Raw genomic sequence first — 97,428 nt, 5'->3', positions numbered from 1 at the left:
ACTTTACCGCCGCTTTTGCTCTATCACCCCCCTCGCACAAGAATGCCGGCTGTCTCTGAAACGCTTCAAAACCTCTCACCGCGCCCCTTTTGGCCCTGCTTGTCCTCATGATGCGAAACCGCTGGGTGTGCGCCTTTGGGATTGAAAAGGCCGGGAAGATAGGCTAAGATCGTAGAGGTGATACCGATTGGAGACCTTCACCGAATGCACGATCCGGGCAAATACGAGGATTTCATCGTCAACTCGGACGATGTGACCAACCTCATCGAAATCTACGCCACCCGCATCAAGGCGTACCCGGAGAACCGCGCCTACTACCGGGCGCTGTCCCTCCAGTGCGGCGAGTATTGCCTCGCCGCCAAGCGGCTGGGCTACCCCGCCGTCGGCGAGGTGGTGCAGCTTCTCTTCCAGATCACGAAGCTGCTGGAGGAGAAGGGCGTGCCGGCCGAGACCCGGATGATGGAGTACTTCATCGCCGAAATTCACAACATCGGCCTGTCCATCAAGAACTGGTTCAAGGACCCCGCGCGGCCCTTCCACTACGAGTCGAGCCACCTCCCCCTCTTCAAGAACTACATCCGGCAGCTCACGCGCCTCGAGAACCACCGGGTGGACGCGCGGCTCGAGCAGCTGGTGGAAGACCCCTTCGACGAGATGGAGAGCCTGGGCAACTTCGTCGACTCGTTCCTGGACGACTTCGACGACGCCTTCGACGCCATCACCGTCCCGGGCGGGGCGAACGCCTCCGCCACGCAGGGCCACATGGAACTCTCTCAGAGCGAGCAGGACGAACTCGAGAAACTCTTCCTCTCCATCTCCGGGGCCTACATCCAGCCCGTGAAGGACTTCATCAGCGAACTCCAGGGCGGCTCCGCCGACAAGGCGTGGATCGACATGTGCATGGGCTCGCTCCGCCTGCTGGAGGACGCCGGCACCAAGATGAGCTACGAGAAGGTCACGGACATCGTCAAACGGTTCAAGTCATTGATGATCATGGCCAAATCCTCCTCCAGCAGCACCATCTCCCGCGACATCCGGATCCAGCTCCTGAAGGAGTACGCCAACCTCTCCGACCTGCTCCCCGAAGCTTTCGCCACGTCGGACTCCCACGCCAGCCGGGGCACGGTCCGCGACACCATCATCGTCAACGCCATCCTGCGGAAGACCCCGGGCATCGGGCCGGTCAGCCGGAACAAGCTCATCGCCGCCGGGATGAACTCCCTCGACAAGTACTTCGTGGCCAACCCCCGCGACCTGGCCGCCGTCAGCGGCCTCTCCGAGTCCCAGGCCATCGTCCTGTGCCAGACCTTCCAGGAGTACCGGAAGAGCCTGGACGTCAAGAAGAACCTTTCGTCCACCGAGCAGGTCTCCCTCCTCAAGCTCTTCAAACTGCTCAAGGAGCTCAAGGCCCTCCACCTGAAGTTCCGCGAGGTCACCCGCGCGGCCCTCCACGAGGAGGGGCACGAGGACGACCTGAACCAGGTCCGGCTCGACCGCCAGAAGTGCATGTGGGAGATCAACATCGTCCTGGCGGAACTCGACGCCTTCGGCATGGTGGAGGATTTCCGGAAGATGGTTTACGACCGGCGCATCGAGCGCATCGACGAGTTTATCCAGACCAAGGCCGACAAGGTTTTCTGAGGGCCCATGCCCGAAACCCGCCGCTGGACCATCGTGACCTGGAGCCGAACGGCCGACGAGGCGGAAGCCGCGGCCGCCCCGTGGCTCGGAAGCGGGGTGGTGGAGCGCCTCGTCCAGGCGGGCCCGGCCTGGGCGGCCCCCCCCCTCGCCCACGGCCCCACCCGGGTCCGGGTGGAATCCCCCCGCTTTCTCGACACCGTCGCGCTGCGCCGGATCGCCGATTCCCTCCGGGGCGGCCGCGTGGCCCTCTTCACCGCCGAGGGCGTGCCCGCCCCCCGGGAACCCCTCTTCCGGCGCCTGGAACAGGCCTTCGACACGGGCCGCTGGGGCTGCCTCTACAGCCGCTACCAGCTGGACCGGGGCGGGTCGGTCCCCGAGACGGTGGTGTTGCCCCGCTTCCAGGAGGGCTCGGCCCGGGACACCTTCCCCATGGGCCCGGTTCTCTTCTTCCGCACCGAGACGTTCCGGAAGGCGGTGGAAGCGGAAAGCGCGTCGCCGGAGTGGCGCTTCGCGGCCCTCCAGGGCGTCCTCCTGGAGTGCGCCCGCCGCGGTCGGGTCGGCCACGTCCCCGAGGCGCTCTACACCTTCTCCCCCCGGTCGGCGGAGGACCCCGAGGCCGCCCATTTCGCCTACCAGCGCCGGGAGGACGCCGAGCGGCAGCGGGAGATGGAAGACGTCTTCACCGGTCACCTCCGCCGGACCGGCGCCTGGCTTCCCCCGCCCCCCGCCTTCTCCTCGCCGGCCCCTGCCTACCCGGTGGACGCCTCCGTGATCATCCCCGTCCGCAACCGGGTGAGCACGGTTGCCCAAGCCGTGGAGAGCGCCGCCACCCAGGAAGCCTCCTTCCCCTTCAACGTCCTCGTGGTGGACAACCACTCCGACGACGGCACGTCCGCCCGGGTCGCCGAGATGGCGGAGCGCTTCCCCAACGTGGTCCACCTGGTCCCCCCCGACCGCGGCCGGGGCATCGGCGGCTGCTGGCAGTACGCGGTCGAGGCCCCGCAGTGCGGGCGCTGGGCGGTGCAGCTGGACTCGGACGACCTTTACGCCGGGCCCCGTTCCCTGTCGCTCATGGTGGACTGCCTGAGGGACACGCCCTGCGCCCTGGCCGTGGGGGCCTACCGCCTGGTGAACCACAAGCTCGAGGAGGTCCCGCCGGGCGTGATCGACCACCGGGAGTGGACGCCCCAAAACGGTCACAACAACCTCCTCCGGGTCGAGGGGATCGGTGCGCCGCGGGCCTACGACGTCCGGGCCCTCCGCCGGGTGGGCTTCCCCGACGTCTCCTACGGCGAGGATTACGCCGTCGCCCTGGCGCTCTCCCGGCAGCACCGCGTGGGCCGCGTGTACGACCCCGTGTACCTCTGCCGGCGGTGGGAAGGCAACACCGACAGCCGGCCCAGCTCCGCGCAGGCGGCGGCCAACCACGAGTACAAGGATTATCTTCGCACCTGCGAACTGGCGCTCCGCCGGTCGGGCTCCCCCCGGCCGGCGCCGGGGCCCGTGCAACCCTGAGGGGGCGGCAGACGTATCATCACCAGCGGGAGCAGTCGTGAAAAGACCTCGTTCGTGTTCGACAACCCGTGGGATCGGAACCGGATGGTTTGTCCTCGTGACCGTCTCCGCCTGGCTGGCCACGGCCGTGCCGGCGGCCGGCCAGGTTCCCGCGCCGCCGGGCGACCCCGCGCCCCAGGGGGTCCCCCGCCTGCTCTGCGAGGAGACGGCCATCAGCGTGGACCGGGTCCCCTGCAACGCACCGCCCCTGACCCACACCTTCACCCTGAAAAACGTGGGGACGGCCCCGCTCCACTTCGGCGAGGTCACGAAACCGTGCCCCTGCACCACCTACGACCTGCCGTCGACCACGGTCCCCCCCGGGGGCGAGACCACGCTGACCCTGAGCGTGGACATCCGGGAAAAGCGCGGCGACTTCTGGGACGGCATCCGGCTGGTCACCAACGACCCCGAAAAGGAGAGCGTTTTCTTCCGCTTCGAGGGTTTCGTGTTCGACCGGATCGACATCCCGAACCGGGACATCGACCTCGGGGAGGTGGCGATCGTCGACGTCCCGTCGTTTCGGTACCCCATCCCCGTCGACGTGAACTCGCCCGCGGTGCCCGCCCTCTCCGAGGTCCGGTCCGCGCGAGGCGTCCTGGCCGGCCAGGTCGATGCCCTCGCACCCGGCCGCTTCCGCCTGGTCCTCTCTTTCCGCACGTCACTCCAGGAAGGGTTTTTCGAAGACACCCTGGAACTCCGTTTCCACGGCGACCCGATTCCGGGGCTGGTCAATCACGGCTTCACCGACCCGGCGACAGGCAAACCGGACGCGTCGACGCCCACCCCCCAGTCCGAGCTTCTGCGGGTTCGCGGTTTCATCCGGGGCATGGTCCTCCCGTCACAACGGAACCTGCCCCTGAGCGAATTCCTCAAATACAGCCCGACCGAGCGGGTCGTCTACCTCCAGTACGACTTCCCCTTCCAAGTGACGACCGTCAAGTGCGAGCCGTTCATGGACGTGAAGGCGACGCCCCTGACCGTCAGGGACGGCCGGCGGCAGATCCACCTTCAGAAACTCACCATCCGGATCGACCGCGACCGGCTCCCGCCCCCGGCCAGGCCGCCGTCGCCCTGGACCATCGAGGTGGGCACGGACCAGGTCAACGCCGCCAGGGTCATGCTGTTCATCTGGGACAACCGGGAGTAATGCGCACCATTCTCTGGAGGGATTATGTTTTTCAAGGAAGACCTCGACAGGCTGCGGGCCTTTTCCACCGCCCGGAACACCGTGGTGTCCCTCTACCTCGACACCGACGGGCGTGTTTCCAACCGCCGGCAGGTGGAGAGCCGGCTCCGGGACCTGATCCGCCTCGGGAAGCACCGTGCCGAGCTGGAACCGGACCGGGAGGCGCGGCGGGAGATCCTCGCCGGCCTCGACCTGATCGAAAAGGGCATCGTCCAGGGACAGAAGGATTTTCACATGCGCGGGCTGGCCGTTTTCGCCTGTCACCCGGAGGGTTTCTACCACGCCATCTCCCTTCCCCGCCCGCCCCGGGACCGCGTCTTCTTCGGCCGCTCCCCCTGGCTCCGCCCCCTCCAGTTCCAGGAGGGGGAGTACCACCGCTTCTGCACGGTCCTGACGGACCGCGTCTCCGCCCGGATGTTCCTGGTCTACCAGGGCGCCATCCTGGAGAAACGGGACTTCCGTGACCACGTTCCCGGGAAGGCACAGGGCGGGGAGCGGGGCGGTTACGAGGACAAGCGGGCCGAGCGCAAGCTCAACCGGAAGGTGGGGGACCATTTCCGCCACGTGGCGGACACGCTGTTCGACCTGTACAAGCGGGACCATTTCGCCTGGCTGATCGTGGGGTGCCGCCCCGAGTACCTCAAGGACTTCGAAGCCACCCTGCACCCCTACCTGCGCAGCCGGCTGGCCGCCCACATCGACATCGCGGAAAACGCCCCCGACCACGAGGTCCTCGAGCGGTCCCTTCGCGTGGAGAAGGCGGTCTGTTTCAAGGAACAGTGCCACGGGATCGACCTGTTCCGCGATGCCCTGAAGTCCGGGAAAAACGCGGTGGCCGGGCTGGAAGACGTGCTCCGGCACCTCAACGCCCAGGCCGTGGGCACCCTGCACCTGTCGAGGGACTTCAGCGCCCGCGGCACCCGCTGCCCCGCGTGCCCCGGCCTGGGGATCCTGGACCTGCGGTGCCCGCTCTGTGGCGCCGCGATGCTCGAAACGCCCGACGTGGTCACCGAGGCCGTCGATCGGGCCCTGAACCTCAACTGCACCGTGAAGCAGTACTACGAGGGGGTCGGCATGGAGGAGTTCGGCAACATCGGCGCCCTGGTCAACTTCCGGGTCTGATCAGACCGGGTCCCCCTCGTAGCGGTTCATCCAGGCCATCGTTTCGAGGGGGTTGCGCCGGGCGGCCCCGCCGGCCGCGGGCGTCTCGCCGATCACCGCCGGGCCCGTTCCCCCGGCCCCGGGCGGTTCCGTCTCCCCCCCGCCCGCCGGGTAGCCCACGGGGATCAGCGCCGAGATCTCCACCGCGCGGGGGATCCCCAGGAGCCGCCGCACCGGCCGGGGGGAGAACCAGCCGACCCAGCAGCTGCCGAGCCCCAGCGCCGCCGCCATCAGGCAGAGGTGCTCCCCGGCGATCCCCATGTCGAGGGGGTGACAGTCGCTGCCGGCCAGCCGGGCCGCCTTGTGGACGAAGGTGTGGGGCCGGGCGCAGAGGACGAAGACCAGGGGGGCCGTGGCCATCCACCGGTTCACGCGGGTGCCGGCGGGCGCGCACTCCGCGAGCTTCCCGATGACCTCCGGCCGGTCCACCGCCACCACGCGCCACGGCTGGGTGTTGCACGAGGACGGGGCCAGGCGCAGCGCTTCCAGCATCAGCCGCACCTTGTCCCGCCCCACCGGGCGACCGTCGTAGCGGCGGACACTCCGCCGCGCTCGAATCAGCTCCATCAGGCCTGTCGCGTCCATGACTGCTCCTCGTCCGGATTACGCTCCCCCCGCGGGGGGGTGCTGTCGTATTTCACCACGAAAGGGCCGCGGGTTCCAGCGGGAAAGCGGGGCCGCGCACCGGGCGCATCCACCGCCTCCCGCGACCGGTCCTCGCATCCCCGCGATCAGTAAAGGCTTGCGCTCATGCGGATTTCGTGCCATAATGACGGAAAATCAGGCCAGGAGGCTTTATGTGGTGCCCGATCTGCAAAGCCGAGTACGTTGAGACCATCACCGAGTGTTCGGATTGCCATGTGGCGCTGGTGGAAACCCTTCCCGAGGATTCGGAGGAAGTGGAGTACATCCCCGGGCACTGGGCGGTGGCGGCCGAGTTCGCCGACGAGGTGGCCGCCAATCTCGCGGAAGGGCTGCTCCAGGAGAACGGCGTCGAGTGCCGCCTGGAGAACCAGACTTTCCATGCGGGCCCCGTGACGGTGTCCGAGGACATCACCCACTTGCGCATCTGGGTGGAGCCCGAGAACCTCGAGGAAGCGAAACGGATCCTGGAGGAGGCCGAGAACTACGACCTCTGCTCCGAGTGCGGCGCCGTGGTGCTCAAGGAGGACGAGAGCTGCGCGGAGTGCGGGGCGTCCCTCCAGGACTGAAACCCCCGCAACAGTCGCGAAAGGGAGATTTCCCGCGAATAACGCCAATTGACGCGAATAACGAATACAGAGAAACAAAGAGACTTGTGATCTTCCGATTCGCGTGTTTCGCGGGCTGGGCAGGCTTTTTTGCGGGGGCGTCAGGACCGGGCGGCCGGCTCACTCGTCGTGAATGGAACGGGAAAGCGCTGAAAGCACCTTGAAATTCAGGTAATTGACGATATTCTTCACATCCTGGCGGTACTTGGTCACGTACTTGGCGAACCGGTCCTCCTGGTTGAAGAAAAGGGTGTTCTCCATCTCCCCCACCGCGTCGAGAAGCTCGATGAAGAGGTGGATCATCTTCCGGTAGACGGCTTTGACGCGGATCTTCTCCTCGAGGGGCCACCGCTCCGGCTGGAAGGTCCTGGGAAGGGTCTCCAGCTCGGCGATCACCTCCGCCGCCAAATCCGTGATGATGTCGTTGATCTCGGCGAAACAGGTGGACTCGTAGCGCTTCGGGTCCAGCAGCCTCCCGTCCGCCATCGATTTCACCATCTCGAACTGGTCCATCAGGGACAGCACGTACAGGTTCAGGCCGTCCCAGGGCAGGTGGTTCATCTGGGGCCGGATGAAACACCGCCCGATGTAGATCTTGTCGGAGTAGTGCTTTTTCAGTTCCTCCGCCGTGGCGGTGTAGAGCTTGATCTCCAGGATCTTCTCTTCCTCGATGAAGCGCTTCAGGCGCGCCAGGAGGAGGTGGTCGTTCTGCTCGATGAAGTAGGTGGAGGTCTCCAGGAGACAGGTGTCCACCACCAGGGCGTGCAGGATGCGTTCCTTGAGGTAATCCAGCACGTCCGCCTTCGCGTTCACCATCTCGTGGACCCGCTCCTCGTAGTGGTTCCCCACGGGGTGGAGGCTCGGGGTCAGGGTGCAGCAGGTCCCGTCCGCCTGGGGGATCTCCAGGTAGATGTTGGGCCGGACGCGCTGCTGGAAATCGTCGAAATGAACTTTCTTGAGCGGTGGAAGCTTGGATCGGACGAGCCCGGAGATGAAGTCGATGAAGGCCATGGCTGCCCCCTTCGCGACGGTTCTGAACCCAGTTTAGCCCCATTGCGGGGGGAAAGCAAAGGGAAAAACGCGGCGACCCGGGCGTTGTGCCCCGCGATTTCGCGCGACACCTGCGGCCCGTTTGATGAACCTTGCGCCCCGGAGGCGGCGCCGGAACAGCGCGGGGCATCGGGCACCGCCGCCCCGTTCGCAGCGGGGGGAGGGGGAGCCGGATACTCAAGCGGCCCTCCCTGCCCCCAACCCGGATAAACCGGAGAGAAACCACGGATGAACACGGATGAACACTGATGAACACGGATCATCCGGACGCTCCAGAATAAAAAAAACAGGCGGTCTTTCCCTCTCGCAAAGGCGCAAAGACGCCAAGCCTCGCACAGCCGGAACCGGAAAAGGGGGACCCCTCTGCGAGGCTTTGCATCCTGGCGTCTTGGCGAGAGACCGTTCTCGTCGATTCCGGACCAGGACCGGCACAAGCGGGGCGTTCCAGCCCCGGGGGATGCATAGCGACGCTGCAGGGATCCCCTCCGTCCCCTCATCGGGTTTACCTTCACCGAAGGCGGTGGGAATCCACCGACGACCTCAAATCCTGCTCATTTTGCCAAGGATCTTACTTCAAAGGGACTAGGCTTTTTCCGGGACTTCGCCCGGTAACAGCGGCCTGGGAAGGCAACCGGGATCGACAACCTGCTGGTAAGAACGCAGCCGCTAAAGCGCCTGTCTTCCTGCGGTCGCGTCAGCTTTGCCGGATCTGGTCCAGGAGCGGCTCGAGGGCCGGGAGGATGCCGTCGAGGCCCTCGGCTTCCACGAGGACCCTCAGGAGGGGCTCCGTGCCGGAGTAGCGGATCACGGTCCGCCCCGCTTCGCCCGCCAGGCGCTTCACGGCCTCCTCCAGGCGGCCGACCGCGTCGATCTCCGCCAGCGGCTTCCGCTCGCGGACCCGGAGGTTGAAGATCCGCGAGGGGCAGGGGGTGTAACCCAGGAGCAGCCCCGGGAGCGGCTCCCCCGTATCGGCCAGGACTTCGAGCAGCAGGCAGCCGGCCAGGAAGCCGTCCCCCGTCAGGGCGTACGGGGCCACGATCAGGTGCCCGGAGGGTTCCCCCCCGAGGGCGCAGCCCTGCTCCCGCAGCCTCGCCTGGATGTGCCGGTCCCCCACGGGGGTCCGTTCCAGGCGGATCCCGTCCCGGGCGAGCGCCCGCTCCAGGCCCAGGTTGGTCATCACCGTGCCCACCACCGCGGCCCCGGGGAGCGCGTTCCGGCTGGCCAGCCACCGGGCGAGAACGTACAGGAGGGCGTCCCCGTCGAGGACCCGCCCGGCCGCGTCGCAGGCCATGAGGCGGTCCCCGTCCCCGTCCAGGGAGAGCCCCAGGCCGGCGCCCGTCTCGACGACCGCCCGGGCCGCCGTTCCGGGGCAGACCGCCCCGCAGCCGGCGTTGATGTTCCGCCCGTCGGGGGTGTCGTGGATGGCCAGCAGGGAGAGGCCGAAGCGGTCCGAGGCAAGCCGGGCCAGCGGGGAAGCCGCCCCGTTGGCGCAGTCCACCACGACCCGCAGGCCCGGGCGCCCGGCCGTGCCGCGGGGGAAGGACCGGCCCAGGAAATCCGTGTACTCGCGCAGGGTTTCGGGATCGGCGGCCAGGTCGACGGCCGGGTCGAGGGCAAAGGCCGGCGGGGGGGCCTCCCCGCCGTCGTCCCCGGGCGCCGTCGACCCCGGGACCTCCGCCTCGACGGCCGCCTCCAGGTCGTCCGGGAGCTTGGTCCCTTCCGCCGTGAGGAATTTGAGCCCGTTGTCCGTGTAGGGGTTGTGGGAGGCCGAGATCACCAGGGCGCCCGCGCACCCGTGCCGCGCCGCCGCGCGCGCCGCGACGGGGGTCGGCAGGACGCCGAGATCGAGGGTGGCCACCCCGGCCGCCGCGAAGGCGCGTCGCGCCCGGTCGCGGATCCAGGGCCCGGATTCGCGGGTGTCCCGGGCCACCAGGACGGCCGGCCCCCCCCCGCCCGCCAGGCGGCGGGCCACGGCCGTGCAGACGGCTTCGACGGTGCGGCCGTCCAGGGGGAACCGCCCCGCCTCACCCCGGATGCCGTCGGTCCCGAACAGCTTCATCCCCGGCCTCCTTCCCGCCCAACTGCCGTCGCCACGGGGGCGCGGCCCTACCATTCTACGCGGAAGAAAAGTTTTTTTGAAAAAAAATGGGGCGGGCGTCGGAAATCTTCCGGCGAAAACGTTATCTACGGTAGAGGATGTTTGCCATGGAAACGGCGCCACTGTCCCCGGAGTACCTCGAGACCCTCCTGACGGTCTGCCCCGTCCGGGTTCGCCCCGAGGGGAAGGCGGAGGCCCTCCGGCTTCCCCCCGGCGCCTGCGCCCTCACGGGCGCCGCCCCGGGGGCCCGGTTGATCCTCCTGCCCGGTCACCGCTCGCCCTTCCGCTTCGAGGCCGTCACCCCGGGGGCCTTCCCGGTCCTGCAACTGGAGGGCCCGGAGGGGACCGTGTTCCTGGAGTTCCTGTCCGACCGCGACTTCGGCCCCCCCGGCGAGTTGAGCCCCGCGGCCATGCGCGCCTACTACGACGCCCTGTTCCGCCACGTCCTGCGGCGGGCCGGGTCCTTCGCCTTCCGCCTCCAGTCCGCCGCCTCCTCCCCGGACCCGCGCCTGCGCTGGGGGAGCCGTTTCTGCCGGCTGGTCTTCCGGCGCCCCGGGGGTTACACCGCCGGCATGGCCCTCTACCCCTTCCAGGGCGCCGAGCACTCCGCCGCTTTCCTGACCGCCGCCCTCGCGTGGTTCCACCACTGCCGGGAGAGTCGGCGGGGGTTCGACAACCACCTGGTTCTGTGCTGCCACCGGGATGGGGCGGTCCAGGTCCCGGGACGGCTGGGGTTGCTCAACCCCGCCATGGTCCGGCCGCACCTGTGGGCCTACGACCCGCCGCTCCGCGCGCTGGAGGAGTGGGGCTTGGCGGCCGGCGGGGCGACGGCGCCCGCGGACTTCGAGTTCACCCCTTTCCGGCCCTCCCACGACAACCCCGTCGTCGCGGACCTGCTCCGGCGCCACGCCCCCCACCTGGACCTCGAGACCCAGCCCCGCGCCTTCGACCAGGTGACCCGCCTGGGTCTCCCCATCGCCCAGGTCTTCGGCCCTTCCGAGGGGGACGTCCGGATCGGGTGGCGCTCCCCGCGGGTCCCCTACCCCGACTTCCCGCCCCGGGAACTGGACCGGTGGGTCCGGGACGTGATTCGCCTCCGCAGCTTCCCCGCGCCGGAACGGCGCCACGACGTTTACCGGCGCTGCCCGGAACGGTGGATGGAGTGCGCGGTGCTGAAGGACCTCCGGGGCCTGGACCCCGGCTTCCGCCCGGAGTGGGTCTATCGCCAGGTGCCGGCCTGGCGGGGCGGCGGCCGCTCCGTCCTGGACGTGCTGACCCTGGACGCCGGAAACCGCCCCGCCGTCCTCGAGATCAAGGCGGACCGGGACGAGGCCTGCCTTTTCCAGGCCCTCGACTACTGGGACAAGGTGCGGGAGGGGATGGAGGCCGGGACCTTCCAGGCCTGCGGGTACTTCGAGGGGGTCCGACTGGCCGGCGGCCCCCCGCGGGTGTTCATCGTCACCCCGCTTTTCGTCACCCACCCCCGTCTCCTCCGGGTGGCCGGCTACCTCTCCCGGGACATCCCCCTGTTCCTGCTGGAAGGCAACCTCGACTGGCGGGGGGGGTGGCGGACCCTCCGCCGCAGCGCCCCCGGTGCGGGGTGAAAAAAGCCCGGCCCGACCACAGGGTCGGGCCGGGGCTTCCCTCGATTCGAAAACGGGGCCGGGTCACTTGAAATTCGACATCTCCGACTGGATCCCCTTGAGTTCCTCGGCGGCACCCTCGATGCCCTGGACGCGCATCATCTCGCCAGCCACCTTCATGGACACTTCCATCAACTCCTTGAGCTTCTCTTCGAGCTTTTTCTTGGTGGCCTCGTCGGGCTCGGGGAGGGCCTTGCCCTTCTCCTTGAGGTCGTTCAGGCGCTTGACGATCTCCTGGAGCTTGGGGACGGCGGCCTTGGCCGAATCCTTGTCCTTGATCCCCTCGAGGACGGTCCCCATCTCCTTCATCGCGGCGATCATGTCGTTCATGAACGCCTCGTGGGAACCCTTGCTGCAGCCCGACAGGGGGAGGAAGACAGCGACCGCGGCCAACAGGACCAGCACTTTTTTCATGGCGGACTCCTTTGAGCGTTGAATTTTGGCTTTCAATCCCGGGGGAACTGAAAACGGGAAACAATGAAAAAAATTATAACAGGGGATCGGGGCCGGCACAAGCGAAAACAGGACGTTCGGGCCCGGCCTGCCGAGCGGAAAACAGGGCCGCCGGGGAAAAACCGGACCGGAAACGGCCGGGTTTTGGGTATACTTTCCTTCCTGAACCTCCAACGGGGAGTCGACCATGGAACGAATCACCGCCGCCGGCCTTCTGCTGATGCTCTTCGCGGGCATTTCCGCCCCCGCCCAGGCCCCCGCCGACCTGGTCCTCACCAACGGGGTCTTCATGACCCTCGACGAGGAGCGGCCCATGGTCCGCGCCCTCGCCGTCCGGGACGGCCGCATCCTGTCCCTCGGCAGCCCCGAGGAGATGAAGGCGCTGACGGGGCCGCACACCCGGGTCGTCGACCTGGCCGGGGCGGTGGCCTACCCCGGCTTCATCGACGCCCACGCCCACGTCCGCGGGCTCGGGGCGTCGATGGGTGTCCTCGACCTCACGACGGCGACATCCGAGGAGGACGCCGCCGCGAGGGTGGCCCGGGCCGCCGCTTCCGCGAAGCCGGGCGAGTGGGTCCTCGGCCGGGGCTGGGACCAGAACCGGTGGCCCGGCAAGGCCTTTCCCGGGCGGCGGTCCCTCTCCCGGGCGGCGCCGCGCAACCCCGTCCTCCTGCGGCGCGTCGACGGGCACGCCGGGTGGGTCAACGACGCGGCGCTCCGCGTCGCCGGCATCGGCCGGAAGCCGCCGGAGGTCCGGGGCGGCGAGGTGCTCGTCGACGCCGAGGGCCGGCCCACGGGCATCCTCGTGGACAACGCCATGGACCTGGTCGGCCGGCACGTCCCGCCCGCCACGCCGGAAAAGATCCGGCAGGACCTGGAAAAGGCCCTGAAGGAGTGCGCCCGCCTGGGGATCACCGAGGTGCACGACGCCGGGGTGGGCCCCTCCGAACTCGACGCCTACCGCCGGCTGCTCCGGGAAGGCCGGTTGAAGGTCCGCATCTGGGCCATGCTGGAGGGGCCGGAGCCCTGGCTGGAGAAAGAGCTGGGCGGCGGGCCGCGAGAGGAGGACCCCGAGGGGATGCTGACCCTCGGCGGGGTGAAGTTCTACGCCGACGGCGCCCTGGGTTCCCGGGGGGCCTGGCTGCTGGCCCCCTACGCCGACCGCCCCGACGCGTCGGGCTTTCCCCTCACCCCCCCGGACGAACTGGCCCGGCTCGCGTCCCTCTGCGCCCGGTGGAGGGTCCAGGCCTGCACCCACGCCATCGGCGACCGCGCCGTCCGGGAGACCCTGGACGCCTACGCCCGGGCGCTGGCCGGCCAGCCCGACGGACGGGGCCGCCGGTTCCGGGTGGAGCACGCCCAGGTGGTCGACCCCGCGGACGTCCCCCGCTTCGCCGCCCTCGGGGTCATCCCCTCCATGCAGCCCACCCACTGCACCTCGGACATGCCCTGGGCCCCGGAGCGGCTCGGCCCGGTCCGCACCCTCTACGCCTACGCCTGGAAGTCGTTCCTGGCCACCGGCGCCCGCATCGCCGCCGGGACCGACTTCCCCATCGAGCTGCCGAACCCGGTCCACACCTTCTACGCCGCCGTCACCCGCAAGGCCCGGGACCAGGGCCCGCCGGACGGCTGGACCCCGGGGCAGCGCCTCACCCGGATGGAGGCCCTCCTGGCCATGACCCGGTGGGCCGCCGAGGCCGCTTTCCAGGAGGAGCGCCTGGGCCGGCTCGCCCCGGGGTTCCGGGCCGACCTCACCGTCTGCGACCTCGACCTCCTGAGCCTTCCCGAGGAGAAAATCCCCGACGTCCGCGTCCTCTGGACCGTGGTGAACGGGAAGATCGTCTACGCGGCGAAGTGAGGGACCGGCGCCGCGCCGCCGGCCCGGACGGGCGGTGACGGGGCGGCCCGGCTTCCCTCGGGCCCCCGCGCCCGCCGGGAGGGCCCGGTGAAATCCCTTGCGTTCGACCGTCCCGGGCCCTACAATGGCGTCGATTCTCAACGATTTTCACCAGGAGGGTGACCCATGGCCCGGGAACTTCGCCTCGAACTCCACAACCGGATCCCCGAGATCGAGAGGGTGGCCGAAGCGCTGGAACAATTCGGCGCCGAGAACGCCCTGAGCCCACGGGGGGTCCTGGCGGCCAACCTGGCGCTGGAGGAGTTGATCGTCAACATCATCTCCTACGCCTGGGACGACGAGGGCGATCACCTCATCACGCTCGGGATGAGCCTCGGCGAGGGGGGCAACGACCGGGAGCTGACCCTGGTCCTCGAGGACGACGGCCGGCCCTTCAACCCCTTCGAGATGGAGGACCGGCCCCTCCCGGAGATCCCCCTCGACAACCTGGAGGACCTGTGCCTGGGCATCCACTTCGTCCGGATGCTGGTGGACCGGCACCACTACGTGCGCCGCGACGGCCGGAACGTCCTCCGGCTGAGCCTGCTGGACGTCCCGGACAAGAAGACCATCACCTCCATGATGTCCGAACGGCGGGTGTTCCCCCCCGCGCGGGACTTTGCCGGGAAGGCCCGCGTCCGCAGCCTGGCCGACTACCGGGAGGAGTACGAACGCTCCGTGGCGGACCCCGCGGCGTACTGGGCGGAAAAGGCGGAGGAACTCACCTGGTTCAAGCGGTGGGAGCAGACCCTGGTCCACGACTTCGCCAACGGCCGGCACGAGTGGTTCCTCGGCGGCCGGATCAACGTCTCCGTCAACTGCCTGGACCGTCACCTGGACACCTGGCGCAAGAACAAGGCCGCTCTGGTCTGGGAGGGCGACCGCCCCGGCGAGAGCCGGACCCTGACCTACCAGCAGCTTCACCGGGAGGTCTGCCGCTTCGCCAACGTGTTGCACCGGCACGGCGTGCGAAAGGGCGACCGGGTCACCCTCTACCTCCCCATGGTGCCGGAACTCCCCATCGCCATGCTGGCCTGCGCCCGGATCGGCGCCATCCACAGCGTCGTCTTCGGCGGCTTCAGCGCCGAGTCGCTCCGCGCGCGGATCGTGGACTGCGAATCCTCCCTCCTGGTCTGCGCGGACGGGTACTTCCGCGGCGGAAAGGTCGTCCGAAGCAAGGACGTGGCCGACCGGGCCCTGGAAGGCCTGGAGAGCCTCCGGAGCGTCATCGTCGTCCGCCGGGCGGGGATCGACGTCCCCTTCAAGGCCGGGCGCGATTTCTGGTGGGACGCGGAGACGGCCGACCCCGGCCTCTCGGATGCCTGCGAACCGGAGCAGCTCGACGCCGAGGACCCCCTCTTCATCCTCTACACCAGCGGCAGCACGGGAAAACCCAAGGGGGTCCTCCACACCCAGGCGGGATACCTCCTCTACGTCAGCCAGACGTTCAAGACCATCTTCGACCTCCGGGACGAGGACACCTACTGGTGCACCGCGGACATCGGCTGGGTGACCGGGCACAGCTACATCGTCTACGGGCCCCTGGCCAACGGCGCCACCAGCCTCATGTTCGAGGGCACCCCCGCCTGGCCCCACCCGGACCGGTTCTGGGAGGTGGTGGAGAAACACCGGGTGAGCATCTTCTACACGGCCCCCACCGCCCTGAGGGCGCTCATGAAGGAGGGCGACGAGTGGCCCTCCCGCCGGGACCTCAGCTCCCTCCGCCTCCTGGGGACCGTCGGGGAGCCCATCAACCCCGAGGCCTGGATGTGGTACTACCGGGTCATCGGGAAGAGCCGTTGCCCCATCGTGGACACCTGGTGGCAGACCGAAACGGGCGGGATCCTCATTGCGCCGATCCCGGGCGCCGTGCCGGCCAAGCCCGGCTCGGCGACCCTCCCCTTCTTCGGGATCCGGCCGGAGGTGATCAAGGAGGACATGTCCGCGGCCGCGGTGAACGAGGGCGGGTGGCTCGTGGTGAGACACCCGTGGCCGGGGTTGATGCGCCGGGTCTACGGGGACCCGGAGCGGTTCAAGAAGACGTACTTCTCGCAGTTCTACGGGGCTTACACCACCGGCGACAGCGCCCGGATCGACGAGGACGGATACTTCTGGCTCATGGGCCGGATCGACGACGTGATCAACGTCTCCGGCCACCGGCTGGGGACCGCGGAGGTGGAGAGCGCCCTGGTCTCCCACCCCGCCGTGGCCGAGGCCGCCGTGGTGGGGTTCAGCCACGAGATCAAGGGGCAGGGGATCTACGCCTTCGTCACCCTGAAGACGGGCGTTCGCCGGGGCGATGCCCTCGACGCGGAACTCAAGCGGCACGTCCGGGAACAGATCGGGGCCATCGCCGCGCCCGACCGGATCCAGTTCGCCGAGGGGCTCCCCAAGACACGGTCCGGGAAGATCATGCGGCGGGTCCTGACCCGCATCGCCGCCGGCGACGTCACCGACCTGGGCGACGTCAGCACCCTCTCCGACCCCTCCGTGGTGGAAGATTTGGTCCGCAACCGGGCCTGAAGCCGGGGGCGGCGGTCGGACGAGGGGCTCTCTTCCCGCGCCGCCCCGGGCTGACGACACGAAAAAAAACCCGCCGGGAGGGCGGGTAGGGATCACCGGTGCCGAGACGGGTCCGTCAAGGGTACCCGCCGCGGTAGTACTGTGCCAGGGAACGGTCGCAGGCGGGGCAGGCGTGCCCCGGGTTGCAGTGGTTCTCGAATTCGGCCCGGAAATTCCGCAGCATGGTCTCCACGGGCATGACCGGCGACTGGCCCAGGGCACAGAAGGAGGCCTTCTTCATCATCCGGGCCTTCTCCAGCATCTGGTCCAGTTCGGCGACGTCGGCCGTCCGTTCCGCCAGCCGGCGGGCGTGATGGTGAAGGTGGGAGACCCCGACGCGGCACGGGATGCACTGCCCGCAGGACTCGTGCTCGAAGAAGGAGAGGATCTGGAGCAGGAAATCCACGGGGCAGGCGGTCTCGTCGCACACCAGCACGACGCCGGAGCCCAGGGTGACGCCCTGCTTGGGGGGGGTGTCGATGTCCAGGGGCAGGTCCAGCAGGTCGGGACCCAGGATCCCGCCGGCGCTTCCCCCCACCTGGGCGAAACGGAAGGTCCCGCCGCCCTTCATCCCCTGGCCGTAGACGTCGATGATTTCCCGGAGGGTGGCCCCCATGGGGAGTTCCACGAGGCCGGTCCGGTTGAGCCTGCCGGAGAGGCAGTAGAGCTTGGTCCCGGGGGCGGAGAGGGTGCCCAGTTCCTTGAACCACTCGGCGCCCTTCTCCAGGATCAGGGGGACGGACATCAGGGTCTCGACGTTGTTGACGGTGGAGGGGAGGTCCCGGAAACCGGCCTGGCCCGGGAAGGGCGGCTTGAACCGGGGGTAGCCGCGAAGGCCCTCCATGGAGTTGATCAGGGAGGTTTCCTCGCCGCAGACGTAAGCGCCGCCGCCCTCCTTGATGAAGACGTCGAAGTCGACCCCGGAGCCCTGAAGGTCCTTTCCGAGGTAGTTCTTCTCCCGGGCCTGGTCGATGGCCCGCTGGAGGGTTTCGATGGAGCGGCGGTACTCGCCGCGGACGTAGATGTAACCGGTCGTGGCGCCGGTGGCGAGGCCGCAGAGGGCCATCCCCTCGAGAAGCAGGTGCGGGTTGCCCTCCATGAGGACCCGGTCCTTGAAGGTGCCGGGCTCGCCCTCGTCGGCGTTGCAGATCACGTACTTCTGCATGGGCCCCTTGACCACGAAGGACCACTTCAGGCCGGCGGGGAAACCGGCGCCGCCGCGGCCGCGGAGACCGGACTCCTTGACCACGGACACCACCTCGGCGGGGGTCATGCCGAGGGCCTTCCGGAGCCCCGCGTAGCCGCCGTGCTCCAGGTAGCTCCCGATGCTGCCGGGGTCCACCTTCCCGATGTTCTCCAGCAGGCGCCGCGCCTGGCGGTCGTCCTCGATGACGGTCGCCACGGCCTCCGTCTCGGGGCCGCAACGGCAGCCGCCGGCAGCCGCCTGCTCCCGGTAGGTCTTGAAAATGGAGGCGAGACGTTCGGGGGTCAGGTTGCCGTGCAGGTCATAGTTGACCATCATGGCCGGGGCCACCGAGCAGACCCCCAGGCACTCGCAGCGCTCCAGGCAGAAGAGGCCGTCGGCGCTGACCTGGCCCTCGCCGATGCCCAGGAGGTCCCGGATCGCCTCGAACACGCTGATGGCGCCCATGGTGTGGCAGGGCGCGGACTTGCACACGCGGATCAGGTAGGGGGCCCGGGGGGTCGTCCTGAACATGGTGTAGAAGTCCACGAACCCGGCCAGGGCGCTCGGGGGGAGGTTCATCTCCTCGGCCACGCCGCGCAGGACGTCAGGGGCGAGGAAGTTCTTCCCGGAAAGGGTCTCGAGTTCCCGCAGGATCAGGAGCAGGTGTTCCCGGTCGCGGCCGTGTTTTTCCACGACGGTTCGGATCAGGTTCGTCTCGCTCATCGTTCGCCCTCCATCGGGTACACTTTTTCCAACTTGCAGGCGCAGACCTTGTACTCGGGGATCTTGCAGACCGGGTCAAGGGCGTCGATGGTCAGCACGTTGGCGGCCGCCTCGTGGAAGTGGAAGGGGATGAAGAGAACGTTCGCCTTCGGGCGCTCGCTGAGGAGCACCTTCAGGCGGATGCTGCCCCTCCGGGTGGAGACGGAGACCACTTCCCCGTCGGTGATGTGGTGATTCTGGGCGTCGACGGGGTTGATCTCCACGTGGGGCTCGGAGACGATCTCGTTGAGGATCTTGGAGTTCCGGCTCATGGTCCCGGTGTGAAAGTGCTCCAGGAGCCGCCCCGTGGTCAGCACCAGCGGGTACTCGGGGTCCGTCTCCTCGGCGGGCGGGGTGTACTCGATGGCGGTGAGCAGGCCCATCCCCCGGGCGAAGCGGTCCTTGTGCAGGTACTGGGTCCCCGGGTGGCCCGGCGTCGGGCAGGGCCACTGCAGGAGTTCCCGGTCGAGGCGCTCGTAGGTCATGCCCGCGTAGGACGGGGTGAGCTTGCGGATCTCCTCGAAAATTTCCTCCGCGGATTCGTAAGCCCAGTTCGCGCCCAGCCGGTTGGCCACCTCGCGAAGGACCCACCAGTCCTCCCGCGCGTCGCCGGCGGGCTCGACCACCCGGTGCATCCGCTGCACGCGGCGCTCGGTGTTGGAGACGGTGCCCTCCTTCTCGAGGAAGGCGTAGCCGGGGAGCACCACGTGGGCATAGCGCGCGGTCTCCGTGAGGGTGATGTCCTGGACCACCAGGAAATCCAGCTTCTCCAGCGCCTCGATGACGTGGTGCTGGTTGGGGTCGGACAGGACCGGGTTCTCGCCCATGACGTAGAGCGCCTTCACGCGGCCCTCGAGGGCGGCGTTCAAGGACTCCACGATGGTCAGGCCCGGCTTGTCGGGGAGCGGCGGGCAGCCCCAGGCCTGCTCGAACTTCTGCCGGGCCTCGGGACTGGTCACCGGCTGGTAGGCGGTGAAGACGTTGGGAAGGCCGCCCATGTCGCAGGCGCCCTGGACGTTGCTCTGGCCGCGGAGGGGGTTGACGCCGCCGCCGGGGACGCCGATGTTGCCCAGGAGCATCTGGAGGTTGGCCACGGATTTGACGCCGTTCACGCCGGACTTGAACTGGGTGATGCCCATGCAGTAGTAGGCCGCCATGGGCTTGGCCGAGGCCAGCAGCCGGGCGGCCTTCACGATCTGCTCCGGGTCTTCCAGGCCGCAGATCCCGGCCACGTGCTCCGGGGTGTACTTCCGCAGGACCTGCTCCAGCTCGTCGAAGCCCTCGCAGCGGTTCCGGACGTAATCCGCGTCCTGGAGGCCGTCGCGCAGGATGACGTGCATCAGGCCGTTGAGGATGGCGATGTTGGTCCCCGGCCGGATCTGCAGGAAGACGTCGGCGTAACGGGCCAGCTCGATGCGCCGGGGGTCGACGACCACCAGCTTCCGGCCGCCCCGGATGACGGCCTTTTTGATCATGGCCCCGATGACGGGGTGGTTTTCGGTGGTGTTGGACCCGATGACCAGGAACGCTTCCGAGAGCGGGATCTCCCGGATGGAGTTGGTCATGGCTCCCGAACCCATGGTGGCCGCCAGACCGGCGACCGTGGAGCTGTGTCAAAGGCGTGCGCAGTGGTCGACATTGTTGGTGCCGACCACTGCGCGCATCATTTTCTGGAGAAGGTAATTTTCCTCGTTGGAGCACTTGGCGGAGGTGAAGGCCATGACGGCGTCGGGGCCGTGTTCCGCCTTCACCTTGCCGATGTTTTGCGCCACGAGGGCGAGGGCCTCGTCCCAGCCGGCCTCCACGAGTTCCCCGTTCTTCCGGACCAGGGGCGTTTTCAGCCGGGACGCGTTCTGGACGAAGTCGAAACCGAAGCGCCCCTTGACGCAGAGGTGGCCCTCGTTGGGCCCGTCGAGGGCACCCTCGGCCTTGACCAGCCTGCCCTCCTTGTTGGTGAAGAAGTCGATCTTGCAGCCGACGCCGCAGTAGATGCAGATGCTGGACTCCTTCGACAGTTCCCAGGCCTGCCCCCGGCCCAGCACGGTCTGGAAGGAGAGGGCGCCGGTGGGGCAGAGCTGCACGCACTGTCCGCACTGGACGCAGTCGGAGTTCCCCAGCAGGTCCCCGATCCCCGTGGTGAGCTTCGCGTGGGAGCCCCGGCCCGCGAAGTCCCAGACGCGGTTCATCTGGATCTCCGCGCAGGCCTTGACACACCGGCCGCACAGCACGCAGCGGTTCTCTTCCCGCCGGAGGCCCTCGCTCGAGGCCACGTCCCGGGTGCGCCGGTTCCGGGGCAGCCCGGGGGGCGGGGGTTCCTCGATCCCATGCTCGAAGCAGAGCGCCTGAAGTTCGCAGCCGCCGTTGGCCTCGCAGTAGAGGCAATTGTGGTCACCCTCGGTCATCAGGAACTGCAGGATCCCCTTCCGGACGGCAAAGAGGTCGGGGTCCGCGGTGACGACGTTGATCCCGTCCGCCACCGGTTCGGTGCAGGCGGTCTTGTACAGCGTGTTGTTCACCCGGACCACGCACAGCCGGCAGGCGCCGGTGCGGCTGACCTGGGGGTGGTAACAGAGCGTGGGAATGCGGACGCCGTTCTCCCGGGCGACTTCCAGGATGGTCTGCCCGCGCCGGCACTCCACGTCCCGGCCGTCGAGTTTGATCTTCAGGTTCGACATGTCCTTTCTCCTTGTCCGCGACCGGCTCACTTGAGGATTTTTCGGACGGTCTCGAGGAGCTTCTTCGCGGGGGTCGGTTTTTCCAGGAAGACGCTGACGGGCCACGGCCGTTCGGAAATGTGCTGAAAGGTCTCGATGTAGTTTTCCGACTGGGACATGGCGGTCAGCATGACGATGGGGATGTCCCGGGTTTCGGCGTTCTCCTGGAGTTCCCAGGCAAGGTCGAAGCCCTCGGTTTCGGTGGTCATCATCACGTCCAGCAGGATCAGGTCGGGTTTCGAGGCCTCGATGCACTTGCGCGCCTCGCTGCCGTTGCCCGCGGTGGACACCTCGTACCCTTCGGCTTCCAGCGTGATCTTGATGGGGAGCACCAGATCGAAGTCGTCATCGACGACGAGAATCTTGTAGGCCATGGTGTTCGTACCTCCTTTGCGGGGCCCGGTTCCGGCCCGGGGCCCCGACGGGTTTCGGGGCCGGGTCCGACCGGCCCCGAAACTGAGCGGGTTGATGCTATTTCTTCTCCTCGGCGGAGAAGGTCAGGTGCTTGTCGTTGAGGAACAGGGCGATCAGCAGGCCGAGGGCCAGGAAGGCCGCGCCGGTGTAGAACGAGTACATGGAGGCCTTGTCCGCGAACTTGTCCTTGATCATGGCGAAGATCTGGGGGCCCACCACCCCGGCCGCCGACCAGGCGGTGAGGATGACCCCGTAGACCTTGGGCATCAGCTTGGCGCCGTAGACGTCCTTGACGAAGCTGGGCATGGTGCCGAAGCCGCCGCCGTAGCACAGGAGCACGTAGCAGACCAGGGCCCCGAAGATCCAGGGGTTGCCGGTGAACACCATGATGATGAAGGCGACGATCTGGGTGAGAAGCAGGAGGCGGAAGACGTTGGCCCGGCCCAGCTTGTCGGAGAGGCCACCCCAGAGGAACCGGCCGACGCCGTTGAAGAGGGCGCTGATGGCGATCAGGGTGGCCCCGGCGGCGGCGAGGGCCTCGGGGGTCAGGGCCGCGTCGGTTTTCTTCAGAATGTCCTGCATCATGGGGGACTGCAGGGAGATGATGGCGATGCCCGCGCAGATGTTGCAGAAGAACACGATCCACATCATGAGGAACTTGGGGGAGGACAGGTACTTCGACAGCGGGTGCTCGTCGGAGGCCGCGGCGGCGGCCTTGGCGGCGCCGCCCGGCGGGGTGTAGCCCTTGGGCACGTAGCCGGCGGGCGGGTTCTTGATGAATGCGGCGAAGAGGATGCACAGCACCAGGAAGAGGGCGCCGAGGTAGTAGAACACCTGGACCAGGTTGCCGCCGGTCATCTTCATGAACTCGGGCGCGAGGAGCTTGGACATGACCAGGGCGCCGAAGCCGAAGCCCATGACCACCATGCCGGTCACCAGGCCCTGCTTGTCGGGGAACCACTTGGACGCGGTGGCCACCGGGGTGACGTACCCGAGGCCCAGGCCGCACCCGCCGATCACCCCGTAACCGACGAGGAGCATGGGCAGGGACTGCTGGCTGAGAGCGAAACCGCCGAGCAGGTAGCCGAGCCCGAAGAGGACCCCGCCGCTGACCGCCAGCTTCGTCGGGCCGAACTTGGCCAGGTTGATCCCGCCCCAGGCGGCCGCCAGGCCCAGGAAGCAGATGGCCAGGTTAAAGGCCCACATCACCTCGGAGTTGCTCCACCCGTACTTGGCCATGAGGGGCTTCTGAAAGAAGCTCCAGGCGTAGACGGTGCCCAGGCAGACCATGAGCAGGGTGCCCATGATGGCGATGAGCCAGCGGTTCGGGGTCTTTTCGGTTGCGTTCATCGGCATTACCTCGTTACATTTAGGATGGTGTTTTCCCGGTCGTCGCTTGCAGGGCCCGGGAGGGGGCATTGTATGGAAAATCGGCCCTGATTCCAATAAAAAAAACGCCGCTTCAGCGTGAATTCGGGAGGATTCGGGAGGGGCGGAACAGCCGGTTGAAGTCCCGGCGGAATTCCGTGCGGCAAACCCGCCGAAGCGGCCCGGGCGGTATGGCAACCGGGGCGGGAAGGTGCTATCATTCGGCGGGAGGCGGGACATGGAAGAACACGACATCGTTCGGTTCGCAGAAGGGGCCTTGCGGGCCTGCCGGGACGTCCTGGTGAACGAGGCCCGGATCGGGATCTGGGTCGACGGCGAGGAGGTCGCCGGCCTGATGGCCCTGCCCGAGGAACTGGAGGAACTGGCGCTGGGTTTCCTCTACGGCGAGTGCGCGTTCAACGACCCCTCGGACATCCGCGAGGTCTCGGTCAATCCCCGCCTGCACGCCGTCACCGTCGCCCTCGGGACGAAAAACCGCCCCAGTCTGCCCGACGTGGTCCGCACGTTCACGTCCGGTTGCGGCCGGGGGATCTCCCGGATTTCGCCCTACTGGACCGGGCACTTTCCGGCCGTCCGGTCCGGGGCCTGCCACCCGGCCGGGGAAATCCTGGAGGCGGTCCGGACGCTGATCGGGAGTTCGACACTGTTCCGGGACACCGGGGGCGTTCACTCCGCCGGGTTGTGGACGGGCGGGCGTTTCCCCCGGACCTGCGACGACATCGGCCGGCACAACGCCGTGGACAAGGTCGTCGGCCACGCCCTGCGGGAGGGGTGGCCCCCCGGCGAGGGTTCCCTCCTGGTCACCACCGGCCGGCTCAGCAGCGACATCGTTCTCAAGGCCGCCCGTGCCGGGGTCCCCGTGCTGGTTTCCCGGTCGGCGCCCACTGCCGGGGCCGTCCAGCTGGCCGAGGCGCAGGGGATCACCCTGGTGGGATTCGCCCGGGCCGGGCGGTGCAACATCTACACCCATCCCGAGCGGGTCCGGGAGTCATGAGGAGCGATGTCCTGCCGGCGGCCGGGCTCATCCTGGCCGGCGGCGACAGCACGCGCATGGGCCGGGACAAGCTCCGGCTCCCCTGGGGGGAGGGGACGCTGCTTTCCCGGATCGCGGCGGAAGTGGCGGCCACCCTGGTCGAGACCTGGGTGGTGGGGCCCTTCCAGCCCGGTCTCGCCGCGGAGATCCCCGGCATCCGCCTCGTGAGCGACGAACCGCGGATCGGTCCCCTGGGCGGCCTCCGGGCGGGATTGGCCGCCATGGCGGCCGAGGCGGGGGTGGTGGTGGCCGCCGACATGCCCTTCGTCACCTCCCGGTCGTTGCGACGCCTCTGGGAGATTTCGGGGGACGCCCCGGTCGTCGTGCTGCGCACCGCGGACGGCCTGCATCCCCTCTTCGGCGTCTACCGCAAGGCCTGCCTCCCCGCCGTCGAGGACGCCATCCGCCGGGGCGATCACCGCATGCGTTCCTTCTGGGCCGGCTTGCCCGTCCGGGTCATCGACGTGGTCGGCGACCCGTTCTGGAAACACACCCTCTTCAACATCAATTCGTCTTCGGACTACCAGCGTGCACTCGAACTCCAGGGCCCTCACCGAAGCGCCCCGGGCTGAGCTTTCACCTTGATAATGCGCATCATTTGCAAAATCCATCCGCCGCCGGGCCCCGAAGCCCGGTGCGTCGTTTACGCCGGGTGGGGGTCACGGAACTCCAGAAAAACAACGGGACAACCCGATATGTGGAAAAATCTGTGGAAAACGGGGTCTGCGGAACCCGCAGACGGTGCACCGGTTGAAATATTTCTGCAAGTAACTTAAAATCAATGCGTTACAATTTTGTTGAAAACGCATGGGGTTACGATATCCTGCTCCGGATGTTCAAACTAGCAAGGTTTTGCACACCTTTTTCACAAGGCGGGATCACCGGCGGAAGGGTCGGGGTCGGACCCGGCCCGGAGGGGCGGGGTCGGTGCGGTCGGTCGGGGAGTTTTCCGTGGGCGCGGCGCGGAGGGCCTTTTCCCGGAGCGCCGCCAGTTGGAGGGTAACGAGGCCGAAGGAGCGGGAGAGGGCCTCGGACTCGAGCCCCTTGAGCGCCTCCAGGGCCTTGAGGGGCTGTTTCATCCCCAGGGCCAGGTAGGCCTTCAGGAGCTGCGCCTGGAGCTTGAGCCCGACGAAACCCGAGGCCGCGGCCCGCCGCATGAGAGCGTCCATGCGATCGAGGTAGACGGATTCGAGCTTGGCGGCGCCGCGCACGGCCGCCTCGATGATCATCACGGACAGCCGGGTGTACAGGTCCTGTCCCCGGGCGGCGGCGGTGGCGGCGTCCACGGCGGCCCGGGCGGGCTCCGCCTTCCGGGCCTGGAGGCGGGCGTGGGCCAGGAGGGCGCCGGCGAGCGCCTCGTCCGCGGGGCGGTTGAGCCGGCGGAACTCGCCCACGAGCGTTTCGGCCATGGCCGCCGCCTCGTCCGGGCGGTTCCGGTAGACGGTCACGGCGGCCTTCCCCAGACGGGCGGCGGCCTTGGCGACGCCGTCGGGGGCGGCGTCGAGCGACTCCGCGAACGCCCGCTCGGCGTCGGCGAGCATTCCCCGGCTCAGCAGCGACCACCCCTGCCAGAGGAGGGCCCCGGAACGCTCGCGGGGGAAAGCGCCCGCGCGGGCGGCGTGGAGCACCAGGCGAGCCCGGTCGTAGGCCGCGTGGAGGTTTCCCAGCCGGTAGTCGGCCTCGGCCTGGTTCAGCCGCACCTGCAGGGCCCGCTGTTTTTTCCCGGCTTTCTCGAAGCGGTCACCGGCTTCGCCGAAGAGGCGGGCGGCTTCCGCCGTCCGACCGGCGGACAGGGCGTTCCCCGCCTCGGCGGCCTTCGCTTCGGCGTCCGCGGCCGGGTCTGCCGCGGGAGGCGGTGGCGGGGTCGTTTCGGCCGCCGTGACCGGTGGAGCGGGGACGACGGGGGCGGGCGACGCCGCGGCCCCGGGGGAAATCGCGGCCCCGGGGGAAACCGCCGGGGCGGCCGGGGGGGCGGGAGTCGCGGCCGTCACCGGGGCGGGTGCGGGGACCGCCGCGGCCGGCGGTGCGGGGGGCAGGGCCGGGGGCGGGACCGGGGCGGGCTCCGGCCCCCGGTTTCCCGCGATCCCGCCGATCCACACCAGGGCGGCGCCGCCGGCCAGGACGAGGGCGAGCACCGGGAGGATCACCCGCCACGGGAGACGGCGGCCGGTTGCCGGGGCGGGCGGCCGGGGGCCGGGGGCGGGACGCGCCGCGACCGTCGCCGCTGCGGGCGGTCCCGGCCGGGGGATCACCTCGGTGTCGGCATCGGCGGGCACCGGGCGCCTCCCTTCCAGGGCTTCCACCACCGCTCCCGCCCGCTGGAACCGCCGGCGGGGGTCTTTCTGCAGGCACCGGAGCAGGACGGACTCCCACAGGGGGTCCAGCTCGGGAACGTGCAGCCGGGGGGGCTCGGGCGGCTCCACCAGCCGCTTGACCATGGTGGCCACCGGCGTGTCCCCGGTGAAGGGGAGCCGACCCGTCACCATCTCGTAGATGACGACGCCCAGGGCGTAGAGGTCCGCCGCGGGGGTGACGGGGCTGCCGTCAAGCTGCTCCGGCGAGATGTAGGCCGGGGTGCCCAGCACGCTGCTCTGGCAGGTCTTGAAGGTGAGCGAGGCATCGGCGCCTTCCACGGTGCGGGCCAGCCCGAAATCGGTGACCACCGCCCGGGTCCCGGAGGGCCCCTCCGCGAGGATCACGTTGGCGCCCTTGAAGTCCCGGTGGACGATCCCGGTGGCATGGGCGGCGTCCAGGGCGGCGGCCAGTTCCCGGATGATGGGGAGGGCTTCCGGGGTCCGGAGCCTTCCCCGCCGGCGGACCAGGTCGGTCAGCGACTCGCCCCGGAGCAGTTCCATGGTCAGGAAGGCGACCCGTCGACCGGGCCCGGGCGGCTCCGGCGAAAAATCGTGGTAACCCATGTCATAGATGCGGCAAATGTTGGGGTGGGTGACCCGACGGGCCAGCTGGATCTCCCGCTTGAAGCGCCCCACGGCTTCGGCGCCGGCGGTGTCGGCCCGGAGGGTTTTCAGCGCGAGCCGCCCGTGCAGCTCCTCGTCCTCCACCTCGTAGACCTCGCCCACGCCGCCCCGCCCGATGAAACGGGCGACCCGGTAACGCCCCGCGACGAGTTCCCCCGGCCGGAAGGTTCGGGGAAGGCCTTCCCCGTCGTCGAGGGTCATCGCCAGGGTCCCGCCGTCCGCACCGGGCTCGAGCGGAAGCGTCCGGTCCATCATGGCGGTCGGGTCGTCGGCCCCGACCCGGGCCGTCTCACGCCCTGTTTCCTTTTCGTCGTCCCGTGGCATTCCCGTTCACCCCATCGACATTGCCGCATATTTTAACCCTCTTTTTGGGCTTTTGCTACAGGCTTGTGATGTATAATGAGCGGCCCGGCGGCTCGGACCCGCCGGCGACGAGGGGAACGTGAAAGAAGACGATCCGGGCGTTGGGGCCCGGCCGAACGATATCCGAATGGACGAAAGCCTCCCGGACGACCCGGCGAGGATCCGGGAGATGGGGAACCGTTTCCTGGACACCCTGCTGTCCTACTGGGGGTCCCTGGGAGACAACCCCGTCCACCCGCAGGCGGAGCCGGGCGACTTCGAGCCCCTCTCCCGCGGGGCCTTCCCGGAAACGGGCGCCGGCCTCGACGAACTCCTCGGGGAGGTCGAGCGGGTGGTGATGCCGGGCCTGACCCGGGTGGCCTCCCCCCGCTACCTGGGGATGATGAACCCGCCTCCCGCCCTCCCCGCGATCTTCGCCGACATGCTGGCCGCGGCCTTCAACCAGAATTGCTCCCTGTGGAACCAGAGCCCCGCCGGGGTGGAAGTGGAACTCGCCGTCGTGGACGAGCTCTGCCGGCTGGCGGGCCTGCCGTCCCGGACGGCCTTCGGCATCCTGGTGAGCGGGGGTTCCACGGCCAACATCATGGCCCTCAAGCTCGCCCGGGCCCGGGCCATGGGGAAACAGGTCGCCGAGGACGGCCTGTGGGGCTTGGAGTACCCCGTGGCCGTCTACGCTTCCGAAGAGGTCCACTACTCCTTCGAGAAGGGGATGGATTTCCTCGGGATGGGCACCCGCTTCCTGCGGCTGGCCCCGGTGGACGACCGCTACCGGGTGGACCCGGAGGCGCTCCGGCGCCTGATGGAGTCCGACTGCGCCCAGGGGATCGTCCCCGGCTGCGTCGTCGGCATCGCGGGGAGCACCAACACCGGTTCCATCGACCCCCTGGACCCGCTGGCCGACATCGCCGCCGAGTTCGGCGCCTGGTTTCACGTCGATGCCGCCTACGGGGGGGCCGCGCTCCTGGCCCCCGGCGTTCGCGGCCGTTTCGACGGCATCGGGAGGGCCGACTCGGTCACCCTGGACCCCCACAAGTGGTTCTTCGTCCCCTTCGAGTGCGCGGCCTTCCTGGTGCGCAGCGGCGAGGACCTTCGTTCTGGGTTCGCGACGAAGCCGCACTACTACATGGAGCAGAAGCGGGAAGACGGCCGGCACACCGACTTCTACGAGTACGGGCTCCAGGGGTCCCGGAATTTCAAGGCCCTCAAGTTGTGGATGACCCTCCGTTTCCTGGGCCGCCGGTACTACGCCGAGGTGGTGAGCCGGAACCTGCGTTTCGCGCGCCGCCTGGCGGACGCCCTGCGGAAGGACCCCGTGATGCAGCTGTTCCACGACCCCGACCTGGGCATCGTGTGTTTCCGGGCCCGGCCCGCGTCGATCAAGAACGACGAGGAGGCCCTGGACGACTTCAACCGGCGGATCCACGAGCGGATCGACCGCGAGGGGCGCTTCTGGATCTCCCGGACCCGCCTCGGGGGCCGCGCCCTCGCCCTCCGGGTGAACTTCCAGAACTACCGGACCCGCGCCGAGGACGTGGAGGAACTCCTCGCCTACCTGGCCCGCCTGGTCCGGGAGGAATCCGACCGGGGAAGCGGGGACGGCGCCGCGGGGAGACCGGAGGCGGGGGCCGGCTCCCGCGGTGAAACCCAGGCCGGATGAACCGGAGGGGGAACCACGAAATACACGAAATACACTAAAGATACGGGAATTGAACCACGAACCACACGAACCACACGAACGAAGAGTTTAGAATTGACAAGGTCGCAAAAATGACTGTCCCAGAGGAGGCGCAGACATGATCCGGGAAAAGATCGCGCAGGCGGCGGGGATTCTGGACGAGCTGAACATTGACCTGTGGCTCGTCTTCGTGCGGGAGTCCGGCACCAACCGGGACCCCTCCATGGACCTGGTGGTAGGCTCGGGCTGCACGTGGCAGTCCGCGTTCTGCATCCACCGGTCGGGAGAGACGGTGGCCATTCTGGGGAGCCTGGACACCGCGGAGGTCGAGAAGAAAGGGCACTACCAGCGCATCGTCCCCTACGTGGGCGGCATCCGCGATTCGCTCCTGCAGGTGCTCGGTGAGCTGAATCCCGCCTCCATTGCCCTGAACTGGTCCCTGGACAACTGCCTGGCCGACGGGCTGACCCACGGCATGTTCCTCCAGCTGGAGAAGCTGCTGGCGGGTACCCCCTGGGCGGGACGGTTCTGTTCTTCCGAGGCCGTCGTCGCCGCCCTGCGGGGTCGCAAGACCCCCGAGGAGATCCGCCGCCTGAAGCGGGTCGTGGAGGAAACCGAGCGGCTCTACCGCGACCTCTGCGAGCACCTGCGCCCGGGGCTCACGGAGCGGCAGATCGCCGACCGTTTGACCGCCATGACCCGGGAGCGCGGCTTCGAGCCGGCCTGGTCCACCGATCACTGCCCGTCCTGCTTCACGGGGGTCCCCCGGGCCGGCGAGGCCCACACCGGCCCCTCGGACCGCCCCGTCGAGCGGGGGGACGTCATGAACATGGACTTCGGGCTCCGGATCGACGACTACTGCTCCGACCTGCAGCGGACGTGGTACGTCTGCCGCGAGGGGGAGGAGACGGCCCCGCCCGAGGTGGAGGAAGGCTTCCGGGCGGTGGTGGACGCCATCGCCGAGGCGGCGAAAGCGGCCCGGCCCGGGGTCGAGGGCTGGGTGGTGGACGACGTGGCCCGGTCCCTCATCGTTTCCCGGGGATTTCCCGAGTACCCCCACGCCCTGGGTCACCAGGTCGGACGCTCCGCCCACGACGGCGGCGTCCTCTTCTGCCCGAGGTGGGAACGCTACGGCCAGGTCCCGTGGCAGAAGATCGAGGAAGGGCAGGTCTTCACCCTGGAGCCCCGGGTCCCCATCGCGGGGCACGGTGTCGCCACGGTGGAGGAGATGATCATCGTCACCCCGGGGGGAGGGGAGTTCATCTCCTCTTTTCAACGGGACCTCTGGCTGGTAAAATGAACGATCGTCCGGCAGACCGGGATCCGGAAGCCGGCAACCCCAATTCAAACAACGCACAAGGAGTGTCACCCATGAACCGATCCATCGCAGCACGCCTGACGACGACCCTGATCTTCCTGGCAGCCCTCTTCACGCTGTCGGTCGCGGCGGAGGAAACCAAGGCCAAGCAGCCCACGGTGACCCCGAAGGACGCCACGGTCGCCGCCGCCCCCGCGAAGACCACGGGCGGCGAAAAGCCCGCCGAGACGCCCAAGCCCGTTCCGGCCCCCCAGCCGTCCTCGGGCGCCCCCCAGCCGATGCCCATGATGCCGCCCTCCACCGTCCCGCCGCCCCAGGAGGACCCGGGGAGCAAGCTGCCGAAGGACACCGTGGTCCTCTCCATCGGCGAGCGGAAGTACACCGTGACCGACTTCGAGCAGTTCCTGAACATGATCCCGGCCCGGTCGCGGGCCATGATCACCGTCAACAGCCGCCGATCCCTGGCCGAGAACATCGCCAACATGATCATCCTGGCCGACGAGGCCCGCCGCCGCAAGCTGGACGAGGACCCCGTCGTCAAGAGCCGCCTTTGGGCTTCCGCCGAGCAGACCCTGGCGCAGAGCCTGGTCCAGAAGGTGCAGGAGACGGTCACCATCCCCCTGGAGGAAGTCCAGGCCTACTACGACCAGAACAAGGCCCGCTACGAGGAGATCCGCGCCTCGCACATCCTGATCCGCGCCAAGGGCGGCCCGGGGGCCCTTCCAGAGGGCAAGAAGGAACTGACCGACGAGGAAGCCAAGGCCAAGGCCGACGAGATCTACAAGATCGTGACGACGCCCGGGGCCGACTTCGCCGCCATCGCCACCGCGGAGTCCTACGACAAGTCTTCGGCCGCCAAGGGCGGGGACCTGGGCCTGTTCTCCCGGGGGCGGATGGTCCCCGACTTCGAGAAGGTCGCCTTCACCCTCGGTGTCGGCGAGATCGGGGCCCCCGTCAAGACCCCGTTCGGCTGGCACATCATCAAGGTGACGGAGAAGAAGACCAAGTCCATCGACGAGGTCCGGATGGAGATCGAGAACATGCTCCGCGCCGACAAGCAGAAACAGGCCGTGGATGCCATCCAGAAGGCGGTCCCCGTGGTTTACAACGACGTCTACTTTCCGAAGCCGGCCCCTCCCCCGGCTCACTCCGGTCCCGCGGAGGCGAGGGTCCCCCGCCCCGTGACCCCGACCCCGGCGCCCGCGAAGGCCGTGACCCCGGCACCCGCTCCGGTTCCGACCCCCGCCCCGGCGCCGGCCCCCAAGCCGGCCGAACCGTCGAAGTAAATGGCCGCCGGAGGTGATCGGGGGTTTCCCCCCCGGTCACCCGGCTTTTTCGTTTCCCCGACGCCGCGCTCGGAAGGCCACGCCGACCCGAACGCGGCGTCGCGTCTTCTCCGCGTTTCCCGTTTTTCCGCGTATTCTGCGGTTAAACCCTTTTCATCTCACCCGCACCTGTCCGTGTTCATCCGGTGTTTTCTCCCGCCCTGTCCTTCCACGCGGGCCGGGTTCGCCCTCGGCGTCCCGGGTTGCCTCCCCCCGCCGCGTTCGGGGAAAACGCCTGAGACCGCAATTCCCCTTTGACGGAATCCGCCGCCGGGTGGGATAATGGACCTCAGGGAGAAAAGCGGCGGGTGCCGGACGGGCGAAACGCCCCGTTCGGGTTGCCGGCCCGCCGCCTTGGGCACGGAGGTGGCCAGTGACTGGCAAAGTTCTGACAGGTTTGGCGTTGGTTCTTCTGGTGACCGCGGCGTCCGGCTGCGGGTCCGGGGAGGACATCCCGGAAGCGGCTGACGCGAACCGCCCCCCGCCCATCTACGTCACGGCCCCCGCCGTTCCTTCCCCCCCGCCTCCCCTCCCGGAGAATACCCCGGGCGCCGGGCCGTTCCTCCGCCCCGGCCGGACGACCGGCTCCGGCACCCCGGCCCGGGCTGCGGGGGGCGGGACCCCGGAGGCGGCGGAAACCCCGGACGCCGCCGTCGCCGGGGCCAACCCATCGACCCCTCCGGCCCCCGCCTCCCCCGGGGGGGCCGTCGTCAGCATCGGCAACAAGGATTTCTTCGGGTCCATCCACGAAGCGACCGGCGCGAGGCCGTCCCAGGTGGGAGCCCCTCCCGCCGCCCCGCCGAACGCCGCCAGGCCGGGGCAGGCCGCCCCGCCCCCCCCGGCTTCCGCGCCGCCGCCTTCCGCGGGTCAGGGCACCGAAATCGAGCAGAAAGCCTGGCCGAAGATCCAGCGGCACAAGAATTGAAGGAGAACGGCATGGGTGAGTCTTCCAGACGTGTTTTCCGGGTGATCCGCGTGACGGCGATCCTCCTGGCGGGGGCGCTGTCGGGTGCCGGGTGCGGGTCTTCGGAAGAGCCCGAGTACGCCACCGCACCCCCGTCCGGGCCCAAACCCATCATCCTGAAGGATGTTCCCACACCGACCACGACGGAAGGGACCCCGGCGGGCGCCTCCGCCCCCCGGGCCCGTTCGGCAGGCGGGACCGGACGTGTCGCCCGAGGCGCCGCCAGTCAGACGACCGCCGCTTCCCGGCCGCCCACGACCGCCGGATCCGGGCCCGCCCTCACCCTCGACAGCCGGGACCTCTTTGGGTCCATCCAGGAGATGGCCGACGCCCAGCCGGTCCAGTCGGACGGGACCGGTTCCGGCTGGAGCAAGGGGGGCTCGGACGACTCCTGGATGCAGACCCGGAAGGGTTCGGGGACCGTCGCCTCGGCGAGCGGGTCCTCCGCCGCCGGCGCGCGTTCACCCACCAGCGTCGGGCGGTCCCTGGCCACCCGCCGCCGGGGTTGACGCCGCTGACCCTGCGCCCCCCGTGGGGGGGCGGAATTCGGGCTACCCGGCCGGAAGCCGAAGCGAAACCCCTCTCCCGAGGGGTTTTACTTTTTCGGCAGGCGCGCGAAGACGCGGGCGGGGGCGCCGGTCCCGCCGGCGATGAGCATGGGGATCACGTAGAGGGTCGCCCCCCGCGGCGGAAGTTTTTCCGCGTTTGCAAGGTTCTCCAGGGCCAGGCGGTCGTGGCCGCACACCACCCGGTGGGTCCGGAAGTCGGTGGATTGCCCCCGGTCGATGCTGGGGGTGTCGATGGCGATGCCGATGATCCCCCGCTGGGAGACGGCCCACTCCACCGCCTCCGGGGAGAACCCGGGGAAGTGCAGCTCCGGGACCGCCGCGGCCCCCGTCTTTCCGGTCCCGAGGACCTTTGACCGGTCGGGGTAGAAGCGACGGTCCCAACCGCTGACCATGACCAGCCAGGCGCCGGCCGGGATCTTCCCGTGGCGTTTCTCCCAGGATTCCAGGTCCGCCGGCGTCAGGAGGTAGTCGGGGTCTTTCTCGCAGGCCTCCCGCACGTCCACTGCCACCGCCGGGGCGATCCACTCCCCCAGGGGCACCTGGTCGATGGTGCGCCCTCCCCGGGCGAAGTGGCGGGGTGCGTCGACGTGGGTCCCCCCGTGCTCGGACGCGGAGTAGTTGTTCGAGGCATACCAGTAGCCGCCGTCGGTTTCCCCCGCGAAGACCTTCTCGAGGCGGAACGGGTCCGCCGTCGGCCAGTAGACGGTCTTCTCGTCGTAGGGGTAGGTCATGTCCAGCCACTCCCTGCCCGAAGCCGGGGGCGCTTCCGCGGCTCCCGCCCCCCCGATCCCGGCCACGAGGACGAGTGCAGACAACACGCGGACTGAAATACGGATCGCAGGATGCATGGCCGTCTCCTTTATCGCGTCGCTCGCCGTGAGATGAACAGCAGGTCCAGAACGTCCACCCGCCCGTCCCCGGTGGCGTCGCCGTTCTCGCCGGGTGCGAATTCCGCGTTCAGCCCGGCGAGGCGGGAAGCCATGAGCACGGCGTCGAGGGCGTTGACGGTGTTGTCGAGGTTGAGATCGCCGTCCGGGTGGTAGGACCAGGAATAGATGCCCGACGAACCGCAGGCGGCCAGGATGGTCGGGCAGGGCCGATCGACGAGGAGAAGGGACCACACGGTACCGGGCGGGCCCTGGCCCACCGATTCCCAGGTGTCACCCAGGTCGAGGCTGCGGTACACGCCCATCGTCGAGCCTGCGTAAACAGCCCGAGTCAAGGGATCCACCGTCATCGCGAAGCCGTAGGTGCTCGGGAAACTGTTGTTCACCGCGGACCACGTGGCGCCGGCGTCCTGGCTCCGGAAAAGACCGTTGGCGCCGGTCCCCGCGTAGATCAACTGCCGGCTCAACGGGTCCGTGGCCAGCGCGAGGACCGACCAGGGGGTCAGACCCTGAACGAGAACCGCCCAGTTCCTCCCGTGATCCGTCGACCGATACACGATCCCCTGGTCCGAACCGGCGTACACAACGGACGAATCCACCGGGTCGAAAACAATCGAATAGGCCGACCCCGGGCAACCTCCCACGCTTGTCCAGGTCTGCCCGCCGTTCTCGGAACGTTTCAACCCGTCGCCCAGCGTGCCCATGAGCACGACACCGCTCACCCCGGGGTCCGTGGCAAGGGTCGCGACCCGGGAGGGGGTGTTGCCCGGGTCGATCCACGTCTCGCCCCCGTCGGTGCTGGTGTACACCCCGATGGATTCGGTTCCCGCGATCAGGGTGGAGCCGGAGAAGGTGAGCCCCCGGACGGGGGACGCAATCAAGCCGCCGCGGGAAGGGGCCCAGTTCATCCCGCCGTCGTCGCTGCGGAAGACGCCGACAAAATCCTCCGGGGCCGCCAGGATTCCCCGGGTTCCCATGTGCAGCAGGTCGGCGCCCGTCGGTCCCGCGGGAAGACCGGTCCCGAATGGGGCCCAGTTTTCGTCGATTCCCGCGACGCGGTAGACGCCGGAATCGGTACCCGCCAGCATCACGCCGGGGTCGTCGGGGTCGAAGACCACCGAGACCACCGCGGATTCCCCCAGGCCGCGGGTGTCGGGAAACCAGGTGTCGGTGCCCCGGTCCAACCAGAAGAGCCCCCGGTCGGTGCATGCACAGACGGCATGCTCCGGCCCCGGGGAGAAGCAGATCCTCCGGAAATAAGCGAAGGATGGCAAGCCGGCCATTTTGATCCAGGAGGAACCGTTGTTCCGGCTCAGGTACATCCCCTTGGTGGACGCCGCCGTGTACACGCGCCCGGCCACGTGCCGATCAAAATGGACGGACCCGTGCACCTCCCCCCCGCCCGGCGTCGAAACCCGGTTCCAGTGCGCACCGCCGTCGGTGGTGAGATAGTACTTCCCGGTGTTGGCCATCACGTGCTGCGGGGCGAAGGGATCGACGTCCAGGCTGCCGGTGAGCTGGCCCTCGATGCCCGTGTTGATCGAGAACCAGGTTGTCCCGCCATCCAGCGACTTGAAAAGGCGGGTGTTGGTCGCCGAAACGTACAGCACGTCGGGATCGGAGGGGTCCGCGCACAACGCCCAGATGATCAGTGACATATGTTCGCCGTTGATGCAGACCCAATCGCGACCCCCGTTCCCGCTCCGGAAAACCCCTCCGGACGTCGTGGTCAGGTAGACCACCTCGGGTGCCGTCGGGTTCCAGGACAGGATGCCCACCCTCGGGATGTGCAGGCCGCTGGTTTTCGGAACCCAGGTGCGCCCGCCGTCGTCGCTGCGGACAACCCCGCCGCCCTGCAGGCCGGCGAACAGCCGGTTCGGGGCGGCCGGGTCCCGGGCCATGGAGCGGACCCGGCTGTTCGCCGGCCCGCAGGGGACCCACTCGGTCGGTACGGCCATCACAAAACCGGAAATTGATGTCAGCCATGCCGCTGCAAGGAAAGCCGCCACTCTCGATCGTCTCGAGGGGAGCGGAAGCGCCGGTATCCGGCCGGCACTCGTTTGTCGATCTGCGCGGGGCTGCCGGCCGGGTGCCGGCGCTCCCTCGACGCGTTGCGAAATCGGCGCCTTTGCGTTCATAACACCTCCTCTTGCCGCACTGGCCTTCCAGCCGGCCGAAAAGAAGGCATCATATCCGAGAAAAGCGCTCAAAATCTATAGATAAATGAGGTCTGGAACCGCAGGGCGTCGCCCGGCGAACGTCCCTTGTAAGAGGTGTGCCACCTCGACAGCTCCAGGCCGATCTGGACCGCCGCGTTGACGTCGAACAGGGCGTTTCCGAAGTAGACCTCGTTCAGGGTGCGGTCTCCGACGTTCAGGTCGTCGTCGTTGGGGTCGTCGATGGCGCCGCCCAGGTTGAACCGCCAACGGCGCCAGGGCCCCATGGCCAGGGACACCCACCCGCCGGTGTCGCCGATGGCGCGGTTGGTCGCGAGGTTGATGCCCTGGCCGATGGCGCCGAAGTACTCGTCCAAATTCGCGCCACGGTAGATCTCGGCTTTGAGCAGGACCTTGTCGGACAGGGGGAAGCTGAAGTCGAGGTTGCCCGACCAGCTGGGCACGGTGACGCTGCGGCCGTGGGTGTCGAGGTCGATCTCGTCCCGCCCGCGGTGACCCGAGACGCCGATCACGACGTTCCGGCCGCCCAAGCCCCGGAACTGGAGGGCCGCGCGCCCCTGGAAGGTGGGCAGGGGGGAGTCCCGGCCGGTGTCGGTGGAGGGGACCAGGGTGTCCCCGATGGTCCGGGCCACGGCCCCCTGCAGGGTGAGCCGGGTCCCTCCGCCCAGCCGGAAACCCTTCTCCAGTCGGACCTGGGGGTGGCGGTAGGCGATGTTGCCGGACCACCAGGTGGGGCTGTAGTTGATCATGTAGGGGAACAGGGGCGAGATCACGTCCCAGGTCTGGCCGGCGATCAGCGAGAAGTCGTACCGGGGCCACTCCAGCTTGAGGTAGGCGTGACGGAGCATGGGGAGGGGGCGGTTCTCCGTCCCGCCCCCGTAGAAGTCGACCTCGAGCTTGCCGGTGGTCTTGACGCCCTTCATCTCGGGCCCCGTCACGTCGATGCCCACCCGGGTGTCGTTGGCCGTGATGACGCACTCCGCGTCGTCGGGGCTCACGGCGTCGGACTCGACCCACCGGGCGAAGTTGCCGGGGTTGACGCGGTGGGTGTTCCAGGCGGCGTCCAGCTTGACGTACCCGTAAAGGTCGACCTTGAACTTGCTGGTGACGGCGTTCCGGTCGGCTTTCTCCGGGGCGGAAACCGCCTGAGGGGGAAGCGTCGGGGCCGGGACGGCCGGTGCGGCGGCGACCGACTCCGGGGCCGGTTTCGGCGCCAGCAGGCCCTTCAGTTCGGCCACGGCGTTTCGCAGTGCTTCCACGTCTTTCCGCAATTGGCCCACTTCCTCCCGGAGTTCGGCGTTCTCCGCCTTCACCCGTGCCAGGTCGTCCGGACGATCCTGGGACGGGGAGAAGAGGCAGAGGAGACCGAACAGGCCGACCGTCCACAATCCCTTTCTTGCGCTCACCGGAAACCTCCTCGCGGACGCTGCCGACGGTGAAGGGCCGCCCGGTGTTGCCGTGTCCCTGGTTCAGCGGGTAGATCCGATCCCTTCACCTCGAATTACCCCCAGAATAAGCGAAAACACAGTGAGGGTAAAGAAAAACATGGCGCGGCCGCCGTGGCCGCGCCATGTTTTCAATTGCCTGACGCTAAATCGAGGCTGCTATTAGAAGCGGTAGATGAAGGAGGTCTGGAAACGCAGGGCGTCCCCCGAGGCCTTCCGCTTGTAGTTGGTGTGCCAGTTCGACAGCTCGAAGCCGATCTGGACCGCCTCGTTGAGGTTGAACAGCGCGTTCCCGAAGTACACCTCGTTGAGGGTGCGGTCGTTGTTGTTCAGGTCGAAGTCGTTGGGGTCGTCGATTGCCCCGCCGATGTTGAAACGCCACTTCTGGAAGGGCCCGAAGCTCAGGGAGGCCCAGCCGCCGGTGGTGGCGACCTGGCGAAGCGTCGTGAGGTTGACGCCCTGGCCGATGCCGCCGAGGTACGTGTCCAGGTTGGCGCCCCGGAAGAACTCGCCCTTGAAGGCGATTTTCTTGTGGAGCGGGATCGTGAGGTCCACGTTGGCGGACCAGGTGGGGATCCGGACGTTGACGCCGGTGTTGGTGATGTCGAGTTCGTCCCGGCCGTAATGCCCCGAGACGCCGATGACGACGCTCTGCTTGCCGGGGCCCGGGAACTGGAGCGCCGCCCGCCCCTGGAAGGTGGGGAGCGCCGAGTCTTCGCCCGTGTCGCCGGGGCTGAGGGACGTCGCGTCGCCGATGGTCCGGACCATGGCGCCCTGGAAGAGGATTTTCGTCCCCTCGGCCAGCTTGAAGCCCTTGGTCATGCGGAGCTGGGGATGGCGGTAGCCGATGTTGCCCGCCCACCAGGCCGGGCTGTAGTTGATCATGGTGGGGAGGAGCGGGGCGATGACGTCCCAGGTCTGGCCGGCCAGGATGGAGAAGTCGTGCTTGGGCCACTCCACCTGGAAATACGCGTGCCGCATCATGGGAACGGGCTTGTTCTCGGTCCCCCCGCCGTAGAAGTCGACCTCGAGCTTGCCGGTGGTCTTCATCCCCTTCCCCTCGGGGCCCGTGAAGTCCAGGCCCACGCGGGTCTCGTTGGCGGTGATGTTGGCCTCGGAGTCGTCGGGGTTGGTGGCCTCCGATTCGGCCCAGCGGGCGTAGTTGCCGGGGTTGGTCCGGGAGGAGTCCCAGGCGGCGTCCAGCTTGGCGTAGCCGTAGAGGTCCACCGCGTACTTGCTTCGAACCGCCGGCTTCTCCGCCTTGGGGGCAGGGGCCGCGGCCGCCTGCGCGGCGGGGGCGGGAACGGCCGGGGCGGCGGGGGCCGCGGCGGCCGGCGCCGGCTTCAGGGTCGCGAGGGTCGCCTGCATCTGGGCCAGGGTCTTCCGCATCTCGTCCATGTCGCTGCGCATTTTCGAGACTTCCGACTTCAGTTCCGCGTTCTCCGCCTTGAGCCGCTCGACGTCGTCGGATTGGCCCCGGACGGGCACGACCGATCCGACCAGCCCGATCCAGCACCACACGATCAGGGTCCGATGGAATTTCATTGCGTCCTCCTTTGCGTCCGTCGACGCGGGGCACATCCTAGCCGAGTCGATGCAAACATGCAACCGGAAACCGCGCGGACGGCCCACGTCCGGCGGCCGGGGCCGACGTTTCGCCGGGCGGTCCTTCCCGTTGATCCCGCGCGGGGTTTGGGGTAAGATGGCGCCTCGCCGCCCGCGGCCGACACCGCGAGCCAACTTTCCGGAAGGAGCCTCACCATGCCGAGGACGGTTGCCGTGGTCGCCCTGGCCGCCCTGGCCCTGGTCTCGGGGGCCTGCGGGTCCCGCAAGCGTCCCCTGCCGCCGGTCGCCCGGAGCGGCGGCGCCGGGCCGACGGGAGCGGGGGCGTCGGCCCGACCGCCGGCCGTGGACCCGAAGGACCACGAACTGGAAGGGAAGGCCTCCTGGTACGGCAAGCCCTACCACGGCCGCAAGACGGCCAGCGGCGAGCGATACGACATGAACGACTTCACCGCGGCGCACCGGACGCTGCCCTTCGGCACCCTGGTGCGGGTGGAGAACCTGGAAAACCGGTTGACGGTGGTGGTGCGCATCAACGACCGGGGGCCTTTCGTGGACGACCGGGTCATCGACGTCTCCTACGCGGCGGCCAGGGCCCTGGAGATGCTGGTGGGGGGCGTGGTCCCGGTGCGCATCGTCATCCTCGGCGACAAGGAGCGGAAAAAGTGAAACCCGGACCCGTCAAGGCCATCTACCCGGGGTCCTTCGACCCCCTCACCAACGGACACGTGGACATCCTCCAGCGGGGCACCCAGCTGTTCGACACCGTCATCCCCGCCATCCTCATCAACTACGAGAAGACCGCCTTCTTCACCCCCGAGGAGCGCATGCACATGATCCGGGAGGCCGTGGGCGACCTGCCCGGCGTGGCCGAGCCCATCTACTTCGACGGCCTCACGGTGGACGCCGCCCGCCGCCACGGGGCCACGGTGATCGTCCGCGGCATCCGCGCCGTCTCCGACTACGAGTACGAGCTGCAGATGTCCCTCATGAACCGTTCCCTGGCGCCCGAGGTGGAGACGGTCCTGCTGGTCCCCGCCCAGGAGTACTCCTTCATCAGCTCCCGGCTGGTGAAGGACATCTTCCAGCGGGGCGGCGACATCCGCGACCTGGTGCCCGAGGGCGTCAGGGCCATGCTGCGGACGAAATTCCCGCGCCCGGAGGTTTGAGGTGCAGATCCCGTTCCCCCACATCTTCAAGCAGTACGACATCCGGGGCCTCGCCGGCTCCGAGCTGACCCCGCCCCTGGTGGAGCACCTCGGCCGCGCCGTGGGCACCCTCCTCCGCCGGGCGGGGAAGACCGACCTCGTCGTCGGGCGCGACGGGCGGCTGTCGGGCCCCGAGTACGCCGCCGCCTTCATCGCCGGCGCCCGGTCCGCGGGGCTCGATGTCCTGGACATCGGCCTCTGCCCCACGCCGGTGGTCTACTACGCCATCCACCGCCTGGAGGCCGGCGGCGGCGTGGCCGTCACCGCCAGCCACAACCCGCCCGGCTACAACGGCCTCAAGATCTGCCGCGGGACGGAGTCGGTTTTCGGTGACGAACTCCAGGCCCTCCGCCGCCTGGTGGAGTCCGGGGACTACGAGACGGGCAGCGGCTCGCTCCGGCGGGAGGATATTCTCCCCGACTACCTTGAGTACCTCGCCGACCACTTCGGCGAGTTCCCTTCCCGCCCGAAAGTGGTGGTGGACGCCGGCAACGGCACGGCGGGGCTGGTGGCCCCCGAGCTTTTCCGGCGCCTGAAGTGCCGGGTGGCGGAACTCTACTGCAACGTGGACGGCCGTTTCCCCAACCACGAGGCCGACCCCACCGTGGAGGAGAACCTGGTCGACCTGATCGGGCTGGTGCGGCGCCAGAAGGCCGCCCTGGGCATCGCCTTCGACGGCGACGGCGACCGCATCGGCGTGGTGGACGAGGACGGCGAGGTCCTGCGGGGCGACCAGATCCTGCTGCTCTACGCCCGGGCGCTCCTGGAAACCGAGCCCGGTGCGCTCATCCTCTCGGAGGTGAAGGCTTCCCGGGTCCTCTACGACGAGATCGCCCGGGCGGGGGGACGGCCCCTCATGTGGATGACCGGCCACTCCCTCATCAAGGCCAAGATGAAGGCGTCGGGTGCGAGGCTCGCCGGGGAGATGAGCGGACACATGTTCTTCGCCGACCGCTACTTCGGCTACGACGACGCCATCTACGCCGCCGGCCGGCTCCTGGAGATCCTGGACCGCACGGGCAAGTCCCTGAAGGAACTGCGCCGGTCCATCCCCCCGTCGTGCAACACCCCCGAGATCCGCGTGGCCTGCCCCGAGGCGGACAAGACACGCCTCGTGAGCGCCCTCCTGGAACATTATCGGAAAGCGCACGAAGTCGTGGACATCGACGGGGTCCGCGCCACCTTCGAGCACGGCTGGGGCCTCGTGCGCTCCTCCAACACCCAGCCCATCCTGGTCCTGCGCTTCGAGGCGGACACGCCGGAGCACCTGGCGGCCATCCGGGCGCGCGTCACCGCCGACATCGACCGCTTCAAGCGGGAACTGGGGATCGGCTGAGCCGGGCGGGTGCCATGCCGACGTCCCTGCCCTTCGTCAAGTGCCACGGTTGCGGGAACGACTTCCTGGTGATCGCCGCGGGGGAGTGGGAGCGCGGCGGTCTTCGCCCGGAAACCGCCGTCCCGGCCCTCTGCGACCGGCACACCGGCGTGGGCGCCGACGGGGTGATCCTCTGGGAGCCCCTGCCCGGCGGGCCCGGGGCCGTCCGGTTCCGCATCTTCAACCAGGACGGGTCCGAGGCGGAGATGTCGGGCAACGGGCTCCGCTGCCTGGCGGCGCACCTCTTCCTGGATCACCCGGAGGCGGCCGGCACGGGATCCGCGGGAGCCGGCGCCGGGAGTGTGCTCCGGGTGGAAACCCTCGCCGGGAGCCGGACCGTGACCCTCCTGGAACGGGTCCCGGGCGCCTGCCGGCTCCGGCTGGACCTGGGGCCCGCCGCCTTCGAGCCGGGGGCCGTGCCGGTCCGCCTGCCGGACGGGGTGATGGATACCCGCCGGTTCACCCTGGACCTGGGCGGCGTTCCCGTGACCCTCACCGCCCTCTCCACCGGAAACCCCCACGCGTCGGTCCGGGTGGAGGCCTTCGACGACGCCTTCATCGCCTTCGCGGGGCCGCGGCTGGAGAACCACCCCGCCTTCCCGTCCCGGGCCAACGTCGAGTTCCTCCGGGTCGTTGACACCCACACGCTCGAGGTCCGCTTCTGGGAGCGCGGCGTGGGGCCGACCCGCTCCTCGGGCACCGGCAGTGCCGCCGCGGCCGCCGCGGCCCTGGCCAACGGGTGGGTGTCCTCGCCCGTGCAGGTCCGGATGGAGGGCGGCGAGTTCGTCGTCCGGCGGGAACCGGACGGCCGCCTCCTCCAGGACGGCTGGGCGCACCGGGTGTTCCGTGGGGAGATCGAGAGGTAAGAGGAATCCAGAATCCAGAATCCAGAATCCAGAATCCAGAATGAGGACGGGGCCGCGGGATGGCTGAGACAGGGGGACGGGACATGGCGGAACACGGCGCGGGGCATCGCCGGAAATTTGACGATCAGGAAGGCATTCCCGCCTTTCTTCTGCATTCTGAAATCGGCATTCTGAATTCTGAATTCTGGATTCTGAATTCTGAGTTCACTCCGGCTTCCCCATGACCTCTCCGCTCGACAACCTCACCGTGATCTGTGTCGGCGTCCAGGGGAGCGCGAACCTGGGCTCGGTGGCCCGGGCCATGACCAACTTCGGCCTGGGCCGGCTGGTCCTGGTGGCCCCGGAGTGCGGCGTCGACCCCGAGGCCCGGCGGATGGCCTGCCACGCCGGGCACCTCCTGGACGGGCTCGAGACGGTGGACCGCCTCGACGCCGTTCTGCCGCGGTTCAGCCTCCTGGCCGGGACCAGCGGGAAGACCCGCCTGAGCAGCTGCACCCCGCCGCTGGAACCGGAGGAGGCCGCCCCGGAGATCCTGGCGGCGGCCCGAACAGGGCCCGTGGGGCTGCTGTTCGGTCCCGAGGACCACGGGCTGTCCAACCGGGAGCTGAAGCTGTGCCGGTGGGTGATCCGCGTCCCCGCCTCCCACCACAACCCGTCGCTGAACCTCTCCCACGCCGCCGCCATCGTCTTCTCGCACCTCTACCGGCGGTGCGGGCTCGAGGCGCGCACGCCGGCGCGCCGCGGCCGCGGGGCCGCCGGGGTGGAAACCATGGAAAAGCTCTTCGCCCACCTCCGCGAGGTCCTCCTGGACGTCGGCTTCCTCCACGCCAACAACCCCGAGCGCATCCTCTACGTGCTGCGCCGGGTCCTCGGGCGCGCTTCCCTGGACGAGCGGGAGGCCACCATCCTGCACGGGATCCTCCGCCAGGTGGACTGGGCCCTCAAGGAATCGGGCCGTTCCTACCGGCGGTGATCTGAAGTGTGGGAGTGAGGCTTCGAACCCCCGCCCTGGTTTCGGATCGGTGCTTCGTCGTTCGGGGGCGGCTGAAAGGGACGAAAGGACCAAAAGGACCAAAGGGACCCAAAGGACACCGAAGAACCCGGAGAACCCTGGGGACGCCAACAGCCTGCTTTGCGAGGTTTGGCGTCTCTTCGTCTCTGCGTGAGGCCATGAACAATTCGGGTCCAGGTCCGGCTGAAGACCGATCACCGCGGAACTCAGCGCGCAAGCGGACGTTCGCCACCCCTTGATTGATGCGCTTGGGGGCGCCGTTCACTCGGCAAGGGCGGCCAGAGAATCAGCCGGGATCACGTCCACCCGGTCTGCAAGCGGGTAGCGGCGGTCTCCGGGATAAACGACCATCAGTCGGTCAAGCTTGAGGTCGGTCAAGGCCGTCCGCATGGAGGGCGTCAGCCGGGGGGCGTCCGACCGCTTGACCTCGATGCCGACCCGTTTTCCGCTGATCACTACCCTTTCAAGCCTTCCCGCCAAGGATTCGGACGACTGCCTGAGCAGGGATGGGGAAGCGCTCCCCAGGATCAGGAAACGGGCCCGCAACGGTTCCCGGTCTGACAGAACCCGGAGAATGGGGAACAGGTCCGGGCGACGCTGGATTTCGTCGATCACCACCAGGCCCTCCAGTTTCTCCACAGCGGTCATGGGTTCGTCCAGCCGGGCAAGGCTCGAGGGGTCTTCCAGGTCGAAGTAGCCGGGCGCGTCGGCCGCCAGGAACTACCGGGCGAGGGTGGTCTTGCCGCACTGCCGGGGTCCGAGGAGGGCGACCACGCGGCTTCTCCCAAGGGCAGCCCGGATTCGTGACACGATTTCGGTACGAGGGATCATGCGTTATTAGTACCATGAAATTTCAACATGTCAAGTTAGAATTTCATGGTCTTTCGTTGAGATGCTGGACCCTCCATTCCGGCCGAGATACACCGGTTCCCCCGGGGACAGTCCGGCTTCTTCCGGAGAGAGGGCTCGCCGGCATCGTACCCGGCATGTTCGGGGCTATCGGACCGGGTCTGTCCGTCCGTCGTTGCCGACGATGAGGACGGGGGCGCCCACCTCCACCTTGGGGAAGAGCCAGCGGATTTCCTCGTCGTTCACGGCCATGCAGCCCCAGGTCCAGTCCTGGCCGAAACCGCCCATGCCGTGGATCTCGATGTTCCCGCCGATCCCGGTGTCCGGGGGGATCTCCCCCCGGGCCTGCGCTTCCTGGTAACGCTGCCGGTCCTCGGCGTTGGGGTAGTCGATGAGGAGGGCCAGGGTGTAGCTGGTCTCCCCGGGCCCGAGTTTGCGGGCGACGCGGTAGAGGCCCTCCGGCGTGGTCCGGAAGTCGGAGTGGAGTTTGCGGGTGACGGGGTCGGCCCCCAGGTCGGCGTACATGGAGCGCTGCAGCCGCCCGTTCCGGTAGTAGTCGAGCCGCCGGGCCTTCTTGACCATGACCAGGAGCGTCCGGTTTCCGCGGCTTTGCTCCACGGCCCGGCGGATCTGCTCGCGCCAGGTCCGGACGTTGTCCGGGTCGTCCAGGCGGGAGGCCGGGAAGAGGGCGCCGAAAGCGCCGCCGGGCAAGCTGAACAGGCAGAAGGCGACCACGGCCGGCAACCCGGCCCGTCGGGAAAACCGGCGGTGCGTCCGTCCTCCGGCGTGAAGGCCGAAAACGGTGTCGCGGTGGGAGAAGGGGCGGGGGTGGGTCGGGTGTGTCACGGTGCTTTCTCCGAAAGGGAAGCATCCCTTCCTACACTGACACGCCGGAGAAAAAAAAGGTTCCCGCCTGAGAGAATATTGTGGAACGTCGTGTGCACGCGCCACGTTTGCACGCGCCACGTTTGCACGCGCCACGTTCGCACGCGCCACGTTCGCACGCGCCACGTTCGCACGCGCCGTCCCGGCGCGGGGGCGAAGGTCTTGAGCCAGTTCAGGGGCAGGGCAGGACCCCCTGGCCTTGGGCACGGGGGTGTCCGCGTCGGGACGACGCGTACGAACGGGGGAGGGGGTCAGCCGAGTTCGGACGGAGCGGTGCCCGCATTCGACGGCGGCGGCCAGTCCTCCAACGTGATCGCCCACCGTTCATGGTCCCGCCAGGCGCCGTCGATGAACAGGTAACGCGGGGAGTACCCCTCGAGGGTGAAGCCCAGTCGCCGGACCAGGCGGCGGGACGCCTCGTTGCCGGGCTGGATGTTGGCCTCGACCCGGTGAAGCCCCAGTGGGCCGAAGGCGTGGTCGATGGCCAACCGGAGCCCCTCGGTCATATACCCTCGACCGGCGTGGTCCACATGGGCGAAATAGCCCGAGTAGGCGCTTCGAAACGCCTTCATGAAGATCTGGCTCAAATTGATCACCCCGACGATGGCCCCGTCCTCCCGACGGCAGGCGAGCAATCCCTCGAAGGTATCGGTTCGGCATTGGTTGAGGTACTCGTTGAATTCCCCGGGGGTTCGGGGCGGAGACATCCATGGGGAATGGAGGGGTTGGCTTCGAAGGACCATCGCCAGGAATTCATCCCCGTCTTCGGGGACGGGTTTCCGCAGAAAGACCCGGGGGGCGTCAGTGATGGTCTGCCCGGCAGGCGTGACAAGGGTTGTTGTCAAAATTGATCCTCCGGAATGCACCGAATCCCCTGGCCTCTTTCCATGCCGGGGTATCCTGCCGTCCTCCTCGCCAAGACGAACTGGAAATCCTGGACCCCACGTCGGGGGTCATTTGCCCGCGACCGCCAGGGTCTCGTAGAGGTAAGCGTAGACCAGCGCCCACATCGTGGCGGCCTGACGGTTGTTGGCCGCACCCCCGTGGCCGCCCTCGATGTTCTCCCAGTAGAGGCAGTCGTGGCCCAGTTCCTCGAGGCGGGCCACCATCTTGCGGGCGTGGCCCGGGTGGACGCGGTCGTCCCGGGTGGAGGTGGTGAAGAAGATCCGGGGGTACTTCGCGTCCTTCCTCGCCATGTGATAGGGGGAGTAGTCCTTCATGTAGGCCCACATGTCGGGGTCGTCGGGGTTGCCGTACTCGGCCATCCAGCTGGCCCCGGCGAGGAGCTTGCTGTAGCGTTTCATGTCCAGGAGGGGGACCATGCAGACCACGCCCTTGAAGAGGTCGGGCCGCATCATGCTCACCGCGCCCACCAGGAGCCCGCCGTTGCTGCCGCCCTGGATGGCCAGCTTCGCCGGGGAGGTGATCTTGCGGGCCACGAGGTCTTCCGCCACGGCGATCATGTCCTCGTACACCCTGTGGCGGTTCTTCAGGATGGCGTCCTGGTGCCAGGCGGGGCCGAACTCGCCGCCGCCGCGCAGGTTCGCCAGGACGAACACGCCGCCCTTCGCGAGCCAGGTCGCCCCCATGGCCGAAAGGTAGAAGGGGGTCTGGGAGACTTCGAACCCGCCGTACGCGTCGAGGAGGGTGGGGTTTTGGCCGTTGAGCGCGGCATCCTTGCGCATCACCACGAAATAGGGGACCCGGGTCCCGTCCTTGGAAACCGCTTCGTGCTGGAGGGCTTGGTAAGGCTCGGCGTCGAACCGGGCCGGCAGGCTCTTCAGGAACTCCTTCCGGCCGGTCTTCCCCGAGACTCGCCAGAGGGTGGGAGGCGTGAGGAAGTCCTGGTAGGAGAGGAAGTAGTCGTTGTCCTTCTCGTCGGTGTTGAAGAGGGAGAGGTTGCCCAACCCCTCGGTGGGCACCGGGGTGGGCGCCCACGCCCCGTCCCGGCCCTGGGTGTACTGCGTGAGGCGGTGCACCACGTTGTCCAGGAGGGTGACGTAGACGTGGTCCCGGGTGGCGTCCACCCCCTCGACCGAAGCCCGCGGGCCCGGTTCGACCAGGAGGGTGAAGTTCTTCCGCCCGGCGGCGACGTCTTCAACCTTCCCGACGACGACGGACCCTTTCTTGAAACGGGCTTTGCCGGTGTCCCAGTCGCTGCGCAGGGAGAACAGGAACTGGCCGTGGAACAGGCCCGAGAAGGACAGGTCGCGGGGGAGGTCCAGCCGGACCAGACGCCCGTCCTTCAGGAGGTAGTGGTCCCCGGAGTAGAAGTCGGTGCGCTCCTGGACCAGGTCGATGTTCCCGTGCCGGCTGAACATCCGATAACCGCTCACCGACATGGACTCGGGCTTCCCCTCGAGGACGGTCTTCGCCTCGGACAGGGGGGTCCCCCGCTTCCAGATCTTCACGATCCGCGGGTAACCTGAGCTCGTCAGGCTGCCGGGCCCGAAGTCCGTGCCGACGAAGACGGTGTCGCGGTCGATCCAGGCGACGCTGCTCTTGGCCTCGGGAAGTTCAAACCCGCCCTTGACGAAGGCCTTGGCCTGCAGGTCGAACTCCCGGACCACCACGGCGTCGGCCCCGCCGCGGGAGAGGTATACGAGGCTGAACCGGTAGTCGGGGTAGAGGTAGCTCCCGCCCTTGTACACCCAGTTTTCGTTCTCCTGCTTCGCCAGGGCGTCGACGTCCAGGACGACCTCCCATTCGATGGTCCGCTTCCGGAAGGACTCCAGGGTGGTGCGGCGCAGGACGCCCCGGGGGTGCTCGGCGTCTTTCCAGAAATTGTAGAGGTACTTGCCGTAACGGGCCGGCATGGGGATGCGGTCCTGGGCGTCCGAGATCCTCAGGATGGTGTCGAAGGCCTCCGTGTAGCCGGGGACGGCCTGCAGCTCCTTCAGGGAAACCTCGTTCTGTGCCCGGACCCACGCCAGGGCCTTTTCGCCCTGGACGTCCTCCAGCCACTGGAAGGGGTCGTCCTGGGCCGGGACGCTCACCGCCGTCATTCCCATCACCATCATGATCCATACCGCCGTCCGAAAGTGTCGTGCTGCGCTCATGTGCCGCTCCCCGAGTGGATTCCGGAGCGGCACGGTCTGCCTCCCCCGGTTTAGGGTAACAGAGTTATTCGTTTGTTTCCCCGAAAAGTTTCACCCGGCGTACAAGTACGCGCGCCGAGCCGAGGCGCGCGCCAGGCGGGGGGGAGGAGGAGGGGGGATGCCAGCGCCGGGCTCGGCTCGCCCGGCGTAAGGGTACGCGCGCCGAGCCGAGGCGCGCGCCAGGCGGGGGGGAGGAGGAGGGGGGATGCCAGCGCCGGGCTCGGCTCGCCCGGCGTACGGCTCGCCCGGCGTAAGGGTACGCGCGCCGAGCCGAGGCGCGCGCCAGGCGGGGGGGAGGAGGAGGGGAGATGTTAGTGCCGGGCTCGGCTCGCCCGGCGTACGGCTCGCCCGGCGTACGGCTCGCCCGGCGTACGGGTACGCGCGCCGAGCCGAGGCGCGCGCCAGGCGGGGGGGAGGAGGAAGGGAGATGTTAGCGCCGGGCTCGACTCGCCCGGCGTACGACTCGCCCGGCGTACGGGGGGCTTACCGGCCTTTCTCCCGGTCCAGGTATCCCACCATGCACAGCACGCAGTCCGCCACCCGGGCCATGTTCTCGGTGGAGACGCGCCCGGCGTGGTCGTCGGGGGTGTGCCAGAAGACGTTGCCGGGACCGTACTCGAAGTCGATGAGATCGATGACGGGGATGCCCAGTTCGGCGAAGGGGACGTGGTCGTCGATGAGGGTGTTGACGTGGTCGCCCAGGAGGCCCTCGTTCCCGGTTTCCCGGGCGCACCGGGCGAAGAGGTCGACCAGCTCGGGGGAGGAGTTGAGGTCCCGCGTCAGGGCGAGGTCGGTGTCGCCCACCATGTCCAGGAGGATGAAGGCCCGCACCGTGGACGCCTTCCCGGAGACGGCCAGCCGCGAGGCGTGGAAACGGCTGCCGTAGAGCCCGTCCACGGGGGTGATGGCGGGGCCCGTGGACTCCTCGCCGTCCAGGAAGAGGAAGCGGATGGTGGCGGTGGTCTTCTCCGTCGCCACGACCCGCGCGATCTCGAGGAGGGCGGCGGTGCTGGAGCCCGAGTCGTTGGCGCCGGTGAACCCGGCCCCGATGCCCTCCTTGGTGTCGATGTGCCCCGCCAGGTAGATGACGCGTTCCGGGGCGCCGGGCTTCTCCGCCACCACGTTGGACATGGCGGCGACCCCCCGGGGCGTGGAGGCGGGGAAGGGCTCCTCGGTCACGCGGTAGCCGAACCCGGTGAGCCGGCGTTTCAGGAGGGACTTGAGTTTCGCCAGGGCCGGGGAACCGGGGGGGCGGGGGGAGAGGGCGTCCACCTCGCGGAAAAACCCGTCGACCGCCCGGCGGTCCGCCCGGGGGGACGGGGGGGCGGGGGCGTCTTCGGGGGCGGACGACGGGGAGGGCGTGACGGCCGTTTCGGGCGGCGGGGCGGACGGTTCCATTCGGCAGCCTCCTCCCGGGAGGGTGAGAAGACAGGCCAGGCCGGCAACGGCGATGATGCCGGCGACCCTCGGCCGGCGGGCCCCCGGGCCGAACGGCGCGCTCCCCCGGGCCGGGGTCGGGCGGGGTTTTACGGTTCCTTTGTTTCTCGACGGGGACGACCGTTTCATTTTCGGCTCGCGTCCGGCCCTGCCCGGATTGACTTTGTCGATCAAAAGCATATAATACGACCGCGATCCGGTTTTGTGAAGAGGTTTTACGTGAAGAATTCACCGATTGGAAGTTGGCGGGGCATCGTGACCGCGGCCGCGCTGGCGCTCCTCCCGCTCGCCGTCTCACCAGCCCAGATCCCGAGCGGGGACAAGATCTCCGTCAAGGTGGAGATGGTCAACATCCTCTGCTCGGTCACGGACAAGAAGGGGCAGTTCGTCACCCACCTGAAGGCGGCGGATTTCACGGTCACGGAGGACGGCGCCGTCCAGCAGCTCGAGAACTTCTACTCCCACGGCAATTTGCCCCTGACCATCTGCCTCCTGGTGGACACGAGCGCTTCCGTGGCCTCGAAGCTGCAGTTCGAGCAGGAGGCCGCCTCGGCCTTCCTCGCGTCCAACATTCACGAGAAGGACAAGGCGCTCCTCATCGAGTTCGATTCGGGCGTCACCCTGGTCCAGGACTTCACCAACGAGACCGACCTCATCGCGCGCCAGTTGAAAACGCTGCGGGCCGCGGGGGGGACCTCCCTCTACGACGCCCTCTTCCTGGTCTCGGAAGAGAAGCTGATGTGGGACGTCGGCGAGCGGCGGAAGACCATCATCATCATTTCGGACGGCGAGGACACGGTCAGCCGCACCCCCCTGGACGAGACCCTCGAGATGGTACAGCGCGCGGGGGCCATCGTGTTCGCCATCTCCACGAACCGGACCGGCCAGACGGCGAACGCCGCCGAGGGCGGGGACTCCACCCTGGAGAAGTTCGCCTCCGCCACCGGCGGGAAGGTCTACTACCCCACCCGGATCGAAGAGGTGGGGCTGGCTTTCCGGGAGATTGACCAGGAACTCCGCTCCCAGTACAGCCTGAGCTACAAGTCCTCCAACGCGAAACGGGACGGGAAGTTTCACGAGATCAAGGTGACCGTCAAGCCCAAGGGGATGAAAGTCCGCCACCGGAAAGGGTACTATGCCCCAAAGGATTGAAGTTTGTGTGTAGGCCCGGTTGACAGGACATCACGGTCGTGTTATAAACAGGTTAATTGTGCTGAAATATTCTCGTCGAGCGTGCGATGAACTCAGATAACGAACAGAATGTGAAGGCGTTCAACCCGCAATTGGGCTCCGATCTAGAGCGCCTTTTCCAGGAGGCCGAGGCGAGCATCGACAGCATCAAGAAGTCCAAGAAGGACGGAGGCGCTGACGACGAGCCTTCCCCCTCCCGCCCGGAGCCGGTGGGCATCGAGCCGGTGGTGGAGACGCCCTCCGCGTCGCTGACCGAAACGTCCCCCGGGCTTGTGGAGGAAATCCGCTTCCTTCGCGACCAGGTCGAGGGGCTCCAGTCCCGCCTGGACCGCCTTCAGTTCGAGTACCGGAACTACCGGGAGCGGACCGAGCGGGAGAAGGGGGAAATGTCCGTTTCCGCCAAGGCCGAACTGCTGCGCGATCTCCTGGGCGTGATCGACGTTTTCGACTGGGCTCGCGGCGCCCTTTCGGCGGAACGGGAGGGGTCCGACCCCGAGGGGTACCGCACCGGTTTTGTGATGCTTAGCAAGCAGTTTTACGATATAATGGAAAGGATTGGGCTGAAGCGAGTGCCTGTCGAGAACGTGCCGTTCGATCCGGAGTACCATCAGGCCGTGGCGGCCGAGGAATCCGACCAGTACGAGCGGCAGACGGTCCTGCGGGAGCTTAAGGCGGGTTTTCTGTACCAGGGTGTCCTGCTGAGACCGGCCATGGTCAAGGTGGGCATACCGGTCAGAAAGGGGTGAGGACCGAAGAATCCGGGAAACAGGTTAAGGAGCTGGAAAACACATGAAAGTCATCGGCATCGATCTCGGGACGACGAACTCGTGCGTGGCCGTGGTGGAAGGCGGCACCCCACAGATCATCCCCAACAACCTCGGGGGGCGCACCACGCCGTCCATCGTCGCCTTCACGGAGAAAAACGAGCGCCTGGTGGGGCAGATCGCCAAGCGGCAGTCCGTCACCAACGCCGCGAACACCATCTTTGCCGTGAAACGGCTCATCGGCCGGAAGTTCGACTCGCCGGAGGTCTCCCACGCCCGGGAGCACCTCCCCTACCAGCTGGTCCCGTCCGCCAACGGGGACATCCGGGTGAAGATCGCGGAGAAGAACTACTCCCCCCAGGAGATCTCCGCCATGATCCTCCAGTACCTCAAGACGTGCGCGGAGGAGTTCCTGGGCTCCTCCGACCTCGAGACCATCATCACGGTGCCCGCTTACTTCGACGACTCCCAGCGCCAGGCCACCAAGGACGCGGGGGAGATCGCCGGGCTCAAGGTCAAGCGCATCATCAACGAGCCCACGGCGGCCTCCCTGGCTTACGGCCTCGGCAAGGGGAAGAACGAGAAGATCGCCGTCTACGACCTCGGCGGGGGCACGTTCGACATCTCCATCCTCGAGATCAACGAGGGCGTCTTCGAGGTGCTCTCCACCTGCGGCGACAGCTTCCTGGGCGGGGAGGACTTCGACCAGAAGATCACCGACTGGATCATCCGGGAGTTCATGAACGACACGGGGATCGACCTGCGCAACGACATCCTGGCCCTCCAGCGGCTCAAGGAAGCCGCCGAGAAGGCGAAGTGCGAGCTGTCCACCGTGACCGAGACCAGCCTCTCGCTGCCCTTCATCGCCGCCGACGAGACCGGGCCCAAGCACTTCGACCGGGTCCTCACCCGGAGCCAGCTCGAGGAGATGGTCCGGGACCTCGTGGAGCGGACGCTGGAACCCTGCGAGAAGTCGCTTTACGACGCCCGGCTGAACATCAACGACATCGACAAGGTCATCCTGGTGGGCGGGCAGACCCGCATGCCCCGCATCCGGGCCATCGTCAGCGAATTCTTCAAGAAGCCCCCCTCCACCGAGATCAACCCGGACGAGGTCGTGGCCGTCGGCGCCGCACTCCAGGGCGGCGTGCTCAAGGGGGACGTCAAGGACATCGTCCTCCTGGACGTCATCCCGCTCTCCCTGGGCGTCGAGACCCACGGCGGGCTCTTCAACAAGATCATCGAGCGCAACTCCACCATCCCGCTCAAGAAGACCGTGGCCTTCACCACCGTGGCGGAGTGCCAGACCACCGTCGAGATCAACGTCCTCCAGGGCGAGCGCGACCTGGCCGAGTTCAACCGCTCCCTGGCCAAGTTCGAACTGGTGGGCATCGCCCCCGCCCCCCGCGGGATCCCGCAGATCGACGTGACCTTCGAGGTGGACTCCAACGGCATCCTGCACGTGTCGGCCAAGGACCAGAAGTCGGGGAAGGTCCAGGAAGTGCGGGTCACCCCGTCGTCGGGCCTGAGCCAGGACGAGATCCTCCGCATGAAGGAGGAGGCCAAGATCTTCTCCCAGAAGGACCAGGAGCGCAAGGAGCGCCGGCTGGCCATGAACCGGCTGGACGGGCTGCTGAAAAACGTCCAGAAGACCTTCACGGAGTACGGCTACCTGCTGACCCCGGACAAGGCCACGGAGGTCAAGAACGTGCTCACGGACGCCCAGAAGGTCCTTGCCGCCATCGACCCGGAGATCCCCTCCATCGAGAAGGCCCAGGCGGCCCTGGACCGCTCCGCCATGGAGATCACCAAGGCCATGCTCGCCGACCCCACCGCGGCCTCGTCCCTCGGCGGCGGCGGCGCCGACAAGGACTCCCAGTCCCAGATGGAGGACATCCTCCGCGGCTCCATCGACGTGTCTTAATCTTTACCACCTCTTGACGGGTTCGTAAAAAGCCGGGAAACGAGCGGGGAAGTGTCTTGGCGTCTTCGCGATGGAGTGAGACCGGCTATCCTGTCTGTTTCCCCGGTGTCCGGATCATCCGTGTCCATCGGTGTTCATCCGTGGTTCATTTCCGGTGTATCCGGGTCGGGCTGTGCCAGGCACGATTTGCCGGCCTGCTTGCGGAGGGAGGCTTCCCGGCGTGGCAGGAGGAAGATCAGGAAGGAGTCCTCGAGGCAGTCGATGTACTCGAACAACGTGTTCTTCGAGACGGACAACCCCCGGGAGGTGAAGTCGCGGTGCAGCTTGCTCACGTTGAGCAGGGAGGTCGTGTTGCGGAAGGCGTGCCGCAACAACTCGCGGACCAGGGCCTCGTTGCGCAGCGAATAACGCTCCACGACATCCCGGTACATCATCAGGGAGGCGTACTCGCCCAGGATCAGTGGCCGCAGCGGCTCTTCGGCCAAGACGACTTCCGGGAACCCTCCCCAGAGCAGGTCTTCTCCAGTTCGTGGCGGATCCGGCTCTTGCTGTCGGCGCTGAAGGGCACCGCTTCGATGCCGAGGGAGGACAGGCGCTCCCGGAAACCGAGGGGGAAGATTTCCGGGGTGATGCTCCGGCCCCGCAGGGCCGAGGCCAGGTCGCGGGTCAGCAGGCGCGACGACGAGCCGGTGACGAAGACCTCGACGTCCTCCGTGTCGACGACCCGGCGGACCCATCGTTCCCATCCGGGCGTGTTTCTTCTCCGGGAGGTATTTTTTTCAGAATTGTTGATCCGTGAAAAATCGGGTCCCGGTTTCCCGCATCTACAAGGGCAGCGACTGATAAAGGAGGTTTGAAATGAAAACAAGACTGATCCTGACACTCGGTTTCCTGCTTGCACTGAGCGTAATCTCCGGATTCGGGCAAGCGCCTCTGCTCAAGGTGAACGTCGATTTCCCGTTCATCGTCAAGGACACGGAGTTGCCCGCCGGCGAGTACGAATTCGTTCGGGAACCGTCGGGGTGGATGTTCAGGGTGAAGGACCAGGGGGATCACGTCGCCCTGGTGACGGTCCTGACAACCCTCAGCCGGGAGACGCACACGACGGTGAAGGACGCTCACGTGATCTTCGACAAGGTGGGGGACAAGTTCATCCTTTCGGAACTCTGGATCCCGGGCCACGACGGCTACCTGGTCGGGACCACCCCGAAGGAGCACGGTCACAAGGTCCTGAACGTCGATTATTGATCCGCTTCTTTCGACGCGCTTCTTTCCGGTTCACCGGGGGGCGGGCCATCCGAACGGGATGTCCGCCCCCCCTGGTTTTTCAGGGACGATCAGCCCTTGATGAGCCCGCAAGAAGTCGCGAAAGGGGGATTTCCCTCGAATAACACGAATTTACGCGAATTTATAACACGAATAATATCTATTGATTATTGATTCCGGATTCGCGTTCATTCGCGTGATTCGCGGGCAAAGTAGGACTTTTTGCGACCGCGTCAACCCTTGATCACGGCCAGGGGACGGAGGCGGGCCACGCGGCGGTTCAGGCCGGCTTTCACCACGGCGTCCACCACCTCGCCCACGTCCTTGTAGGCGTCGGGCATCTCCTCCGCCAGGGTGCCACGGGAGGCCGCCATCACCAGGATCCCCCGCTTCTCCAGCTCCCCGGCGATGGAGCGTCCTTTTGCGGCCTTCATGGCGGCGTGGCGCGAGAGGACCCGGCCGGCGCCGTGGCAGGTGGAGCCGAAGGTTTCCTCCACCGCCCGTTCCGTCCCCAGCAGGACGTAGGAGCAGGTCCCCATGTCCCCCGGGACGATGACCGGCTGGCCGAGCTCCCGGAAACGGCGGGAGAGCTCCGGCCGCCCCGGCCCGAAGGAGCGCGTGGCGCCCTTGCGGTGCACGCAAACCTCCGTCTCCACGCCGTTCACCGTGTGCGTCTCGATTTTGGCGATGTTGTGGGCCAGGTCGTAGACCAACCGCATCCCCAGGGCCCGCGGCGTGATCTTGAGCGCCTCCAGGAAGGCTTCCCGGACGTAGTGGCCGATGATCTGCCGGTTGGCGAAGGCGTAGTTCCCCGCGGCGGCCATGGCGCCGCGGTAGCGCCGCCCTTCGGGCGAGTTCACGGGCGCGCAGCAGAGCTGGGGGTCGGGGAGTTCGATCCCGTAGTGCCGGGCGGCTTTTTTCATGTCCACGATGAAGTCGTCGCAGACCTGGTAGCCGAGCCCGCGCGAACCCGTGTGAACCGTCACCGTGACCTGCCCCTCGAAGAGCCCCATCGCCTTCGCGGCGTCCGGGTCGAAGACCTCGTCCACGCATCCGATCTCGATGAAGTGGTTGCCGGAGCCGAGGGTGCCCAGCTGGGAGCGCCCCCGCTCCTTCGCCTTGCCGGAGACCGCGTCGGGGTCGGCGTCGGGGAAGCGGCCGCCGTCCTCGATGCACTCGAGGTCCTCTTTCGCGCCGTAGCCCGATTTTATCGCCCAGCCGGCGCCGGCGGCCAGAACACGGTCCTCGTCCCTCGGGCCGAGCTTCAGGTCCTTCCGGCTGGAGCCGACCCCGGCGGGTACGTTTCGAAAGATCCCCACCGCGAGTTCCCGCAGACGGGCGGTCAGCTCGGGGCGCGTCAGCCGCGTGGCCATCAGGCGCACCCCGCAGTTGATGTCGTAACCGACGCCGCCGGGGCTGATGACGCCGTCGTCCACGGCGAAGGCCGCCACGCCTCCGATGGGGAATCCGTAGCCCCAGTGGATGTCCGGCATGGCCATGGCGTCTCCCACGATGCCGGGCAGGGTGGCCACGTTGCCGATCTGCAGGAGGCTCTCGTCGGTTTTCAGGCACCGGAGCAGTTTCGGGGTGGCGTAGAAGCGCCCGTCCACCCGCATGGGGCCGAAACGGGGGATCCGGTACACGGTCTCCCCCTCGGGCCGGATTCGCGCACGAACCTCGTCGATGTTCATTTTTCCCTCCCCCAAACCGGTGCGAACCGGAAATCCACCTCGAACCTACCCGGCAACCGGATTTAACCACGGATGAACACGGATGAACACGGATAAACACGGATTCAGGCCGTTCGGGCCGCCGGCGCTGTCCTTTGGGCCCCTTTGGTCCTTTTGGTCCTTTTGGTCCTTTCGTCCTTTGGCCCTTGCCTTTTCCCCCGGCACAGGCCCCCGTCCCCGGAGGCCCGAAGAGCCAGCCGGAGCCTCCCGGCCGCACCGGAGACCGCATCCGCCGGCTCCGGCCGGCCCTCCGAACCTCGGGAACCCTCCTCTCCTATCTTATACCCTTTGGTTTATTTATCAACCCTGCAGGATGCCGTTGTTAAACCGGCCGGTCTTGGTTATACTCGGCGGGAGGTGAACCGGATGAAAGAAAATCCCCCCCGAACGCCCCCGACGATCCCGGAATACGTGCGGGAGCTTGACGAGCGGCTCGGCGGCCTTTCCCCCGCCGCGGCCCGCAGCCGCCTGGGAGCGTTTGCCAAGGCCCAGCCGGAGATCCGGGCCCTCTTCGACGCGGTCCGGGAGGGGTGGCCGGAAGCGGAGTTCCCCGCCGAGGGCTTCTTTTACGCTTACGCCCTGCACGGCTTCCTCCGGGACGTCCTGGGCGCCGACGAGCCCCGGCACGAGGTGAAGGACGTCCTCCAGGCGGCCGAGACGGTGGACCTCCGATTCCGGGCCGCGGCGGGGGACACCCCTTGCGCCGTGGACGACCTGGGGGGGCTGTTGTTCCCGAACGGCTCCCCCGTGGCCGGGTTCGGCGCCCTCTGGGACCGGTACCTGGCGGATTTGCTCGAGGACGGCCTGCTGGACGCCGACCTCGGCGCGGCGCTCCGGAAGTTCTACGCCGTGGCGCTGCTACTGGCCGACGAGACGGCGTCCCTGCGGCCGGCGAGGATTTGACCTGTGAGGATTTGACCTGTCAATTCCCGCCGCTTTCTGCTACGATAAAGGGGTTCAGCACGGAGGAAGGATCGTGGACCCGTCGTCCAACCCGGTTTCGATGCTCGTGTTCCTGGCGGCCACCGCGGCGCTGCTGGGGGGGATGCTGGCGTTCTCCGCCTGGCTGGGCCCCCGTCGCCGGCACCCTGTCAAGGACGAGCCCTTCGAGTGCGGCATCGCGGACCCGGCTCCCCTCGCCCACCGGGTCTCCGTGAAGTTCTTCGTCACCGGCCTGCTGTTCCTGGTCTTCGACGTGGAAATCGCGTTCCTCTTCCCCTGGGCGGTGATCGTCAAGGCCCTCGGGGCGCCGGTGTTCTGGCTCATGGCGGTGTTCCTGCTGGTCCTCGGGGCCGGGTTGGCCTACGTCTGGAAGCGGGGGGCGCTGGAATGGGACTGAGAAAGGCGGTGGCGGGCGTCTTCGGCGACGAGGGCTTCGTGACGACGCGGTTGGACGCGGTGGTCGCCTGGTCGCGGCGCTACTCCCTCTTCCTCTACCCCTTCGTCACGGCCTGCTGCGGCATGGAGTACATGTCCGTGTCGTGCGCCCACTACGACATCGACCGGTTCGGCGCCGCCCTCCCGCGTTTCTCCCCCCGCCAGGCGGACGTGCTCATGGTGGTGGGGACCATCTCCCACAAGATCGCCCCCGTCCTCCGGAGGGTCTACGACCAGATGACCGAGCCCCGGTGGGTGGTGGCCTTCGGCGTGTGCACCTGCACGGGGGGCTTTTACGACAACTACGCCACGGTCCAGGGGATCGACACCATCCTCCCCGTGGACGTCTACATTCCGGGGTGCCCTCCCCGGCCGGAGACGGTCCTGGACGGCATCATGAAGCTGCAGGAAAAGATCCGAACCCAGAGACAGGAGTATTGAGGCAAGCATGGGACTGGCCGGGCAACTGATCCGCGAAGGGTTTCCGGACGCCTTCGTCGAGTGCACCGAGGAGCGGGGCGAGGAGTGCGTGCGCGTCCACCCCGAGGGGATCGCGGCGGTCGCCCGGTTCCTGAAGGAGGACCCCCGGCTGGATTTCAACGTCCTCATGGACCTGGCGGGGGTGGATTACCCGGACGAGGAACCCCGCTTCGAGATCGTTTACCACTTCTACGCGCTGGCACGGAAAGCGCGGCTCCGGGTGAAGGTGCGGGTCCCGGAGGCGCGGCCCGAGGTGGACTCGCTGACCCCTCTCTGGAAGGCCGCCGATTGGCACGAGCGGGAAGCCTGGGACCTCTTCGGGATTCGCTTCAAGGGGCACCCGAACCTGAAGCGGATCCTCCTCTACGAGGAGTTCGAGGGGCACCCCCTCCGAAAGGACTACCCCATCCGCAAGCGCCAACCCCGCATCGGCCCGCTGAACTGACCCCCCCAAAAATGGCGAACGGCCTCCCCCGCTCCCGCGGGAAAGGCCGGCGGCGTCGCTCGCGTGCCGGGTTGAACCGTCATCTCCTCCGGATCGGCTTCCGCTTCCCGGATTTTTCGGTGGGGCAGCTCGGGTTGAAGGGCGAACAGGCCTGGGCGATCCCGATCTCGGCCAGGATTTGCTCGCTGGCGTACGTCACGAGGCGGGGAGGAACGTACGGTTTCCGGGCCCCGGTCGGAGCCGAGCGTGTAACCTTTTTGCTTTCTTTTTTTTGCATCCCATCCTCACGCAAGGCCCGCCACCGCCGGGCTGAATGCGCCCCTCGACTTCACCATAGTACAGATAGTTGGAGTATTCAATGAAATTTTGAAAATGTCCACCCCGGGGCCCGATCCGGGGGGCCGGGGGGACGCGGCTTCAGTGCGCGGGGTCGTCGTCGGGCGGTTCCGGCGTGAAGGGGGACTTGGGCTCGGACCGCTTCCGGCGTTCGGAGTCGGCGATCTGCTGCTTCAGTTCCTCGAGGGGGATGGAGGGGATTTTCCCGAACCCTTCCGGGAGGGTCTCCTCGACCTCGGCGGAGGGGCTCTTCTGTTCCTGCCGGAGCTGCCGCGCGATCGAATTCAGGTAACGGCGCACCAGGATCGAAAGGTAGAAGGCGATCAGGCCCAGGCCCACCACGAGGAGGATGGTCTGGTTGGAGAGCCCCAGGTCGTCCTCCACCAGGAAAAGGCCCGCGAGGACGCTCACGGACACGATGGGCCCCAGGTAGATCAGCGGGATGGTTCTGCGGGATTTCCGTTTCCTGGCCATGTCACTCCTCCCCGGGCGCACCGGGATCGAAAGGCCTCACGGGACGGCCCAGCAGGATGTCCCGAATCCGCTCGGCGGCCCGGCCGTCGCCGTAGGGGTTCACGGCGCGGGCCATCCGGGCGCGGGCCACGGGGTCGGTCAGCAGCGCGCACGCGAGGTGCACGATGCGGGTGTCGTCGGTGCCCGCCAGGAGCACCGTCCCCGCCTCGACCGCCTCGGGCCGCTCGGTCACTTCCCGGAGCACGAGCACCGGCTTCCCGAGCGCCGGCCCCTCCTCCTGGATGCCGCCGGAATCCGTCAGGATCAGGCAGGCGCGCCGCATGAGGTGGACCAGGGCGAGGTAGTCGAGGGGGCCCGTCAGGGTGACGCCGGGGTGGGCGCCCAGGAGACGCTCCACCGGGCGGCGCACACTCGGGTTGGGGTGGACCGGGTAGACGAGGTGGACGTCACCGGGGAACGTGTCGGCGATCTTGGCGAGCGCCCGGCAGATTCGTTCCAGCGGCTGCCCGAAATTCTCCCGCCGGTGGGCGGTGACCAGGACCAGCCTCCGGTCGCCGGGCAGCGCCTCCAGGGGTGTCCCCGCGGCATCCCACGGCAGGTCCGACGCCAGGCGGAGCGCGTCGATCACGGGGTTTCCCGTGACGTGGACGGCGCCGCCGCTGACCCCCTCCCCGAGCAGGTTCTGCCGGGCCCGGGCCGTGGGTGCGAAGTGGACGTCGGCGATCACCCCGGCCACCTTCCGGTTGATCTCCTCGGGGAACGGCTGGGACCGGTCGAAGGAGCGGAGGCCGGCTTCCACGTGCCCCACCCGGCACCGGCCGTAGAAGGCGGCCAGGGCGGCGGCGGCCACCGTGGTGGTGTCGCCCTGCACCAGCACCCAGTCGGGTTTCTCCTCTTCCAGGACGTTCCCCGTCCGCTCGAGGACGGCGGCGGCAACCCGGGCGGGCGTCTGGTTTTCCGCCATCACGTCCAGGTCGTGGTCCGGGACGATGCCGAACCGGTCGAGGACCTGGTCGAGCATCTCCCGGTGCTGGGCGGTGGCCAGGACCCGGCAGGTCACCCCCGGTTCTTCGCGCAGGCGAAGGATCACCGGGGCCATCTTGATGGCTTCCGGTCGGGTTCCCACGACGGCGAGCATCCTCATCGGACCGATCACTCCCTTTCAGAAGCCTGGGTGAAGGACATCCTTTCCGGCTTGTCCGGCTTCGGCTCAGAGTGGGATTATAATCGCGAACCCCGGTCCGTCAAAGGAGAAAGAACAGGGGGCCCGGGGAGGCCCCCCGGGCCCAGGGTCCCACAAATCCGTTCCCATCCGCCCCTGGCGGAAGTACAATGAGGGCAGGAGGACGCGTTGAAATCGGACCCCGCACCCACCGCGGCCGTGAACCCACCCCCCGAGGGGAACGGAGGGAAGACGACCCCCTCGGGAGACCCTTCCCCGGGATTCGAGGAGATCCGCGCCTGGCTGCGGGAGGAGGACGAGGCACGGCTCGCCGCACTCTGGGAACGAGCGGACGAGACCCGCCGGCGCTGGGTCGGCGACGACGTCCACCTGCGGGGCCTGGTCGAGATCTCGAGCCACTGCCGCCGGCTCTGCGCCTACTGCGGCTTGAGGGCGCCAAACGTCGCCCTGGCCCGCTACCGGCTGGGTCGGGAGGATATCCTCGAGTGCGCCGACCGGGCCCGGTCGTTCGGTTTCGGCACCCTCGTGATGCAGTCGGGCGAGGACCCCGGGATCGAGGCGGAGTGGTTGGCGGAGGTGATCCGCCAGGTCCGGGCCCGCACGGGACTGGCCGTCACGCTGAGCCTCGGCGAGCGGGGCCCCGACGAACTGTCCCTGTGGCGGGAGGCCGGGGCCGACCGGTACCTTCTGCGCTTCGAGACGTCCAACCCCGACCTGTATCGCCGCATCCACCCGCCGGTCAAGGGCGGGACGGACGACCGCATCGGCCTCCTGCGATCCCTTCGCGCCCTGGGCTACGAGACCGGCAGCGGGGTGATGGTGGGGATCCCGGGGCAGACCTTCGACGACCTGGCGCGGGACATCCTGCTCTTCCGCGACCTCGGGTTGGACATGATCGGTGCGGGCCCCTTCATCCCCCACCCGGCCACGCCGCTGGGGGCCCCGCGGGGGGGGGCGGGAGCCCCCTTTCCCGGGCCCGGGCCGGGCGTGCGCCACGAAGAACAGGTCCCGAATTCCGTCGCCATGACCCTGAAGACCCTGGCCCTGGCCCGCCTGGCGTGCCCCTGGGCCAACATCCCCAGCACCACGGCCCTCGCCGCCCTCGACCCGGACCGCGGCCGTGAGCGGGGCCTGCAGTGCGGGGCGAACGTCGTCATGCCGAACCTGACGCCCCCGATCTTCCGGGCCGGCTACGCGATCTACCCGGGGAAGGCCTGTCCGGGGGAAACGGTGGACGCCGGGTGGGCGCGGCTCCAGGCGCAACTCCGATCCATCGGCCGCCGACCGGGCACAGGCCCCGGGCCTTCCCGGCGCCTGGAAGGCCCGGTCGGCCGGTGACGAAGGGTGGACCCGCCAATAGCTGTATTTTGCCCGCGAAACACGCGGATGAACGCGAATCGGAAATCTTCCTCGAGTGATGGGTTCGCAAAAAGTACCATCACCCTCCGGGTGATGGCTCAAACAAAGGCCTTACAGACACTTTCCCGCTCGTTTTCCGACTTTTTGCGAACCCCTCAAGATTGGAACGTCCGTGGAGGAGATGATGGAGAACGAAAGAAGAACCTGGGTTCGCCGCGCCCTGGTCGCCCTCAACCTGGTCATCCCGTCGGTGACGGGGATCGTCGGGATCGTGGCCTGGCACGGTCTCCCGTCCAGGGTGCCCGTCCACTTCGACCTGGCGGGCCGGCCGGACCGCTGGGCGGGGAGGGGGTGGGAGGTCGCCGTCCTCTTCTTCATGCTCCCCTGGGCCACCGCGGCCCTGTTCTTCGCCGCTGCGGCGTTGACGCGCTGGAGCTTCCGGCACCCCCGCTGGATCAACATCCCCAACAAGGAGGCGTTCCTGGCGCTCCCGCCGGAGCGGCAGGCGGACTACCGCGACTTGGTGGTGGAGTTCCTGTTCGCGGTGGGGGTTGCCATCGAGACAATCCTGCTGACCGCCGTCCTCGCCGTGATCCAGGTGGCGTCGGGGCCGGGCGGCCGTCTCCCCTGGTGGGGCGTCTGGCCGGGGATGGGCGCCACTCTGCTCCTGGCGGCCATCTACACGGTCCGGCTTATCCGCGGGGCCGCGGGGTTTCGCCCCTGACCGCCCGGCCGGCCCCGGATTTCCCTTGCGGCGGCGGAACCCCCGGTCTAGAATGAAGCGACAAGACCAGCCGCGAAATGCGAAGGAGGATGTATGAACGGACGTAAGCTGTTTGCGCTTTTCGGAATGGTGTTTCTGATGGCGTTGTCGGTCGGCGTGGCGGCCGCCGAGGACCTTCCGAACCCCAAAGGGACTCAGCCCGCCTACCCCGCGAAACTGGAGTGGGACCTCAAGATCGCACCCGACACGCTGTTCTACCAATTGGCGTCGGACGTCCGTGTCACCGACAAGAACCCCGTGTCCTGGACGGTGCCGACCCTCGGTTTCCGCGATTTCCGGATCGTCCTCTTCATGACGGGCTCCGAGCGGACCAGCAAGGTGGTGGCCACTGCGGTCAAGCTGACCCTGTCCACCAAGGACGGGGACAAGGATTTCGATTACTACAAGAAAGACATCGCCATCGACACGGGGCGGACCGACGGGGAAGCCCTCTCGACGGCCGTTTACGGCGAGAGCATCACCATCCGGGTGGAGCCGAAGAACTGTAACGGCAACCTCCACCTCTCGGTATACCTTCTGAAGTGACCCGGCCGACGGGGAAGTGCGCGACGCTTCGACCGGTCCCGGCCGGGCGGGGGTGGGCGGGGCCCGCTATCGCCGGCCGGCGCCGGGCGAGACCGCCAGTCGCTGCCCGGGCTGGATCGTGAAGTCCTTGAGCGCGTTCCACCGGCGGATCTGCTCGGGTTTCACGCCGTAGATCCTCGAGATCCGGTAAACCGTTTCCCCCGGCTGCACGATGTGATACCGGGTTGTCCCGGGCCCCCCCGGTTCCGGCCGGCGAAGCTCGGCCGGCGAGGGGGTGGCCGGTTCCGCGGGGGTGCGGGCGGCGCTGTGCGCCGGGGGCGGCGGGGACACGAGGGTGAGCACGGGTCGGGCCCCGCCGGGCCCCGCTGCCGGGGGCGGGGACGCGGTGGCCCGGCTCCCGTTTGCGGCGGGGGCCGTTGCCGGGGGGGCGGCCCGGAGCGGAAGGTCGGAGGGCGGCCGCACAGGGGGGGCCGCCCCGACCGCGTCGGGCGGGAGCCGGACCGGGTAACCGGCCGGCAGGGACAACTTCAAGCTTTTCGACAGGACCGCGGGGTTGTAGGCCAGGAAGGTCTCGTGGTCCACGTCGAAGCGATCCAGCACGGTCTTGACGGGGGTTTTCGCGGTCAGTTCCACCCGGGTGAACAACCAGGGCGGGTGGGGGGTCACGTCCGGCGGGAAGTACTGCTGGGGGTTTCGCAGGATCCGGAGCGCCGCCAGGAATTCCGGGTAATAGTTCCGCGACGCATAACCGAAAAGCCTCGACGCGTAGTGTTTCATGATGCGGACGTGGTCGGTCCCGAACTCGTCCCGGGCCCGGGAGATCCCGCCGACGCCGTGGTTGTAGGACATCACCGCCAGCGGCCAGCTCCCCAGCCTGCGGTGGGCGTCGAGAAGGTAGCGGGAGGCGCCGCGGGTCGCCAGGATGGGGTCGAGGCGGAAGTCCAGCTGCTTGTTCACCTGGCCGAGGTAGATCCGGCCCGTGGAGCGGATGAACTGCCAGACGCCCACCGCACCCTTGCTGGAGCGGGAAGAGAGCACGAAGGAGGACTCGAAGAGGGGGAGCGCCAGGATGTCGAGGGGCACGCCCGCCTCCGCGAACACCTCGGCCATGTGCGGGAGGTAACGCCCTGCCAGCACCCACCCGCGCGTGAAGCGTTCGCGGATGCCGCGCTGGGTGTGCAGCCGCCCCGCGAAACCCGCGAAGTCCCCGGGCTCGGGGGCCCGGCCGAGGCGCTTCCGGGCGAGTTCGACGACGGCCTGTTCCCCCGGCTCGAGGGGCGCCTTTTCCCGGAGGCGGCCGGCGAGGCCCGAAAGGGTCTCCTCCCAGCGACGCTGGGCTTCGGAGACGACCCGCCGCTGCTCCCGGGCGGCGTCGGGGTCCGTTTCGTAGTCCCCCGACACGTCGAGGACCTCCCAGACGAGGTCCACCGTCTCCGCGTCGTGGATGAGGATCTGGTTTTTCCCGTACCGGGTGAAGATGTCCTCCCAGAAAGAGACGGCCCCCTCCATGCCGGTTTCAGGAAAGAGGACCGCCTGCGCCGGGACGACCGGGACCGGGCTGCAGACCAGGGCCCCCAGCACCGCCATCGTCACCAGCGCCCAGGGAGGGGTTCGGCGGCGGTCCCGCCCGGGTGCCGCGGGGAGAACCGGTCTCGGGGACGTCATCGGTCACCTGCCGCCGTCACTGGGGCTGGGTGAGCGGCTGTCTCTCCCGGGGCCGGGATGCCGGGGCGCCGGGCCCGGAAGACCCTGCCGGCTTGCCGACGGTCGGCTGGACGCTGTCGAACTTGTCCTTGGAAAGGACGACCCCGTACTTCTTCGCGAGTTCGTCCTTGGTCCTGGCCAGGATCTCCGCCTTCTTCTCGGCCGTCAGGCGGTTCAGGATGGAATTCTTGACACTCTCGAGGGGGAGGATCTCCGTGGGTTTTTTCATCTCCACCCGAACGAACTCGAACCCGGAACGGGTCTTGATGGGGCCCTCGGTCTTCCCCGCCTCGAGGGCGAAGGCGGCCTTCTCGAAATCGAGGTCCATGTCGCCCTTGCGGATGAACCCGAGGTCACCGCCCTTGTTGCTGGTCGCCTTGTCCTGGGAGTACTTCCGGGCCAGTTCGTTCCAGTCGGCCCACTTGTCGAGTTCCGCCTGGACGGCGGCTGCGTCGGCTTCCGTTTTCACGAGGATGTGCCGGGCCTTGACCCGCTCGGGCATGGCGTACGACATGCGGTGCTCGTCGTAGTACTTCTGGACTTCCTCGTTCGAGATGAAGATGTTGTCCGTGACGTCCTTCGAGAGTTCCGTGTAGAGGATGGTCCGGGTGTAGTCCTCGATCTGGCGGCGGATCCGCTCCCGGTTCAGGTAGCCCCGGGCCTGGGCCTCCTTCGCGAAGACGATCTTGTTGACGAACTCCAGGATGTAGTTCTCCTTGCGGCCCGGGTCGTTGAAGTGCTCGAGGAACTGGGGCGGGATGTTGGTGAAGGAGCGCTCGATGTCGTCCACGGTCACCTTGAAATCCCCGCCCTCGGCCACCACCGTTGCCTTGCGGGCGGCTTCCGCCGGGCTTCCCGGCAGCGCCTTGTCCTGCGGCTTCACCGGGGCCTGGGCAAACCCGGCCACGACCAGCCCGCCAGCCGCGATCAGAATCAGCAGGGACATCCTTTTCATCACCTTACCTCCAAGTGCAGAATAAACAACGAAATTTATCGGACTTCGGTGGAATACACAAGAAAAAAAAGCACAGGATTGCTATTACGAGCCATTCCGCGACGGGTTCCCCGTGCCGGCGCGGCGTCGGCTCCGGCGGCGGGAGCGCTCCGGCACGCGGGTAACGTCCGGGCGGGAGGGACGGGCCCCGCCCCCGGCGCCGGGACAACGGCCGGTCCGTCGCGCCGCCGCCCGGCGCGGTGATGGGCCCTGCCCGCCGATGGGGGCCGGGCCCGGGTCAGCGGGCCGGCGGGGCGAAGTAGCGGAGGAAGGCCCGGAAGGCCCCGGCGTGGTCGCCGAGAAAGAGGACGCGGTGGTTGCCCAAGGGGTCGTCGAACATCTCCGCCAGCCCGCTGTCCAGGCGGACCCGGACCTGGGTGCGGCAGAGGTCCGGGCGGCGGAGGTTCTCCAGGATCGCTCCCGGGGCGACCCAGAACCGGTCGAGGGCCGGCCCGCCGGCGCGGACGAGGGTGCAGGGGCCCGGCGGGAGGGTCCCGCGGATCGCCGCGCCCAGGCCGGACTCGAAGTGGGTGTCCACCGTTCGGGAGGTGGTCATGGACAACGGCACGGTGCAGTGGGCGAGGACCATCTCGCCCGCGGCGAGGTCGGCCTCGGCCGGGTTGCACATGAAGGCGGCCCCGGCCCCGAGGTGCCGGCCGAGAACCATGGTGAACAGGGAAGGCACGTCCCCTTCACAGGCGGCGGGGAACCCCGCGTCGTTGAGCTGGGCGAGGGGGATGCACCCGGTCTCGCGAAGGGTCCCCAGCAGGTCGAAGCAGCGCAGGGTGAGGCCCGTCAGGCGGTGCGCCCGGGCCACCGACAGGAGGGCGGCCCGCAGGGCCCGCGTCCCCGGGGTGGGGCCCGTCCCGTCCCCCCCGTCCGTCCACGCCGCGTCCCCTTCCCCGGAGGGGGTTTGCCCTTCCCTGCGGCAGTGGCGGACCAGCTCCTCCAGGCTCACGTCCCGGATCCGCGCCCCCCAACGCTCCTTCACGAGGCGGGCGTCGGCACGGCTGGCGATGAGCCAGTCGGAAGGCTCGCCGATCACCCCGAGCCGTTCCCGCCCCAGGCGGCTGCGGGCGGCGGCGCAGCGGCCGAGGAGGGCGAGCCGCCGTCCGATGCCGACCGGGTCCCCGTGCAGGATCTCGCCGTCCCGGCCCCGGGACCGGACCCAGGCCAGGATCTCCAGCGCGGCCGCGAGGCTGTTCTCGCCCGGGTTGGCCAGGAGAAAGACCGGGCCTTTCAGGAGGGGGAACCGCTCGACGAACTGGCGCTCCGTCCCCCCGGTGCGGACCCAGACCACGGCCAGCGGGCCCCGGGGAACGTCGTCCGCCGGGTGGTCCCGGAAGCGGAACCGGCCGGACGCCTCCACGCGGCGGAGCCACGCCGCCTGGCCCCCGAGCCGGTCAGGAGTGTGAAGCGGGGACATCAACGGGACCAGGTCGATTCTCATCTTTTCCTCCCACTCGCGCCCATAGGCGGGGTCATCCCCTGGCCAGGCGGTCCTTGCAGTGGCGCAGGATCTCCGCTTCCGCGAACTTGCGGACGTGGATCCGGTGCCGAAAGTCCTTGCCCCGGCCCGACTCGACGATTCGCACCAGGTTCCGGCACTCCTGCCGGGCCTGGTCCTTCCGCCCCGAGCGCTCGTGGAGCAGCATCAGGGTGTACCGCGGCTGGAGGAGGTACTCGTCGGTGAAGAGCACCTTCTGGATCTCCTCCCGCGCCGCGTCGCCCGAACCCTTGTTGGAGAGGTACAGGGCGTGCAGGTATCGGATCTCGACGTGGAGCGGGTCCCTCTCCAGCAGCCGGTCCTTGCGGTCCAGGAACTGGGGGTAGCGGCCCATGGAAAGCAGGCACTCGCACTGGAGGAACAGCGTGTCCAGGTCTTCCGGGAGGGTCTCGAGGATGTTCATCGCCTCGGGGTAACCCCCGGCGCTCAAAAAGTCCTCCACCATCTTGAGGCGGTCCCGCTCCGAGGCGCTCAGGAACGACTTCCGCGCTTCGGCCGGCACGGCCGGGCGCGGGGCGGGGCCGGGTTTCGGCAGGGGGGCGGCGGGGGCGGCCGCGGCCGCCGCGGGCGGGGCCGGGGCGGCGGGCAGGCGCGGCGTTGCCGCCGTCGCGTCCCCCGCGGCCGATTTCCGGTAGATGAAACAGTCGCCCCGGTAGTGGGGCACGAAGCGGTCGCTGAGCTGCCACAGGGTTTCCGCGGGGCCGATCACCAGGTAACCGTCGTCGGGGATCTGCCGGTGGAGGGTGTCGATGATCCGCCGGGTGACGGCCGGCGGGAAGTAGATCATCACGTTCCGGAAGAAGACCACGTCGAAGCGGGGCAGGGGGGGGAGGTCGGTGACCAGGTTGTGAACCTGGAACTCGCAGAGGGCCCGGGGCGCCTCGCCCACGGAGTACCCGTCCGGGCGGTTGTCGAAGAATGCCTTCAGCAGGTGGGCGGGGACGGTCTGGATGGTCCGGCCCCGGTAGACGCCCCGGCGGGCGGTCTGCACCACCTGTTCGCTGATGTCCGTGCCGACGATGCGGACGTCCCAGTCGTTGAAGAGCCGGGAATCGAGGGCCTGGATGGCGAGCGAGTAGGCCTCCTCGCCGGTGGAACACCCCGCGGACCAGACCCTGAGGCGCTTTTCGGCCCTCCGGGCCTCGGCGAGGGCGGGCAGCATCTCCTCGGCGAAGACCCGGAGGTGGGCGGGGATGCGGAAGAAGAAGGTCTCGTGGATGGTGACCCGGTTGACGAGTTCCTTCAGTTCCGCGGCGCCTTCGCCCGGCGAGGTGATCAGGCTGTGGTACTGCGCCGCGGAGCCGCACTGGAGCGCCAGGAGGCGTTCTTCCAGCTTCCGGGCGAGGGACGGCAGTTCGGTGTCCGTGAAGACCAGCCCGCAGCGGCTTTCGAGGAAACCGGCGATCTCCTTGAGGTAGGCGTGAGAGAAAGCACCCATGGGGGAGGCCTCGGCGACCGGCTACCGAACCACGCGGTTCTTCCCGGACTGCTTGGCCTTGTACAGCTTCTGGTCGGACAGCTCCAGCATCCCCTCCACGCCCTTGCCGGGGTCGATTTCCGACACCGAGGCCACGCCGAGGCTCATGGTGCTCCGGGTGGCCTGGGTCTTGCTGATGGGGATGACCCGGCCCTCCCAGGTCCGGCGCAGCCGCTCGGCGGTCATGTAGGCGTTGTCGAGGTTGGTCTCGGGAAGGTAGACCACGAACTCCTCGCCGCCGTAGCGCCCGGCCACATCGGAGGTCCGGATGGTGGAGACGATGGTCTCGGCCAGGGCCTTCAGGACCCGGTCCCCGCAGAGGTGGCCGAAGGTGTCGTTGACGGACTTGAAATTGTCGATGTCCATGAAGATGACCGACAGGTTCAGGTTGTGACGGATGGTCCGCCGGTACTCGGCCGTGAGCAGCGACATGAAGTGCCCGCGGTTGTACAGGTGGGTGAGGCTGTCGATGACGGAGAGGCTCCGGATCTTCTCCTGCATGAAGGTGTGCCCCATGGCGATGGAGATGTGGTCCATGAGGGACTCGAGGAGTTCCAGGGACTCGCGCTGGACGGGGGCCTCCCGGGGCGGGAGGATGAAGAGCGCCATCTGGGAGTCGTCCGACAGCCGGCGGAAGAAGGACACGACGTCGCCGGCCCGGAAGGGGCCGTCCACGGGCTCGATGGAGGCGAAGCAATCCGGCTCCAGGCGGGCCTGCCCCAGGTTGATGGTGGACTTCTCCTCCAGGAAGTCCAGGCAGAAGGAGGAGAAGTCGGAGGCGTGCTGCTCCGAGATCGCCTGGGGAGCGTGGATGAACGAGCGGATCTCCTCGGTGTTGAGGATCACGGCGGCCAGCGACTCGACGTGGACGATCCGGACGAGGGTGTCCACCAGTTCGTGGGCGAGGTCGGCCAGGGAACTGTTCCGGAAGGCGAGGGACGTGAACTTGCCCGTCAGGGTCACCCGGCGCAGTTCCTTGTCCAGCATCCGGTTCAGCCGGTCGAGGATGTGGAAGGACGTGACGTACTTCTCGCCGACCTTCCGCACGGCCTCGCGGTCGAAGGCCGGAGCGGCGGCCAGTTCGCGGATGGTGGCCGCGAGGGCCTCCAGGCTGGATTCCTTGCGGAGGTAGCGGTCGGCGCCGATCTCCAGGCCCCAGTACTCGTAAACCCCCTCGGTGAGCGCGGTGAGCAGGATGAACGGAATCCCCCGGGTCTCGTCCTCACTCTTGAGGAAGCGGCAGAGGTGGTAACCGTTCATCACCGGCATCTCGACGTCCGAAACGACGACGTCCGGGATGGACTGGTACACCTTGCCGATGGCGTCCAATCCGTCCGAGGCGGTCGTCACCGCGAAGCCCTCCCCCTCCAGGAACGCCTGGAAGTAGGCGAGGACGGTGGGCGAATCTTCGGCCAGAAGGACGCGGATGGTGCTCATGGGTTGTTCTTGCGGTTCAGGTTGTTCATGAACTCGGCCACCTGGTGGATGGGGAGGATGTGCACGGCCGCCCCCAGTTCGGCCGCCGCGCGGGGCATCCCGTAGACGATGGATGAAAAGCGGTCCTGGGCGACGGTCATCCCCTTCTCCGTCCGGAGTTTCAGCAGGCCCCGGGCGCCGTCCTCCCCCATCCCGGTGAGGAGGATGCCCAGGGAGCGGGGCCCGTAGTAGGCCGCCACGCTTTCGAAGAGCACGTCGGCGGAAGGCTTGAAGCCGCCGCGGGCGTTCATGGCCCGGTCCAGCACCAGGATGCCGCGCGCCGCGAAGGAGGGCTGGGCGCCGTTGGGCACGAAGTAGACGCACCCCCGCTCCAGGGACTGCCGGTCGCCGGCCACGATGATCCTCCGCTTGCACTCGCTGTGGAGCCAGCCCGCCATCCCGTCCATGAACCCGTTGGTGATGTGCTGCACGATGACGATGGGGGTGTCGAAGGACGGCGACAGCCCGCTCAGGAGGATCTTCAGCGCCAGCGGCCCCCCGGTCGATGCGCCGATGGCCACGATGTCGATGGGGCCCGCGGGGAAAACGGGGATCTCCGGCTTCACCGGCGGGGAGGGCTCGACCCGCTCCGCTTCCTTGCCGCGGGCGGCGTGGCGGCCCCGGATGTGGGTGATCACCTGGATCCGCGAGAGGATCCGGATCTTCTCGAGGAGCTTCGCGGCGAATTCCTCCACCTTCTTCTCGTCGGCGAACTCGGGCTTCTCCATCACGTCCAGCGCGCCCAGTTCGATGGCCCGCATGGAGGTGAACACCTCCGTCCGGTTGACGATGGACGAGAGGATGAGGATCGGTTTCGGGGAGTGGGCCATGATCTGCTCGGTGGCCTCGAAGCCGTTCAGGACCGGCATCTGGACGTCCATCACCACGATGTCGGGGTTGAAGAGCCCGACGCGCTCCACGGCGTCGAGCCCGTTGGAGGCCTCCCCGGCGATCTCGATGTCGGGGCAGGCCCCGAGAAGGTCCTTGAGGATCATCCGGACGGTGGGTGAATCGTCCACCAGGAATACGCGGATCTTGTTCGGGTTCATTTCGGTCCCTCCCCTTTACAACCCGCGGGCCGCCGCGGTCAGACCAGTCTCTGGATCGTCTCCAGGAGCTTCATCTGGTCGAAATCCTTCTTCGTGATGTAGGCGTTGGCCCCCACCTGGATTCCCCGGATCTTGTCCTCCCGGTTCTCCCGGGTGGTGACGATGATGATGGGGATATCCCGGTGGGCGGGTATGCCCCGGATCTGCCCGGTCATGGTGAAACCGTCCATCACGGGCATCTCCACGTCGGTGACGATGCAGTCCACCGGCTGCGTGCCCAGTTTTTCGAGGCCCTCGGCCCCGTTGACGGCTTCCACCACGCGATATCCCGCCGATTCAATGATAACTTTTTCCATCTCCCGTGTCACTACGGAATCTTCGACGAGCAGGATCACCTTCTGGACGCTCTTCGCCCGGGTGCCCGCGGGCCGGGTCGTCGCCGTCTTCCGGGGCGCCTGGAAGTACCTCGCCAGGGCGTAGATGTCGAAAACCAGGAACGGCTCGCCGAAGATGCTGACGGAGACCCCGGCGATGTAGGGGGTGTTCCGGATGAAGGGGTCCTTCCGGTGCACGATGGCGTTCTCCTCGTGCAGGGTCTGGTCGACCAGCAGGCCGTAGCGGTCCTTGTCGGCCTGGAGCGTGAGGAGGATCTTCGCGTCGCGCCCGGAGGCCGGGAGCTCGCCGTCGGAGCCGAGGATGGAGGACACGGTGGCCGTGGGGAGGCACTCGCCCTTGTCCAGTAGGAAGAAGATCTCCCCCCGCCGGGTCAGGTCCGACAGGTGGACCCGCCGGACTTTCCGGATGGCGTCCGCGGGGATCGCCAGGACCTCGTCCCGGTCCCGGACGTGGAGGATCCGGGTGGTGGAGATGCTGATGGGGAGGATCATCCGGACCGACGCCCCCGCCCCGGGCTCCGTTTCGATGCGGATGGAGCCGTGGAAGTTGTTGACGGCGTGCTGGACCACGTCCATCCCGACCCCCCGGCCGGAGGTGTCGGTGATGATGGGGGCGGTGGAAAACCCCGGGCGGAAAACCAGCTGGGTGACCTCGTCGGGGCTCATCCGGGCCGCCTCCTCCTCGGTGATCAGCCGCTTCTTCAGCGCCGATTCCCGGATTTTCGCGGGGTCGAACCCGTAACCGTCGTCGGTGACGGTGATGACGACCCGGTCCCCCTGGGTGGACGCCGAGAGCGTGATGCGGCCCGAGCGCGGTTTCCCTGCCCGCTCGCGCTCGTCGGGGGTCTCGATCCCGTGGTCGACGGCGTTCCGGAGCAAGTGGATGAGGCTCTCGTTGACGGCCTCGGCGATGCGCTTGTCCAGCCGGGTGGACCCGCCCTGGTGCTCGAAGTCGATCTCCTTGTCGTTCCGGACGGCGTAGTCCCGGACGAAGCGGGGGAAGACGGCGAAGAGGGTGGCGAGGGGGATCAGCTTGAGGTCCTCGATGTTCCGGAAAAGGGTGTCGAAGTAGTTCTGGTAGGTGACCAGGCGGTTGTTGATGAGCTTCTTCTTCTCCTGGGACGTTCTCGCCAGGTCCCGGAGCAGGATCTGGACGGATTCCACGCGGTTTCGCACGGACGTGTCCGCGATGGCGGGGAGGGTGGAGGCCAGGTCGTCCTGGAGGCGCCGGACCGACTGGACCAGCCCGGCGTACTCCGACTGGAAGACATTGAAGAAGGAGGTCATCACCTTGAGCTGCAGGGCGCCGTCGGAGATGGTGTCGATGAGGTTGCTGTCGATGCGGAAGCTCTTGGAGAAGCCCTGCCTCCGGTCCTCCGGGGGGAGGGGCGGCCGGCCGGCCTTCGCGGGGGGCGGCCCGGGAAGTTCCCCCGCGGCCGGGGGCGGGGAGGGCGGCTCCGGCAGGGGGGAGTCGTCGGGAGCCGCGGGGGCGGGCGGGGCCGGCCCCTCCCCCGGCGCCTGCGCGCCCTGGAAGCGGCTCCGGAGCTTGTCCTTGAGCAGCTGCTTCACCCGGTCCTGCGGGGAGACGGACCCCGGCGGGGGCGGCTCGGCGAGGTCCTCGTCCTTGAACCGCTGGAGAAAATCCTCCACCCGGCGGAAGAGGGCCTCGTCGTCGTCGGCGTCCAGGAGTTCCCCCATGAGGTCGAGGGCGCGGAAGAGGCGGTCGGTGATCCGGGTCGGCAGGGCGCGGTCGCCCGACATCACCTGGACGAAGAAGTCCTCGAAGAAGTGCGCCAGCTGGGCGACGGACTTGAGCCCCAGGATCCGGCTCCCGCCCTTGATGGTGTGCATCTCGCGCTTGAGCTGCTCCACCAGGTCCTGCCGGGAGGCGTCCTTCTCGAGGGTGATCGCGAGGTTGTTGATGGTCTGGATCCGCTCGCGGGTCTCCTCGATGAACTGAAGCCGGAATTTGTGGAGCCGGTCCTGCATGATGGCCGACCGTCAGTCGATCCGCGACCAGTTGACGGCGTTGATGTCGATCCCCAGGACGCCGGAAAAGTTCCCGTCCATGCCGTAGATGGGGGCCGAGATGGTGAAGCAGTCCTCGCCGGTGAGGACGGACTTGTACATGGTGGTGACGTAGGGCCGCCGGGAGTCCTTGGCGTTGTAGAACCACGGCCGCTGGGAGAAGTTGTGGCCCTTGCTGAGCAGTTCGAGGTTCTGCTCGGTCTTGAGGAAGTCGGCCACCGCGAAGCCGGCCAGCACGCCCTCGGCGTCGGCGATGTAGAGGATCTCGATGAACCGGTTCTCCTGGAGGATCTCGTCCAGCACCGCGGTGGAGTTGCGCCGGCGGAACATGCGGATCGTCTCGTTCTCCACCGTCTTCTTGGCGAGGTACTTGATGTTGCGGTCCGAGTCGATGGTGAAGTTCTGGGAGATGAGCTGCATGTCCATGGCCAGGGTGTTGAGGCGGTTGGCGGCCCGGTTGAACTCCTGGAGGGCGTTGGCGATCTGGCGGATGACGGAGGAGACGTCCTTGAGGGTGTCCACGATCTGGTCGCTGGCCGTTTTCTGCTGCTGGGTGGCCAGGGAGATCTCCTTGGCGGAGCGGGTGGTCTGCCCGACCTTGTCGGTGATGGCGGAGAGCTTCTCCTGGATCTGGAACGCGGCCTCCATGGCGGACTCGAACTCCTTCGTGCCCTGCTCCGTGGCCAGGATGGTGCTCTGGATGGACTTCTGGAACTCGCCGAGGATCTTCTTGATCTCGTCCACGGAGTCCTGGCTCATGTCGGAGAGCCGGCGCACCTCGGAGGCGATGACCGAGAACCGCGCCCCGTACTCGCCGGCGGCGGCGGCCTCGATGGCGGCGTTGAGGGCCAGGATGTGCGTTTCCGACGCGATGCTGGTGATGAGGGCGAGGATCTTGTCGATTTCCTGGAACTTCTCGCCGAGGTTGTGGGCGTTCTCGTTGATGTCGCGCATCCGCTCGTTCATGCGCTCGAGACTGGAGGCGTTTCCACGCATGTGGGTCATGCCCTCCTGCGCCCGTTTCTCCGCCTCCTCGGAGGAGGAGACCACGTAGGTGGTGTTCTCGGCGATCTGGGCGGCGGTCCGGGCCAGCTCCTCCATGGCGGAGGTGATCTGGGCGACGGCCGCGGCCTGCTCGGACGAGCCGGAGGCCTGCTCCCCGGAGGTTTCCAGGATCTTGTGGGCCTGCACGCTCACCTCGGCGGAGGTCTTCTGGATCTTCTTGAGCATGCTGGAGAACCCGGCGATGGAGCCACGGAAGGTCTCGATCAGGGCGTGGAACTCCTCGTGGATGTCGTCCGCGTCCAGCGAGCCCGTCAGGTCCCCGTCCCGGATCACTTCCAGGACCTGCTTGAGGTGGTCCAGGAAACGGGTGCTGCGGGCGTGGGTCTCGTCCTGGGCCGTCAGGATCGTCCCGAGGTCCCGGTCCAGCTTGCGGGCCAGCAGCCAGGTCCCGACCCCCAGGGCGGCGACGGCGGCGACGACGATGCCGATCCTCAGGGCGATGGGGTCCGGCGGGAGCGACAGGATGACGACAAGCAGGGCCACGGTGCCGGCCAGGATCGCGGCGAGGCCCCGGAGCGAGACCTGGCGGACCTTCCGGAACCGCTCCATGCCGGACGCGTCATTTTTCGTCATGGTGCCTCCTGAGTGTCAACATTTCCAGCAAGGGGCCGAGGGTGATGAGCAGGATGAAATCCTTCTCCAGGCCCACGAACCCGGCGACGAACCCTGCCCCGCACAGTTTCTCCACGGCCGGGTTGGACGGGATCACGGCGTCCGGGACGACGTTGACCTCGATCACCCGGTCGACTTCCAGTTCCATGCGGCGGCCGTGCTCCTCGGTCTCGAGCAGTACCCGGCCTCCCCCGTGCCCGGGGAAGACCAGGCGCGGCGGGGCGCCTTTGGCCGGGCGCCGGACGGTGAAGCCGGCGATGGGTCGCCCCGCGCTCCCCGACGGACGGCTCTCGATGCGCCGGATCTTCCCGGACCGCAAGGCGTAGCGGTGCGGCCCCGCCTGGAAGATGTCCACCGTTCCCGCGTCCAACGTCATTTCGCGCTGAGTGCCTCCACGAATTCTCCCAGGTTCAGACCATACGTGAGATTTCCGCCCAGGACTGTGACGAAGGACACGCAGGGGGCGGGCAGCCCGGGGACGGCCCGGATTTCCCGGCGGTCCTCCGGGACCGTGACGATGTCACGGGTCCGGCGGGCCCGGAAGGCGAGGTGGCACTCGTCGTGCCGCGCCAGGATCAGCTCGGGCAGGACGTCGTCGGCAGGGGCCCCCAGGATCGCGTCCAGGTCCACCACCACCCAGAGGTTGCCCTCGAAGTGGATGACGCCCTGGATGTAGTCGGGGCTGAACGGGACGGGTTTCGGGGGGGTGTGCGAGATGATCCGGTAGAGCTGGGGGAGCGGGACGAGGAAAGAGTGGGACGAGGTCAGGAAGTGGAGGAACCGTTCGGCACTGTCGGTCACCGCATCACCTTCATGCTCTCGACGACCTTGAAGAAGGCGTCGATGAGCTGGGATTCGAACATCGAGTTCTTGAAACCGTTCAGTATCTCCATGGATTCGGCCATGCTCATCCGTTTCTTGTAGGGGCGCTCGGTCACGAGGGCCTTGAACACGTCGACGATGCCCAGGATCTGCGATTCGAGCGGGATCTCGTCGCCCTTGAGGTTCCAGGGGTACCCGCTGCCGTCCCACCGCTCGTGGTGGAACTTCACGGGGGACAGGATGGGGGCGAAGATCCGGTGCGGCTGAAGGACCTGTTTCACGCCCGCCCCCACGTGTTCCCGGACGCTTTGGCGCTCGTCCTCCTCGAGGGGGCGGTTGGCGTAGAGGATGTCGTCCGTCAGCAGGAACTTGCCGATGTCGTAGACCTTGGCGGCCAGCAGGAGGTCGCGGATCCGCGGTTGGGTGAGGTTCAGTTCCTTGCCCAGCCGGATGACCATCTCGGGGACCAGGTTGTAGTACTCGTTGTGGCGTTCGGGGTAGTCCAGCATCAGGATCAGGCGGTAAAGGACGTCCCCGATGACGAAGGGGTCGAAGCCCTTGCCGTCGAGGTGGCGAATCAGGCTGTTGAGCGTGGCGACCGTGTGGGGTCCCGGTTTCTTGCCGGGCCCGAGGATGTCGTTGAAGAGTTGGGCCGTGTCGATGCGGCTGGACTTGCCCTGGACCGGGAAGAGTTCCCGGCCCGGGAAGGCGAAACTGTCCTTGCTGCTCTGCTTGACCCGGCGGAGGGATTGCTCCGCGGCGCCGAACACGTCGGACGCCGTCTGCCCGTGAACGGGGTAGCCGGCCAGGCCGGCGGACGCCTGGACCTGGGTCCCCCCCGGGAAGGGCTGGGTCCGGACCCAGTCGAGGATCTGGCGGATGATGGGGACCGCCTTCTCCATGTTCGTCTCCGGCATGAGGATGGCGAAAGCGTTTCCCCCGCAGCGAGCGACGAAGTGGTTGGGCCGGGCCACGGCCCGGGTGATCTCGGCCACGGCCCGGATGATGCCGTCGCCAGCCAGGATGCCCTGGTCGGCGTTGATCTTGCCCAGGTCGTCGACGTCCAGGATGGCGGTCACGTAGGGTTTCCGGGCGTCCTGGCAGCGCTTGGCCTCGGCCTCGAGGGCCTCGATGAAGCGGTTCCGGTCGGGCAGACCGGTGAGGGCGTCCTTCCCGACGTTCTCCTGCCGGCCCTTGGTGAACCGCCCGAAGATGATGAAGTTCCCGATCAGTTCGGCGGCGGCCGACGCGAGGGTCAGGTCCTGGTGGGTCAGGAGGCGTTCCAGGTGGGCGACGGCGTCCACCAGGCCCAGGACCTCGCCTTCGTGGAGGATGGGGACGACCATCCGGCAGGACTGCTGGGAACTGAAGTCGGGGCACTCCGGGTCGTCGAGGGTGTTGTCCACGATGATCCCCTCGCCGTTGATCCGGGCACGTTCCATCAGCGGGTCGGGGGCGCACTGCTTGTGCAACGTGTCCGCGGGGTCGAAGTAGAGGTCGCCGGAGACGGCCGTCCACTCGTTCGAGGCAGGGTTGACGGTGTAGAACCGGCACCAGTCCAGCTCGAAGGTTTCCTGGAAGACGCTGCCCAGGCGCTCCTGGAGGGCGCCGGCCTTGAAGGCCTGCAGGATCCCGTTGAAGAGCCGGGTTCGCTTGCGACCGGTCACCAGTTCCCGCTCACACTCGTCCCGCCCCTTGAGCAGGGCGATACCGTCGCCCAGGGGGGCCTGGATGCGGCTGAGCAGGTTCATCGCCTCCATCCGGAACTGGCCCGGGCGACGGCCGCAGAGCACGAGGCAACCGTAGACCTGGCCGGCGCGGGACAGCGGCAGGGTGATCAGGGACTTCACCTCCGCCTTCAGGAGGGCGGGGAGGTCCTCCAGGTGCACGTCCGTCGGTTCGGGCGGCTTCAGGTGGCCGTGGACGAACACCTTGTTGTTCTTCACGCAGTCCCCGACCAGCGAGCGGTCGGGCGACACCCGGAAGAGGGCGGGAAGCTCCGGCTTGTTCGGCCCGAAAACCCCCACGGCCTCGAGGGTGTGGGCGGGGCTCAGGAAGAAGAAGAGGGCGGCGTCCGCCCCCAGGGCGCCGTGAAAGGACTGGGCCAGGCCGCTCATGCACGTCTCCAGGGAGGTGGCCGTGGCGAACCGCTCCAGGATGGCCGCGAGGGCGATGTGGTCCTGGTTCTCCTTCACCAGCGGCTGGTACTTGGACTGGAGGTCGCGTTTCTCCTCGGTCAGGTCGCTCTCGGTCTGGATCCGGCGGAAGTGGGTCCTCAGCGCCTCGTGGATCGTCCGGAAATAGGCATTTTCCTCGTCCCGGAAGATCCGGGGGCTGGCCCAGGAAACCCGCAGGACGTATCCCTTCCCGTTGTTGGACGGCATCTGGACGGGGATGAGAATCACCGACCCGCCGGCGGCCTTGGCCGGGGCCGGCCGGGACTCGGGGCCCCGCGGCGCGGGCGGGGTGTCGTCCGCGACGGTCAGGTTCCCCGAGGCGAGACACTCCTTGAGGTTGGGCGAAGGGCTCTCGGTGGGGAACTTGCCCTGGGTCTCGGGGCGCAGGATGAGTTCCGCCTGTTCCCCCGCAGCCAGGCGGAGCGCGTCGACCCGCGTGTCGGGGAAGTGCTTCGATACGCTGTTGGCCGCGGTCTGGAACAGTTCCCGGATCGTGCCGGCGTCCGCCATCTCCACGCTGAGCCGGAACAGGTCCTCCGCGCGCTCCGTGGTCTTCTCGAAGCGGCTCAGGAGCGAGAGGGTGGCGTTGACGGGGAAGGCGGTCAAGCCCAGGTAGAGGACGAGGAAGGCCCAGAAGGCCAGCAGGCTCACGATGCGGAAAGGCGAAACGATCCCCGCCGCCCAGATCGCCACGGGGACGAGCAGCGCCCCCGCAATCAGGGCGGACCAGAGGAAGATTCGCAGCCGGGGGGCCATGACGAGGAGGGCGTACAGGGCCGGGAAGAACACGATGAGCGGCCAGGGGGGGACCCCGTCGATCCGGTAGAAGGCGGCGAGGCCCCAGGACATGAAGAGGAAGTCGGCGACCAGCAGGATGATCCGGGAGGCCCGGGGCCCGGCCAGGGTGTCGGGGAACCGCAGGATGACGAAGGAGCAGAGCTGCAGCGCGATCAGCAGGAAGAAATCCTCGGAGATCGAGAAGATCCCCCCGGTCCGGAGAAGGTGGTAGAGCAGGAAGATCCAGAAAAGACGGGAGAAGGCAACCCAGGCCTTGCTCTGCCCGAGGGCGATGACCTTCCTGTCCCAACTGCCGATAAACTCCATCGCTAACCCCATCCTGAGCGCATAGATCAAATCGACTCTAACACAAAGAGGGAGACATTACAACGGGTTTGAAGAAGGGGCGGGGCGGGGGGTGACACTGACGGGTGGAGGGTGCCCCGGGGCGGGTTTCGGGTGTCGGGTGTCGGGTTGGGCGGGTCGGCGCGTCTCGCCCCCGCGCGAAACGCATCCTCGCCTTCCGGGCGATGGACGATCACGCCGCGGCCGGTTCGTGCGCAACGAGGAGGGCCGCGCTGCGCCGGGGAGCCCCGCCCTCCGGGCGATGATCGATCACGCCGCGGCCGGTTCGTGCGCGACCCGGAGGGCCGCGCTACGCCGGGGAGCCCCGCCTTGCGGGGCGACTGAGTGTAGCCCAGGGCGAAGGGCGCTTCGCCCGAGCCCTGGGTAGAGGAAGGATAAAAACAGGGAGCCCGCGCAGCGGGCGAATCAATCCGCGCCAAGAGGGCAGACAGCCTCATGAACGTGACAATTAGCGAGGTATGAATCGCCCCGCAAGGCGGGGCTCCTCCAAATCCCCTCGCTCTTTCCCGGGGCTCGGGCGCGGCGCCCTTCGCCCCGGGCTACACTCAATCGCCCGCTTCGCGGGCTCGGGCGCGGCGCCCTTCGCCCCGGGCTACACTCAATCGCCCGCTTCGCGGGCTCGGGCGCGGCGCCCTTCGCCCCGGGATGGGGGTGCGGATCAAGCGGGGGGTGAAGTGAGGGGGGGCATGACCGGCGTCGGGTCTCAGGAGGAGGGGAGAAAGCGGGGTCGATCCCTTTTCAGGGCCACTTTCCCGCCATCTGCTGCCCGCCGTTGAACACCTGACGCCGGAATCCCGACACCCGACCCCGTCCGCCCCCTCGGATCATTCGGCGGAAACGGTCTCGGGGCCGGGGTGGACGGGGAGGGTGAAGGCGAAGGTGCTGCCATGGCCGAGTTCGCTCTCGACCCAGATGCGGCCGCCGAAGTGCTCCACGATCTGGCGGCAGATGGGGAGCCCGAGGCCGGTGCCGAACTGCACGCCGCTCACGGTGTCGCCCACCTGGCGGAACTTCTCGAACACCCGCGAGAAGTCCTCTTTTCGGAGGCCCATCCCGCTGTCCCGGACGCTGATGACCACCTCGTCGCCCTCCCGCCGGGCCCGGCAGGCCACGAATCCCTCCCGGGTGAACTTGACGGCGTTCGAGATGAGGTTGACCATCACCTGCATCAGGCGGTCGTCGTCCGCCCGGACCTCGGGGAGGCCCGGCTCGGTCTCGACGGTGAACGCCAGGTTCTTCTGGGCCGCCAGCGTGGAGGTGGCCGCCTTCGCCCTCTCCAGGAGATCGGGGACCGACACCGGGCTGACCTCCCAATCGATCTTGCCCGATTCCAGCTTGGCCAGGTCCAGGACGTCGTTGATGAGGGACGTCAGCCGGTTGGCCTCGTCCACGATGATCCTCAGGTTGTCCCGGATGAGGAAGGCGGCGCGGCCCGTGCGGGAGTCGTCCTCCGGGAGCTCGGGGACCAGGATGGTCTCGAACTTGTTCCGGATAATCTTGGCGAAGCCCAGCACGGAGGTCAGGGGGGTCCGGAGCTCGTGGGCCACGATGGAGAGGAAGTCCGTCTTCATCCGGTCGACCTCCTGCAGCTTCTCGTGGGACTCCCGGAGGGCCTTCTCCGCCTGGATGCGGTCGTGGATGTCCAGCACCGAGACGATGGACTCGGCGGTGTCGGGGACCCGCGCCACCGTGAGGAAAACGTTCCGCACGCTCCCGCCCCGGTCCAGCATCCGGGTTTCGTAGCTCCGGGGGGCCCGGTCCGGCGCTTCCCGGCGCAGGCGCTCGTACTCCTCCATGCGGGGGAGTTCGTCGGGGTGGACGAAATTTTTCCACGACATCCGCCCCTCCACCTCGGCCTTGGAAAAGCCCGTGGCCTTCTCGAACTCCGAGTTGACCAGGTTGATGGTGGAGTCCTCGTGGATGATGGCGATGACGGTCCCCGTGTTCTCGAAGATGACGCGGTACTGGTTCTCCGATCGGTTGAGGGCCGACTCCACCAGCTTGCGCTCGGCGATCTCCCGCTGGAGCTGGCGGGACTGCCGGAGGTCCCGGGCGAAGATGACGGTCCCGATGAGGTCGCCGGCGTCGTCGCGGATCCGCGACACCGCCACGCTGACGGGGATCGGCTCCCCTTCCTTCCGCATGAAGGCCAGATCCACGGCGGTGTCGGAGCTTTCCGCCAGGAGGCCCGGCCCCCGGAGCGGGCCGGTGCCGAAGCAACAGAGGCTCTCGATGGTCCGCCCGTAGAGTTCCTCGGGGGTGAAGCCCAGGAGGTAGGTGGTCCGGGGGTTGGTGCGGATGATCCGCTGGTTCGGGTCGAGGAGGAGGACCATCTCCCGGGTCTTGTTCAGGATCTCCTCGGCGGCGATGGAGGAGGTGAGCGCCATCAGCTTGTACCGGATGATGGCGATCCAGATCCCCGCCAGCCACACGATGATGATGATGTGGGCGATGGAGGGGAGGACCCGGATCTGGAGGGCCGGGAGCACGTTGTTGGAAACGGCGCCCAGCAGGAGGGCCGCGGCGGTTGAACCGGTGATGATGGCGCTCTGCTTGCGCTCCCGGGCCAGGCGGGACCGCCGGCCCCAGGCCCAGGTCAGGCCGATGCTCACCAGGACGTAGACCAGGTAGTGGACGGTGAAGAGCCAGAACCACGGCGAGCGGACGGCCTCCTCGGGGTACCACCCCAGCGGCCCGGGCAGGAACCGCTCCACGGTGACGACGCCGGTCCACGACCGCACCAGGAAGACGAGGCCGGGGGCGTACATCACGGGGTAGATCCACCACTGTTTCAGCACGCGGTCGTTCCGGGTCAGCTTGAGAGTGAAGTGGAGAGTGAGGCCGGCGAACTGGGTCCATCCGACGGCGGAGAGACGGAACCACAGCCAGCAGGAGCCCTCGTCCGGCGCGGGGTAGAGGAAGACGTAGCAGAACGACCAGGCCGCGTACGCCGTGCAGAGGACGGCGAAAAGGCGGTTCAGGTCGGCCCGCTCGTCGTGACGGAGGACGTTGAGCCCAAGACCGGCGTAGATGACCGCCGCCAGGAAGGACAAAATGGACAGGACGTTCATGGGCCCTCCCCGCCCCGGGACGGGCACGACCCCGGCGCGCTCGTGGAGCGGCGGATCATGGAGACGTACCCCTCGAGGGTGACGAACCCGGCGTCCCGGTAGATTCGGAGGGCCGCGGCGTTGTCCTGGTGAACTTCCAGTTTCACCTGCAGGCCCAGGGCCGCGGCGGCCTCCAGGGAGGCCGCAAGGAGTCGTCGGCCGATGCCGCGCCCCTGGTGGGAGGGGTGCACCGCCATGTGGTGGACGTAAACCCTCCGGCCGTCCTGGGTCAGCCAGGACGTGCCGACGACCTTCCCCCCCTCGAGGGCGCAGATCATTTTCCCCCCGTTCCGGAGGGTGTGCTGGATGCGCGCCAGGTCGTCGCCCCGCTCGGGCCGGCCGACGCCCGTCAAGCGCCAGAGTTCCGCGATCTCCCCGTAGAGATCGGCCCTGAAATCACCCGTCAGCACGCACATCCGACGCCTCGCGGACGAAAGTCACCCGGGTCGGGGCCGCCCGCCGGCCGGAACAGGCCTGGGCGCGGGGGAAACACCCCGGCCACCCGGGCCCGGACCACCCCCCGCTGCTGTTTTGCCGGCGACGCCCGATACGAACGGTTGCATTATAACAGCCCCCGGCGTTCGGGCGAAGGAATTTTCAGCGGTCCCCGGGGAAACGCAACCGTCTGGGGCGGCGTGAAGGGTGTCCGCGGCGCCGCCCCGGGGACCCGCGGGCCCCACTCCGTCCCGACCCCGCCCCGAAGGGGCAGGGAAAGAAAACGCGGCGGGCCAGGGAGGCCCGCCGCGAAGGGGTTGGTCGGCGTTAAAGGGACTTGGAGCCGCGAAGGGGTTAACCGGCGTTACCTGGACTTGGGGGTGCGGAGGGTCATCCGGACGGTTTCCTTCTTCTCCTCCTGCATCTGGGGCGGGGCGCCCTGCTCGTCCAACTTGTGGACGATGCGGGAGGACACCACGGTCAGGGTCTCCTGCTTGAGCAGCTGGTCCTCGGCCCCGTCCGCCCGGATCCACCGGTGGGTGTTGCGGGTGGAGGTGGTGATCATGACCAGGTTCCCGCTCTCGGAGTGGGTGATGTCCACCTTCTCCTCCCGCAGGTGGCGGCAGGGGATCGCCCCCTCGGCCGTCTGGAGCTTCTCCATCCCGAGGTCCTCCACTTTCCCTTCGGGCCGGGCCCGGTCGAAGATCACGGACGGTTCGGGGGCCCCGGCCTTGGCCATGACCCGCTCGTCCTTCCGCACGTCGATCATCTCGGCGTCCGGGGTGTCGGTCACCGGCCGGGCGGCCATGGTCTTCTCCCCGGCGCTTCCTGCGGGGGCGCCGCCCAGCTTGCCGCCCGCGGGGGCCGCCGTCCCGACGGTCAGGGACGACGCGCCGTCGGGCTTCCCGACGCGCTCCACCACGGGCCGGGCGATCTTGAGGATCTTCCCTTCCCGGTCCACGATCATCCGGAGGCGGGCGTTCTCGCGGTCCGAGGCGTACTCGTACCGGAGCCCCAGGCCGTCGGCGGAGGGCTGCTCCACCGAGATGGTGAGGACGCCGGCGGATTTCTCGCCCTTGTACCCTTCCGTCTCCACGTCGAAGACGACCTGGTTGCCGGGGGTCAGCGCCCGGGCCGAGGAGAGCTTGACCATGGGCACGCCGGCGAGGGCGGCGGAGGCGAGGAGGAGGACGAGGGCCAGGGTGAACAGCAGCGATTTATTCTTCATGTCCGAATCTCCTTTCGTTTAGTGCCGTGCAGGCCGTCACTTGCTGCACGAGAACAGGTCCACGTCCCACCCGGAGGAGGTCCGGATGACCTGGGCCCCGTAGACCCACCACAGGAACGAGCCGGAGGCGGCCACGCCGTTGGAGCGGAGCTTCTGGCAGCTCGCCGAGCCGTAGGTGATGGGGTAGTAGGGGTAGTTCACGCCGAACGCCCCGGCGATCCCCGCGAAGTCGATCCAGATGAGTTCCAGGCTGAGGTTGGCGGTGCCGTAGGCCCACTTCCCGCCCCAGTTGAAGTGCACCTGGGTCTGGCCCTTGAGGGAGATGCCGAAGGCCCCGATGCCGTCGGACGGGTTCTCGCCCAGCCAGGCGGCCGCATCGATCTGCTTCTTCGGGTAGTCGAAGGTCAGGGAGGCGCTCGCGAACGGGTAGTCCGCCACCTCCAGCGTGGCCAGGCCGCTCACGTAGCCGTTGGTCCCGATGGTGAGGACGCCCCTGGCCTCGATCATGCCGGTGGCGTCGCTGATGGTCCCCGTCAGCATGATCTCCCAGTAGGTGGTGGGGGAGGTGTAGCGCTTGAGACAGCCGCCGGCGCCGTTGAGGAAGATCCCCGTGGTGCCCAGCGGGATCCGCATCCCGGTGGCGGTGAGGCAGGCGCTGTTGAACTGGCCGTTCCACCCGAAGTCGAAGCTGAAGCCGATGCCGGCCACGTTGGGGATGTTCAGGCTGCCCTGGCCGGTGATGTGGACCTGGTCGAAGGCGAAGCTGCCGCCGCCGAAGGTGTAGGTCCCCACCTTGAAGCTCGGGAGCGACATGGAGCCGGCCAGGACGTCCCAGCCGCAGTTGAGGACGCCGCCGCCGGGGTGCTTGCGCAGGTGGATGCTGCCGCCGGCCGACCCCGTCAGGAAGGCGGGGAGGGTGACCGACCCGGCGATCTTGATCTCGTCCTTGGCCGGGAAGGAGAGGGCGCCGGAGAAGCCGTAGCTGCCGATGGTCAGGGAGACCGACGCGGACTGGAAGGAGAGCACCTGCCCCTGGGTGTTGACCACCATGTTGGAGATGGCGGCGGTGAAGGAGGAGGCGAGCTGGAGGGAGCCGGAGATGGTGAAGGTCCGGTCGGCGGCGTTCCAGACGGCGCTCCCGGAGAACCCGAAGCCGCGGTACTGCCCGCTGACGCCGGTGAGCTGGAAGTCGTCCACCTTCAGGGCGCCGGTCTTGGACGAGAGTTTCAGGAGGCCGGAGGCCGAGATCCCGAAGTCGGTCCCGCTGTAACCCACCGTCCCGGAGGCGCTGATGCCGGTGGCGCTCCAGGTGGCGGTGAAGTTGCTCAGGGTGAAGTTCCCCACCTTCAGGTTGGACAGGGAGTAGTTGAAGGTGCCCCAGGAGTAGACCGTTCCGTTGAGGCCGATCTCCATGCCCTCGAAGGCGAGCTTGCCGTAGACCCCCAGCGTCGCGTTGCCCGCGAGCTGGATCCGGTCCGGGGACTTGAGGTAGTTGGCGCTGGCGGTGATGGAAAAGTCGTTGTAGGCCATGGAGAGGCCGGTCAGCGCCAGGGAGTCGAGCTGGCAGGTCCCGTTCGCGAGCTTCAGTTTCGCCTGGGCCGTGGCGCCGAAGGAGCAGGCGGCCCCGTTGATCTGGACGCCGCTGATGGCGAGGGTCCCGCCCAGGGAGATGGCGGCGCCGTCCCACTGGACCGTGACGTTCTGGAGCTGGGCCTTGCTCCCCAGGTTGATGACCGGGTTGGTGTAGGTGAGGGTCCCGTAGGAGATCACCGCCCCGTTGGCGCCGATCTGGAAGTTCTGGACCGAGAAGGTCCCGTAGGTCCCCGCCGTCAGCACCCCGTTGAGCACGAAGCGGGACGGGTTGGAGAGGTACTGGGCGCTGCCGGAGAGCGTGAAGTTCCCGTAGGTCGCGGAGAAGTCGTCCACCGAGAAGCTGGACAGCGCGGGCGTACTCCCCGAGAAGGTCAGGACCGCGGTGGCGGTGACCGACAGGTTCAGGGCCTGCCCGGCGACCGGGATGTTGGACAACGAGACGTTCCCGCTCAGGGTCAGGGTCTGGGCCGACCAGACGGCCGTCAGGTTTTTCAACGTGAAGTTGTTGATGATCACCTGGGGAACGGTCACCGTCAGGGTGCCGTAGCTGTAGACCTGGCCGCCGAGGCCGATCTCGAGGCCCTGGACGGAGGCGGTGGCGTAGGTCCCCAGGACCGCCTGCCCGTTGATCACCAGCCGGTCCGGCGCGTGGGCCAGGATGGCGTCCCCGGTGATCTGGAGCCCGCCGGCGGAGGCGCTCACGTTCGTCACCGCCAGTTCGGACAGGGTGAAGGCGCCATTGACGATGCGGAACGAGGCGGCGGCGGTGCAGGAGACGTTGAGCATCCGGCCGGCCACGGGGACGTTCCCGATGGTGAGGCCGCCCGAGACGTCGAGGTCCTGCTGGTTCCAGGAGACCGACACGTTGGAGAGGGTCAGGCCCCCGATGACGATCTGCGGGTTGGTGTAGGTCAGGGTGCCGTAGCTGAACACCTGCCCGTTGGTCCCGACAACCAGGCCCTTGACGGAGAAGGTACCCACCGACCCGGCGTTGAGCACCCCGTTGAAGGTGAACTTGCCGGGGGTCCCCGCGGCGTAGGCGACGGAGCCTGTCAGGACCAGGTTGCCCGCCTGGGCCTTGACGTTGGAGACCGCCAGGGACGAGAGCACCGGCTGCCCGTTCTGGAACAGGACGGTGGCCGTGGCGTCACCGGTCACGGAGAAGGCCGTCCCCATGATGACCGCCCCGTTGACGGCGAAAGCGCCGCTGACCTTCATGTCGGTCGCGGTCAGGACCACCACGGGGTTAGTGATGGTCAGGCCGCCCAGGGTGATGGTGCCGCCCGCCCAGGTCCAGGTCCCGAAGTTGACCACCTGGCCGCCGGCGGAGACCACCAGGCTGCTCACGGTGAAGTTCCCGACGGTGGGGAGGTTCAGGGTCCCGTTGAGGGTGAACTGCTTCAGGGCGCCGTCGTAGGCCAGGCTGCCGGTGAAGCGCGCGGTCCCCGCCGACCCGGCGGCGTTGCTGACGGTGAAGGAGGTCACCGAGGCGGCGCCGTTCCGGAAGGCGATCTGGGCCGCCACATCACCCGTGAAGGTGAAGTTGGACCCCATCAGGGCCACCCCGTCGACCCTCACCTGCCCGGTCACGTTCAGGCCGCCGGCCGTGAGGGTGACCACGGGGTTGAGGACGGTGACGCCGTTCATCACCAGTTGGCCGGTGGTCCACTGCCAGGTCCCGAAGGCAACCACCTGGCCGGTGAGGCCGACCTTGAACCCGCTGACGGAGAAGGTCCCGTACGGCGGGATGTTGGCGTTGCCGTTGAGCGTGAACACCTTCGACGGGCCGTCGTAGGCGACGCTGCCGGTGAAGACGATGCCGTTCCCGCTGAAGTTGAGGTTCGAGGCCGTGATGGACGAAACGCTCACGCGGCCGGCCGCGATGGCCAGCTTGACGTCGGCCTCCCCGTTGAGGGTGAAGGTGCTCCCCATGAAGGCGACGTTGGACACCTGGAAGGCGCCCCGGCCGGTCAGGGCGTTCGGCGTCAGCGCCACGGTGACGTTCGTCAGGGTGAGGCCGCCCACCGTCCACTGGGGCTGGCTGTAGGTGACCTGCCCGAAGGAGATGAACTGGCCGTTCAACCCCAGGACCAGGTTCGACACGGCGAAACTGCCGTTGGCGCCGGCGCTGAGGGTGCCGTTGATGACGAAGCGGTCAGGGCTCTGGAAGACCAGGTCCCCCGTGAGGGTGCAGTCCCCCGCCGAGAGGGAGGCGCCGGTGACCTGCATGGCCGTCAGGGTCGGGTGCCCGCCCTGGATCTGGAGGGTCGCCTCGGCGTCGGCCGCCAGGCTGAGGGTGGAGCCGAGGAAGGGTACCCCGGACATGCTCAGCGAACCCGCGAGGAAGAGCCCGTTGCCGTCCCAGCGCGCCTGGAGGTTGTCCAGCGTGGCGCTGCCGATCGGGTAGGGGCCGCCGGCCCAGGCGATGGTCCCGTACTGGTGGACCTGCCCGTTGAGGCCGAAGACGAAGTCCGTCACGTCGAGCGTCCCGTAGGCGCCCAGCCGGGCCGAGCCCGTGAAGGCGATCCGCCAGGGGGACTGAAGCAGCTGGCCGTTGCCCTGCAGGGTGAAGTCGCCGTAGGTGGCGTTGATGTCGGTGAGGTTGAGGTTGTCGAAGACGGGGAGCCCGCTGTCGTCGAGGTGGACGTTCATCTGGGCGTGGCAGGTGAGGGTCGACCCCGCCAGGATCAGGTTGTTGATCACCAGGTCGCCGTCGAGGTGGATTCCCGCCGCGTCCCACGTCAGCTCGATGTTGCTGAGGGTGAGCCCGCCGATGGTGACCGAGGACGGCCCGCCCGTGATGACCGGGAAACGGGTGAACTGGACCATGCCGCTGTCCATGAGGGTGGAGACCCGCACGCCCATGTTCTGGAGGGTGGCGGACGGCTGGCCGGGCATCAGCAGGGTGCCGCCGAGCACCGCTTCGTCGGCCGCGGCGTTGACCGAGGTGACCGTCATGTCGAGCCCCACCGGGAAGTCCTCGGAGAGCGAGACCGACGCACCGCTGGTGGTGGTCATCCGGAGCCGGTCCCCCACCTCGAGGCCGGCCTTGCCCTTCACGAAGGAGTCCCAGGCGGTCAGCTGGGAGCTGCGCTGCTGGTCGTAGGAGGCCAGGTAGGCGGTCGGGACCGCGGGGTAGTAGGCGGAGAAGCCCGAGGACACCCGGTCCTGGGTGACGTTCTCCACCACGATCCCGTCCGCGAGCTGCAGGAGGGCGGCCGCCTGGTCACGGATGGTCACGGGGTAGTTGCCCGTGGCGAAGACGCCCAGGAACTGCCGCAGGTCCACCATCTGGCCGCCGGTGCCGGCGTTGTACTGGAAGAGCCCGTTCCGGACGGTCTGGAGCCCGGAGGGCCCGTACTGGGAGCGGTAGTACATCAGCTTCATGGCCAGCGCGTTCAGGCCGGTCCCGAAGGCATGGAAGTCCTGGAGCTTCAGGGCCGACATGGACGGGTAGTTGAAACCGCCCGCGAACTGCACGATCTGCTCCGCCAGCTGCTGGGGCTGCAGGGTCTGCCAGGGGGAGGTGCGCAGCAGGGTCCCCAGCCGGAACCACGCGGTGGGCGCCGCACTCTGGGGGGCCACCAGGTAGTCGACATCGTCCCGGAGGGCGAACGCGGTTTCCCAGTTCTGCTGGTAGGGGGCGTCGATGAAGAGGACGTCCAGCGGATGCCCCGCCTGGTCCACCCATGTGGACAGCGCCTCGGCCAGCCCCGTGCCCGAGAGCCGGATGTTGGCGCCGGTCTGCTTGTCGCGGAAGACGGCGCTGAAAACGTCGCCGGCCAGGTCGGTGTATACCTGCCGCTCGCTCGCCAGGACCAGGGCGTAGTGATTTGCCGGGTAATTCTGACGGGCGGCGCCGAGGAACGCCGACAGCGCATTGGGCCCCGCCAGGTTCACGCTCTCAACGGCGTTGACGACCTGGATCTTCGACTGTCCCGACGTGTTCTTCGCGATGGAGAACATCCCCTTGTAGGCGACGTTCCCCACCTTGACGGGGTAGTTGGTCATCAGCAGGATGTTGGCGTTGTCGGACGCCGTCCCGCCGAGGTCCGTCAGGTAATTCTCCAGTTCGAGGTCCGTCTGGGCGGGGCCCGAGAGGTAGACCATGAAGGTCCACGGCTTGACGGGCTGCGTCTGGCCGGGCAACGGGGCCAGGCCCGTCAGCAGGAGAACGGAGAAGAGAAGAATCACTAAGGCGTTGCGTTTTGTCATAACGACCTCTCGCCACCATGGATAAATTTGTAATCATTATCCTTGAAGTTCCCAAAAAGTGCAAGACAAAAAGTGGGAATTCGACTGGGAAAAATCTACGATTGGGTGGGTCAATTCACCGGTCCGCGAGTTTGCCGGGACCGCCCGGCCCCGTTTCCGCGACCCGGGCCCGGACCAGCTTCTCCAGCACGGCGGGAGGAAGCGGGTGATCCGATTCTGACACGCATGCTCAGGGTTCAGAATAGCTTTCCACTCGCCGTCCCGGCGCGGTGCACCATGAGGTCGAGATCGGCGAGCGCCCCGCCGAGGCCCGGTTCGCTTCCCTTCCTGAGCGCCCCGACGGCGTGGGGCATGGGGGCACACATCGACGCGAACAGTCCGTCCGACCGGAATGCCCGGGGAGTTCCGCCGTAGACGCCCATGTTGACGCACCCGCCGTCCGGGTGGCGACGCCTTCAGCGCTCCGGGCGCGCGGCCCCCTCACACGTCGCCGAATTCTCCGGGGGCGGGGAGACGATCTCGAGGCCCGGCTCGTCCCCCTCGACGGTCACGGTCACGGCGCCGCCCCGGGAGAGCCTCCCGAAGAGGATCTCGTCGGCCAGGCGGCGGTGCAGCCGGTCCTGGATTAGCCGCTTGAGGGGCCGGGCGCCGTAGACGGGGTCGTAACCCTTCCCGGCGAACCACCGGACGGCCTCGGGCCGAAGCGTCACCGTGACGCCCTTGGGCTCGAGCTGTTCCGCCAGCTGCCGGGTGAACTTTTCCACGATCCGCTCCATGACGGCCGGGTCCAGGCGCCCGAAGCGCACGATGCCGGTGAGCCGGTTGCGGAATTCCGGGCTGAAGAGCCGTTCCACCTCCTTCATGCCGGCCCCGGCGCCGGGGAGCCCTCCGAAGCCGATCCCCTTCCGGCTGAGGTCACGCGTGCCGGCGTTGCTGGTCATGATGAGGATGACGTTGCGGAAGTCGGACGAGCGGCCGGTGTTGTCGGTGAGGGCGGCGTGGTCCATGACCTGGAGCAGGATGTCGAACAGGTCGGGGTGCGCCTTCTCGATCTCGTCCAGGAGCAGCACGCTCCGGGGCGTCTTCCGGATGGCGCTGGTCAGGATGCCGCCCTGGTCGTACCCGACGTAACCCGGCGGCGCACCGATCAGCCGCGACACGGTGTGCTTCTCCATGTACTCGCTCATGTCGTAGCGTAAAAAGCCGATCCCCAGCACCGCGGCCAGCTGCCGGGCCAGTTCCGTCTTGCCCACCCCCGTGGGCCCGACGAAGAGGAAGGCGCCCACGGGCTGGTCCGGGGGCGCCAGTCCCGCCCGGGAGAGCTTCACCGCCTCCGCCACGGCCCGGACGGCGTCGTCCTGGCCGAACACCACCCCCCGCAGCTCCGTTTCCAGCACCGCCAGGCGTTCCGTCTCGCTCCGCCCCGCCTGGAGGTCGGGGACGTTGGCGACCTGCGCCACCACCCGCTCGATCTGGGGCCGATCGATCCGCTCCAGGCGCTCCGCGGGCTTGCGCATCCGGTTGGCGGCCCCCGCCTCGTCGATGACGTCGATGGCCTTGTCGGGGAGCCACCGCTCGTTGACGTAACGGTCCGACAGTTCGGCGGCCGCCTGGAGCGCCGGGTCGGTGAAGCGGACGCCGTGGTGCCCCTCGTAGCGCTCCCGCAGGCCGCGGAGGACCTCCACGGTGTCGGCGACGGAGGACTCGGGGATGTCGATCTTCTGCAGGCGGCGCACCAGCGCGTGGTCGCGCTCAAGGTGCCGCCGGTAGTCCTCGTGGGTGGTGGCGCCCAGGCAGCGGATCTCCCCCGCCTGGAGCACCGGCTTGAGCATGTTGGAGACGTCCATGGAGCTGCCCGAGGCCGACCCCGCCCCCACGATCATGTGGATCTCGTCGATGAAGAGGATGGGCCGTTTCAGTTTCTTCAGGGCGTCCAGGGACGCCTTCATCCGCTCCTCGAACTGGCCCCGGAACTTGGTCCCCGCCAGCAGGGAGCCCAGGTCCAGCATGTAGAGTTCGCTCCCCTCCAGGGGCTCCGGGACGTCGCCCGCCGCGATGGTCTGGGCCAGCCCCTCCACGATGGCCGACTTGCCGACACCGGCGTCGCCCACCAGCACGGGGTTGTTCTTGGTTCGCCGGCAGAGGACCTGCATGATGCGGCTCAGCTCCGCGCGACGGCCGATCAGGGGGTCGAGCTTCCCCTCGCGCGCCAGTTCCGTGAGGTTGACCATGAACTGCTTCAGGGGCTTCTTCGGGGCCGCCTCGACCTCCTCGTCGTCGTCGGCCCCCGGCGTTGCGCCGTCCCCGAGGTCGTCGTCGTCCACCTTCGAGACCCCGTGGGCGATGTAGTTGAGGAGGTCGACCCGGCTGATCCCCTGCTTGTCCAGGACCCAGGCGGCGTGGGACTCGCGCTCCGAGCGGATGGAAACCAGGATGTCGCCCCCGTTGATCTCCTCGGTGCGGGCGCTGGACTGGACCTGCACCACCGCCCGCTCCAGGACGCGGCGGAACCCCAGGGTCTGCTTCGGCTCCTGGCTCTTTTTCCTGGGCAGCCGGGGGACGTCCTTCTCGAAATACTCCTCCAGGTCGACCTGCATCTCCTTCAGATCGGCCCCGCAGTGGAGCAGGACCTCCCGGGCGGTGGGCTCGTAGAGGAGGGCGTAGAGCAGGTGCTCCACGGTCACGAACTCGTGGCCCCGGGTGAAAGCCTCCCGGATGGCGGCCTGGATGGCGAATTCCAGCTCGGACTGTCCCATGTTTCTCCTCACCGTGCCTGACGGGTGGACCAGATAAAAGCACGAACCACACGAACCACACGAAAAAGACGGGCGCGGGAAGCGTCCGCTGGAAGCGAAAGCGCCGGGGAGCGGCAAGTTGACCGGACCGGAAGCGGCCCGGGTCAGGGTTTTTTCGACCGCTTGCTGACGCGCGCGGCTCGGACGGACGGGTTCCTCAGGCGGGCTCCACCGTCAGCTTGAGGGGGAACTCCCGCGAGCGCGCCCATTGCTCGGCCTCCTGGCGGCGCGTCTCGGCGATGTCGCGGGTGTAGGTCCCGGCGATCCCCTGGCCCTGGTGGTGCACCTGCAGCATGATCTGCACCGCCGCGGCGGGGGGGTGGTGAAAGACCGTCTCGAGCACCTGCACCACGAAGTCCATGGTGGTGTAGTTGTCGTTGTGGATCACCACGTGGTAGGCCCGCGGCTTGCGGACCGACGACTTCTTTTCGGTCGCCAACCCGCCTTCCCACTCGGTCCTGGCCATCGTCCACCTCGCTCCCGTTCCGGACAAGAACCACGAAATACACGAAATACACGAAATACACGAAATACACGAACGCAACGAATCGAATGCCAGCGTGCCAATGCGCCATCACTGGCAGGGGATCGCATTCCGAGAGACCCGGCCGCCCCGTGCGGCGGGCCCTTCGCACCGGCTCCGCCCGTTCCCGGGAATCGAGCGGCCCCGTCTGGGGGACGCCTCAAACCGACCCCGGGGGGGGCTCCGACAGCCGGTCCAGGATCAGTCCCCAGAACCGCTCCGCCCCGGCGTGGAAGCTCCACCCGAGGTGGGCGAGGCAGGAACCGCACAGCGCGATCCGCCAGGTGCGCCCGGCGAACCAGGTGAACTCCGCGTGCTCGCCCCCGACCCCCACGGCACCCGGCGCCTCGGCGTAGGTGGCGATCCGGAAGACGATCCCGTGTGGGTTGGCGAAGGTGTGGACCAGGGCCCCGTCCACCGCCCGGGCCGCGCTGCGCCGGGTGACCTCGCTCCGGCAGCGGGCGCACCGGACAGGATCGGAATCCCCGCCGAGGTCCCGGCCCCGGCGTCCGGCCTTGAGGCCCCGGCCGACGCGCACGCCGTTTTCGCGCTTCTCGAGGGTTCGCAGCATGCCCACCTCGCCTGCCCTCGCTTCCATTTTACGCAGGCGGCCGCCGGGTCGGCAAGGGAAAAGGAGCCGGCGCCACGACGCGGTGCAGCGACAGCAGCGGGACGCCCTGGAGCCGGACCTCCCAGCACCGCTCCATCCGCCGCCCGAGGGCGGCCAGCTCCTTCGCCGTCTCCGCCTCCCAGTACGCGAGGTACGGGCGGGAGTAGAGCAGGACGAAGTCCGCTCCCCGGGGATCACCCACCGGCAGGAAACGGACCTTCCCCGCACGGATGGCGTAGACGAAGAAGCGCTCGTCGGGCGCGAAGGGCCAGTAGACGCGGCGTCCGCGGCAGTGCCGGTCGAGGGCGGCCAGGTTGCGGTCGTTGAGGGGGTCCCACCAGTAGCTGACCTCGTACCCGGCGGCCGCGGCTCCCCCCAGGCCTCCCGCCTGGGACGCGTAGTACGACAGCTGGTAGGGGTGGGTCGTCGCGGTTGCGGCGGCGCCGAGGACCACCAGGAGCAGGCCGGGCGGCAGGGCGAGGGCGGTTTTCAGCCGCGGGGGGAGCGTACGGGCGACACGGGCCCTTCTCGCCAGCCGGCGTGGGAGCGAGACCGCCCCGAGGACGGCCAGCTCGGCGAGGAAGGGGTACGCGGGCAGGAGGTAACGCTCCCCGTCGTTGGTGGGGGAGAAGGGGAGGACCATGAGCAGGAAGGGGAGGAGGGCCATGGGCAGCAGGAGGGCCGTCCGGGCGCCCCGGCGGACCGCGCGGAGGGCGACGGCGGCGACGGCGCCGGCGCAGACGGCGACGACGTGGAGCAGCGGTGTCGTGAGCCAGAAGACAGTGAAGGGGTAGTGGGCGGGGCAGCGGGCGGGGTAAAACTGGCCGCCGAACCACGTCGCGATCGGCGCCCACCCGAGCCTCCCCACGGACTGCCCCACGAACCACCGGCCGGTTTCCATTGGGGAGAACCACCAGTTCGGGTTGAGAACGTAAAAGACCGCCAGGGAGACGGCCGCCGCGACCAGGCAGCGCCGGAGGACCCCGGCCCGGTCACCCCGGGCAATCGCCAGCCGGCCCAGCAGGACGGCGACCCCGAGCACGGCGCCCGTGATCTTCACGCAGGCCAGGAGCCCCAGCAGCACCCCGCAGGCGACGGCGCGGGACGGCCGCTCCACCCGGTGGGCGGCCACCACGAGGAGCAGCAGGAGGGACGTCATGGGGAGGTCGGTGGCCGCGAAGTGGAGGTGGGCGAAGAAGCGGGGCACGGTCATCAGGACCACCGCCGAGAGGGCGGCGGTGAGGACCTTGCCCCGGTGGCGCCAGAAGAGGAAGGTCGATGCGGCGACCGCGAAGAGCAGGGCGTTGAGCGCGCGGTTTCGGGTGAAGGGGTCGTCGACCCACGGGAAGAGGGCCCCCGCGGCCACGTAGAGGAGTTTCACCCCGGATGGGTGGACGTTCCGGGCCGGGTCCGTGTCCCACCGCCGGCGAATCGCCTCCTCGCTCAGAAGGCTGCCGGGGGCTTCCCGGAACCACTGGCGGATCTCGTCGGCGGCGGCCTGGTAGATCGGCTCGTCCCAGGTCACCCCGTAGTCGCCGAGGGTGAGCAGCGCCGGCAGAAAAAGGAGGAGAACCAGGAGGAGGCGGAAGGCGGTGTCTCTCCGGAGAACATTCCGCAAGGGCGTGGGCGCCTTGTTCCCGGAGGGGCCCCCGTCCAGGGAAGGGTTCGGTCCCGGCGGGGGGCCCTCTCCCGCGGGGGTCGGGGTCGAAACCCGGTCGATCCCTCCGGGGGGCGCTGCAACGTCACGTTCCGGGGCGTTCAGGCTTTCCATGCCCCGAGCATAACACCCTCCCCAAGGCCTTTTCAACCCCCGGCTCGGCGGCGTCACTCCTTCCGGATGCGCCGCGGGGTCGCCCGGGCGGGGCGGCCCGAGCTTTCGACGCGGCGGGCGGTCCCGTCAGGACGGCGCTCCGGCGGTCTGCGCGCCGCAGGGTGGCCGAGGCGCCCTGGATCCTTCGGCGCCGACCGCAGCGGCGATACCGGCGGCGATACCGGCGGCGATATCGACTGCGATACCGCCTGCGATAGCGGCTGTGATAGCGGCTGCGCTACCGGCTGCGCTACCGGCTGCGCTACCGACTATGATACCGACTGCGATACCGACTGCGATACCGATACCGATACCGATACCGATACCGATACCGATTCCGACCCCGACCCCGACCCCAACGGGACAACCTCCGGACCTTCAGCCTAACAGCCTTCAGCCTAACAGCCTACAACAACCGCCTCACCCTCGCCTTCACGGTGAACGTCTTCCCCTGGCGCTCGAAGACCAGGACGCGCTCGTCGCCCGGGAGCCCCCGGAGGGCGTCCACCACCGCGCCCAGGCTCCGGCCCCGGGTCTCCACTCCGTCCACCCTGATCAGGTTGTCGCCGGGCGCGACGTTCTTAACAGCCGGGAGGCCCTCGAAGACGGACACGCCGAGGACCACGAACCGGCCGTCGCCGGTGGGCTGGAGGGTCAGCCCCACCAAGTCCTGGTCATTGAGGGGGATTGACTTGCTTCCATCAATATCCCTACAACGTCACATGAGGATAAACAGCTGTTGAATAAATCAGGGCACTTCAATTATAATACCTCCAGTCCAAGGGGAGGAGGTAACCGAAGTGCTGCCCGAAATCAGAACCGAACCCGACTT

General features: G+C 68.2%; 74 protein-coding genes and 1 pseudogene. 32 read left to right on the top strand and 43 right to left on the bottom strand.

The features are described from left to right. Positions 1-204 precede the first annotated feature (204 nt). From KA419_08420 to KA419_08405, 4 genes are all read left to right on the top strand, one after another. Complete coding sequence (locus tag KA419_08420) at positions 205-1,641, top strand: hypothetical protein (protein ID MBP7865963.1); 1,437 nt, start codon at positions 205-207, stop codon at positions 1,639-1,641. A 6-nt stretch (positions 1,642-1,647) separates the two neighbouring features. Then, the gene (locus KA419_08415; GenBank protein ID MBP7865962.1) at positions 1,648-3,156 is read left to right on the top strand and encodes a glycosyltransferase family 2 protein; all 1,509 of its coding nucleotides are present in this window, start codon (positions 1,648-1,650) and stop codon (positions 3,154-3,156) included. 97 nt (positions 3,157-3,253) lie between these two features. Beyond that, positions 3,254-4,345: a DUF1573 domain-containing protein gene (locus KA419_08410; protein ID MBP7865961.1), complete on the top strand. Its 1,092-nt coding sequence runs from the start codon at positions 3,254-3,256 to the stop codon at positions 4,343-4,345. Between the two features lie 24 nt (positions 4,346-4,369). Continuing rightward, positions 4,370-5,506 carry a hypothetical protein gene (locus KA419_08405; GenBank protein ID MBP7865960.1) on the top strand — a complete coding sequence of 379 codons (1,137 nt, stop codon included), beginning with the start codon at positions 4,370-4,372 and terminating at the stop codon, positions 5,504-5,506. On the opposite strand, the gene KA419_08400 is transcribed toward KA419_08405, so the two are convergent. Next, on the bottom strand, positions 5,507-6,130 hold the full coding sequence (locus tag KA419_08400; protein ID MBP7865959.1) for a nitroreductase family protein: 624 nt from the start codon (positions 6,128-6,130) through the stop codon (positions 5,507-5,509). A gap of 212 nt (positions 6,131-6,342) precedes the next feature. Between KA419_08400 and KA419_08395 the strand changes: the two genes are divergently transcribed. Then, entirely contained in the window at positions 6,343-6,756 is a 414-nt protein-coding gene (locus tag KA419_08395; GenBank protein ID MBP7865958.1) for a DUF2007 domain-containing protein, read from the top strand. A 159-nt stretch (positions 6,757-6,915) separates the two neighbouring features. On the opposite strand, the gene KA419_08390 is transcribed toward KA419_08395, so the two are convergent. Both KA419_08390 and KA419_08385 read right to left on the bottom strand, forming a co-directional pair. Next, the gene (locus KA419_08390) at positions 6,916-7,806 is read right to left on the bottom strand and encodes a hypothetical protein (GenBank protein ID MBP7865957.1); all 891 of its coding nucleotides are present in this window, start codon (positions 7,804-7,806) and stop codon (positions 6,916-6,918) included. Positions 7,807-8,539: 733 nt separating this feature from the next. After that, the gene (locus KA419_08385) at positions 8,540-9,904 is read right to left on the bottom strand and encodes a phosphoglucosamine mutase (GenBank protein ID MBP7865956.1); all 1,365 of its coding nucleotides are present in this window, start codon (positions 9,902-9,904) and stop codon (positions 8,540-8,542) included. A gap of 146 nt (positions 9,905-10,050) precedes the next feature. Between KA419_08385 and KA419_08380 the strand changes: the two genes are divergently transcribed. Next, entirely contained in the window at positions 10,051-11,547 is a 1,497-nt protein-coding gene (locus KA419_08380; GenBank protein ID MBP7865955.1) for a hypothetical protein, read from the top strand. Positions 11,548-11,610: 63 nt separating this feature from the next. Here KA419_08380 and KA419_08375 read toward each other — a convergent pair whose 3' ends face one another. After that, positions 11,611-12,000: a hypothetical protein gene (locus KA419_08375; GenBank protein ID MBP7865954.1), complete on the bottom strand. Its 390-nt coding sequence runs from the start codon at positions 11,998-12,000 to the stop codon at positions 11,611-11,613. A 226-nt stretch (positions 12,001-12,226) separates the two neighbouring features. Here KA419_08375 and KA419_08370 point away from each other — a divergent pair, with 226 nt between their 5' ends. Then, a complete protein-coding gene (locus KA419_08370; GenBank protein ID MBP7865953.1) occupies positions 12,227-13,897 on the top strand; it encodes an amidohydrolase in 1,671 nt (556 codons plus the stop codon). 522 nt (positions 13,898-14,419) lie between these two features. Beyond that, positions 14,420-16,459 (top strand): acetate--CoA ligase, encoded by a 2,040-nt coding sequence (gene acs, locus KA419_08365; protein MBP7865952.1) that lies wholly within the window; start codon positions 14,420-14,422, stop codon positions 16,457-16,459. A 115-nt stretch (positions 16,460-16,574) separates the two neighbouring features. Here acs and KA419_08360 read toward each other — a convergent pair whose 3' ends face one another. From KA419_08360 to KA419_08345, 4 genes are all read right to left on the bottom strand, one after another. Then, positions 16,575-18,407 (bottom strand): NAD(P)H-dependent oxidoreductase subunit E, encoded by a 1,833-nt coding sequence (locus tag KA419_08360; GenBank protein MBP7865951.1) that lies wholly within the window; start codon positions 18,405-18,407, stop codon positions 16,575-16,577. Continuing rightward, positions 18,404-21,121, bottom strand: a complete 2,718-nt coding sequence (fdhF, locus tag KA419_08355) for a formate dehydrogenase subunit alpha (protein ID MBP7865950.1) — start codon at positions 21,119-21,121, stop codon at positions 18,404-18,406. Before fdhF ends, KA419_08360 begins: the two co-directional genes overlap by 4 nt. Positions 21,122-21,147: 26 nt before the next feature. Continuing rightward, positions 21,148-21,534: a response regulator gene (locus KA419_08350; protein ID MBP7865949.1), complete on the bottom strand. Its 387-nt coding sequence runs from the start codon at positions 21,532-21,534 to the stop codon at positions 21,148-21,150. A 97-nt stretch (positions 21,535-21,631) separates the two neighbouring features. Further along, positions 21,632-22,924: an OFA family MFS transporter gene (locus tag KA419_08345; protein ID MBP7865948.1), complete on the bottom strand. Its 1,293-nt coding sequence runs from the start codon at positions 22,922-22,924 to the stop codon at positions 21,632-21,634. A 256-nt stretch (positions 22,925-23,180) separates the two neighbouring features. Here KA419_08345 and fdhD point away from each other — a divergent pair, with 256 nt between their 5' ends. Beyond that, a complete protein-coding gene (fdhD, locus tag KA419_08340) occupies positions 23,181-23,957 on the top strand; it encodes a formate dehydrogenase accessory sulfurtransferase FdhD (GenBank protein ID MBP7865947.1) in 777 nt (258 codons plus the stop codon). Then, positions 23,954-24,568, top strand: a complete 615-nt coding sequence (locus KA419_08335; GenBank protein ID MBP7865946.1) for a molybdenum cofactor guanylyltransferase — start codon at positions 23,954-23,956, stop codon at positions 24,566-24,568. The genes fdhD and KA419_08335 overlap by 4 nt, the downstream gene beginning before the upstream one ends. Before the next feature lie 306 nt (positions 24,569-24,874). Here the strand turns inward: KA419_08335 and KA419_08330 are convergent, their stop codons facing one another. After that, positions 24,875-27,298, bottom strand: coding sequence for a serine/threonine protein kinase (locus KA419_08330; GenBank protein MBP7865945.1), 2,424 nt, complete (start codon positions 27,296-27,298; stop codon positions 24,875-24,877). A 166-nt stretch (positions 27,299-27,464) separates the two neighbouring features. Here KA419_08330 and KA419_08325 point away from each other — a divergent pair, with 166 nt between their 5' ends. From KA419_08325 to KA419_08305, 5 genes are all read left to right on the top strand, one after another. Further along, positions 27,465-28,994, top strand: a complete 1,530-nt coding sequence (locus tag KA419_08325; GenBank protein ID MBP7865944.1) for a hypothetical protein — start codon at positions 27,465-27,467, stop codon at positions 28,992-28,994. A 136-nt stretch (positions 28,995-29,130) separates the two neighbouring features. Further along, a complete protein-coding gene (locus tag KA419_08320; GenBank protein ID MBP7865943.1) occupies positions 29,131-30,312 on the top strand; it encodes an aminopeptidase P family protein in 1,182 nt (393 codons plus the stop codon). A gap of 71 nt (positions 30,313-30,383) precedes the next feature. Then, on the top strand, positions 30,384-31,616 hold the full coding sequence (locus KA419_08315; GenBank protein MBP7865942.1) for a peptidylprolyl isomerase: 1,233 nt from the start codon (positions 30,384-30,386) through the stop codon (positions 31,614-31,616). A gap of 412 nt (positions 31,617-32,028) precedes the next feature. Next, the gene (locus tag KA419_08310; protein ID MBP7865941.1) at positions 32,029-32,580 is read left to right on the top strand and encodes a hypothetical protein; all 552 of its coding nucleotides are present in this window, start codon (positions 32,029-32,031) and stop codon (positions 32,578-32,580) included. Positions 32,581-32,591: 11 nt separating this feature from the next. Beyond that, the gene (locus KA419_08305) at positions 32,592-33,128 is read left to right on the top strand and encodes a hypothetical protein (GenBank protein MBP7865940.1); all 537 of its coding nucleotides are present in this window, start codon (positions 32,592-32,594) and stop codon (positions 33,126-33,128) included. An 86-nt stretch (positions 33,129-33,214) separates the two neighbouring features. On the opposite strand, the gene KA419_08300 is transcribed toward KA419_08305, so the two are convergent. From KA419_08300 to KA419_08285, 4 genes are all read right to left on the bottom strand, one after another. Next, complete coding sequence (locus KA419_08300; protein ID MBP7865939.1) at positions 33,215-34,036, bottom strand: cyclase family protein; 822 nt, start codon at positions 34,034-34,036, stop codon at positions 33,215-33,217. A gap of 11 nt (positions 34,037-34,047) precedes the next feature. Continuing rightward, positions 34,048-36,033 carry a hypothetical protein gene (locus tag KA419_08295; GenBank protein ID MBP7865938.1) on the bottom strand — a complete coding sequence of 662 codons (1,986 nt, stop codon included), beginning with the start codon at positions 36,031-36,033 and terminating at the stop codon, positions 34,048-34,050. A gap of 248 nt (positions 36,034-36,281) precedes the next feature. Continuing rightward, positions 36,282-37,658: a hypothetical protein gene (locus tag KA419_08290; protein MBP7865937.1), complete on the bottom strand. Its 1,377-nt coding sequence runs from the start codon at positions 37,656-37,658 to the stop codon at positions 36,282-36,284. Positions 37,659-37,859: 201 nt separating this feature from the next. After that, positions 37,860-39,242: a hypothetical protein gene (locus KA419_08285; protein ID MBP7865936.1), complete on the bottom strand. Its 1,383-nt coding sequence runs from the start codon at positions 39,240-39,242 to the stop codon at positions 37,860-37,862. Positions 39,243-39,458: 216 nt separating this feature from the next. On the opposite strand from KA419_08285, the gene KA419_08280 reads away from it, so the two are divergent. From KA419_08280 to KA419_08255, 6 genes are all read left to right on the top strand, one after another. Further along, positions 39,459-39,929 carry a septal ring lytic transglycosylase RlpA family protein gene (locus tag KA419_08280; GenBank protein ID MBP7865935.1) on the top strand — a complete coding sequence of 157 codons (471 nt, stop codon included), beginning with the start codon at positions 39,459-39,461 and terminating at the stop codon, positions 39,927-39,929. Beyond that, on the top strand, positions 39,926-40,429 hold the full coding sequence (gene coaD / locus KA419_08275) for a pantetheine-phosphate adenylyltransferase (protein ID MBP7865934.1): 504 nt from the start codon (positions 39,926-39,928) through the stop codon (positions 40,427-40,429). Before KA419_08280 ends, coaD begins: the two co-directional genes overlap by 4 nt. A gap of 7 nt (positions 40,430-40,436) precedes the next feature. Next, the gene (locus KA419_08270) at positions 40,437-41,804 is read left to right on the top strand and encodes a phosphomannomutase/phosphoglucomutase (GenBank protein MBP7865933.1); all 1,368 of its coding nucleotides are present in this window, start codon (positions 40,437-40,439) and stop codon (positions 41,802-41,804) included. 14 nt (positions 41,805-41,818) lie between these two features. Then, positions 41,819-42,709 (top strand): diaminopimelate epimerase, encoded by an 891-nt coding sequence (gene dapF, locus KA419_08265; GenBank protein ID MBP7865932.1) that lies wholly within the window; start codon positions 41,819-41,821, stop codon positions 42,707-42,709. Positions 42,710-42,792: 83 nt separating this feature from the next. Further along, on the top strand, positions 42,793-42,933 hold the full coding sequence (locus tag KA419_08260) for a hypothetical protein (GenBank protein ID MBP7865931.1): 141 nt from the start codon (positions 42,793-42,795) through the stop codon (positions 42,931-42,933). Next, the gene (locus KA419_08255; protein ID MBP7865930.1) at positions 42,930-43,682 is read left to right on the top strand and encodes an RNA methyltransferase; all 753 of its coding nucleotides are present in this window, start codon (positions 42,930-42,932) and stop codon (positions 43,680-43,682) included. The genes KA419_08260 and KA419_08255 overlap by 4 nt, the downstream gene beginning before the upstream one ends. Before the next feature lie 300 nt (positions 43,683-43,982). Here the strand turns inward: KA419_08255 and KA419_08250 are convergent. The 5 genes and pseudogenes from KA419_08250 to KA419_08230 all read right to left on the bottom strand — a co-directional run bounded on the left by KA419_08250 (position 43,983) and on the right by KA419_08230 (position 49,951). Next, a pseudogene (locus KA419_08250) lies at positions 43,983-44,552 on the bottom strand (AAA family ATPase). Between the two features lie 165 nt (positions 44,553-44,717). Next, positions 44,718-45,416, bottom strand: a complete 699-nt coding sequence (locus KA419_08245; GenBank protein MBP7865929.1) for a L,D-transpeptidase — start codon at positions 45,414-45,416, stop codon at positions 44,718-44,720. Positions 45,417-45,706: 290 nt separating this feature from the next. Further along, positions 45,707-46,264, bottom strand: a complete 558-nt coding sequence (locus KA419_08240; protein ID MBP7865928.1) for a GNAT family N-acetyltransferase — start codon at positions 46,262-46,264, stop codon at positions 45,707-45,709. Between the two features lie 144 nt (positions 46,265-46,408). Next, positions 46,409-48,475: a S9 family peptidase gene (locus tag KA419_08235; protein MBP7865927.1), complete on the bottom strand. Its 2,067-nt coding sequence runs from the start codon at positions 48,473-48,475 to the stop codon at positions 46,409-46,411. A gap of 561 nt (positions 48,476-49,036) precedes the next feature. Further along, entirely contained in the window at positions 49,037-49,951 is a 915-nt protein-coding gene (locus tag KA419_08230; GenBank protein ID MBP7865926.1) for a M28 family peptidase, read from the bottom strand. 258 nt (positions 49,952-50,209) lie between these two features. Between KA419_08230 and KA419_08225 the strand changes: the two genes are divergently transcribed. The 3 genes from KA419_08225 to dnaK all read left to right on the top strand — a co-directional run bounded on the left by KA419_08225 (position 50,210) and on the right by dnaK (position 53,869). Next, a complete protein-coding gene (locus KA419_08225; protein ID MBP7865925.1) occupies positions 50,210-51,142 on the top strand; it encodes a VWA domain-containing protein in 933 nt (310 codons plus the stop codon). 86 nt (positions 51,143-51,228) lie between these two features. Then, positions 51,229-51,927 carry a nucleotide exchange factor GrpE gene (locus KA419_08220; protein MBP7865924.1) on the top strand — a complete coding sequence of 233 codons (699 nt, stop codon included), beginning with the start codon at positions 51,229-51,231 and terminating at the stop codon, positions 51,925-51,927. Between the two features lie 43 nt (positions 51,928-51,970). Continuing rightward, entirely contained in the window at positions 51,971-53,869 is a 1,899-nt protein-coding gene (dnaK, locus tag KA419_08215) for a molecular chaperone DnaK (protein ID MBP7865923.1), read from the top strand. 134 nt (positions 53,870-54,003) lie between these two features. Here dnaK and KA419_08210 read toward each other — a convergent pair whose 3' ends face one another. Next, positions 54,004-54,354, bottom strand: a complete 351-nt coding sequence (locus KA419_08210; protein ID MBP7865922.1) for an ATP-binding protein — start codon at positions 54,352-54,354, stop codon at positions 54,004-54,006. Further along, on the bottom strand, positions 54,327-54,737 hold the full coding sequence (locus KA419_08205; GenBank protein MBP7865921.1) for an ATP-binding protein: 411 nt from the start codon (positions 54,735-54,737) through the stop codon (positions 54,327-54,329). Before KA419_08205 ends, KA419_08210 begins: the two co-directional genes overlap by 28 nt. Between KA419_08205 and KA419_08200 the strand changes: the two genes are divergently transcribed. Beyond that, entirely contained in the window at positions 54,728-55,117 is a 390-nt protein-coding gene (locus tag KA419_08200) for a hypothetical protein (protein ID MBP7865920.1), read from the top strand. The genes KA419_08205 and KA419_08200 overlap by 10 nt on opposite strands. Before the next feature lie 251 nt (positions 55,118-55,368). Here KA419_08200 and KA419_08195 read toward each other — a convergent pair whose 3' ends face one another. Beyond that, entirely contained in the window at positions 55,369-56,826 is a 1,458-nt protein-coding gene (locus tag KA419_08195; protein MBP7865919.1) for an RtcB family protein, read from the bottom strand. 405 nt (positions 56,827-57,231) lie between these two features. Between KA419_08195 and KA419_08190 the strand changes: the two genes are divergently transcribed. From KA419_08190 to KA419_08175, 4 genes are all read left to right on the top strand, one after another. Then, complete coding sequence (locus tag KA419_08190; protein ID MBP7865918.1) at positions 57,232-57,768, top strand: hypothetical protein; 537 nt, start codon at positions 57,232-57,234, stop codon at positions 57,766-57,768. Between the two features lie 100 nt (positions 57,769-57,868). Next, the gene (locus KA419_08185; protein ID MBP7865917.1) at positions 57,869-58,204 is read left to right on the top strand and encodes an NADH-quinone oxidoreductase subunit A; all 336 of its coding nucleotides are present in this window, start codon (positions 57,869-57,871) and stop codon (positions 58,202-58,204) included. Further along, positions 58,195-58,683: an NADH-quinone oxidoreductase subunit NuoB gene (nuoB, locus tag KA419_08180; GenBank protein MBP7865916.1), complete on the top strand. Its 489-nt coding sequence runs from the start codon at positions 58,195-58,197 to the stop codon at positions 58,681-58,683. Before KA419_08185 ends, nuoB begins: the two co-directional genes overlap by 10 nt. Positions 58,684-58,690: 7 nt before the next feature. Then, positions 58,691-59,167, top strand: coding sequence for an NADH-quinone oxidoreductase subunit C (locus KA419_08175; protein MBP7865915.1), 477 nt, complete (start codon positions 58,691-58,693; stop codon positions 59,165-59,167). A 417-nt stretch (positions 59,168-59,584) separates the two neighbouring features. Here KA419_08175 and KA419_08170 read toward each other — a convergent pair whose 3' ends face one another. Together KA419_08170 and wecB are read right to left on the bottom strand one after the other, a co-directional pair. After that, entirely contained in the window at positions 59,585-59,977 is a 393-nt protein-coding gene (locus KA419_08170; protein MBP7865914.1) for a hypothetical protein, read from the bottom strand. A 1-nt stretch (position 59,978) separates the two neighbouring features. After that, entirely contained in the window at positions 59,979-61,121 is a 1,143-nt protein-coding gene (gene wecB, locus KA419_08165) for a UDP-N-acetylglucosamine 2-epimerase (non-hydrolyzing) (GenBank protein ID MBP7865913.1), read from the bottom strand. A gap of 309 nt (positions 61,122-61,430) precedes the next feature. On the opposite strand from wecB, the gene KA419_08160 reads away from it, so the two are divergent. From KA419_08160 to KA419_08150, 3 genes are all read left to right on the top strand, one after another. After that, the gene (locus KA419_08160; protein MBP7865912.1) at positions 61,431-62,498 is read left to right on the top strand and encodes a [FeFe] hydrogenase H-cluster radical SAM maturase HydE; all 1,068 of its coding nucleotides are present in this window, start codon (positions 61,431-61,433) and stop codon (positions 62,496-62,498) included. A gap of 205 nt (positions 62,499-62,703) precedes the next feature. Further along, positions 62,704-63,243 carry a DUF1648 domain-containing protein gene (locus KA419_08155; GenBank protein MBP7865911.1) on the top strand — a complete coding sequence of 180 codons (540 nt, stop codon included), beginning with the start codon at positions 62,704-62,706 and terminating at the stop codon, positions 63,241-63,243. Between the two features lie 93 nt (positions 63,244-63,336). Then, on the top strand, positions 63,337-63,828 hold the full coding sequence (locus KA419_08150) for a hypothetical protein (protein MBP7865910.1): 492 nt from the start codon (positions 63,337-63,339) through the stop codon (positions 63,826-63,828). Between the two features lie 66 nt (positions 63,829-63,894). Here KA419_08150 and KA419_08145 read toward each other — a convergent pair whose 3' ends face one another. From KA419_08145 to KA419_08050, 20 genes are all read right to left on the bottom strand, one after another. Then, the gene (locus KA419_08145) at positions 63,895-65,493 is read right to left on the bottom strand and encodes a transglycosylase SLT domain-containing protein (protein MBP7865909.1); all 1,599 of its coding nucleotides are present in this window, start codon (positions 65,491-65,493) and stop codon (positions 63,895-63,897) included. A 16-nt stretch (positions 65,494-65,509) separates the two neighbouring features. Further along, positions 65,510-66,487 (bottom strand): peptidyl-prolyl cis-trans isomerase, encoded by a 978-nt coding sequence (locus tag KA419_08140; protein ID MBP7865908.1) that lies wholly within the window; start codon positions 66,485-66,487, stop codon positions 65,510-65,512. Positions 66,488-66,764: 277 nt separating this feature from the next. Beyond that, entirely contained in the window at positions 66,765-67,976 is a 1,212-nt protein-coding gene (locus KA419_08135) for a hypothetical protein (protein ID MBP7865907.1), read from the bottom strand. Between the two features lie 31 nt (positions 67,977-68,007). Beyond that, a complete protein-coding gene (locus KA419_08130; GenBank protein MBP7865906.1) occupies positions 68,008-69,471 on the bottom strand; it encodes a hypothetical protein in 1,464 nt (487 codons plus the stop codon). Positions 69,472-69,492: 21 nt separating this feature from the next. Continuing rightward, positions 69,493-70,947: a diguanylate cyclase gene (locus KA419_08125; protein ID MBP7865905.1), complete on the bottom strand. Its 1,455-nt coding sequence runs from the start codon at positions 70,945-70,947 to the stop codon at positions 69,493-69,495. Further along, the gene (gene cheB, locus KA419_08120) at positions 70,944-72,035 is read right to left on the bottom strand and encodes a chemotaxis-specific protein-glutamate methyltransferase CheB (protein ID MBP7865904.1); all 1,092 of its coding nucleotides are present in this window, start codon (positions 72,033-72,035) and stop codon (positions 70,944-70,946) included. The genes KA419_08125 and cheB overlap by 4 nt, the downstream gene beginning before the upstream one ends. Positions 72,036-72,073: 38 nt before the next feature. Beyond that, on the bottom strand, positions 72,074-74,419 hold the full coding sequence (locus tag KA419_08115; protein MBP7865903.1) for a response regulator: 2,346 nt from the start codon (positions 74,417-74,419) through the stop codon (positions 72,074-72,076). 12 nt (positions 74,420-74,431) lie between these two features. Beyond that, complete coding sequence (locus tag KA419_08110) at positions 74,432-76,096, bottom strand: methyl-accepting chemotaxis protein (protein MBP7865902.1); 1,665 nt, start codon at positions 76,094-76,096, stop codon at positions 74,432-74,434. Beyond that, entirely contained in the window at positions 76,083-76,511 is a 429-nt protein-coding gene (locus tag KA419_08105) for a hypothetical protein (GenBank protein MBP7865901.1), read from the bottom strand. Before KA419_08105 ends, KA419_08110 begins: the two co-directional genes overlap by 14 nt. Next, positions 76,508-76,936 (bottom strand): chemotaxis protein CheW, encoded by a 429-nt coding sequence (locus KA419_08100; GenBank protein MBP7865900.1) that lies wholly within the window; start codon positions 76,934-76,936, stop codon positions 76,508-76,510. Before KA419_08100 ends, KA419_08105 begins: the two co-directional genes overlap by 4 nt. After that, entirely contained in the window at positions 76,933-80,238 is a 3,306-nt protein-coding gene (locus KA419_08095; protein MBP7865899.1) for a diguanylate cyclase, read from the bottom strand. Before KA419_08095 ends, KA419_08100 begins: the two co-directional genes overlap by 4 nt. 863 nt (positions 80,239-81,101) lie before the next feature. After that, on the bottom strand, positions 81,102-83,348 hold the full coding sequence (locus KA419_08090) for a PAS domain S-box protein (GenBank protein MBP7865898.1): 2,247 nt from the start codon (positions 83,346-83,348) through the stop codon (positions 81,102-81,104). Then, positions 83,345-83,803, bottom strand: coding sequence for a GNAT family N-acetyltransferase (locus tag KA419_08085; protein ID MBP7865897.1), 459 nt, complete (start codon positions 83,801-83,803; stop codon positions 83,345-83,347). Before KA419_08085 ends, KA419_08090 begins: the two co-directional genes overlap by 4 nt. A 383-nt stretch (positions 83,804-84,186) precedes the next feature. Next, on the bottom strand, positions 84,187-85,050 hold the full coding sequence (locus KA419_08080) for a hypothetical protein (GenBank protein MBP7865896.1): 864 nt from the start codon (positions 85,048-85,050) through the stop codon (positions 84,187-84,189). Between the two features lie 36 nt (positions 85,051-85,086). Beyond that, positions 85,087-90,858, bottom strand: coding sequence for a hypothetical protein (locus KA419_08075; GenBank protein ID MBP7865895.1), 5,772 nt, complete (start codon positions 90,856-90,858; stop codon positions 85,087-85,089). A gap of 455 nt (positions 90,859-91,313) precedes the next feature. Next, complete coding sequence (clpA, locus tag KA419_08070) at positions 91,314-93,614, bottom strand: ATP-dependent Clp protease ATP-binding subunit ClpA (protein ID MBP7865894.1); 2,301 nt, start codon at positions 93,612-93,614, stop codon at positions 91,314-91,316. Between the two features lie 196 nt (positions 93,615-93,810). Continuing rightward, entirely contained in the window at positions 93,811-94,119 is a 309-nt protein-coding gene (locus KA419_08065) for an ATP-dependent Clp protease adaptor ClpS (protein MBP7865893.1), read from the bottom strand. Positions 94,120-94,336: 217 nt separating this feature from the next. Continuing rightward, positions 94,337-94,747 carry a hypothetical protein gene (locus KA419_08060; protein MBP7865892.1) on the bottom strand — a complete coding sequence of 137 codons (411 nt, stop codon included), beginning with the start codon at positions 94,745-94,747 and terminating at the stop codon, positions 94,337-94,339. A 28-nt stretch (positions 94,748-94,775) separates the two neighbouring features. After that, positions 94,776-96,557, bottom strand: a complete 1,782-nt coding sequence (locus KA419_08055) for a DUF2029 domain-containing protein (protein MBP7865891.1) — start codon at positions 96,555-96,557, stop codon at positions 94,776-94,778. A gap of 445 nt (positions 96,558-97,002) precedes the next feature. Then, positions 97,003-97,260, bottom strand: a complete 258-nt coding sequence (locus KA419_08050) for a hypothetical protein (GenBank protein ID MBP7865890.1) — start codon at positions 97,258-97,260, stop codon at positions 97,003-97,005. Between the last annotated feature and the right edge of the window lie 168 nt (positions 97,261-97,428).

Source organism: Acidobacteriota bacterium (genome assembly GCA_018001935.1).
Lineage (GTDB): Bacteria > Acidobacteriota > JAAYUB01 > JAAYUB01 > JAAYUB01 > JAGNHB01.
The sequence above is the reverse complement of the archived record's forward strand: the minus strand, read 5'-3'. Positions and strand labels throughout refer to the sequence as shown.

Excerpts from the sequence above, each read along its gene's own strand:
- KA419_08370 (MBP7865953.1), top strand. The coding sequence starts at position 12,227 with ATGGAACGAATCACCGCCGCCGGCCTTCTGCTGATGCTCTTCGCGGGC.
- KA419_08350 (MBP7865949.1), bottom strand. The coding sequence starts at position 21,534 with ATGGCCTACAAGATTCTCGTCGTCGATGACGACTTCGATCTGGTGCTC.
- KA419_08325 (MBP7865944.1), top strand. The coding sequence starts at position 27,465 with ATGGACGAAAGCCTCCCGGACGACCCGGCGAGGATCCGGGAGATGGGG.
- KA419_08115 (MBP7865903.1), bottom strand. The coding sequence starts at position 74,419 with ATGCAGGACCGGCTCCACAAATTCCGGCTTCAGTTCATCGAGGAGACC.
- fdhD (MBP7865947.1), top strand. The coding sequence starts at position 23,181 with ATGGAAGAACACGACATCGTTCGGTTCGCAGAAGGGGCCTTGCGGGCC.
- KA419_08230 (MBP7865926.1), bottom strand. The coding sequence starts at position 49,951 with ATGGAACCGTCCGCCCCGCCGCCCGAAACGGCCGTCACGCCCTCCCCG.
- KA419_08415 (MBP7865962.1), top strand. The coding sequence starts at position 1,648 with ATGCCCGAAACCCGCCGCTGGACCATCGTGACCTGGAGCCGAACGGCC.
- dapF (MBP7865932.1), top strand. The coding sequence starts at position 41,819 with ATGCCGACGTCCCTGCCCTTCGTCAAGTGCCACGGTTGCGGGAACGAC.
- KA419_08135 (MBP7865907.1), bottom strand. The coding sequence starts at position 67,976 with ATGAGAATCGACCTGGTCCCGTTGATGTCCCCGCTTCACACTCCTGAC.
- KA419_08145 (MBP7865909.1), bottom strand. The coding sequence starts at position 65,493 with ATGACGTCCCCGAGACCGGTTCTCCCCGCGGCACCCGGGCGGGACCGC.
- KA419_08090 (MBP7865898.1), bottom strand. The coding sequence starts at position 83,348 with ATGAACGTCCTGTCCATTTTGTCCTTCCTGGCGGCGGTCATCTACGCC.
- KA419_08190 (MBP7865918.1), top strand. The coding sequence starts at position 57,232 with ATGAAAGAAAATCCCCCCCGAACGCCCCCGACGATCCCGGAATACGTG.
- KA419_08260 (MBP7865931.1), top strand. The coding sequence starts at position 42,793 with ATGGCGGAACACGGCGCGGGGCATCGCCGGAAATTTGACGATCAGGAA.
- KA419_08130 (MBP7865906.1), bottom strand. The coding sequence starts at position 69,471 with ATGGGTGCTTTCTCTCACGCCTACCTCAAGGAGATCGCCGGTTTCCTC.
- KA419_08380 (MBP7865955.1), top strand. The coding sequence starts at position 10,051 with ATGGAAACGGCGCCACTGTCCCCGGAGTACCTCGAGACCCTCCTGACG.
- KA419_08080 (MBP7865896.1), bottom strand. The coding sequence starts at position 85,050 with ATGAAGAATAAATCGCTGCTGTTCACCCTGGCCCTCGTCCTCCTCCTC.
- KA419_08400 (MBP7865959.1), bottom strand. The coding sequence starts at position 6,130 with ATGGACGCGACAGGCCTGATGGAGCTGATTCGAGCGCGGCGGAGTGTC.
- KA419_08315 (MBP7865942.1), top strand. The coding sequence starts at position 30,384 with ATGAACCGATCCATCGCAGCACGCCTGACGACGACCCTGATCTTCCTG.
- KA419_08105 (MBP7865901.1), bottom strand. The coding sequence starts at position 76,511 with ATGACGTTGGACGCGGGAACGGTGGACATCTTCCAGGCGGGGCCGCAC.
- KA419_08200 (MBP7865920.1), top strand. The coding sequence starts at position 54,728 with ATGAAAACAAGACTGATCCTGACACTCGGTTTCCTGCTTGCACTGAGC.
- KA419_08305 (MBP7865940.1), top strand. The coding sequence starts at position 32,592 with ATGGGTGAGTCTTCCAGACGTGTTTTCCGGGTGATCCGCGTGACGGCG.
- KA419_08055 (MBP7865891.1), bottom strand. The coding sequence starts at position 96,557 with ATGGAAAGCCTGAACGCCCCGGAACGTGACGTTGCAGCGCCCCCCGGA.
- KA419_08125 (MBP7865905.1), bottom strand. The coding sequence starts at position 70,947 with ATGAGCACCATCCGCGTCCTTCTGGCCGAAGATTCGCCCACCGTCCTC.
- acs (MBP7865952.1), top strand. The coding sequence starts at position 14,420 with ATGCTGGTGGACCGGCACCACTACGTGCGCCGCGACGGCCGGAACGTC.
- KA419_08095 (MBP7865899.1), bottom strand. The coding sequence starts at position 80,238 with ATGGAGTTTATCGGCAGTTGGGACAGGAAGGTCATCGCCCTCGGGCAG.
- KA419_08060 (MBP7865892.1), bottom strand. The coding sequence starts at position 94,747 with ATGCTGCGAACCCTCGAGAAGCGCGAAAACGGCGTGCGCGTCGGCCGG.
- KA419_08300 (MBP7865939.1), bottom strand. The coding sequence starts at position 34,036 with ATGCATCCTGCGATCCGTATTTCAGTCCGCGTGTTGTCTGCACTCGTC.
- cheB (MBP7865904.1), bottom strand. The coding sequence starts at position 72,035 with ATGAACCCGAACAAGATCCGCGTATTCCTGGTGGACGATTCACCCACC.
- KA419_08320 (MBP7865943.1), top strand. The coding sequence starts at position 29,131 with ATGATCCGGGAAAAGATCGCGCAGGCGGCGGGGATTCTGGACGAGCTG.
- dnaK (MBP7865923.1), top strand. The coding sequence starts at position 51,971 with ATGAAAGTCATCGGCATCGATCTCGGGACGACGAACTCGTGCGTGGCC.
- KA419_08375 (MBP7865954.1), bottom strand. The coding sequence starts at position 12,000 with ATGAAAAAAGTGCTGGTCCTGTTGGCCGCGGTCGCTGTCTTCCTCCCC.
- KA419_08075 (MBP7865895.1), bottom strand. The coding sequence starts at position 90,858 with ATGACAAAACGCAACGCCTTAGTGATTCTTCTCTTCTCCGTTCTCCTG.
- KA419_08395 (MBP7865958.1), top strand. The coding sequence starts at position 6,343 with ATGTGGTGCCCGATCTGCAAAGCCGAGTACGTTGAGACCATCACCGAG.
- KA419_08295 (MBP7865938.1), bottom strand. The coding sequence starts at position 36,033 with ATGGCCGTACCGACCGAGTGGGTCCCCTGCGGGCCGGCGAACAGCCGG.
- KA419_08175 (MBP7865915.1), top strand. The coding sequence starts at position 58,691 with ATGGGACTGGCCGGGCAACTGATCCGCGAAGGGTTTCCGGACGCCTTC.
- KA419_08405 (MBP7865960.1), top strand. The coding sequence starts at position 4,370 with ATGTTTTTCAAGGAAGACCTCGACAGGCTGCGGGCCTTTTCCACCGCC.
- clpA (MBP7865894.1), bottom strand. The coding sequence starts at position 93,614 with ATGGGACAGTCCGAGCTGGAATTCGCCATCCAGGCCGCCATCCGGGAG.
- KA419_08330 (MBP7865945.1), bottom strand. The coding sequence starts at position 27,298 with ATGCCACGGGACGACGAAAAGGAAACAGGGCGTGAGACGGCCCGGGTC.
- KA419_08185 (MBP7865917.1), top strand. The coding sequence starts at position 57,869 with ATGCTCGTGTTCCTGGCGGCCACCGCGGCGCTGCTGGGGGGGATGCTG.
- KA419_08280 (MBP7865935.1), top strand. The coding sequence starts at position 39,459 with ATGCCGAGGACGGTTGCCGTGGTCGCCCTGGCCGCCCTGGCCCTGGTC.
- KA419_08085 (MBP7865897.1), bottom strand. The coding sequence starts at position 83,803 with ATGTGCGTGCTGACGGGTGATTTCAGGGCCGATCTCTACGGGGAGATC.
- nuoB (MBP7865916.1), top strand. The coding sequence starts at position 58,195 with ATGGGACTGAGAAAGGCGGTGGCGGGCGTCTTCGGCGACGAGGGCTTC.
- KA419_08335 (MBP7865946.1), top strand. The coding sequence starts at position 23,954 with ATGAGGAGCGATGTCCTGCCGGCGGCCGGGCTCATCCTGGCCGGCGGC.
- KA419_08170 (MBP7865914.1), bottom strand. The coding sequence starts at position 59,977 with ATGGCCAGGAAACGGAAATCCCGCAGAACCATCCCGCTGATCTACCTG.
- KA419_08195 (MBP7865919.1), bottom strand. The coding sequence starts at position 56,826 with ATGAACATCGACGAGGTTCGTGCGCGAATCCGGCCCGAGGGGGAGACC.
- KA419_08390 (MBP7865957.1), bottom strand. The coding sequence starts at position 7,806 with ATGGCCTTCATCGACTTCATCTCCGGGCTCGTCCGATCCAAGCTTCCA.
- KA419_08220 (MBP7865924.1), top strand. The coding sequence starts at position 51,229 with ATGAACTCAGATAACGAACAGAATGTGAAGGCGTTCAACCCGCAATTG.
- KA419_08420 (MBP7865963.1), top strand. The coding sequence starts at position 205 with ATGCACGATCCGGGCAAATACGAGGATTTCATCGTCAACTCGGACGAT.
- KA419_08065 (MBP7865893.1), bottom strand. The coding sequence starts at position 94,119 with ATGGCCAGGACCGAGTGGGAAGGCGGGTTGGCGACCGAAAAGAAGTCG.
- wecB (MBP7865913.1), bottom strand. The coding sequence starts at position 61,121 with ATGAGGATGCTCGCCGTCGTGGGAACCCGACCGGAAGCCATCAAGATG.
- KA419_08360 (MBP7865951.1), bottom strand. The coding sequence starts at position 18,407 with ATGAGCGAGACGAACCTGATCCGAACCGTCGTGGAAAAACACGGCCGC.
- KA419_08150 (MBP7865910.1), top strand. The coding sequence starts at position 63,337 with ATGAACGGACGTAAGCTGTTTGCGCTTTTCGGAATGGTGTTTCTGATG.
- KA419_08140 (MBP7865908.1), bottom strand. The coding sequence starts at position 66,487 with ATGAAAAGGATGTCCCTGCTGATTCTGATCGCGGCTGGCGGGCTGGTC.
- KA419_08235 (MBP7865927.1), bottom strand. The coding sequence starts at position 48,475 with ATGATGGTGATGGGAATGACGGCGGTGAGCGTCCCGGCCCAGGACGAC.
- KA419_08345 (MBP7865948.1), bottom strand. The coding sequence starts at position 22,924 with ATGAACGCAACCGAAAAGACCCCGAACCGCTGGCTCATCGCCATCATG.
- KA419_08110 (MBP7865902.1), bottom strand. The coding sequence starts at position 76,096 with ATGACGAAAAATGACGCGTCCGGCATGGAGCGGTTCCGGAAGGTCCGC.
- KA419_08255 (MBP7865930.1), top strand. The coding sequence starts at position 42,930 with ATGACCTCTCCGCTCGACAACCTCACCGTGATCTGTGTCGGCGTCCAG.
- KA419_08155 (MBP7865911.1), top strand. The coding sequence starts at position 62,704 with ATGGAGAACGAAAGAAGAACCTGGGTTCGCCGCGCCCTGGTCGCCCTC.
- KA419_08285 (MBP7865936.1), bottom strand. The coding sequence starts at position 39,242 with ATGAAATTCCATCGGACCCTGATCGTGTGGTGCTGGATCGGGCTGGTC.
- KA419_08385 (MBP7865956.1), bottom strand. The coding sequence starts at position 9,904 with ATGAAGCTGTTCGGGACCGACGGCATCCGGGGTGAGGCGGGGCGGTTC.